This is a genomic window from Streptomyces sp. NPDC046759 (assembly GCF_040645475.1).
GTDB lineage: Bacteria > Actinomycetota > Actinomycetes > Streptomycetales > Streptomycetaceae > Streptomyces.
This window is the reverse complement of record NZ_JBEYYJ010000033.1, coordinates 1-112715: the sequence shown is the minus strand read 5'-3', so window position 1 is coordinate 112715 and position 112715 is coordinate 1. Positions and strand designations below refer to the sequence as shown.

General features: G+C 72.2%; 102 protein-coding genes, 1 tRNA gene and 2 pseudogenes (1 of these 105 running past the window's edge). 53 read left to right on the top strand and 52 right to left on the bottom strand.

What is annotated here, in order from left to right; genetic code table 11:
• Both ABZ919_RS34215 and ABZ919_RS34210 read left to right on the top strand, forming a co-directional pair.
• On the top strand, positions 1 to 754 hold the end of the coding sequence (locus tag ABZ919_RS34215; RefSeq protein WP_361255713.1) for an MFS transporter. 902 nt of this gene lie to the left of the window's left edge; the window shows 754 of its 1656 coding nt (coding positions 903–1656); its start codon lies off the left edge, out of view; the stop codon is at positions 752 to 754.
• An 89-nt stretch (positions 755 to 843) separates the two neighbouring features.
• Entirely contained in the window at positions 844 to 2034 is a 1191-nt protein-coding gene (locus ABZ919_RS34210; protein ID WP_361255710.1) for an acyl-CoA dehydrogenase family protein, read from the top strand.
• 37 nt (positions 2035 to 2071) lie between these two features.
• On the opposite strand, the gene ABZ919_RS34205 is transcribed toward ABZ919_RS34210, so the two are convergent.
• Positions 2072 to 2515, bottom strand: coding sequence for a cell division protein SepF (locus ABZ919_RS34205; protein ID WP_361255707.1), 444 nt, complete (start codon positions 2513 to 2515; stop codon positions 2072 to 2074).
• A 267-nt stretch (positions 2516 to 2782) separates the two neighbouring features.
• On the opposite strand from ABZ919_RS34205, the gene ABZ919_RS34200 reads away from it, so the two are divergent.
• The 8 genes and pseudogenes from ABZ919_RS34200 to ABZ919_RS34165 all read left to right on the top strand — a co-directional run bounded on the left by ABZ919_RS34200 (position 2783) and on the right by ABZ919_RS34165 (position 14451).
• Positions 2783 to 3958, top strand: coding sequence for a DUF5685 family protein (locus ABZ919_RS34200; protein ID WP_361255704.1), 1176 nt, complete (start codon positions 2783 to 2785; stop codon positions 3956 to 3958).
• Positions 3959 to 4396: 438 nt separating this feature from the next.
• On the top strand, positions 4397 to 4639 hold the full coding sequence (locus ABZ919_RS34195) for a hypothetical protein (RefSeq protein ID WP_361255701.1): 243 nt from the start codon (positions 4397 to 4399) through the stop codon (positions 4637 to 4639).
• Positions 4636 to 6396 (top strand): FAD/NAD(P)-binding protein, encoded by a 1761-nt coding sequence (locus ABZ919_RS34190; protein ID WP_361255698.1) that lies wholly within the window; start codon positions 4636 to 4638, stop codon positions 6394 to 6396. The genes ABZ919_RS34195 and ABZ919_RS34190 overlap by 4 nt, the downstream gene beginning before the upstream one ends.
• 63 nt (positions 6397 to 6459) lie before the next feature.
• Positions 6460 to 7194: pseudogene (locus ABZ919_RS34185) on the top strand (DUF1684 domain-containing protein).
• A gap of 173 nt (positions 7195 to 7367) precedes the next feature.
• Positions 7368 to 8267 (top strand): S1 family peptidase, encoded by a 900-nt coding sequence (locus ABZ919_RS34180; RefSeq protein WP_361255696.1) that lies wholly within the window; start codon positions 7368 to 7370, stop codon positions 8265 to 8267.
• A 339-nt stretch (positions 8268 to 8606) separates the two neighbouring features.
• Positions 8607 to 9689 carry a S1 family peptidase gene (locus tag ABZ919_RS34175; RefSeq protein ID WP_361255693.1) on the top strand — a complete coding sequence of 361 codons (1083 nt, stop codon included), beginning with the start codon at positions 8607 to 8609 and terminating at the stop codon, positions 9687 to 9689.
• Between the two features lie 239 nt (positions 9690 to 9928).
• Complete coding sequence (locus ABZ919_RS34170; protein WP_361255690.1) at positions 9929 to 13441, top strand: DNA polymerase III subunit alpha; 3513 nt, start codon at positions 9929 to 9931, stop codon at positions 13439 to 13441.
• On the top strand, positions 13438 to 14451 hold the full coding sequence (locus tag ABZ919_RS34165) for a hypothetical protein (protein ID WP_361255687.1): 1014 nt from the start codon (positions 13438 to 13440) through the stop codon (positions 14449 to 14451). Before ABZ919_RS34170 ends, ABZ919_RS34165 begins: the two co-directional genes overlap by 4 nt.
• On the opposite strand, the gene ABZ919_RS34160 is transcribed toward ABZ919_RS34165, so the two are convergent.
• Positions 14429 to 14803: a cupin domain-containing protein gene (locus tag ABZ919_RS34160; RefSeq protein WP_361255684.1), complete on the bottom strand. Its 375-nt coding sequence runs from the start codon at positions 14801 to 14803 to the stop codon at positions 14429 to 14431. The two genes, ABZ919_RS34165 and ABZ919_RS34160, sit on opposite strands and share 23 nt — an antisense overlap.
• 87 nt (positions 14804 to 14890) lie before the next feature.
• On the opposite strand from ABZ919_RS34160, the gene ABZ919_RS34155 reads away from it, so the two are divergent.
• Both ABZ919_RS34155 and ABZ919_RS34150 read left to right on the top strand, forming a co-directional pair.
• Positions 14891 to 15337 carry a MarR family transcriptional regulator gene (locus ABZ919_RS34155; RefSeq protein WP_361255681.1) on the top strand — a complete coding sequence of 149 codons (447 nt, stop codon included), beginning with the start codon at positions 14891 to 14893 and terminating at the stop codon, positions 15335 to 15337.
• A 168-nt stretch (positions 15338 to 15505) separates the two neighbouring features.
• A complete protein-coding gene (locus tag ABZ919_RS34150; RefSeq protein WP_361255678.1) occupies positions 15506 to 16369 on the top strand; it encodes an alpha/beta fold hydrolase in 864 nt (287 codons plus the stop codon).
• Positions 16370 to 16420: 51 nt separating this feature from the next.
• On the opposite strand, the gene ABZ919_RS34145 is transcribed toward ABZ919_RS34150, so the two are convergent.
• From ABZ919_RS34145 to ABZ919_RS34135, 3 genes are all read right to left on the bottom strand, one after another.
• Complete coding sequence (locus ABZ919_RS34145) at positions 16421 to 17404, bottom strand: lytic polysaccharide monooxygenase (protein ID WP_361255675.1); 984 nt, start codon at positions 17402 to 17404, stop codon at positions 16421 to 16423.
• Positions 17405 to 17859: 455 nt separating this feature from the next.
• A complete protein-coding gene (locus tag ABZ919_RS34140; RefSeq protein WP_361255672.1) occupies positions 17860 to 18705 on the bottom strand; it encodes a hypothetical protein in 846 nt (281 codons plus the stop codon).
• A 126-nt stretch (positions 18706 to 18831) separates the two neighbouring features.
• On the bottom strand, positions 18832 to 19050 hold the full coding sequence (locus tag ABZ919_RS34135; protein WP_361255669.1) for a hypothetical protein: 219 nt from the start codon (positions 19048 to 19050) through the stop codon (positions 18832 to 18834).
• Between the two features lie 104 nt (positions 19051 to 19154).
• Here ABZ919_RS34135 and ABZ919_RS34130 point away from each other — a divergent pair.
• A pseudogene (locus tag ABZ919_RS34130) lies at positions 19155 to 19664 on the top strand (hypothetical protein); the annotation flags it as partial.
• Positions 19665 to 19753: 89 nt separating this feature from the next.
• On the opposite strand, the gene ABZ919_RS34125 reads toward ABZ919_RS34130, so the two are convergent.
• Entirely contained in the window at positions 19754 to 20548 is a 795-nt protein-coding gene (locus ABZ919_RS34125) for an FkbM family methyltransferase (RefSeq protein WP_361255666.1), read from the bottom strand.
• A gap of 193 nt (positions 20549 to 20741) precedes the next feature.
• Here ABZ919_RS34125 and ABZ919_RS34120 point away from each other — a divergent pair, with 193 nt between their 5' ends.
• Positions 20742 to 21137: a hypothetical protein gene (locus ABZ919_RS34120; protein WP_361255664.1), complete on the top strand. Its 396-nt coding sequence runs from the start codon at positions 20742 to 20744 to the stop codon at positions 21135 to 21137.
• 48 nt (positions 21138 to 21185) lie between these two features.
• Here the strand turns inward: ABZ919_RS34120 and ABZ919_RS34115 are convergent, their stop codons facing one another.
• The gene (locus ABZ919_RS34115; RefSeq protein WP_361255661.1) at positions 21186 to 21320 is read right to left on the bottom strand and encodes a hypothetical protein; all 135 of its coding nucleotides are present in this window, start codon (positions 21318 to 21320) and stop codon (positions 21186 to 21188) included.
• Between the two features lie 112 nt (positions 21321 to 21432).
• Between ABZ919_RS34115 and ABZ919_RS34110 the strand changes: the two genes are divergently transcribed.
• Positions 21433 to 22056 (top strand): class I SAM-dependent methyltransferase, encoded by a 624-nt coding sequence (locus ABZ919_RS34110; RefSeq protein WP_361255658.1) that lies wholly within the window; start codon positions 21433 to 21435, stop codon positions 22054 to 22056.
• A gap of 37 nt (positions 22057 to 22093) precedes the next feature.
• Here the strand turns inward: ABZ919_RS34110 and ABZ919_RS34105 are convergent, their stop codons facing one another.
• Positions 22094 to 22594: a DUF402 domain-containing protein gene (locus ABZ919_RS34105; protein WP_361255655.1), complete on the bottom strand. Its 501-nt coding sequence runs from the start codon at positions 22592 to 22594 to the stop codon at positions 22094 to 22096.
• Positions 22575 to 23504 (bottom strand): GNAT family N-acetyltransferase, encoded by a 930-nt coding sequence (locus ABZ919_RS34100; protein WP_361255652.1) that lies wholly within the window; start codon positions 23502 to 23504, stop codon positions 22575 to 22577. The genes ABZ919_RS34105 and ABZ919_RS34100 overlap by 20 nt, the downstream gene beginning before the upstream one ends.
• A gap of 71 nt (positions 23505 to 23575) precedes the next feature.
• Here ABZ919_RS34100 and ABZ919_RS34095 point away from each other — a divergent pair, with 71 nt between their 5' ends.
• Positions 23576 to 23944 carry a GntR family transcriptional regulator gene (locus tag ABZ919_RS34095; RefSeq protein ID WP_361255649.1) on the top strand — a complete coding sequence of 123 codons (369 nt, stop codon included), beginning with the start codon at positions 23576 to 23578 and terminating at the stop codon, positions 23942 to 23944.
• Positions 23945 to 24058: 114 nt separating this feature from the next.
• Here the strand turns inward: ABZ919_RS34095 and ABZ919_RS34090 are convergent, their stop codons facing one another.
• A complete protein-coding gene (locus ABZ919_RS34090; RefSeq protein ID WP_361255646.1) occupies positions 24059 to 24829 on the bottom strand; it encodes a DUF72 domain-containing protein in 771 nt (256 codons plus the stop codon).
• Between the two features lie 15 nt (positions 24830 to 24844).
• A complete protein-coding gene (locus ABZ919_RS34085) occupies positions 24845 to 25954 on the bottom strand; it encodes a DUF5925 domain-containing protein (protein ID WP_361255644.1) in 1110 nt (369 codons plus the stop codon).
• Between the two features lie 209 nt (positions 25955 to 26163).
• Here ABZ919_RS34085 and ABZ919_RS34080 point away from each other — a divergent pair, with 209 nt between their 5' ends.
• On the top strand, positions 26164 to 27582 hold the full coding sequence (locus ABZ919_RS34080) for a xylan 1,4-beta-xylosidase (protein ID WP_361255641.1): 1419 nt from the start codon (positions 26164 to 26166) through the stop codon (positions 27580 to 27582).
• 26 nt (positions 27583 to 27608) lie between these two features.
• Here the strand turns inward: ABZ919_RS34080 and ABZ919_RS34075 are convergent, their stop codons facing one another.
• From ABZ919_RS34075 to ABZ919_RS34055, 5 genes are all read right to left on the bottom strand, one after another.
• Positions 27609 to 31481 (bottom strand): lipopolysaccharide biosynthesis protein, encoded by a 3873-nt coding sequence (locus tag ABZ919_RS34075; RefSeq protein WP_361255638.1) that lies wholly within the window; start codon positions 31479 to 31481, stop codon positions 27609 to 27611.
• On the bottom strand, positions 31474 to 32274 hold the full coding sequence (locus ABZ919_RS34070) for a polysaccharide deacetylase family protein (RefSeq protein ID WP_361255635.1): 801 nt from the start codon (positions 32272 to 32274) through the stop codon (positions 31474 to 31476). Before ABZ919_RS34070 ends, ABZ919_RS34075 begins: the two co-directional genes overlap by 8 nt.
• Positions 32267 to 33256 carry a glycosyltransferase family 2 protein gene (locus ABZ919_RS34065; RefSeq protein WP_361255632.1) on the bottom strand — a complete coding sequence of 330 codons (990 nt, stop codon included), beginning with the start codon at positions 33254 to 33256 and terminating at the stop codon, positions 32267 to 32269. The genes ABZ919_RS34070 and ABZ919_RS34065 overlap by 8 nt, the downstream gene beginning before the upstream one ends.
• Positions 33253 to 34077: a glycosyltransferase family 2 protein gene (locus ABZ919_RS34060; RefSeq protein WP_361255629.1), complete on the bottom strand. Its 825-nt coding sequence runs from the start codon at positions 34075 to 34077 to the stop codon at positions 33253 to 33255. The genes ABZ919_RS34065 and ABZ919_RS34060 overlap by 4 nt, the downstream gene beginning before the upstream one ends.
• 368 nt (positions 34078 to 34445) lie before the next feature.
• A complete protein-coding gene (locus tag ABZ919_RS34055) occupies positions 34446 to 34814 on the bottom strand; it encodes a hypothetical protein (protein WP_361255626.1) in 369 nt (122 codons plus the stop codon).
• A 316-nt stretch (positions 34815 to 35130) separates the two neighbouring features.
• Between ABZ919_RS34055 and ABZ919_RS34050 the strand changes: the two genes are divergently transcribed.
• Positions 35131 to 35937, top strand: coding sequence for an SGNH/GDSL hydrolase family protein (locus ABZ919_RS34050; protein ID WP_361255623.1), 807 nt, complete (start codon positions 35131 to 35133; stop codon positions 35935 to 35937).
• Positions 35938 to 35955: 18 nt separating this feature from the next.
• Here ABZ919_RS34050 and ABZ919_RS34045 read toward each other — a convergent pair whose 3' ends face one another.
• The 4 genes from ABZ919_RS34045 to ABZ919_RS34030 all read right to left on the bottom strand — a co-directional run bounded on the left by ABZ919_RS34045 (position 35956) and on the right by ABZ919_RS34030 (position 42979).
• Positions 35956 to 37587, bottom strand: coding sequence for a serine/threonine-protein kinase (locus ABZ919_RS34045; RefSeq protein WP_361255621.1), 1632 nt, complete (start codon positions 37585 to 37587; stop codon positions 35956 to 35958).
• A 44-nt stretch (positions 37588 to 37631) separates the two neighbouring features.
• The gene (locus ABZ919_RS34040; RefSeq protein WP_361255618.1) at positions 37632 to 39152 is read right to left on the bottom strand and encodes a sulfite exporter TauE/SafE family protein; all 1521 of its coding nucleotides are present in this window, start codon (positions 39150 to 39152) and stop codon (positions 37632 to 37634) included.
• A gap of 29 nt (positions 39153 to 39181) precedes the next feature.
• Positions 39182 to 40576: a tetratricopeptide repeat protein gene (locus tag ABZ919_RS34035; protein ID WP_361255724.1), complete on the bottom strand. Its 1395-nt coding sequence runs from the start codon at positions 40574 to 40576 to the stop codon at positions 39182 to 39184.
• A gap of 846 nt (positions 40577 to 41422) precedes the next feature.
• Entirely contained in the window at positions 41423 to 42979 is a 1557-nt protein-coding gene (locus tag ABZ919_RS34030; RefSeq protein WP_361255615.1) for a DUF4331 domain-containing protein, read from the bottom strand.
• 209 nt (positions 42980 to 43188) lie between these two features.
• Between ABZ919_RS34030 and ABZ919_RS34025 the strand changes: the two genes are divergently transcribed.
• The 3 genes from ABZ919_RS34025 to ABZ919_RS34015 all read left to right on the top strand — a co-directional run bounded on the left by ABZ919_RS34025 (position 43189) and on the right by ABZ919_RS34015 (position 44942).
• Positions 43189 to 43731: a sigma-70 family RNA polymerase sigma factor gene (locus tag ABZ919_RS34025; RefSeq protein ID WP_361255612.1), complete on the top strand. Its 543-nt coding sequence runs from the start codon at positions 43189 to 43191 to the stop codon at positions 43729 to 43731.
• Complete coding sequence (locus ABZ919_RS34020) at positions 43728 to 44546, top strand: anti-sigma factor (RefSeq protein ID WP_361255609.1); 819 nt, start codon at positions 43728 to 43730, stop codon at positions 44544 to 44546. Before ABZ919_RS34025 ends, ABZ919_RS34020 begins: the two co-directional genes overlap by 4 nt.
• Positions 44547 to 44672: 126 nt before the next feature.
• On the top strand, positions 44673 to 44942 hold the full coding sequence (locus ABZ919_RS34015) for a hypothetical protein (protein ID WP_079161579.1): 270 nt from the start codon (positions 44673 to 44675) through the stop codon (positions 44940 to 44942).
• An 87-nt stretch (positions 44943 to 45029) separates the two neighbouring features.
• Here ABZ919_RS34015 and ABZ919_RS34010 read toward each other — a convergent pair whose 3' ends face one another.
• The 4 genes from ABZ919_RS34010 to hmgA all read right to left on the bottom strand — a co-directional run bounded on the left by ABZ919_RS34010 (position 45030) and on the right by hmgA (position 49831).
• Positions 45030 to 46238 (bottom strand): CaiB/BaiF CoA-transferase family protein, encoded by a 1209-nt coding sequence (locus ABZ919_RS34010; RefSeq protein ID WP_361255606.1) that lies wholly within the window; start codon positions 46236 to 46238, stop codon positions 45030 to 45032.
• Between the two features lie 302 nt (positions 46239 to 46540).
• Entirely contained in the window at positions 46541 to 47701 is a 1161-nt protein-coding gene (locus tag ABZ919_RS34005; RefSeq protein ID WP_361255603.1) for a type ISP restriction/modification enzyme, read from the bottom strand.
• A gap of 24 nt (positions 47702 to 47725) precedes the next feature.
• Positions 47726 to 48475: a GntR family transcriptional regulator gene (locus ABZ919_RS34000; RefSeq protein WP_361255600.1), complete on the bottom strand. Its 750-nt coding sequence runs from the start codon at positions 48473 to 48475 to the stop codon at positions 47726 to 47728.
• Between the two features lie 45 nt (positions 48476 to 48520).
• Entirely contained in the window at positions 48521 to 49831 is a 1311-nt protein-coding gene (gene hmgA / locus ABZ919_RS33995) for a homogentisate 1,2-dioxygenase (protein WP_361255597.1), read from the bottom strand.
• A 162-nt stretch (positions 49832 to 49993) separates the two neighbouring features.
• Between hmgA and ABZ919_RS33990 the strand changes: the two genes are divergently transcribed.
• From ABZ919_RS33990 to ABZ919_RS33955, 8 genes are all read left to right on the top strand, one after another.
• Positions 49994 to 50551 (top strand): hypothetical protein, encoded by a 558-nt coding sequence (locus tag ABZ919_RS33990; protein ID WP_361255594.1) that lies wholly within the window; start codon positions 49994 to 49996, stop codon positions 50549 to 50551.
• An 88-nt stretch (positions 50552 to 50639) separates the two neighbouring features.
• A complete protein-coding gene (locus tag ABZ919_RS33985; protein ID WP_361255591.1) occupies positions 50640 to 51257 on the top strand; it encodes a TetR/AcrR family transcriptional regulator in 618 nt (205 codons plus the stop codon).
• A 116-nt stretch (positions 51258 to 51373) separates the two neighbouring features.
• Positions 51374 to 53605, top strand: a complete 2232-nt coding sequence (locus tag ABZ919_RS33980) for a molybdopterin oxidoreductase family protein (protein WP_361255588.1) — start codon at positions 51374 to 51376, stop codon at positions 53603 to 53605.
• Positions 53606 to 53881: 276 nt separating this feature from the next.
• Positions 53882 to 54571 (top strand): hypothetical protein, encoded by a 690-nt coding sequence (locus ABZ919_RS33975; RefSeq protein WP_361255585.1) that lies wholly within the window; start codon positions 53882 to 53884, stop codon positions 54569 to 54571.
• Positions 54558 to 55247: a class F sortase gene (locus ABZ919_RS33970; RefSeq protein ID WP_361255582.1), complete on the top strand. Its 690-nt coding sequence runs from the start codon at positions 54558 to 54560 to the stop codon at positions 55245 to 55247. The genes ABZ919_RS33975 and ABZ919_RS33970 overlap by 14 nt, the downstream gene beginning before the upstream one ends.
• Positions 55248 to 55384: 137 nt before the next feature.
• Positions 55385 to 56725, top strand: a complete 1341-nt coding sequence (locus ABZ919_RS33965) for an ABC transporter ATP-binding protein (RefSeq protein ID WP_361255579.1) — start codon at positions 55385 to 55387, stop codon at positions 56723 to 56725.
• Between the two features lie 103 nt (positions 56726 to 56828).
• Positions 56829 to 58217, top strand: coding sequence for an aldehyde dehydrogenase family protein (locus ABZ919_RS33960; protein WP_361255576.1), 1389 nt, complete (start codon positions 56829 to 56831; stop codon positions 58215 to 58217).
• Between the two features lie 15 nt (positions 58218 to 58232).
• Positions 58233 to 59315: a Zn-dependent alcohol dehydrogenase gene (locus ABZ919_RS33955; RefSeq protein WP_361255573.1), complete on the top strand. Its 1083-nt coding sequence runs from the start codon at positions 58233 to 58235 to the stop codon at positions 59313 to 59315.
• Positions 59316 to 59348: 33 nt separating this feature from the next.
• On the opposite strand, the gene ABZ919_RS33950 is transcribed toward ABZ919_RS33955, so the two are convergent.
• From ABZ919_RS33950 to ABZ919_RS33940, 3 genes are all read right to left on the bottom strand, one after another.
• On the bottom strand, positions 59349 to 60287 hold the full coding sequence (locus ABZ919_RS33950; RefSeq protein WP_361255570.1) for a DMT family transporter: 939 nt from the start codon (positions 60285 to 60287) through the stop codon (positions 59349 to 59351).
• 148 nt (positions 60288 to 60435) lie between these two features.
• Positions 60436 to 61023 (bottom strand): winged helix-turn-helix domain-containing protein, encoded by a 588-nt coding sequence (locus ABZ919_RS33945; protein WP_361255567.1) that lies wholly within the window; start codon positions 61021 to 61023, stop codon positions 60436 to 60438.
• A 41-nt stretch (positions 61024 to 61064) separates the two neighbouring features.
• On the bottom strand, positions 61065 to 61712 hold the full coding sequence (locus ABZ919_RS33940; protein ID WP_361255564.1) for a TetR/AcrR family transcriptional regulator: 648 nt from the start codon (positions 61710 to 61712) through the stop codon (positions 61065 to 61067).
• A gap of 102 nt (positions 61713 to 61814) precedes the next feature.
• Between ABZ919_RS33940 and ABZ919_RS33935 the strand changes: the two genes are divergently transcribed.
• The 3 genes from ABZ919_RS33935 to ABZ919_RS33925 all read left to right on the top strand — a co-directional run bounded on the left by ABZ919_RS33935 (position 61815) and on the right by ABZ919_RS33925 (position 64027).
• Positions 61815 to 62966 (top strand): acyl-CoA dehydrogenase family protein, encoded by a 1152-nt coding sequence (locus ABZ919_RS33935; protein ID WP_361255721.1) that lies wholly within the window; start codon positions 61815 to 61817, stop codon positions 62964 to 62966.
• A 76-nt stretch (positions 62967 to 63042) separates the two neighbouring features.
• Positions 63043 to 63330 (top strand): YiaA/YiaB family inner membrane protein, encoded by a 288-nt coding sequence (locus ABZ919_RS33930; protein ID WP_361255561.1) that lies wholly within the window; start codon positions 63043 to 63045, stop codon positions 63328 to 63330.
• A gap of 73 nt (positions 63331 to 63403) precedes the next feature.
• A complete protein-coding gene (locus tag ABZ919_RS33925; protein ID WP_361255558.1) occupies positions 63404 to 64027 on the top strand; it encodes a TetR/AcrR family transcriptional regulator in 624 nt (207 codons plus the stop codon).
• A gap of 13 nt (positions 64028 to 64040) precedes the next feature.
• On the opposite strand, the gene ABZ919_RS33920 is transcribed toward ABZ919_RS33925, so the two are convergent.
• Positions 64041 to 64502: a MaoC family dehydratase gene (locus ABZ919_RS33920; RefSeq protein WP_361255555.1), complete on the bottom strand. Its 462-nt coding sequence runs from the start codon at positions 64500 to 64502 to the stop codon at positions 64041 to 64043.
• A 103-nt stretch (positions 64503 to 64605) separates the two neighbouring features.
• On the opposite strand from ABZ919_RS33920, the gene soxR reads away from it, so the two are divergent.
• Positions 64606 to 65064 carry a redox-sensitive transcriptional activator SoxR gene (gene soxR / locus ABZ919_RS33915; protein WP_361255552.1) on the top strand — a complete coding sequence of 153 codons (459 nt, stop codon included), beginning with the start codon at positions 64606 to 64608 and terminating at the stop codon, positions 65062 to 65064.
• A 61-nt stretch (positions 65065 to 65125) separates the two neighbouring features.
• Here soxR and ABZ919_RS33910 read toward each other — a convergent pair whose 3' ends face one another.
• Together ABZ919_RS33910 and ABZ919_RS33905 are read right to left on the bottom strand one after the other, a co-directional pair.
• A complete protein-coding gene (locus ABZ919_RS33910; RefSeq protein ID WP_361255549.1) occupies positions 65126 to 65866 on the bottom strand; it encodes a 3-keto-5-aminohexanoate cleavage protein in 741 nt (246 codons plus the stop codon).
• A 224-nt stretch (positions 65867 to 66090) separates the two neighbouring features.
• Complete coding sequence (locus ABZ919_RS33905) at positions 66091 to 66693, bottom strand: hypothetical protein (RefSeq protein ID WP_361255546.1); 603 nt, start codon at positions 66691 to 66693, stop codon at positions 66091 to 66093.
• 208 nt (positions 66694 to 66901) lie between these two features.
• Between ABZ919_RS33905 and ABZ919_RS33900 the strand changes: the two genes are divergently transcribed.
• Positions 66902 to 69691, top strand: coding sequence for a penicillin acylase family protein (locus ABZ919_RS33900; protein ID WP_361255543.1), 2790 nt, complete (start codon positions 66902 to 66904; stop codon positions 69689 to 69691).
• Positions 69692 to 69709: 18 nt separating this feature from the next.
• Here the strand turns inward: ABZ919_RS33900 and ABZ919_RS33895 are convergent, their stop codons facing one another.
• Both ABZ919_RS33895 and ABZ919_RS33890 read right to left on the bottom strand, forming a co-directional pair.
• Positions 69710 to 71011, bottom strand: coding sequence for a serine-threonine protein kinase (locus ABZ919_RS33895; protein WP_361255540.1), 1302 nt, complete (start codon positions 71009 to 71011; stop codon positions 69710 to 69712).
• Positions 71012 to 71094: 83 nt separating this feature from the next.
• Positions 71095 to 72315 (bottom strand): DUF1343 domain-containing protein, encoded by a 1221-nt coding sequence (locus tag ABZ919_RS33890; RefSeq protein ID WP_361255537.1) that lies wholly within the window; start codon positions 72313 to 72315, stop codon positions 71095 to 71097.
• Between the two features lie 103 nt (positions 72316 to 72418).
• On the opposite strand from ABZ919_RS33890, the gene ABZ919_RS33885 reads away from it, so the two are divergent.
• From ABZ919_RS33885 to ABZ919_RS33875, 3 genes are all read left to right on the top strand, one after another.
• A complete protein-coding gene (locus ABZ919_RS33885; protein WP_361255534.1) occupies positions 72419 to 73192 on the top strand; it encodes an SDR family NAD(P)-dependent oxidoreductase in 774 nt (257 codons plus the stop codon).
• On the top strand, positions 73189 to 74856 hold the full coding sequence (locus ABZ919_RS33880) for an AMP-binding protein (RefSeq protein ID WP_361255531.1): 1668 nt from the start codon (positions 73189 to 73191) through the stop codon (positions 74854 to 74856). The genes ABZ919_RS33885 and ABZ919_RS33880 overlap by 4 nt, the downstream gene beginning before the upstream one ends.
• Positions 74857 to 74919: 63 nt before the next feature.
• The gene (locus ABZ919_RS33875) at positions 74920 to 75513 is read left to right on the top strand and encodes a TetR/AcrR family transcriptional regulator (RefSeq protein WP_361255528.1); all 594 of its coding nucleotides are present in this window, start codon (positions 74920 to 74922) and stop codon (positions 75511 to 75513) included.
• Positions 75514 to 75626: 113 nt separating this feature from the next.
• Here the strand turns inward: ABZ919_RS33875 and ABZ919_RS33870 are convergent, their stop codons facing one another.
• From ABZ919_RS33870 to ABZ919_RS33860, 3 genes are all read right to left on the bottom strand, one after another.
• Positions 75627 to 76841 (bottom strand): acyl-CoA dehydrogenase family protein, encoded by a 1215-nt coding sequence (locus ABZ919_RS33870; protein WP_361255526.1) that lies wholly within the window; start codon positions 76839 to 76841, stop codon positions 75627 to 75629.
• A 5-nt stretch (positions 76842 to 76846) separates the two neighbouring features.
• Positions 76847 to 77869, bottom strand: coding sequence for a phosphotransferase family protein (locus tag ABZ919_RS33865; RefSeq protein ID WP_361255523.1), 1023 nt, complete (start codon positions 77867 to 77869; stop codon positions 76847 to 76849).
• Positions 77870 to 78059: 190 nt separating this feature from the next.
• Positions 78060 to 78359 (bottom strand): hypothetical protein, encoded by a 300-nt coding sequence (locus ABZ919_RS33860; protein ID WP_361255520.1) that lies wholly within the window; start codon positions 78357 to 78359, stop codon positions 78060 to 78062.
• A 122-nt stretch (positions 78360 to 78481) separates the two neighbouring features.
• Between ABZ919_RS33860 and ABZ919_RS33855 the strand changes: the two genes are divergently transcribed.
• Positions 78482 to 79438, top strand: coding sequence for an NADP-dependent oxidoreductase (locus ABZ919_RS33855; protein ID WP_361255517.1), 957 nt, complete (start codon positions 78482 to 78484; stop codon positions 79436 to 79438).
• 33 nt (positions 79439 to 79471) lie between these two features.
• Here the strand turns inward: ABZ919_RS33855 and ABZ919_RS33850 are convergent, their stop codons facing one another.
• The gene (locus tag ABZ919_RS33850) at positions 79472 to 79987 is read right to left on the bottom strand and encodes an NUDIX domain-containing protein (protein ID WP_361255514.1); all 516 of its coding nucleotides are present in this window, start codon (positions 79985 to 79987) and stop codon (positions 79472 to 79474) included.
• 24 nt (positions 79988 to 80011) lie between these two features.
• Positions 80012 to 80908, bottom strand: coding sequence for a DMT family transporter (locus ABZ919_RS33845; RefSeq protein ID WP_361255512.1), 897 nt, complete (start codon positions 80906 to 80908; stop codon positions 80012 to 80014).
• A gap of 330 nt (positions 80909 to 81238) precedes the next feature.
• Between ABZ919_RS33845 and ABZ919_RS33840 the strand changes: the two genes are divergently transcribed.
• Genes ABZ919_RS33840 through ABZ919_RS33830 form a run of 3 tightly spaced genes read left to right on the top strand, consistent with a single transcriptional unit; the run spans position 81239 to position 83674 of the window.
• Complete coding sequence (locus ABZ919_RS33840; RefSeq protein WP_361255509.1) at positions 81239 to 82339, top strand: hypothetical protein; 1101 nt, start codon at positions 81239 to 81241, stop codon at positions 82337 to 82339.
• Positions 82336 to 83064: a molybdopterin-dependent oxidoreductase gene (locus tag ABZ919_RS33835; protein ID WP_361255507.1), complete on the top strand. Its 729-nt coding sequence runs from the start codon at positions 82336 to 82338 to the stop codon at positions 83062 to 83064. Before ABZ919_RS33840 ends, ABZ919_RS33835 begins: the two co-directional genes overlap by 4 nt.
• Entirely contained in the window at positions 83048 to 83674 is a 627-nt protein-coding gene (locus ABZ919_RS33830; protein WP_361255504.1) for a cytochrome b/b6 domain-containing protein, read from the top strand. The genes ABZ919_RS33835 and ABZ919_RS33830 overlap by 17 nt, the downstream gene beginning before the upstream one ends.
• Here the strand turns inward: ABZ919_RS33830 and ABZ919_RS33825 are convergent.
• The 4 genes from ABZ919_RS33825 to ABZ919_RS33810 are packed head-to-tail and all read right to left on the bottom strand — an operon-like array spanning position 83671 to position 87444.
• Complete coding sequence (locus ABZ919_RS33825; protein WP_361255501.1) at positions 83671 to 84696, bottom strand: L-idonate 5-dehydrogenase; 1026 nt, start codon at positions 84694 to 84696, stop codon at positions 83671 to 83673. The two genes, ABZ919_RS33830 and ABZ919_RS33825, sit on opposite strands and share 4 nt — an antisense overlap.
• Positions 84697 to 84710: 14 nt before the next feature.
• A complete protein-coding gene (locus ABZ919_RS33820; RefSeq protein ID WP_361255498.1) occupies positions 84711 to 85472 on the bottom strand; it encodes an SDR family oxidoreductase in 762 nt (253 codons plus the stop codon).
• A 22-nt stretch (positions 85473 to 85494) separates the two neighbouring features.
• Positions 85495 to 86892, bottom strand: coding sequence for a gluconate:H+ symporter (locus ABZ919_RS33815; RefSeq protein WP_361255496.1), 1398 nt, complete (start codon positions 86890 to 86892; stop codon positions 85495 to 85497).
• Between the two features lie 36 nt (positions 86893 to 86928).
• Complete coding sequence (locus tag ABZ919_RS33810) at positions 86929 to 87444, bottom strand: gluconokinase (protein ID WP_361255493.1); 516 nt, start codon at positions 87442 to 87444, stop codon at positions 86929 to 86931.
• Positions 87445 to 87585: 141 nt separating this feature from the next.
• Here ABZ919_RS33810 and ABZ919_RS33805 point away from each other — a divergent pair, with 141 nt between their 5' ends.
• Positions 87586 to 88287: a FadR/GntR family transcriptional regulator gene (locus ABZ919_RS33805; RefSeq protein ID WP_361255490.1), complete on the top strand. Its 702-nt coding sequence runs from the start codon at positions 87586 to 87588 to the stop codon at positions 88285 to 88287.
• 5 nt (positions 88288 to 88292) lie between these two features.
• On the opposite strand, the gene ABZ919_RS33800 is transcribed toward ABZ919_RS33805, so the two are convergent.
• Entirely contained in the window at positions 88293 to 88667 is a 375-nt protein-coding gene (locus ABZ919_RS33800) for a YchJ family protein (RefSeq protein ID WP_361255487.1), read from the bottom strand.
• 87 nt (positions 88668 to 88754) lie between these two features.
• Here ABZ919_RS33800 and ABZ919_RS33795 point away from each other — a divergent pair, with 87 nt between their 5' ends.
• Positions 88755 to 89066, top strand: a complete 312-nt coding sequence (locus tag ABZ919_RS33795) for a dsRBD fold-containing protein (protein ID WP_361255485.1) — start codon at positions 88755 to 88757, stop codon at positions 89064 to 89066.
• Between the two features lie 9 nt (positions 89067 to 89075).
• Here the strand turns inward: ABZ919_RS33795 and polX are convergent, their stop codons facing one another.
• From polX to ABZ919_RS33775, 4 genes are all read right to left on the bottom strand, one after another.
• A complete protein-coding gene (polX, locus tag ABZ919_RS33790) occupies positions 89076 to 90797 on the bottom strand; it encodes a DNA polymerase/3'-5' exonuclease PolX (protein ID WP_361255482.1) in 1722 nt (573 codons plus the stop codon).
• 40 nt (positions 90798 to 90837) lie between these two features.
• Positions 90838 to 92175, bottom strand: a complete 1338-nt coding sequence (locus ABZ919_RS33785) for a M1 family metallopeptidase (RefSeq protein WP_361255479.1) — start codon at positions 92173 to 92175, stop codon at positions 90838 to 90840.
• 74 nt (positions 92176 to 92249) lie between these two features.
• Positions 92250 to 96110, bottom strand: coding sequence for a Pls/PosA family non-ribosomal peptide synthetase (locus ABZ919_RS33780; protein WP_361255476.1), 3861 nt, complete (start codon positions 96108 to 96110; stop codon positions 92250 to 92252).
• A gap of 260 nt (positions 96111 to 96370) precedes the next feature.
• Positions 96371 to 96458 (bottom strand) — tRNA-Leu (locus tag ABZ919_RS33775).
• Between the two features lie 216 nt (positions 96459 to 96674).
• Between ABZ919_RS33775 and ABZ919_RS33770 the strand changes: the two genes are divergently transcribed.
• From ABZ919_RS33770 to ABZ919_RS33760, 3 genes are all read left to right on the top strand, one after another.
• The gene (locus tag ABZ919_RS33770) at positions 96675 to 98000 is read left to right on the top strand and encodes a M20/M25/M40 family metallo-hydrolase (protein WP_361255473.1); all 1326 of its coding nucleotides are present in this window, start codon (positions 96675 to 96677) and stop codon (positions 97998 to 98000) included.
• Between the two features lie 146 nt (positions 98001 to 98146).
• Positions 98147 to 98380 carry a chaplin ChpH gene (gene chpH / locus ABZ919_RS33765; RefSeq protein WP_361255470.1) on the top strand — a complete coding sequence of 78 codons (234 nt, stop codon included), beginning with the start codon at positions 98147 to 98149 and terminating at the stop codon, positions 98378 to 98380.
• Positions 98381 to 98519: 139 nt separating this feature from the next.
• Positions 98520 to 99374, top strand: a complete 855-nt coding sequence (locus tag ABZ919_RS33760; protein ID WP_361255467.1) for a chaplin — start codon at positions 98520 to 98522, stop codon at positions 99372 to 99374.
• 112 nt (positions 99375 to 99486) lie between these two features.
• On the opposite strand, the gene ABZ919_RS33755 is transcribed toward ABZ919_RS33760, so the two are convergent.
• Positions 99487 to 99675 carry a DUF5703 family protein gene (locus tag ABZ919_RS33755; protein WP_043407302.1) on the bottom strand — a complete coding sequence of 63 codons (189 nt, stop codon included), beginning with the start codon at positions 99673 to 99675 and terminating at the stop codon, positions 99487 to 99489.
• Positions 99676 to 99722: 47 nt separating this feature from the next.
• Here ABZ919_RS33755 and ABZ919_RS33750 point away from each other — a divergent pair, with 47 nt between their 5' ends.
• The gene (locus ABZ919_RS33750; protein WP_361255464.1) at positions 99723 to 100406 is read left to right on the top strand and encodes a hypothetical protein; all 684 of its coding nucleotides are present in this window, start codon (positions 99723 to 99725) and stop codon (positions 100404 to 100406) included.
• Between the two features lie 95 nt (positions 100407 to 100501).
• Here the strand turns inward: ABZ919_RS33750 and ABZ919_RS33745 are convergent, their stop codons facing one another.
• Together ABZ919_RS33745 and ABZ919_RS33740 are read right to left on the bottom strand one after the other, a co-directional pair.
• Positions 100502 to 102826: a helix-hairpin-helix domain-containing protein gene (locus ABZ919_RS33745; protein WP_361255461.1), complete on the bottom strand. Its 2325-nt coding sequence runs from the start codon at positions 102824 to 102826 to the stop codon at positions 100502 to 100504.
• Complete coding sequence (locus ABZ919_RS33740; RefSeq protein ID WP_361255458.1) at positions 102823 to 103806, bottom strand: aldo/keto reductase; 984 nt, start codon at positions 103804 to 103806, stop codon at positions 102823 to 102825. The genes ABZ919_RS33745 and ABZ919_RS33740 overlap by 4 nt, the downstream gene beginning before the upstream one ends.
• 175 nt (positions 103807 to 103981) lie before the next feature.
• Between ABZ919_RS33740 and ABZ919_RS33735 the strand changes: the two genes are divergently transcribed.
• The gene (locus ABZ919_RS33735; RefSeq protein ID WP_361255455.1) at positions 103982 to 105037 is read left to right on the top strand and encodes an LLM class F420-dependent oxidoreductase; all 1056 of its coding nucleotides are present in this window, start codon (positions 103982 to 103984) and stop codon (positions 105035 to 105037) included.
• A gap of 225 nt (positions 105038 to 105262) precedes the next feature.
• Positions 105263 to 106051: a ferritin-like domain-containing protein gene (locus ABZ919_RS33730; RefSeq protein WP_361255452.1), complete on the top strand. Its 789-nt coding sequence runs from the start codon at positions 105263 to 105265 to the stop codon at positions 106049 to 106051.
• A 13-nt stretch (positions 106052 to 106064) separates the two neighbouring features.
• Here ABZ919_RS33730 and corA read toward each other — a convergent pair whose 3' ends face one another.
• Positions 106065 to 107060 carry a magnesium/cobalt transporter CorA gene (gene corA / locus ABZ919_RS33725; RefSeq protein ID WP_361255449.1) on the bottom strand — a complete coding sequence of 332 codons (996 nt, stop codon included), beginning with the start codon at positions 107058 to 107060 and terminating at the stop codon, positions 106065 to 106067.
• Between the two features lie 62 nt (positions 107061 to 107122).
• Here corA and ABZ919_RS33720 point away from each other — a divergent pair, with 62 nt between their 5' ends.
• The 4 genes from ABZ919_RS33720 (at position 107123) to mshC (ending at position 110633) form a co-directional block, all read left to right on the top strand.
• Complete coding sequence (locus ABZ919_RS33720; protein WP_361255447.1) at positions 107123 to 107809, top strand: histidine phosphatase family protein; 687 nt, start codon at positions 107123 to 107125, stop codon at positions 107807 to 107809.
• A gap of 98 nt (positions 107810 to 107907) precedes the next feature.
• The gene (locus tag ABZ919_RS33715; RefSeq protein WP_361255445.1) at positions 107908 to 108498 is read left to right on the top strand and encodes a DUF3090 domain-containing protein; all 591 of its coding nucleotides are present in this window, start codon (positions 107908 to 107910) and stop codon (positions 108496 to 108498) included.
• A complete protein-coding gene (locus ABZ919_RS33710; protein WP_361255442.1) occupies positions 108462 to 109301 on the top strand; it encodes an SCO1664 family protein in 840 nt (279 codons plus the stop codon). Before ABZ919_RS33715 ends, ABZ919_RS33710 begins: the two co-directional genes overlap by 37 nt.
• 102 nt (positions 109302 to 109403) lie before the next feature.
• On the top strand, positions 109404 to 110633 hold the full coding sequence (gene mshC, locus ABZ919_RS33705) for a cysteine--1-D-myo-inosityl 2-amino-2-deoxy-alpha-D-glucopyranoside ligase (protein WP_361255439.1): 1230 nt from the start codon (positions 109404 to 109406) through the stop codon (positions 110631 to 110633).
• Between the two features lie 143 nt (positions 110634 to 110776).
• On the opposite strand, the gene ABZ919_RS33700 is transcribed toward mshC, so the two are convergent.
• Positions 110777 to 111694 (bottom strand): PAC2 family protein, encoded by a 918-nt coding sequence (locus tag ABZ919_RS33700; protein WP_361255437.1) that lies wholly within the window; start codon positions 111692 to 111694, stop codon positions 110777 to 110779.
• 173 nt (positions 111695 to 111867) lie between these two features.
• Positions 111868 to 112539 carry a FadR/GntR family transcriptional regulator gene (locus tag ABZ919_RS33695; protein WP_361255434.1) on the bottom strand — a complete coding sequence of 224 codons (672 nt, stop codon included), beginning with the start codon at positions 112537 to 112539 and terminating at the stop codon, positions 111868 to 111870.
• Between the last annotated feature and the right edge of the window lie 176 nt (positions 112540 to 112715).

The following is a 112715-nucleotide window of genomic DNA, read 5'->3' as shown; positions in this document are numbered from 1 at the left end:
CGCCCAGTACCTGCAACTGGTGCTCGGGCTCTCGCCGCTGCAGACCGGCCTCAGGCTGCTGCCGCTGACCGTCGCGGCGATGGCGGCGGGCCTGGCGGGCGCACGGATGCTGCGCCGCTTCGGGCCGCGCCGGATGGTGTGCTTCGGCTTCTGCCTCACCGCGGCCGCGGTCCTGGCGCTCACCGCGATGGGCGGCACCGACAACGCACCGCTGCTGCTGTCCGGTTTCGTGCTGCTCGGTTTCGGCCTGGAGACCACGCTCTTCGGGGCATACGAGTCGATGCTCAGCGAGGCCCCTTCGGACCAGGCGGGCTGCGCGGCGGCGATCGGCGAGACGTCGTACCAGCTCGGCGCCGGCATCGGCATCGCGCTGCTGGGCAGTGTGATGAACGCCGCCTACGCTCCCGGTCTGCGCTCGGTGCCGGGTGTCCCGCAGCACGCCTCGGACGCGGCGGGCCATTCGCTCGGCGAGGCCTACGAGGTCGCCGGCCGGCTGGGCGGTCCGGTCGGGGCGGCGCTGCGCCGGGCCGCGCGGGACTCCTTCGTGCACGGACTGCATGTGACGCTCCTGGTGAGCGTGGGGCTGCTGGTGCTGGGCGCGGTGATGGCGCTGCGGCTGCCGCGGGTGATGAACTGCGCGGAGTCCCCGGCGGCGATGGAGCTGCCCGCACCGAGGGAAGAGGCACCCGCGCCCAGGGAGACGGAACCCGTGCCACGGGAAGTGAAAGGGGTGGAGTCCCGCGTCTCGGCCTGACGCACTGGACGTGCGGACGCCGTCGCCGTAACGTCGGCAGCACCATGTGACTAGCGGTGCTAGTTTTCTTGCGTGCCGGAGGGTTCCCCATGTCCGCGTCCTCGAAGTTGCCCCCCTTCGATCCCGCCGACCCGCTCGGGATCGACGACCTGCTGGAGCCGGAAGACCTGGCCGTGCGGGACACCGTGCGGGCCTGGGCGGCGGACCGCGTGCTGCCGCATGTCGCGGAGTGGTACGAGAAGGGGGAACTGCCCGGCATCCGTGAACTCGCCAAGGAGCTCGGCGGGATCGGCGCCCTCGGGATGTCGCTCAGCGGCTACGGATGCGCGGGGGCCAGTGCCGTGCAGTACGGGCTCGCCTGTCTGGAGCTCGAGGCCGCCGACTCCGGGATCCGGTCCCTCGTCTCCGTGCAGGGCTCGCTCGCCATGTACGCGATCCACCGGTTCGGCAGCGAGGAACAGAAGCGGCAGTGGCTGCCGCGCATGGCGGCCGGCGAGGTGATCGGCTGCTTCGGGCTGACCGAGCCCGACCACGGCTCCGACCCCGCCTCCATGCGCACCCGCGCCAAGCGCGACGGCGACGACTGGGTCCTCACCGGCCGCAAGATGTGGATCACCAACGGGTCGGTCGCCGGCGTGGCCGTCGTCTGGGCGCAGACCGAGGAGGGCATCCGCGGCTTCGTCGTGCCCACCGACGCACCCGGCTTCTCGGCGCCCGAGATCAAGCACAAGTGGTCCTTGCGCGCCTCCGTCACCAGCGAACTGGTCATGGACGACGTACGGCTGCCCGCAGATGCCGTACTCCCGGAGGGCACCGGGCTGCGCGGCCCGCTCAGCTGTCTGTCCCACGCCCGCTACGGCATCGTCTGGGGTGCGATGGGTGCGGCGCGCAGCAGCTTCGAGGCGGCTCTGGACTACGCGCGGACCCGGGAGCAGTTCGGGCGGCCCATCGGCGGCTTCCAGCTCACCCAGGCCAAACTCGCCGACATGGCGGTCGAACTGCACAAGGGGATCCTGCTCGCCCACCATCTGGGGCGGCGGATGGACGCCGGCCGCCTGCGCCCCGAGCAGGTCAGCTTCGGCAAGCTCAACAACGTCCGCGAGGCCATCGAGATCTGCCGTACGGCGCGGACGATCCTCGGTGCCAACGGGATCTCCCTCGAATACCCCGTGATGCGGCACGCGACCAACCTGGAGTCGGTGCTCACCTACGAGGGCACCGTAGAGATGCACCAGCTCGTGCTGGGCAAGGCGCTCACCGGGCTCGACGCCTTCCGGTGAGCTTCTCGGGGAGGCAGGGCCGATGAGTGGCCCTGCCTCAGCTCTGGTTGAAGAAGCCGTCCTCGCGGTGGGCGGACGCCTCGCCGCTGATGATCTCCGTGTCGGCCGGCGTCAGCAGGAACACCCGGTTCGACACACGGTCGATCGAACCGCGCAGCCCGAAGATGAGCCCCGCCGCGAAGTCCACCACGCGCTTGGCGTCGGCGGGCTCCATGGCCGTGAGGTTCATGATGACCGGGACGCCGTCCCGGAACAGCTCGCCGATGGCGCGGGCGTCCCGGAAGCTGTCCGGGGTGACCGTGCCGATCCGGTGGCCCTTCTCCTCGGCCGTGTCCGTGGCCACCTTCACCCGGGGGTCCGTGACCCAGGCGTCCCCGGACCCGGATTCGGTGCCCTCGGAGTACTCGTCGTCGTAGTAACGCTCGTCATCGTTGTCGTCGACGAGGCCGAGCCACGCACTCGCCTTGCGTACCGATCCCATGGACGCCTCCTCTCACTGCGGTCATTCTTGCTTTCCGCACCCCTATGGTCATCCATGATGCGGACGGCGTGCCAAGTGGATAGACGCCGCGCGGGGGGTTTGTGACGGTACTGGTGCAGAGCCGATCCGTCGAGAGTCCTTGTGCCACAAGGGACCGGACTCAAACGGCTGCTGACTGAGCGTGAAATATGATCGTCGGCGGCAGATGGGTGATCATCGGTGCGTACGGGTGAACGTCAACGTCGTACCACACCACGGGGGATCGTCGTGTTCGGAATCGTCAGACCGTGCTCTCATAGGCTCGGCGAGAGCCTCAAGGCCGAATGGATGGCGCATCTGTGCGGGCTCTGTCTCGCCCTGCGCCGCGATCACGGCCAGCTCGCGCGCATCGTAACGAATTATGACGGACTTCTCATATCGGTTCTGACGGAGGCTCAGGCCGGACGGGTCCCCGAGGGCCGCCGTACGGCCGGACCGTGCGCGCTGCGCGGCATGCGCACCCAGTCCGTCGCCCGGGGCGAGGGCGCACGGCTCGCCGCCGCCGTCTCACTGGTGCTCGCCTCGGCGAAGGTGCGCGACCATGTCGCCGACGGGGACGGGCTGCTGGCCCGCAGGCCCATGGCGGCCGCCGCCCGCCGGGTGGCCGCGAGCTGGGGCGCGGCCGGTGCCCACAGCGGCGCAGCGGTCGGCTTCGACACCGGTGTGCTCGTCGAGGCCGTCGACCGGCAGCTGGGTCTGGAGCGTCTCGCCGGGTACGGCACACCGATCCTGACGGTCACCGAGCCGACCGAGACGGCGACCGCCGCCGCCTTCGCCCACACCGCGACGCTGGCCGGACGGCCCCGCAACGCACGGCCGCTCGCGGAGGCCGGCCGGCTCTTCGGCCGGCTCGCGCACCTGCTGGACGCCGTGGAGGACCAGGAGACCGACGCCCGGTTTGGCGCCTGGAACCCGCTCACCGCCACCGGCACCTCCCGTGCCGAGGCTCGCCGGCTCGCCGACGACGCCCTGCACGGCATCAGACTCGCCGTGCGGGAGGCGGAGTTCGCCGACGGCAGGCTGATCCATCTGCTGCTCGCGCACGAGCTGCGGCGGTCGGTGGACCGGGCGTTCGGCACGAACGCGTGCGGTCACGCGCCGGAGGCCTCCTTCGGGCCGCCGCCGGGTCATCACGCACCGAAGGCGCCCGGCCACCCGTACGGCAACCCCTTCGACGGGCAGCCGCCGCGCCCGGGCGGGCGGGGCTTCTGGGCCGGTTGCGCGGCGGCCCTGGGCCTGTGCTGCACCTGCAAGGTGTGCTGCGCCGACGAGTTCGAGGGTCCCTGGTCGCGGAAGAAGCGCGAGGGCTGCTGCGCCACCTGCGACTGCGACTGGTCGTGCTGCGAGGCCTTGGAGTGCTGCGAGTGCTGTGAATGCTGCTCCTGCTGTGACTGCGGGCTGTGACCCTGCCGTTCTGTCTTCTGTGAGTCCGTCTTCTGTGAGTCCGTCTTCTGCGAGCAGAAAGGGGCAGAGCGCGAGGGGAGGGGGAGGGGTGCGCGTGTGAAGGCGAGGAGAACGAGAGTGCGCCCCGCCCCGAGGGCGGGCGCATGCAGGGGGTCAGCTCAACAGGAAGAGGACCACACGCGACCGAAGTCGATGTGGGAGCGCGTGACCAGCCACTGCTGCGGTTTCATGGGCCAAGTGGAACAGGCATCCGATTCCGCGTCAACTGGCGTGAGACGTACGGTTCAGAGTTCGGACAGCCTTGACAGTGCACCGAAACGCCCGCGTACTCTCGGACGACGGCCCTGCTGAGGGGCTCGGCCGTGGGCGCGCCGTCCGGCGTGTCCGTGTGAAGGCACCACCCGTTCTGGCGACTTCATCGCGTCACGGAGCCTTCCCATGTCATCGGACACCCTCGCCCGGGCCCTGCTCATCGGCCCCCTCAAGGGCACCTCGACCGTCAGCCTGATCGCCGTCGACCACCCGTTGTTCCCCGCCGGGTTGGTCTGCCACCGCACCTGCAAGGTCATCCCGCTGCTGACGGTCGCGACCGTCTGGTGCGCCGTCCTCACCCCGCTGCTCGGCTTCGGCCGGCACCTCGTCGAGAAGCACCACGCCCGCGGCACGGGGCACTCCCGATGAGGCCACAGCTGGTGATCGTCGGAGCCGGGCCGCGGGGAACCGGCCTTCTGGAGCGCATCGCGGCCAACGCACCCGAACTGTGCACCGGCCGGGGCCTCGACATCCATCTGGTCGACCCGCATCCGCCGGGCGGCGGCCGCATCTGGCGCCAGGAGCAGTCACCGCTGCTGTGGATGAACTCGCACGCCCAGGACGTCACCATGTTCACCGACGACACCGTGCCCATGGACGGTCCGGTACGCGAGGGCCCCACCCTGCACGAGTGGGCCGGACTGGACGGCGCCACCTTCGCCGGCCGGCAGCTGCAGGGCGGCTATCTGCGCTGGGTGTACGAGCGGACCCTGGCCGGCCTGCCGCCCGGCGTCACCGTCCACCACCATCCCCGGCGCGCCCTGCGGATCAGCGGCCCGCGCGAGGGCCGGCAGCGGGTGTGGCTGGAGGGCGGTCCGCGCCCCCTCCTCGCCGACCTGGTGATCCTCGCGATCGGTCATCTGGATGCCGAACCGGACGCCGAACAGGCCGAACTGGGCGCATACGCCCGCGAGCACGGCCTGGTGCACCTGCCGCCCGACTTCACCGCCGACAGCGACCTGTCCCCGCTGGGACCGGGCGAACCCGTCCTCGTGCGGGGCTTCGGGCTGGCCTTCGTCGACCTGATGGTGCTGCTCACCGAGGGACGCGGCGGGCGGTACGAGGGCGACACCTACGTGCCCTCGGGCCGCGAGCCGGTGCTGTACGTCGGCTCCCGGCGCGGAGTGCCGTACCACTCCAAGATCGGTTACGACTGGACCGGCGACCGGCCCGTGCTGCCCCGCTTCCTCGGGCCGGCCGAGATCGAGGCCCTGTCGGGAAGACCGGAGGGCTTCGACTTCCGGCGCGACGTATGGCCGCTGGTGGAGAAGGAGCTGGGCTTCGCCCACTACCACCGGCTCTTCACCGCCCACGCCGAACGTACGGCGATGGCCTGGGCCGACTTCGAGGAGAAGTACGCGGCCGCCGGCGACATCGCCGAGACCCGGGCGCTCGTCGCCGCCGCCGTACCCGACCCGGCCGACCGCCTCGACCTCGCCGCGCTCGACCACCCGCTCGACACGGTCCGGTACGCCTCGCACGAGGACTTCCAGGAGGGCCTGCGGGGGTACGTCGAGGCCGATCTGGCCCGCCGTCACGACCCCTCCCACAGCGCCGACCTCGGCGTCTTCCTCGGGCTGCTCTCCGTCTACGGGCAGCTGGCGCGGTTGGGAGACATCGGCCCCTGGTGGCACGGGTTCTTCAGCTTCCTGGCGTCCGGGCCGCCCGGCCCCCGGCTGCGGCAGATGCTCGCGCTGTCCCGGGCCGGCCTGCTCAGGTTCGTCGGCGCGGACATGACGGTCACCGCCGAGGACGGGCTGTTCCGGGCGACGAGCCCCACCGTGCCGGGCTTCTCCGTCCAGGCCCGCGTACTGGTCGAGGCCCGGCTGCCCACGCCCACCGTCGGGCGGGCCCGCGACAGCCTGCTGCGCGAACTGCACGCCGACGGCGCCGCCGAGACCCCCGACGGACTGCTCCGGGTCGATCCCGGCGACGGCCGGATCCTCGACGGCGGAGGGCGGCCGCATCCCCGGCGGTTCGCGCTCGGCCCGTACACCGACGCCCGCACCCCCGGCGCCTTCACCCGGCCGCGCACCGGCGGGGCGGCCTTCCGGCAGAACGACGCCACCGCCCGGGCGGCGCTGGCGTTCCTCAGCGGTTCACCTCTGAAGGAACCCACGCGATGAGCGCCATGGCCGGCATCCGTGCCGGTGCACAGCAGCTTCGGCCCGCTCGACGTCCTCGAGGGCATCGGCCTCCAGGTGCAGTGGCGCGAGCAGCGTGCCGCGAGGATCCCGGCGCCGTACGGGCCGCTCGCGCTGACCGCCGCGCACTGGGCCGAGGACCGTCCGGAGGGCAGACTTCCGGACATTCCCGGGACTTGGGTTGCCGATGGGGAGGGCGTGGTGCTCACCGCCGCCGAGGCCGACGGTCCGAGCGCGGACGGCCGCCCCTTCGCGGGTGAGGTCAGGCTCGCCGCCGACCAGGGGCCGCAGGCCGAGGCGCGGGTCGCGCTCGGGGACAAGCGGCTGGTCGTGCTGGTGCGTGGGCGTGTGCGGGGCGTGCGGATCTACGCCCCCGAATCCGGGGCCGCCCCAGCCTTCCGGGCATCGACGCCACTGCGCAGGACCGCCGTTGGTCGGTGCCGGGGCCTTTCACGCCGTACGGCGACCAGCGCACCGTGCGGATCGCTCAGCGGGGCGACGGGCTGCTGTGGGCGGTGTTCGCCGGCAGCACCAGCTACCGGTTCCGCTTCCTCCGTCCGGCCGCGCCGGACGCCGACGGGCGTACGACCGTCGACTTCAACTCGCGCCCAGTTCCCTGTGTGCGCCTTCGCCGGCCGCTTCCGCTGTCCGTTCCCACCGCCCGGCAACACGCTCGACGTGGCGATCGAGGCCGGCGAACGTGCGCCGAGCCGGCGCCGGCGGGCCGCGCCGCCCGTCCGCCGAACCGGTGTCAGGGACTTCCGCGTAAAGGTGGTTTAAAGCCCAACGGCCGAAAGGCACCCTTGTGGCGACCGGCCGTTCGGCCGAATACTCCCCCTCAGCGCTTGTCAGGGGGCATGCATGTTCGGAATCCGGCCGCCGCCCCCCTGGCTGCGACTCACGGGCCCCGACCCCCACGCGGGCCCCCGACTTCCCCTGGGAGGGAACGAAAAGTGAGGATCAAGCGCACCACTTCCCGCAACGGCACCGCGAGACGTACCCGGCTGATCGCCGTGGCCACCGGCCTGCTGGCCGCGGCCGCGTTCGCCGCCCCCACAGCGAACGCCAGCGACAACCACGCGTTCAGCGCCGCCCAGCTCGGCAAGGCCGACCACGCCGTCCTCCAGGCCGACGTACCCGGTACGGCCTGGGCGGTGGACAGCAAGTCCGACCGCGTCGTCGTCACCGTCGACAGCACGGTGTCCAAGGCCGACATCGCCAAGATCAAGCGGCAGGCCGGCGCCGAGGCGGACGCGCTCACCATCAAGCACACCCCCGGCAAGTTCAACAAGCTGATCAGCGGAGGCGACGCCATCTACGGCGGCCAGTACCGCTGCTCGCTCGGCTTCAACGTGCACAGCGGCGGCACGTACTACTTCCTGACCGCCGGTCACTGCGGCCAGGTGGCCTCGACCTGGTACAGCAACTCCAGTCACAGCACGGTGCTCGGCAGCAACGTCGGCTACAGCTTCCCGGGCAACGACTTCGCCCTGGTGCGCTACACCAACTCCTCGGTCTCGCATCCGAGCGCGGTGGGCAGTCAGTCCATCACCAGCGCCGCGACGCCCTCGGTGGGGCAGACCGTGTACCGGCGTGGTTCCACCACCGGTACCCACAGCGGGCGGGTCACCGCGCTGAACGCCACCGTGAACTACGGCAGCGGTGAGATCGTCTACGGGCTGATCCAGACCACGGTGTGCGCCGAGGGCGGCGACAGCGGTGGTCCGCTGTACGCTGGCACCGTGGCCTACGGGCTGACCTCCGGGGGCAGCGGTGACTGCACCTCCGGTGGCACGACGTTCTTCCAGCCGGTGACCGAGGCGCTGAGCTACTACGGGGTCACGCTGCCCTGACGGACGGGCTTCATATCCGGTGGGCCCCCGCATGCCGTTCGGTGTGCGGGGGCTTTTCCCTGTGCGGCGGGGGACCTTCCCGGTGAGGTCGAGAACAGGCCATGCGCTGTCGTGACGTTCCGCTGCAGGGCACTTGCAGGTGGTGTTTGCAGTGCGAACGGCGTGGCGTGACCGTGTCCATCACGTCCGCGAGGGGTGCGCAAGCCCTCTCTCCGCGCGTCCTGAAGTCAACCTTGTGTGCTCCCTGCGTCTTTCGGAAGAGTGGGCGCCCGTCAACCAGCCTTCCGGCCCGTCGAGCCCCCACAGCTCGTGGGCCATTCCCCCACAGGAGGACGTGAGTTGAAGCACCGACGCATATCCGGGCGGCGGGCCGCCGTGGCCGGCGCGGGCGTCGCCGCGCTGGTCGCCGCAGGTGTCACCTTGCAGAATGCGAACGCCAGCGAGCCTGCGAAGCCGGCTCCGGAGCCGAGGATTCTGTCCGCTCCCGCGGCCGGAAACCTCGCCTCGACGCTGCTGAAGAGTCTGGGCACCGACGCCGCCGGCGGTTACTACGACGCCCAGGCCAAGAGCCTCGTCGTCAACGTGCTCGACGAGGGTGCCGTGAAAACCGTCGAGGCGGCCGGGGCCAGGGCGAGACTCGTTACCAACTCGCTCGCCGCACTCGACGGCGCGCGGACGACGCTGAAGAAGGACGCGAGCATTGCGGGGACGTCGTGGGCGACCGACCCGGTCAGCGACAAGGTCGTCGTCACCGCCGACAAGACGGTGTCCGGCGCGAAGTGGGCCAAGCTGAGCAAGGTGGTTGACGGGCTCGGCGGCAAGGCCGAACTGAGGCGGTCGAAGGGGGAGTTCAAGCCCTTCATCGCCGGTGGCGACGCGATCGGCGGGTCCGGTGGGCGCTGTTCGCTCGGGTTCAACGTGGTCAAGGACGGGCAGCCGTACTTCCTGACCGCCGGGCACTGCACGGCGGCCATCTCCACCTGGTCGGACGCCGCCGGCAAGGAGATCGGGCAGAACGCGCAGTCCCACTTCCCGGGGACCGACTTCGGGTTGGTCAAATACACGGCGCAGGCGGACCACCCGAGCGAGGTCGACCTCTACAACGGGTCGACTCAGAAGATCACCGGTGCCGCCGAGGCGACGGTGGGGATGAAGGTGACCCGCAGCGGGTCGACGACCCATGTGCACGACGGCACGGTCACCGGACTGAACGCCACGGTGAACTACCAGGAGGGCACCGTCGGCGGTCTCATCCAGACCGATGTGTGCGCCGAGCCCGGTGACAGTGGCGGGTCGCTGTTCTCGGGGAGCAACGCCATCGGGCTGACGTCCGGTGGCAGCGGCGACTGCACCTCCGGTGGGGAGACGTTCTTCCAGCCGGTGACCGCCGCGCTGTCCGCCACGGGGGCGAAGATCGGCTGACGCCTCCGGGTGTGTGCAGGGAGTCCCGTCCCCGGGTGGTGCCTGGGGGCGGGACTCCGCGGTTCGTACGAATGTCGTGTCTGTGTCATGCGCCGGGGCCTGGCGGACGGGTGTTTGCGCAGGTGGGAGGCGCTCCCTCGGATGTCGTACGCATGTTCGAGAATGGGGGTATGGTGGGGGTGGAAGTAGGGAACTGATGTTCGAGAGCCGTTCGGGGCTCACGAGTGCGGGAGGTGCGCGTGCCGGACTTCGCGCATCTGCACACCGTCTCCGGGTTCTCCCTGAGATACGGGGCGTCCCATCCGGAGCGGCTGGCGGAGCGTGCCTCCGAGCGGGGGATGGACGCCCTCGCCCTCACCGATCGTGACACCGTCGCCGGCGCGGTGCGCTTCGCCAAGGCCTGCGCCGCGGTGGGGGTGCGGCCGGTCTTCGGGGTGGGTCTGGCGGTGGCCGAGGCCGGGGCCGCACGGCGGGCGGGGGCCCCGAAGAGGCGGAAGGTGCCGGTGCGAGGCGGGGCCTTCGTGGACGAGTCGGCTCCTCGTGTGACCTTTCTCGCCAGGGACGGAGCCCAGGGATGGGCCGATCTGTGCCGGATCGTCACGGCGGCGCATGCGGACGAGGGGGTGCCCCTGCTGCCCTGGCCCGCCAATCACGGCGACGGCCTGACCGTGCTGCTCGGCCCCGGCTCCGAGGTGGGCCGCGCCCTTGCCGCGGGGCGTCCCGACCGGGCCGCCGAGCTGCTCGTCCCCTGGCGTGAGGTGTATGGGGACGCGTTGCGGCTGGAGGCCGTGTGCCACGGCCGTACGGGTACGGGCCCGGGCTCCCTGCGGCTGGCCGCCCGCACCCTCGGGTTCGCCGCCGAGCAGGGGGTGCGGCCGGTGCTCAGCAACGCCGCCCGGTATGCCGATCCCGGGCAGGGGCCGGTCGCCGATGTGCTGGATGCCGCCCGGCGGCTGGTTCCGGTCGACCCGCGCGGAGAGCTGGACTCCGGGGAGGCCTGGCTGAAGGACGCACGGGCGATGGCGGGGGTCGCCGAGCGGGTCGTGGAGGCTGCCGGGTACCGGCGGGACACCGCCCGTCGGCTGCTGGAGCAGACCCGGGCCACGGCCGAGGAGTGCCGGGTCGATCCCGAGGGCGATCTGGGGATGGGGACCGTTCACTTTCCCGAGGCGCATCTCGTCGGCGCCGGCCTGCGCACCGCCCAGCGGGCGCTCGCCTCGCGGGCGGTGGCGGGGATGGTGCGGCTCGGGTACGACGGGAGGCGTGCGTACTGGGAGCGGATGCACCACGAGCTGGACATCATCGGCCACCACGGGTTCGCCTCCTACTTCCTGACGGTCGCCCAGGTCGTCGACGATGTGCGGGCGATGGGCATCCGGGTGGCCGCTCGCGGTTCCGGCGCGGGCTCCCTCGTCAATCATCTTCTGGGGATCGCGCACGCCGACCCGGTCGAGCACGGGCTGCTGATGGAGCGCTTCCTGTCCAAGGAGCGCGTCGTGCTGCCGGACATCGACATCGACGTGGAGTCCGCGCGGCGGCTGGAGGTCTACCGGGCGATCATCGACCGGTTCGGCACCGAGCGGGTCGCTACCGTGTCCATGCCGGAGACCTACCGGGTGCGGCATGCCATTCGGGACGTGGGTGCCGCCCTGTCCATGGATCCGGCCGAGATCGACCGGGTGGCCAAGTCCTTTCCGCACATCCGGGCCCGGGACGCGCGGGCCGCGCTGGAGGAGCTGCCCGAACTGAAGCGGCTCGCGGCGGAGAAGGAGCGGTACGGCAGGCTGTGGGAGCTGGTCGAGGGGCTCGACGCCCTGCCGCGCGGGGTCGCCATGCATCCGTGCGGTGTGCTGCTCTCCGACGCCTCGCTGCTCGCCCGTACGCCGGTGGTGCCCACCAGCGGTGAGGGGCTGCCCATGTCGCAGTTCGACAAGGAGGACGTGGAGGACCTGGGGCTGCTCAAGCTCGATGTGCTGGGCGTGCGGATGCAGTCGTCCATGGCGCACGCGGTCGCCGAGGTGGAGCGGGTGACGGGGGAGCGGATCGACCTGGACGCGGTGCCGCCGGGGGATCCGGAGACGTACCGGTTGATCCGCTCGACCGAGACGCTGGGCTGCTTCCAGATCGAGTCGCCCGGTCAGCGGGATCTGGTGGGGCGGCTGCAGCCGAGCACCTTTCACGATCTGGTCGTCGACATCTCGCTGTTCCGGCCCGGTCCCGTCGCCGCCGACATGGTGCGGCCGTTCATCGAGGCGCGGCACGGGCGGGCTCCGGTGCGCTGTCCGCACCCGGATCTGGAGGAGGCGCTGAAGGGCACGTACGGCGTTGTCGTCTTCCACGAGCAGGTCATCGACATCGTCGCCGTCATGACCGGGTGCGGGCGGGGCGAGGCCGACCGGGTGCGGCGCGGGCTGTCCGACCCGGAGTCGCAGGGGCGGATCAAGGTGTGGTTCGCGCAGCAGGCCGCGGCTCGGGGATACGGCGCGGAAACGATCCAGCGGACCTGGGAGATCGTGGAGGCCTTCGGGTCCTACGGGTTCTGCAAGGCGCACGCGGTCGCCTTCGCCGTGCCGACGTACCAGTCGGCCTGGCTGAAGGCCCATCATCCGGCCGCTTTCTACGCCGGGCTGCTCACGCATGATCCCGGGATGTATCCGAAGCGGCTGCTGCTGGCCGACGCGCGGCGGCGCGGGGTGCCGATCCTGCCGTTGGACGTGAATGTGTCCGGGGTCGCCCATCGGATCGAACTGGTGTCTGAATCAAGGGTGTGGGGGCTGCGGCTCGCCCTCTCCGATGTGCAAGGCATCAGCGAGGCCGAGGCGCACCGGATCGCGGACGGGCAGCCGTACTCCTCCCTGGTGGACTTCTGGGAACGGGCCCGGCCGAGCCGGCCCCTGGCGCAAAGGCTCGCTCAGGTGGGCGCGTTGGATGCGTTCGGCGCCAACCGTCGGGATCTGCAACTGCATCTGACCGAGCTGCACCGGGGCGCCCGGGGCGGTGGCGGGGGTCAACTGCCCTTGGCGGGCGGGCGCAAGACCGCCTCGGCGGGGCTGCCGGATCTGACGCCGGAGGAGCGGCTCAGCGCCGAGCTGGGCGTGCTGTCCATGGACGCCTCGCGCAATCTGATGGACGACCACCGGGAGTTCCTCAAGGAGCTGGGCGTGGTCTCCGCGCGCCGGCTGCGCGAGGTGCGGCACGGCGAGGCCGTGCTGGTCGCGGGGGCCAAGGCGGCCACCCAGACCCCGCCGATCCGCTCCGGCAAGCGGGTCATCTTCTCCACGCTGGACGACGGCACGGGCCTGGTCGACCTCGCCTTCTTCGACGACTCGCACGACGCGTGCGCCCACACCGTCTTCCACTCCTGGCTGCTGCTGGTGCGCGGAGTGGTGCAACGGCGCGGCCCGCGCAGCCTGAGCGTGGTCGGTTCCGCCGCCTGGAACCTCGCCGAGCTGGTGGAGGTGCGCCGCGAGGAGGGGCTGGACGGGGTCGCGGCCCGGCTGGCCGAACCGTCCGCAACCGCCGGGAACGCCTCGGGGGCGGACGGCGGCGACGGCCCGTCCCGGGCGCGGGTCGCGGGGTCGGACGGGCTGCCCGGGCCGGGCGGTTCGGCGGCCCGTGACCAGATGGAGGGCCGGACGATCCGCATGCCCACGGGGTACGAGATGCACCCCTGGGCCGATCTGCGCCCCGCGGGTGAAGGGCCCGCGGTGGGAAGGAAGTTGTGGCACCAGAGTCCGGGGAGTGCGGGATGACGATCCTCTGCGTACGTTTCCAGCTGCCGCCGATGTACGAGGCGGCCCTGCCGGGACTGCTCGGGTTGCTGGAGGACTTCACCCCGGTCGTCGAGGCGCTGCCCCCGGACGGGGCGCTGGCCGATCTGCGGGGCGCCGAGCGGTACTTCGGGCGCAGCGCGGTGGAGCTGGCCTCGGTGATCCGGGTGCGGGCGCTCGCGCGGTACGGCGTCGACTGTGTGATCGGCGCCGGTCCCGGCCCGATGCTGGCCCGCGTGGCGCTGCGTGACGCCCGGGCCGGGGTGACGTGTGCCGTGCCCGAGGATCCGGACGGCATCGCGGGGTTCCTCGCCGAGCGGCCCGTGTCCGCGCTGCCCGGCGTCGGTGCGGCGACCGCCCGCACCCTGAGCGAGTACGGCCTGGACACCCTGGGCCTGGTCGCCGGCGCCCCGCTGGCCACGCTCCAGCGGCTGATCGGCGCGAAGGCCGGCCGCGAGCTGCGCGAGAAGGCGAGCGGCATCGACCGGGGCCGGGTCGTGCCGAACGCCGTCTCACGGTCGCTGACGACGGAACGGACGTTCGAGATCGACGAGCTGGATCCCGGCCGGCACCGCGGGGCGCTGCTGTCGGCCGCCGAGGAGCTCGGCGCCCGGCTGCGCGCGGTGGAGAAGATCTGCCGCACCCTGACCCTCACCGTGCGCTACGCCGACCGGTCCTCGACCACCCGCAGCCGCACCCTGAAGGAGCCGACCGCGCACTCGGCGGCCCTGACCAGGGTGGCCTACGGCATGTACGAGGCGCTCGGCCTGCAGCGCGCCCGGGTCCGCGCGCTCACCCTGCGCGCCGAGGGCCTGGCCCCCGCCGGCCAGGCCTCCTACCAGCTCACCTTCGATCCCGTGGACGAGAAGGCGCGCCGTATCGAGGAGGTCGCGGACCGGGCGCGGGCGAAGTTCGGGCCCAGGGCGGTGATGCCGGGCGCGCTGGGACGTGACCCCGGCTCCGCGGGGGTCAGTTGGCCCAGGGCGGCGTGATACGGGTGCCGTCGGCCAGCTCCGCCTCCAGGCCGACGGAGGTGGTGACCCAGGAGAGCGCGGTGTGATCGGTCGGGTTCTCCACGGCGAGCGTCGTGCCGGGGTTGACGATCACCGTGTCGCCCGCGCCGATCCGGTCGGTGCGGCCGTCGAGGGTGATCAGCAGTTCACCCACCAGCAGATGGAAGATCTCCTCGCGGTTGACGGTGTGGGCGGGCGCCCTGGTGCCCGCCGGGATCTCCCCGCGCCAGGCGCACAACTCCTTGCTGCCGGTCAGGGGGGTGGCGTACGAGACGAAGCGGGCGCCGTGGATCTCATGGGTCGTGGCCTGCGCCGCGCGGACGATGGGCATGGTGGTGTTCTCCGTTCATATGGTCAAGCTGCTTGACTACATGGTCAAGCAGCTTGACCGGTGCGTCAAGGGTGTTTCAATGCCTCCGTGCACAACTCCGACGCCATGGCCCTGTCCGCCGCCCTGCTCGCCGTCGCAGGTGACCTCACGCAACGCATCAACGACGGTGTCGTGGCGCGCGGGTTCACCGATCTGCGGCCCGCCCACGGCTTCGCCTTCGCGCGGCTCGCGCCGGAGGGGGCCACCGTCACCGACCTCGCGGTGCACCTCGGGGTGACCAAGCAGGCCGCGAGTCAGCTGGTGGACGAGATCGTACGCAAGGGGTACGCCGACCGCCGGCCGCATCCGCGGGACGCGCGGGCCCGGCTGATCGTGCTGACGGAGCGGGGGTGGGCCTGCACCCGGGCGGCCGAGGAGGCGGCGGCCGAGGTGGTGGAGGCGTGGGCCGACCTGCTGGGCGAGGGTGAAGTGCGCGCACTGGCGGAGCGTTTGGCGCGCCTTGCTCCCCAGGGACCGGTCCGGCCCGCCTGGTGATGGTCCGTCAGTGTTCCAGTGCCGCTCCGGTTATCACTGGAAGTTTTTACTGACGCGTAACTTCACACGTGTGCTACTCGCCCGTAACTTGACGAGTGAACAGCATCCTCGTGATCCGGATCACAGGGTAAGGCCCCCACCTCCCTTGAGCCGCAAGGAGATCACACGATGCTGCCCTGGAAGCGAGCGCTCAGACCCCTCGCCGCGCTGCTCCTCACCGCCGCCGTCGCCACCGTCCCCGCCGCCACCGCGCACGCCGCCGACACCGCTCCCAGCTCCGGCTGGAACGACTACTCCTGCAAGCCCTCCGCCGCCCACCCCCGCCCGGTCGTCCTGGTGCACGGCACGCTGGGCAACTCGGTCGACAACTGGCTCTCCCTCGCCCCCTACCTCAAGGACCGCGGGTACTGCGTTTACTCCCTCGACTACGGCCAACTCACCGGCGTCCCCGTCTTCTACGGCCTCGGCCCCATCGACAAGTCGGCCGAGCAGCTGGCGGCCTTCGTGGACAAGGTGCTCGCCGCCACCGGCGCCGCCAAGGCCGACCTGGTGGGTCACTCCCAGGGTGGCCTGATGCCCCGCTACTACCTGAAGTTCCTCGGCGGAGCCACCAAGGTGAACGCCCTCGTCGGCCTCGCCCCCGACAACCACGGCGCCACCCTGAATGGCCTCACCAACCTGCTGCCGTACTTCCCCGGCGCCGCCGACCTGATCAAGGCCACCACCCCCGGCCTCGCCGACCAGATCCCCGGCTCCGGCTTCCTCACCAAGCTCAACGCGGGCGGCGACACCGTCCCCGGAGTGCACTACACGGTCATCGCCACCAAGTACGACGAGGTGGCCACGCCCTGGCAGAGCCAGTACCTGAGCGGCTCCGACGTCCACAACGTCCTGCTCCAGGACCTCTGCTCGCTCGACCTCTCGGAGCACGTGGCGATCGGCCTGTTCGACCGCATCGCCTTCCATGAGGTGGCCAACGCGCTGGACCCGGCCCACGCCGGCGCCACCACCTGTGCCTCAGCCTTCAGCTGACGTACCGCCGGGGCCTGTCCGGCCTGAGCCGCCGGACAGGCCCCGGAACCCTCACCGGCGGTGCCCGCCGTCCGCCGCGCGCCGCCGCACCGACAGGAACAGCGCCGCGGATCCGAGCGCCAGCGCCGCCGCGCCGCCGATCGCGGTGTACGAGGTGCCGGAGGAGGCGCCGGTCTCCGCGAGGTCCTTCGAGGCACCGGCCGCCTTCGGCGTGCCGGCCGCGGCGGCCGCGGTGGAGGGCTGCTGCGCGGGTCGCTCGGCCGGCGCGGAGGTGCCGTCACCGCCGTGACCGTGGTGCCGCATCGTCGATTTGTCGGCACCGGCCGCGATCTGCTGGTCGGAGGGCGCGGAGGCCGACGGTGCGGGGCCGGTGCCCGTACGCCCCGGGCCGGCGCCGCCGAAGTCCACGTCCGAGCAGGAGTAGAACGCCTCCGGACTGTCCGAGCGCTGCCAGATCGCGTAGAGCAGCTGCCGGCCGGACCGCTCCGCAAGCGTGCCCGAGAACGTGTAGAAGCCGCCCGCCGCGACCGGGTCGGTGACCGTGGCCACCGGGTGCTCCAGATCCAGCCCGGACCAGGCCACCGGCTTCGCGGGGTCGTAACCGGGCTTGGTCAGGTAGACCTTGAAGGTGCCCTTGTGCGGGGCCGTCACGCGGTACTTGAAGGTGTACGGCCCGCTGTGCACGCGTGTCGCCGGCCAGTCGGCGCGGGCGAGGTCGAGGCCCTTGAACTCCTCGTTGTTCGCGCTGCACAGCTTGCCGTCCGGGATCAGCTTCCGGTGCCGCCCGGCGGCGTCGCCGATCCGGATGCCGTTCCAGTCGTACAGCGCCTGGGTGCCGCCGGCCGCCACGGCCGCCCTGCACGCGGCCGACTTCGGGTTCTCCGGTCCCTCCGCATAGCACTGCGAGACACGGCTGACCGGGTCGCCCATCGAACCGTGCGCGAAGGCGGGAGCGGCGGCGAGCGCGGTCAGGGCGACGGGCGGCAGACCGAGCACGGCGACGACGGCGGCCGTACGACGGGCGCGAGCGGGCATGCGGAACTCCTCGGAAAACGGTCCTTCGGTGGGGCTGGAACCCGTGGGGCGGATCCCGTGGGGTGACCAGAAGCTAGCCCCAAGAAACCGTGGAATCGCCTGCTGGAGGCGGGAGAAGGAGATCCTTATGGTGCCGTTAAGGCGGGACTAACCGGGGGCTCAGGAAGAGGGGGAGGGACTCCCCGACCCACCGGCGCCCGAGCAGGGCGACTGTCCGTGTCGGTTCGGGTGCGTTCGCCATCGGACGCCTGGCTCCCCGATTGGCTCCCGCCGGTGCATACGCGTTTTGCCTGTTGTGGCACGTCACCGTCGGAGGCTGATCTCGCGGATCCACGGTGGTTCGGGAGCGATCACCGCAGCGTACGGACTGAGCGGCGGAAGACCGCGAGATCGTACCTGAAGGCGAATACGAGACCTTCCTCCGGGTTTACAGTGACACGAGTTCTGGGTGCCTACTACGCACCGGGAGTCAGCTCAAAGCGCACGTCGTCGCTTTCACGGAGGATGTAGACGGGGTCGGTCTTCTCTTGCCATCCAATCGGCACGGCGTAGTAGCGGCCGTCGCGCACCGTGATGAGCCGCAGACCCGTGTAGCGGTAGCGCATACGGATGGTATTGCCCAGGTCCTTGGTCAGGAGTTGTCCCTGTGTGGGGGGAAAGTTGAGGGGCTTGGCGCTGTAGATGATCAGACCGGTGCTGCCGGGGGACGTAGTGCGGGCGTCGTTCCTGGCGTGTTGCTCGCCCAGATGACCAACGACCAAGGTGAGGGCCCAGAACAGGAAGAGTCCGGCCCCGAAAATCTGTAGGGCTGTGGTCCACACGCCTCTCGGGTGGTCCACGCCGTCGTGCGGCGCCGCACCGAGCAGGAGGCCGACGCCGATGAGCAGAGGGCCGGCCCAGTCCGGCAGCAGTAGCCGCCACAGCCACCACAGGACGAGAAGGATCAGGCCTGCCGCCACTAGGAACATGTGGCAGCGGACCAGTGCCTCGGGCAGAGCCTGACGCGACTGGCGTCGGTAGAGGGTGACAGCGACGATCAGGATGACGGTACTTACGAGAACCGGGAAGGTGATCAGGTTCAGGCTCTGCAGGGCGAACTCGGCGAAGCCGAAGCCTAGGTCGAAGGGGTTGAGGTGGTAGTAGCTGAAGTAATGGTTCATGTAGATGACGCCCAGGTAGAACATCAACGCGGCGATGAATGAGGCCTGGCCGATCACGATGTTGATCAGTTTGGACGACATCAGGTCTGCTGAGCCGGTTCCTCGTTCTTCCTGTTCGGGGCTTGACTTCCGTTCGCTCACGTACTGTCCGGAGCGGGGGCCTGCGGAGTCTCACCGTTGCCGGGAGGCGACGCACACTCGGGCGCGCCGTGACAGCCGGTGGCAGAAGCCGTCGGGCGTGGCACGATGCCGTTGTTCTTCGGCGTCTTACCGAGGTTCGAAGGCACCCTCGGTTCCGGGGGGACCGACCCATTGCCGTAGCCGGGCGAGTCGCTTGTCTGTCCTGGTGACGACGTGCCGGACGACGACGTGCCGGACGACGACGTGCCGGACGACGACGTGCCGGACGACGACGTGCCGGACGACGACGCTGCCGAGGACGACGGTGCCGGGCACGACGGGGAGGTGGATGCGGCCGTCACACACGACGGTGTGGGTGCCGGTGTGGGTGACGTCCCGCCCCCGCCGGACCCCGCTTTCGACCCGCAGGCGGTGACCATGCCCAGGCAGGCAGCCATGCAGAGGGCGATGTGTGCGATCCACCCGGGGCGGTGCCTCATACAGGTTCTCCGTGTCCGACCGGTGCAGTCAGCACGGACTTTAGGGCCGCGTTGCCAACCGACGGAGAGCCTGACGAGGAGGGTGGACCAACTCCGCCCGAAAGGAGCAGCGGGAAGCAGGTCGACCAGCATGGGAGGGCGTGGCGGGAATCGAACCCACGTAACTCGCTTTGCAGGTTTGTCTGTGGACCTGCGGGCCGCCTGGCGTTCGAGCGGTTGCAGGGCCGCTTGCAGCGCCGCGGCGTGGGCGCGCTCCGCCTCGCCGAGCAGTGGCCGGCGCACTTCGTGGCCTTCGGCCTACTTCGGCTCTCCGGCACGGACACGACCAGGTGGGCCTACCGGCGGCGCAGGGCGGCCTTCGAGGTCCTCTTCGTTGACCACCGGCTCACCGCACCGTGGGTGTTGTGCTCATCGACCACCGATCCGGCCACCGTGCGTGAGTGGCTGACCAGCTGGACGGCGGTCGGGCTCGAAGGAGTGGTCTACAAGAGGTTGGACAGCGCCTACGAGCCGTCGGTCCGCGGGTGGCGCACGTACAAGACCCGGGCTCAGGAAGAGGGGGAGGGAAGTCAGGGCCTGACCGCGAACACCATGCCGATGTCGCCGGCCTGCTGCACCGGGTTCTGCTCGGTGCTGACCGTGAAGCCGTGCGTGAGGAGGACCTCGCAGACTGTGCCGCGGTTCTGCTGCCAGCGCTCCACCTCGACGACGGCCTGGCGGACCAGCGGCCAATGCCGTTCCTCGATGCCTCTGAGCACATCGAGTTCGGCGCCTTCCACATCGACCTTGAGCAGGTCGATGCGGTCGATGCCCTGCTCGTCGAGCACTGAGGACAGGGGCCTGACCTTCACCCGGTGCGTCTCGAGCCGCAGCATCACCCGCAGCTTGCGGCTGACGAGAGGAGTGAGGACGGGAGCGGGTACGCGGCGCAGGACCGGTCCCAGGCCGCCCTGGCGGATCATTTCGACGACGCCGGCGGTGACCCGCCGCCGCTCAGCCTCGATGTTCCCCTGGTCCCGCGAGGAGGACGAGAAGATCGTGGCGGCCGGAACGTAGCTGAAATCCAGCTCCTCGTCACGGGACGCCAGGCCGTAAGGGAGCGCGGTCAGGCGTCCGTTGAAGAACTCGCGGGCATTGCGTTCGAGTGTCGCGTGCAGGGGCGGGACCGGCTCGAAGGCGTAGATCCGCACGTCGCCGTCGAGCCGCTCGTAGACGGCCGCCGAGAACACACCGATGTTGGCGCCCACGTCGAGTACCGTCGCGCCCGGCGTGCACTCGACGCCGTGTGTGAAGTAGCCGCCCACCTCCTCGCGCAGGAAGGACGCCTCCCAACGATTGACACTGTGCAGTTCAATCGCACTCATGGCCATGACAAGATGATTTATCAGGGTCGGAGCCAACAATCCAGCCCGCCGGCTTCACTCCGGCCGCGTCCCTGATCGGCCGTGCTGGATGCGGGGTGGGCCAACTGGGGGCGGCGAACGGCGAGTACGGCCAGGTGGGCTAGATTCATGGTCGTCTTCGCACGTCCCGTCCCCACTGCCTGAGGAACCGCCCGTGTCCCACATACCGCCCCTGGGCGGCCAGAACGCCCCGCACAGCTCGGCGGAGATACGACGCAACCGCCTGATCCTCCTCGGCCTGGTCCTCGTCCTCGGGGGCATGGTGGCGCTTTGGGCCTTCGGCCCGCACGACACGAAGGACCAGTCCGGGACGCTCAAGGCCGGTGACTGCTTCCAGAACATCGGGACGGACAAGGAAGCGAAGACCAAGAAGCTCGACTGCACCGACCCGCACGCCGACTACAAGGTCCTGAAGATGAACAAGGACGCAGTCGTCGACACCCTCGCCTGCTCCGACGTCCCGGGCACGACCGGCTCGCTCACCGAGTCCGGGCCCGGCAAATGGTTCGTCGTCTGCTTCAAGAACAACGACGAGAAGGGCAGGAAATAGCCGGACGCCGGCGAGCTCCTGGTCGGAGCGAGGCCGGCCACGGCGGGGTCAGACGTCGGGCCACCAGGTGCGTGCGATGTCCTTGCGCACCTCGGGGCGTCCCGCGGGGCGTTCCTCCGCCTCTTCCCGGGTCCGGTGGCCGGCCGTCTTCTTCAGGGGCTTCTGCACGGTTACGCGGCGCATGGCTGCCTCCTTCAGTGCCTACCGAGTTTCCGCGTCGGCACGGTGGTAGACGCTTTCGGCGAGAGTTCCTCATCGAAGCCGGGTTGTCAGTGGCGGGTGTCACTATGTGGGAATGACGAATGCGAACGGTCACACGGTTGCGGCGGGTACTGCGGAAGTGGACTGGGACGCCGAGGCGGAGGCCTTCGACGACGAGCCGGACCACGGCCTGCGTGACCCGGGGGTCCGCGCGGCCTGGGCCGACCGGCTCCGCTCCTGGCTGCCCGGGCGCCCCGCCGACGTCCTCGACCTCGGCTGCGGCACCGGCAGCCTGTCGCTCCTGGCCGCCGAACAGGGACACAGGGTGACGGGCGTCGACTCGTCCCCGGCCATGGTCGAGCGGGCCCGCGCCAAGCTCGCCGGTCGCGACGCGGTCGTCCTGCACGGTGAGGCCGCGGCCCCGCCGGTGGGTGACCGGCGCTTCGACGCCGTCCTCGTACGGCACGTGCTCTGGACGCTGCCCGGGCCCGGCCGGGTGCTGCGGCACTGGCGGGAGCTGCTCCGCCCCGGAGGCCGCTTCGTACTGGTCGAGGGCGTCTGGGGCACGCTGCACCCGGTCGGCATACCCGCCGACCGCATCGCCGCGCTGCTGGCACCGCTGAGCACGGAGGTGCACGTGGAGCGACTCTCCGACGACTCGCTGTTGTGGGGGAAGCAGGTGGAGGACGAGCGGTACGCGGTGGTGGCGAGGGTGTGAGGGCGGCGGGGACCTGAGCGCGCGGTGGCCGAGGGTGTCAGGCCAGCAACTCCCCGAAGCCGCCGCTGCGGGCCAGCGTCTCCAGTTCCCCGAGCGCGGCCACCGCGGCGGACGCGGCCTCGGGGTCCGTCTCGGTCAGCCCGCTCTCGGCGAACTCGTCCTCGTCCAGACGCCGCACGTCCGTGCCGTCGGCGGAGCGCCACAGGTCCAGGTCGAGGTCTTCCACGACCAGTTCACCGCCCCTGCGGACCGCCGGACGCGTGATGTCGCAGTACCAGCCCTTCACCGTGCCGTCCGCGGCGCGGACCTCCTTCACCGAGTACCAGCGGTTGCGCCAGTAGTACTCGGTGAAGAGGTCGCCCGGCTCGAAGCGGACGAAGCCGAAGTCGCGGACGCCTGAGCCGGCCCAGGGGGCGCGGACGGCGATCCGGGTGCCGTCGTCGCCGAGCAGCTCGGCCGGGTAACGGATCTTCGTCCGGCCCGCCTTGACCAGGACGACCTCCAACGGGGCGGTCGGCTCAGCCGAGTTCGCGGACATGGCGCACCTCCGCCGCACAGATCTCGTACCCGAACCACTTGTTGATCGCGAGCATGGGGCCGTTTCCGGTGTCGTTGCCCGTGAAGGCCTCCGTGCAACCGGCGGCACGGGCCCGGTGCAGGGAATGGGCCTTGACGAGCTTGGCCAGGCCACGGCCCCGGTGGACGCGGGCGGTGCCGGTCATCGCCGTGGAGTAGCGGCCGCCGCCGTCGGTGTAGGCCACGCTGAAGGCGACCGGACGGCCCTCGACGCAGGCGGCCACCGTCAGGTCGCGGTCCAGGAGCGGATGCTTCCAGTCCTGCTCCAGCCAGGCGTCGTAGTCCGCGTACTCGCAGTCGACGTCGCTCGGCTCGTCGCGCATCGTCTGGGCGTCCAGCTCGAACAGGGGCCGCGGGTCGTCCGCGAAGTCCGCGGCCGTGCGCAGTTCCACGCCCGGTGGGGTCCGCGGCAGCGCGGGGAGGTCGGCGCCCGCCAGGTCGAGGCGGAGGAAGTGGGCGGACCGGCTGCCGCGATAGCCGTGCCGTTCCGCGAAGGCGCGGTTGGCCGGCTCGTCGAGGACCCAGCTGAGCAGCCTGGTCGCGCCCAGAGCGGTGAGGTACTCCTCGGCCGCCCGCAGCAGCAGCCCGCCGGCGCCGCGACCGGTCCGGTCCGGCCGCACGTAGATGTTCACCAGCCCCTGGCCCGGCTCGGCGCTGTCGTGGGCCAGATGGACCTGGGCCGTGCCGATCACCTCTCCGTCCTCCTCCGCGACCAGCGGGCGGTAGCGGGCCTCGGGGGGACTGTGGAGGGCGTTGTGGCGGACCGAGTCCGCGGTGAACAGGATGTAGGGCAGGGCGAGATGGCGGACCCGGGCGAAGCCCTCGGTGTCGGCCGGTACGTCGGGACGCAGGTCCCGCACGATCACTGTCATGGGTAGGCACCGTAGGCGGAGGCGTGCCGGGGGTGCCTCTGATTTTCCGGCGGGTGCGGGACAATCGGCGCGTGAGCCTGAAGATCCGCATCGATGACAGCGCGCCCCCGTACGAGCAGGTGCGGGCACAGATCTCCGAGCAGGCGCGGTCCGGGGTACTGCCGGTCGGATACCGGCTGCCGACCGTACGGGGCCTGGCCGAGTCCCTGGGCCTCGCGGTGAACACGGTGGCCAAGGCGTACCGGGCGCTGGAGACCGACGGGGTGATCGAGACGCGGGGGCGCAACGGAACCTTCGTGGCCGCCGCCGGCTCGGCAGCGGAACGGGAGGCTTCCCTGGCCGCTCAGGCCTACGCCGATCGTGTGCGGCGGCTGGGGCTGGGGGAGGAGGCGGCTCTGGCCGCGGTGCGCGATGCCCTGCGCGCGGCCTTCGGGGAGTAGGGGATGCCGGTGCCGGTGCCGGGGAGGGTTCGGCACCGCCGGCTTCCCCCGGCGTGGCCGAGTGCCGCTGCGGTGCCGAAGCGAGCGGCGGCAGTGCGTGGGACGGCGGAACGGTCACCGCTGTGATGCCGGCTCCGGTGTCCGCGTCACCGTCAGCCCCGCCCTTCGTGCCGCCCGGCCGAAGGCCACCGCATCCGCCACCGCCGCACCGCCCGGATCGTTGTTGAAGTACGCGTAGACGTCCTCCTCCTGCTGCCACGTCGTCGCGATGCGGTCCACCCAGGTCTCCAGGGAGCGGCGGCCGTAGCGGGGCCAGGGCTGGGCGCGGCCCTGGTGGAAGCGGACGTACCCCCAGTCGGTTGTGCGCCACAGCGGGGTGACCGGGCGGGCCAGGACGTCCGCCCAGCACAGGGCCGCCTCCCGGGCCGACAGCACCTCCCGCACCTCGGGCGTCCACCACGAGTCGTGGCGCGGCTCCACCGCGACCCTGGTACCCGGAGGGAAACAAGCCAGGCAGGCGTCCAGCAGGGACGGATCCGCGCGCAGGGTGGGCGGGAGCTGGAGGAGGACCGGGCCCAGACGGCCGCCCAGGCCCGCCGCGTGGGTCATCAGGCGGTGGACCGGTTCCCCGGGGTCTTTCAGGCGCTTGATGTGGGTGAGAAAGCGGCTGGCCTTGACCGCGATCACGAAGTCCGGCGGCACGCGCACACGCCAGGAGGCGAAGGTGTCGTACGACGGCAGCCGGTAGAAGGCGTTGTTGAGCTCCACCGTCGCGAAGAGCCGCGTGTACTCCTCCAGCCACAGCCGTGCCGGGACCCCGGCCGGATAGACGAGGTCCCGCCAGTCCTTGTACTGCCACCCGGAGGTGCCGACGAACAAGGTCACAGCACCATCAAAGCACTACAGGTACAGGCCCGCGTCCGCGCCGTCCCGCGCCCCGGGCACCGAGGTCGGCGCCGTGCCCCGGCGCAGGGCGAACAGCTCGGCCAGCGTCGCCCCGTCACGGCCGACGGCATCCTTGCGGCCGTCGGTCTCACCGCCGAGCCAGTGCAGCGCCTCGCTGCGGGTCAGCCTGCCCACCTCGATGCGGGCCAGGCAGCGGCCGGGACGGACCACGGCCGGATGCAGGCGCTCCAGGTCCTCGTTGGTGGTGACACCGACCAGGACGTTGCGGCCCTGGCCGAGCAGGCCGTCGGTGAGGTTCAGCAGCCGGGACAGTGCCTGGCCCGCGGTGTGCTTGGCCTCGCCGCGGATCAGTTCGTCGCAGTCCTCCAGCAGGAGAAGACGCCAGCGGCCCTTGCCCGCCGCGTCCTCCTCGCCGATCGCGATGTCCATCAGATAGCCGACGTCGGAGAAGAGCCGTTCGGGGTCGAGGACGCAGTCGACCTGGCACCAGTCGCGCCAGGAGCGGGCCAGGGTGCGCAGGGCCGAGGTCTTGCCGGTGCCGGGCGGGCCGTGCAGCAGGAGCAGCCGGCCGGCGATGTCCTCCGGGGTCGTGTGCATCAGGCGGTCCATCGCCTCCGCCACCGGTGCCGTGTAGTTGGCGCGGACCTCGTCCCAGGTGCCCGCGGAGATCTGGCGGGTGGTGCGGTGCGGGCCGCGCCGGGGGGAGACGTACCAGAAGCCCATCGTCACGTTCTCGGGCTGCGGCTCGGGCTCGTCGGCGGCGCCGTCCGTCGCCTGGTCGAGGACCGTCTCGGCGAGTTCGGCGCTGGTCGCGGTGACCGTGACGTCCGCGCCGCGGTTCCAGCGGGAGATCAGCAGGGTCCAGCCGTCACCCTCGGCGAGGGTGGCGCTGCGGTCGTCGTCGCGGGCGATCCTGAGCACCCGGGCGCCGTCGGGCAGCAGGGTCGCGCCGGAGCGCACGCGGTCGATGTTCGCCGCGTACGAGTACGGCTGCTCGCCCGTCGCGAAGCGGCCGAGGAACAGCGCGTCGACGACGTCGGAGGGCGAGTCGGAGTCGTCGACGTGGAGCCGGATCGGCAGAGCGTCGTGTGGGTTCGCAGACATGCCGCCATGATCCGGCACGGACGTGCCGTGCGCACGGCATTTCGCACCGGTGCAAGCCGCGGTTCGGAACGCGCGGGCCGTCCTGGACCGCTCGCGCCCGCGCGGCGGAGCCACATGCGGAAGCAGCCCCGCGCCCTTTCGCGGCGCTGCTCTCCGCGTGTTTCCCACACCTGCCCGAAGCGCCGCTTCCGCCGTTACTGTTGTCCCCGATGGGACGTCATGGGTGGGATTCGGATACTCGGCGGTGGCGACTCACCGCCCTGCTCGGGGTGGGCGCGGCCGTGCTGGCCCTGGCGGTGACCCTGTTCGGCACGCTGTCCGGCGGGCCCAGCACGGCCGGCACCACACGCGACGGCGACAAGGTCCACGGCACTCCGGCCGGGCCCGGTGCGAAACCGGAGCCCTACGTCGGCTGGGGCTTCACCCACACCCAGTACAGCGCCGACGAGGGCGCCGGTGCGGCCACCGCCCGTGTGCGGCGACTGCTCGGGCAGGACGCCGGGCTGGCGCAGAACCAGCACATCATGGGCTGGGGCGCCGACAATCCCGAACCGGTCGCGGGGCACTACGACTTCGGCGCGCTCGACCGCCGTGTCGACTTCATGCGCGCCTCCGGCGGCGCCCCGGTGATCACGCTGTGCTGCTCCCCGGACTGGATGAAGGGCGGCAAGGCCGGGGTCGGCAACACGAACTGGAGCCAGGCCGCCCTGGAGACGGCACCCACCCCGGACCACTACCAGGACTTCGCCGCCCTCGCCGCCACCGTCGCCCGGCGCTACCCGGACGTGAAGCACTTCATCGTCTGGAACGAGTTCAAGGGCTTCTGGAACGACGCCGGGTCCCGCTGGGACTACGAGGGCTACACCAGGATGTACAACCTGGTGTACAGGGCGCTGAAGAAGGTCGGCAAGGACATCATGGTCGGCGGGCCCTACCTGGTGATGGACAGCGTAGATCCGCGCGACCAGAACGCCTCCACCGCGCTGAAGGGACCCTGGGGCGCGATGGACCGGCGTGTCCTCGACGCCTTCTCCTACTGGAACGCGCACAAGGCCGGTGCCGACTTCACCGTGGTCGACGGTTCCAGCTACACCCACGACGACGACCTGCTGCCCGACGAGTTCGCGGCCACCGACAAGCTGACGGCGGTGAGCGAGTGGGTACGGCGGCAGACCCACGACCTGCCGCTGTGGTGGGCCGAGTACTACGTGGAGCCCGGCGACGGCAACGGCAACCGCACGGGCTGGTCCGAGCCGCACCGCCTCGCCGTGCAGGCCACCGGCATGATCTCCATGGTCAGGGGCGGCGCCGACTCCGGCTTCTACTGGAACCCGGAGGACAGGAGGGGCACCGACTGCCCCGGTTGCTTGTGGACGCCCACCGACAGCGCCTCCGGGGGCACGCCCCTGCCCATGTACGACCTGGTGTCCCGGTTCGCCAAGGCCTTCCCGCCGAAGACGGCGTACCAGAACGTGTCCGTCGCGGCGGACGACGCGCCCAACGTCCGCGTCCTGGCCACCGCCAGGACGGCTCTCGTGGTCAACACCCTGGACCGGACGATCAGTGCGCAGGTCGACGGCAAGCGGTTCGACATGCGGCCGTACGAGGTGAGGTGGCTCGATCGCTGAGCCACCCCCCACCGCCGGCCCGTCACTCACTTCATCGTCAGGAACCGCTGCACCAGCGAGGCCAGCACCACCGCCAGCAGCGGCAGCGCGAACCAGAACGTGCCCTGCAGCAGCCGCAGCCGGCGCACACCCGGCCCGAGCGCGACCCGTACGACCTCCCGCGCGGCCAGCAGCAGGATCAGCACGACGGCGGCCAGCGCGCCGACCACCGACCACGGGGTCCAGGTCACCTGCGGCCCGATCGGCCCCGGTTCCTGCCGCGGCACCGCACCGGCCGGCTGCTTGCGCAGTGCGAACACGGTGACGTCGTCGTTGACCAGGACCTTCGTCAGCTCCTGCCGGTCGTCCAGGTTCTCGATCAGCCGGGGCTCCCAGGTCGCGGAGTAGCCGGCGTCCAGCTGCAGATAGGTCACCTGACTCCGGTTGACCATCAGATACGAGTTCGGGCCGGCGTCCTTGAGCGCCTTGACCAGGCCGGAGACCAGCACCGGGTCGGTCGGTGCGAGCGTCGGCACATAGTTCACCCGCTCCATGTCCTTGGCGCCCCACGGCATCGCCGGCGTCACGTCGTTGACCGTGTCCTGGGTCAGCCACAGCAGCCGCACCGTCGGCCTGTCGTGGGCGTACACCCAGTTCATGGCCGCGACCTCGCCGGGCCGGGTGCGTTCGAACGGCTCGTTGCCCCAGCGGGCCACCAGGAAGCCGCCCATCAGCAGCAGCCCGGCCAGCAGGGCAGCCAGCGGGGCGAGACTCGCCCGGTCCTTCTCGCGCTCCTTCGCGGTGACGCCGGTCCGCGGGAAGAGGGCGAGGGCGCCGAGCAGGGCCGCGCCGGGCACCGCGAACATGAAGACGCGCAGCGCCATCTCGCCGCCGTACGACTGCATGCCGAAGCCCAGGAACGGCACGAAGGTCAGTACGAGCAGCGAACGTTCGCGGTAGCGGTGGAAGCGGCGGCGCCACCAGCCCCAGCAGGCGAACGCCATCGTCGAGCCGGCCAGCAGCACCCGCGCGTACAGCACCAGCTTGTGGGTCGAACTGCCGCCCTGGATCCGGCCGGACACGGAGGTCGAGACATTGCTGCCGACCCCGCCGACCCCGCCGAACAGGTCGTTGAAGTGCCCGGACCAGTACGGCTCGGCCATGAAGCCGACCCAGACCGCGACCAGCACCGCGAACAGCAGCGGCAGGCCGCGCAGTTCGGACCGGCCGAGCAGGACGAGGACCGTGAGCACGCCGAGCATGACGAACGGGGTCAGCTGGTGCGCGGGGACGCTCGCCGCGTACAGGCCGATCAGCACCAGCAGCAGTCCGGCTCGCTGACGCCGGTCGGCCGGTTCCACCTCGGCCTCGCCCGGGCGGAACCTGGTCCAGATCACGCGCGGCGGGCGGAACCAGACCAGCAGGATCGCCACGAACATCAGGTACAGCAGATAGGTGAAGCCCTGCGGCGAGAAGTAGTCCTGGCCGACCCAGCCGCACAGCACGAACAGCCAGACACCGGTCCACTTCGCCCGCCAGCTCGCCCTGAGCGACCGCGTCAGCAGGAACATCGGCGCCAGATAGGAGAGCTGGATGGCGGTCGGCCACCAGCGGATGACCTCGGTGAAGTCGGTGACCCCGCAGGCCCGGCCGGCGAACGCGGCCACCGCGAAGAAGCCCGGCCAGCTCCAGCGGGCGTCCAGATCCGGTACCGCCGACCCGGTGCGGTCGATGTAGTCGAGGAACCCGAGGTGCTGCCAGGCCGTCGGGAACCGCGGCTCGGTCTCGATCAGGGCGGGCAGCGCGTGCAGCGACACCACGGTCGCCACCAGCGTGACCAGCAGCAGCGCCCGGTGCTCGCGGCGCAGCCAGAGCAGCGCGGCGAACACGGTGACCAGCAGACCCGCCCCGGCCAGGGTCGGCGGCGGCAGCACCGAGATCAGCCCGAGGCCGCCCATCCGGTCAAGATCGGCCTCGCCGAGCCGCAGCGCGGGCACCCAGTACAGCAGCAGCGCGGCGATCAGCAGGCAGCCGAGGACCACACCGGAGCGGGTGGGCGCCGGCCGCTGACGGAGCGGGACCGGTGCCGGGAGCCCCTCGGGTTCGGGCTCGCCGGCCGCGGGCTCGTCCGGTGCGGCGGTGTGCGCGGCCGGTGCCGGGTGCGGGTGCATCCTCCCGACGGACGCGTCCATTTCCTCCTCCGTGAACGGCGCGTCGACCTCCGCCGCCTCCGCCTCCCGCAGCAGTTCGGCCTCGGCGGGGCCCAGCGAGGCCTCGCTGCCGGGCTCCCGTGCTTCGACCGGGAGTCCCACCTGAACCGCCGGCGCGGGCACCGGCGTACCGGCGGGTGGGGTGCCGGGACCGGGGCGGACGTCGGGACGGCGCTCGACGTGGTCGAAGTCCACGTGGATGCCGAGGGCGAGGGTGTCGGAGTCCAGCGCCCAGGCCGGGCTGTGCCGGCGTGCCGGGGTGGAGGACGGGACCGTGGGGGTCTCCCCGCTCACGGGAAGCCGGGAGTGGGGGAAGGCGCCCAGGTCGGCGAGGTCCCCGTCGGGTGCCGCGATGTCGGGCACCGCGTCCGCCGCGGTCCGGATCGTCTTCCACAGCCTCGGCGCGGCGATCGCCGCGATCACCGCGAGGCTCCCGGCCTCGGCCACCCCCGCGCCGGTCAGCCCCATCCGGGGCAGGAGCAGCAGGGTAAGGCCCAGTACCAGCGCGCACAGCAGACCCTGGAGCCAGGCGAGACCGGCGGTGCGGCTGCGCGCGCGCAGCACCGCGAAGTACGTCTCGATCACCACCCGCAGCACCGAGCCGACCGCGAGCCAGCGCAGCAGCGGGGTCGCCGCGTGCGCGTAGCCCGCGCCGAACACGCCGAGGATCCACGGCGCCCCGATGATCCACAGGGCTGCGATCGGCAGCATGATCCGTGCCATCCGCCGCAGCGCGGCGCGGGTGTAGGCGGCCAGCCGCCCCGGGTCGTGCGAGCCCTCGACCGTGAGGGACGCGCCCATGTTGATGGCGAGCAGGTCGGTCGTGCCGCCGATCGTGGTGGCGATGTAGAAGTACGCGTTCTCCGCCGAACTGACCTGCGAGGCGACGATCACCGGCACGAGGTAGATCACGGCGAGCGAGAACAGCGAGCCGGTGTAGTCGCCGGCCAGGAACCTGCTGACCTGCCTCAGCGTCGGCGGGGTGGCGTGGTCCTCGGTCGCCTTGACGTGCCGGGGCACCAGCCGCCGGAAGACCAGCCAGCCCAGCGGCACCACGGAGGTGGCGATCGCGGCCACCCAGGAGACGAAGACGCCGGCGGTCGGGACGGCCACGGCGAACGCGACGAGCAGGGCCAGCTTCACCGCCGAGAAGACCGTGTTGCCCAGCGGCACCCAGGTCGCGCTGCGCAGCCCGGTCAGCACGCCGTCCTGCAGGGTGAGCAGGTTCCAGGCGATGACGGCGACGATGAAGCCGAGTCCGTTGACCGTCCCGTGCAGGAAGCGGTACGACGGCCCCCAGGTGTCCAGGGTCAGCAGGAAGATGCCGGCCGCGACCGCCACCAGCAGCGAACTGCCTGCGTACGTACGGGAGATGAGTGTGCCGGTGCGCTGCCCGGCGACCGGGATGAAGCGGGCCAGGGCGCCGGTCAGGGTCACCGCGGTCAGCCCGGCGAGGAACTTCATCGCGGCGATGGCGGCAGAGCCCTGCCCGACCGCCGACTCGGAGTAGTAGTGTGCCGCGGCCAGCCAGAAGCCGAGTCCGAGGACGGCGGAGATGCCGGTGTTGAGCATCAGCGCGTAGGCGTTGCGGAACAGCGGGCTGCCGCCGGGCGAGCGGCCCGTGCCGGGCAGCCGGAGGCGGCGCCCGGGCTTCTCGGGCGCCTCGGCGCCGGTCGTCGCGGACTCGGTCGTGGTGGTCGTGTCAGACACGGGAACGGATGGCCTTCCGGCGGACCTGGCGGGCTCTGCGGACGAGGGCGTACCCCTGGGTGAGGACGCGGTCCCTGGCGAAGGTGCGGGCGATGGCCCGGCCGTGGAGCAGCCGCTCGAACTCCTCCACGCCGGTGCCGCGCCGGACCGTGACCCGCCGGAGCGCGTACGGGCCCTGGCGGCGGCGGGCCAGGGCGTTGCCGACGGCCAGCGCCTGGGCGTACCCGTTCTCGCGCACGGCCCGGCGGACCCTGCGGTCGGAGTAGCCGTACGGGTAGGCGAAGGACACCGGGCGGGCGCCGAGTTCGTCCCGGACGATGTCCGTGCAGCGGGCCAGTTCCCTGTGCAGCGCGCCGTCGTCGAGCTGGTCGAGCTGCGGGTGGGTGTGGCTGTGGCCGCCGATCTCCACGCCGGCGGCGGCCAGTTCATGCACCTGCCGCCAGTCCAGCATGGTGTCCAGGCCGCCCCCGGTGTCGTACGCGCCCCTGATCCACCCGGTGGAGACGAACAAGGTGGCCGGGAAGCCGTGCTTGGCGAGCACGGGCAGCGCGTGCCGGTGCACGCCCTCGTAGCCGTCGTCGAAGGTGATCAGCACCGGCCGGGCGGGCAGCGGGCTTCCGGTGCGCCAGCGGGCCGCGAGGTCGGCGGTGGTGACCGGGGTCAGGCCCAGGTCGCCGACGAGTGCCATCTGCTCCGCGAACGCCTCCGGCCCGACCGACAGGGCGCGGGTGGCGTCGTTGGGGGCGGTGGCGACGGAGTGGTACATGAGGATCGGTACGGGAGTGTCACTCACCGGTGCCCCCTTCGATCGGCGCCACCGAGAACGTCGGACCGCCCCGCCGTGCACGCAGGCTGCCCAGCGCGTAGCCGCCGGCGGCGGTGAGCACCCCGGCGACGATCGCGCCCGCGCGTCCCGCGCCGCCCGGCCGGGCCAGCAGGGCGTCCCGCAGGCCACGAGCGACCCCTGCGGGCAGTACCCGGGTGGTGTACCGGCGTTCGGACTCCAGGCCCTTGTCCGCGCCGACGCTCTTCGCGACCAGCGCCTTGGACAGGCCCTCGGCGTAGGTGCGGGTGCGGAAGTAGGCGAAGTGCTCGCGGGGTGCGGGCACCCGGTGGTGGATCACCGCGCGGTCGTCGATGAGCAGGACGGCGTCGGGACGCGCGCGCGTGAGACGGATGCACAGTTCCGTCTCCTCGCAGCCCAGCGGGCGGCGGTCGCCGTCCCGGCCGATGCCGGTGGCGAAGCCGCCCGCGGCCTCGAACGCCGTACGCCGGAAAGAGGCGTTGCCGCCGAGGACGTTGCGGACCCGGACCCGGCCCGGCGGCAGCCCCTTGTAGGTGCAGCCCACCACCCAGTCGAACTCCTCCGGGAACCAGGCGGGCCGCCTGCCCGAGGCCCAGACGGGCAGCGTACGGCCGCCGACCGCCATGACGCGCGGGTCGGCGTACCCCTCGGCGAAGCGGCGCAGCCAGTCGCGTTCGGCCACGGCGTCGTCGTCCAGGAAGGCGATGACCTCGCCGTGCGAGGCGGCGATGCCGGTGTTGCGGCCGGCCGACAGGCCGCGCGGGCCCGCGTTGGCCAGCACCCGGACGCCGTGGGCCTCCTTGTACTCGCGCTCCAGCCGGTCCTTCAGGACCGGGTTGTGGTCCACCACCAGGAGCGTCTCCAGCGCCGGATACGACTGCGCGCGCACCGAGGAGACCGCCGCGAGGATGTCCTCCCAGCGGTCCTCGGTGTACACGCAGATCACGACGGAGATGCCGGGATCGGTCAAGACACCTCTCCCCGGACGGCGTCGAGCATCGGCGAGTGGCGTTCCTGGCGACGCAGCTCGCGCCGGTTGGAGCGTTCCTTGAGGATGACCTTGAGCACCCGGAACCCGTCGCGCACGGCCCGCAGGTTGCTGGTGCCGTGGATGCGGAGGTACTCGTGGCTCGGGATCTCCTGGACCTTCAGGCCGGCCTTGACCACTCTGATGTTCATCAGCGTCTCGACCTCGAAGCCGGTGCAGTCGAGGTCGATCTTGTCGAGGCAGTGCCGCCAGAACGCGTTGTAGCCGTAGCACAGATCGGTGTAGCGGGCGCCGAACTTGCGGTTGACGACGGTGCACAGCGCCCAGTTGCCGAGCTTGCGGATGAAGGTCATGTCGTCGGTGCCACCGCCGTTGGCGAAGCGCGAACCCTTGGCGAAGTCGGCGCCGGAGACCAGCGCGGAGACGTAACTGACGATCTCGCCGCCGTCCGCCGAGCCGTCCGCGTCGACCATCACGATGATGTCGCCGCTGCACGCCTCGAAACCGGTGATCAGGGCGTCCCCCTTGCCCTTGCCGCGCTGATCCACCACCTTGACGTCCGGCCACAGGGAACGGGCCACGTCGACGGTGTCGTCCGTCGAATTGCCGTCCACCAGGACGACTTCGTGGATCCAGTCGGGCAGCGTCTTGAAGACGTAGGGCAGGTTCTCCGCTTCGTTCATCGCGGGAATCACCACGCTCACCGGCGGAGTGATCGCCAGGTGAGAGGAGATCGGCCGGTAGTGCGTGGCGATCGTCGGATCCTGGTGCCCTGAACTGGGCGGGCGCAGGACGGAACTCATGAGTCTTTTCCCTCTCGTCCGGTGGACCGCCCACCCCCGGGCGGCCCGGCTCTGTGTCCGGTTCGAAAGGGGGGTTCTCATCTTCGGCGCGGTGAACTGGTCTCCGTGCACGCCGATGAGCTGGCAAAGCTGGCCGGTCCGCCGGAGAAGAACGGCAGCCGGTCGCGCGGCACGACTCGGTCACAGTTGCGGTCACCGAGCACGGCACCCCCCTACCGCGCCCCGCGCCGGTGGACGCCGCGGCCCTGAGCCCTCCCCTGGAGCCGTGTGCCGACGTGCCGGTGCGGGTGAGATGTACGACGGTATTGACGATTGAACCCGAAAGGCAACCCCTGCGAGGCTGCCTCACGGTTTTGTTGGTTTGACCGTTACACAACTTTGGCCGGTGTTGCTCGGTCTTGTGTGCGTTTTCCGGAAATTCGTTCCCGGAACAGGACCAGGAGCAGAAGCAGCAGGCTCAGCACGGTCACCGCCACCACGCCGCCGCGGACCGACCAGCGGTGAACCGCGAGCATGCCCTGGGCGATCAGCATGTTGACGACGACCGAGCCCGCGAGCGAGCAGAGCGCCCGGCCGAAGGGATCCAGCCCGCGCAGGGCCGCGGCGAGTGCCACGGCCGGCGCCGCGAGCAGAAAGAACAGGCTGCACGGTCCGCGCAGCCAGGAACCGGAGTCGATGAGAGAGAGCAGCGCGCCGAACGCTGCCACGGCGGTCGCGGCCCCCGCGAGCAGCGGCAATGACGATGTCTTGATGTGTATGTTCCGCATTGGCGACTTTGCCCCCCGACGCGCCGGATGCCGGGCTTCAATGTGACGCAGGCCCAGTGAGGGCGTCAAGACGGACGATACGTCTTTAAACATTCATTCCCCCCTGGGCGGGACGCCCGAGCGCTGACGCGGTGTCAACAGATTTGGCATGCACGCGCAATAGATGAGCAGTGAACGTCTCGGGTTGATCCTGTTGAGACCCCAAAAGTCTTGGCATGGACACTTCCCGTCAACACGCGTAGTTGCTACGACAGTTGTGGCAGAGATCCTGCTAAAGGGAGGTTCCATGAGACGTTCCCGACTTACCGGATTCGTGACCTCGCTCCTCCTCGCCGCCGGCCTCGGTCTCACCGGGGCCGCCTCGGCGCAGGCTTCCTCGACGGCCGCCACCGGGGGCTATGTCGCGCTCGGCGACTCCTACTCCTCCGGAGTCGGCTCGGGCAGCTACATCAGCTCCAGCGGCTCCTGCGACCGCAGCACGAAGGCGTACCCGTACCTGTGGAACGCCGCGCACAGCCCGTCCTCGTTCGCCTTCAACGCCTGCTCGGGCGCCACGACGGACGACGTCATGGCGAGCCAGCTCGGCTCGCTCAACTCCTCGACCTCACTGGTGTCCATCACCATCGGCGGCAACGACGCCGGGTTCTCCGACGTCATGACGACCTGTGTGATCCAGTCCGACAGCTCCTGCATCTCCCGGATCAACACCGCCAAGGCCTACGTCGACTCCACGCTCCCCGGCAAGCTCGACACCGTCTACAACGCGATCAGCGCCAAGGCCCCCGGTGCCCGGGTGGTCGTCCTCAGCTACCCCCGCTTCTACCTGCTCGGCCAGACCTGCCTCGGGCTCTCCGACACCAAGCGGTCCGCGATCAACGACGCGGCCGACTACATGGACGCCGCCATCCAGAAGCGCGCCCAGGCCCACGGCTTCGCCTTCGCCGACGTCCGCACCGCGTTCTCCAGCCATGAGATCTGCTCCGGCGACTCCTGGCTGCACAGCGTCAACTGGCTCGACATCGGCGAGTCCTACCACCCCACCGCGGCCGGCCAGTCCGGCGGCTATCTCCCGGCGTTCACCAACAACGTGTGACCCGAACGGGCTCGCCCCTCAGGGTGAACTTTCCGGCGAGCCCGACGCCGAAGCGGAGGCCCCGCCCGACGGGGTCTCCGTCGCCGTGGCGGTCGTACAACTCACCGAGAACGGCACCTCGTTCGACGCGGTCTGCACCGGAGCGCGCACCTTCACGCCGATCTGGTCCTCGGTCGTCCCGCCGCCGTGGTACACCGTCAGGGTCACCTGTACCTGCCGGGTCCTGCCGCCGCCGTCCGGGAACGACAGCGTGTGCCACCCCGGATCCGACACCGACCCCCGCGTCGTCACCCACCGGTACTCCACCTGCGCGGGCAGCCGCCCCACCGTGAACGTCGCCGTGAAGGCGGGCGTCTGCGCGGCCGGCGGCGGACAGCTCCCGGAGTACGACGTGTTCGTGCCGGCCACGGTGACGTGCACCGACTGTGCCGGCTGGGTGCTGGGAGACGGGCTGCTGCCCGCGGTCGACGGGGTTGTGCCGCCCGAGTCCGTGGTGCCGTGCGCGGTCGGCGTCAGCGCGCCGCCGCTCGCCCGGGTGCCGCCGCCCGCGGTCCCCCGGCCGCCGCCGCTGTGGTTCATCAGCGCGTACGTCAGCCCCGCCAGCGCCAGCACGAGCGCGAGCAGGGCCGCCACCAGCACCACGCCCGCACGCCGGCCGCGCTCCGGCGCGTCGGGCGGCGCGGACCTCGTGGGTGCCGTGGCGCCGGACAGGGGCATCGGCGGGGTCGCGGACGGCTCCCGGTACCGGGCCGCGATCGTCGGGGCGGCGTACGGCGGCACCGGCGTCGTGGCCGCCCGGGGGGATCCTCCCGCGACGGGAGCACCCCCGGCCGCGACGATCCGCAGCTCGTGTTCCGCCCGCTCGGCGTCCAGCCGCTCGGCGGGCTCCTTGCGCAGCAGCCCCTCGATGACCGCGGCGAGCGGCCCGGCCCGGTGCGGCGGCGGCAACTCGTCGTCCACCACGGCACGCAGGGTGCTGAGCGGGGTGTCGTAACGGAACGGGGAGACGCCCTCCACGGCCGCGTACAGCAGCACCCCCAGCGACCACAGATCCGACTCCGGCCCCGGTGTCCGCCCCAACGCCCGCTCCGGAGCGAGGAACTCGGGCGAGCCGATCACCTCTCCGGTCATGGTCAGCGCCGAGCTGCCCTCGACCGAGGCGATCCCGAAGTCGGTCAGCACCACCCGGCCGTCGTTGGCCAGCAGCACATTGGCGGGCTTGACGTCCCGGTGCAGCACGCCGACGCCGTGCGCGGCCCGCAGCGCGGACAGCACCTCGGCGCCGATGTGCGCGGCCCGCTGCGGCGGGAGCGGACCCTGCGCCTCCAACTGGTCGGCCAGCGACAGCCCGCGCACCAGCTCCATCACGATCCACGGGCGGCCGCCCTCCATGGCCACGTCGTACACCGTGACCACGTTGCGGTTCGACACGCGCGCCGCCGCCCACGCCTCCCGCTCCAGGCGGGCGTACATCCGCTCCACGTCGGAGGCCGGCAGCCCCGCCGGGGCCCGCACCTCCTTGACCGCCACCTCGCGGTGCAGCACCTCGTCCCGGGCACGCCACACGGTGCCCATGCCGCCCTCGCCCAGCGGAGACAGCAGACGGTAGCGGCCCGCGATCACACGGTCGCGGCCCGGCTCTTCGGACACGGGCGCCCCCCAAGGCAAGTCGCGTGATTTCTCCCCAAAGTAGCTCAGCCGAGCGCGGATGCGGCCCCCTTGAGCACCAATCCGGCGCCCAGGGCCATGACGACCAGCGCGGACGCGAGCGGCACCGACCGGCGCACCAGCGCGGCCAGCGGGTGCGCGGTCCAGCGCGGGCGCCGCTCCAGCACCCGGGTCACCCCGGAGCCCAGCCGCACCACGGCGAAGCCGGCCGCCGTGAGCGTCAGCGCGAGCCCGGCGCCGTAGGCCACGACGAGCAGCAACCCGAACCAGGCCTTTCCGAGCGCGGCGGCACCGACCAGGACCACCACGGCGGAGGGGCTGGGCACGAGCCCACCGGCGAACCCGAGCAGGATCGTGCCGCGGAGGGTAGGGGCGGTGGGATGGGTATGCGTGTGACCGCCGTGGGTGTGGGTGTGGCCCCCGTGGGTGCGATTTGCGTGGCTGTGGGAGTGGCTCCCGGGGGTGTGATCCGCGTGGCTGTGGCTTTGGCTGTGGCTGTGACCAGAGTGGCTGTGGGTATGTCCCCCGCGGGTGTGCTCTCCCGCGTGGGGCGTGTGTTGACGGCGGGCCGGCCACACCCTCCGTACGAGGTTGGCGCCGGCCACGAGGACCAGTGCGCCACCGGCGATGCCCAGCCAGGCGATCACCGAGGGCGTGGCGGCGGAGCCGGCCGTGACCAGCAGGCCCAGCGCGACCACGCCGAGGGTGTGGGTCACGGTGACCGAGGCCGCCAGCGGCAGCACGTCCCGCGGCCGGGCCCGGCCTCCGCGCGCCGCCGCTGCCGCCGCCATGAGGGTCTTGCCGTGCCCCGGCGCGAGCGCGTGCAGCGCGCCCAGGACGACCGCGACGAGCAGCGCGAGGGCGGCGAAACCGGGGGACAGATGCCGGCGGGCCACGAGGCCGTCCAGCGCACGGGTCCAGCGGTCGGCGCCCCGCGGCAGGATCGCTGCGCCCGGCGCCGGCTGCCGCTCCTCGGCGAGGGCCGGCCCGCCCGGGCGCAGCCGCACCGAGGCCGTGGTGGTGTCGGCCGGGGAGGACAGCAAGTCCTTCGGGTACGTGGTCAGTTCGTGCGACACCGAGGTCTTCGGCACGTCCGCCGCGGTGAGCGTCATCCGGTCGCCGCGCGCGGTGATCTCCCGCCAGCCGGGTCCGCCGACGGCCTCCGCGCTGTGGAAGCCCAGGGCGACCGTGCGGCCGCGGGGGAGCGGGGCGGTCAGCCGGCACTCCACGCGGAGGGTGTGCAGCCCGGCCTGGCCGGGACGCAGCCGCGCCGTGTAGGTGACGGCGGTCAGCGGGGCCGTACGACCGTCGACCGTGAGCCTGCTGCCGGCGGCGGCCCGCGCACACCGCTGCCGGGCCCAGGCGGCCGTGCCCAGCCGCTTCAGGTCGGGTGCGGCCTGGGTCGCCGGAATCTCGGCGAGGTCCTCCACGTGGTCCACGCGGAGCTGCCCGGGGGCGGCGACCAGACCGTCGTAGCGGTTGACGGTGAAGTTCCCGAGCGGATGCGCGCTCGCCGGGCCGGCCGGCAGCAGCGCGAGTGTGCTCACGGCGAGGAGGAGGAAGGGCAGGCGGAGCCTCACTGCGTGGCCTCCAGGGCTTTGCGGGCCGCGGCCGCGCCGAGCGGGGAGAAGCCCGGGTTCAGGCGCAGGGCCGAGGTGAGGGAGGCGCGGCCGGCCGGCCGGTGGCCCGTGGCCAGCTCGATCATGCCGCGGTGGTAGAGGAAGGCGGCGTTGCGGTAACCGGTGGCGGTGGCCCGGCGGGCGTACGGCAGGGCCTCGGTGTCGCGGCCGTTCACGTGCAGTGCCCAGGCCAGCGCGTCCGCGGTGTGCACGGTGTGCCGGCGGGCCCATTCGGCACGGGCCGCGCGCAGGGCGGCCGCCTTGTCGCCGTGGTCGGCGGCGGCCAGCGCGGTGTCGAGGTCGGCGTTGACGCCGTTGGCGCGGGCCAGTGCGATCCAGGCGTCCACCAGGGCGTACTGCCGCCGCGCCCTGGCCAGGTCGCCGGCCGCGCCCCGCGCCTCGTACAGCTCGCCCAGCTCGACGAGCGGACCCGGCAGCGGGTAGCGCGCGACCACCGTCTCCATCCCCTTGATCGCGGCCGCGCGGTCCCCGCTCGCGGCCTGCGCCCGTGCGCGGCCCTCCAGCGCCGGGAGATAGGTGTCGTCGGCGGCGAGCGCACGGGCGTAGTAGGTGAGGGCGGACCTGTACTCGCCCTGATTCCAGGCCAGTTGACCCAGCTGCGCGGCCACGTATGCGACGTCGCCCGGCGACGTGGCGCCCGCCAGCGCCTGCCCGAGCACCCGGCGCGCCGTCGTCACGTCGCCGCGCAGCTCGTGCACGTACGCGTATCGCGTGAAGACCGGAACACCCGGCTTGCGGGCGTCGGCGGTCTCGGCGGCCTTCGACGCCTCGGGGTAGCGGCCGAGTTCGACCAGCGCGTCGATGCGCAAGGACAGCGCGCGCTCGCTGTACGGGTTCTGACGCAGCGCCTGGTCCGCATAGGTCAGGGCGTCCTCGAAGTCGTGCCGGGCGGCGGCGAGGGCGGCGCGGCCGGCCAGCGCCTGGTCGTTGTCCGGGCCCAGCGCGAGGGACCGCCCCAGTGCCCGCTCCGCCTGCGGGTAGCGGGAGGGGTCGCCCTTGGTCCGGGCCTGCTCGACGTAGGCCAGGCCCAGGGTGGCCCAGCTGCCGGAGTCCCTGGGCTGGGTCCGCAGATGCGTCTGCAGCGCGGCGATGCTCGCATCCAGGTTGCCGCCGCCCAGGACCCCCGGGTCCACGGCCGTGGAGGCGGCCGGCACGGTGGCGGGCGCCCGATCGGCACCGACGGCGATGGCCCCGCCGGTCAGCGCCACCGCCAGCAGGGCCGCGCAGCCAGCGAGTTGTGCGGCCCGCCAGCGCCGCCCCGCGGCCGCGAACCGCCGGACGGCGGCCACGCGCTCGCCGGCACCGGGGGGAGGTTCTTCGGAGTCTCGCACCGCGCCCGAACTGGAACCACGGCGAGAGCCCGGCGACGCTTCGGATCCGGGATCCACGCGCCCGGCACCGCCGGCCGGGGATTCCCGGCAGCCGGAGACCGTGGAGCTCCGGGTGTCCCGGGCCGAGGATTCGTCGTGGGCGGAAGCCGCGGGCGTGTGGGTGGTTGCGGGTGAGGGTTCGTCGTGGCCGTGGCCGTGAGCCGTGGGGTTCTCGGGCGAGGGCTCGTCGTGGCCGTGGGCCGTGGGGCTTTCGGTGCTCTCGGGTGAGGGTTTGGCGTGGGTGGAGGCCGGAGATCCTTCGGTGTCCCGGGGTGGGAGGGATCGGCGGGTGGAGGTCTCGGGCGTGTGGGTGCTCGGGGGTGAGGGCTGATCGTGGCCGTGGGCCGTGGGGCTTTCGGCGGTCTCGGGTGAGGGTTCGCCGTGGCCGTGGCCGTGGCCGTGGTCGTGGTCGTGAGCCGTGGGGTTCTCGGGCGAGGGCTCGTCGTGGCCGTGGGCCGTGGGGCTTTCGGCGGTCCCGGGTGAGGCTTTGGCGTGGGTGGAGGCCGAGGTTCCTTCGGTGTCCCGGGGTGGGAGAAACCGGTGGGCGGAGGCCGCGGTGTCCTCGGCGGGGACGGGCAGGCGTGGGGGGCCGGAGGCCGGCCGGGCCGTCTCGGGCGGGGCGGTGGCGGTGGCGGGCGGTGTCCTGGCGTCCTGCTCGGGGTGCGCCCGGCGCTCACCGGCCTCGTCGTCGTTCGTACGCGGAGACATGGCCTCTCCTCGGTCGCCTGATGCTGGTCGTAAGGGGAAGGCGCGGCCCGCCGTGGGGGAGGGGTTACGGGCCGCGCCGGTCTGGGGTGGGTGCCCGGGTCAGTACGGGCGCCGTATGCGCCTGCGCCACCAGCCGACCGCGGTGCCGAGCAGCAGGATCCCGGCCGCTCCCGAGGCCGCCGACGCGGCGATCAGCACGGTGTTGCCGGAGCCGCCGGAGGAGGTCCCGGCCGGCTGGAGGGCGTCGCCCAGCTGGCTGCGCACGTCCGTGCCGGCGGTCGTGCCCTTGGCGAGCGGGCCGCGCGAGCCGGAGGTGGGCTCGGCGACGTACGGGAAGTACTTCTCGAAGCCCTTGTCGTTCTTGTTCACCGCGTCGCCCAAGTCGTTCTTGGAACCGACCAGTTCACCCTCGACGACCTGCAGCGCCTCGTCGATCACGTCGTCGGTGAGCCGGCGCCCGTTCGGGAAGCCCGCGTTGTCGCCGTCCAGCACGCCCAGCCGCTTGGGGTGCATGCTCGGCTTGACGGAGGTGTTCAGCCGCAGCTCCTCCGAAGGGCGCACGTTCGGGGGCTGGTTGAGACCCTTCACGCCCTTGAGGAAGACGTCGACGAGGTCGTTGCGCGGCTCGCTCGGCGCCTTGATCTTGTAGATCGACTCGATGAGCTTGGGCAGTTCGGGATGGGTGACGTTCTTCAGGAACTGGGCGTCGTACGCGGGCTGCGAGGCGTTGAACCTGTCCTTGTCCTTCTGCGGGTTGACGACCTCGTTGACCAGCGGGTTGCCCAGCCGCGAGACCTGGGTGTAGTAGCCCTGCGCGTTGCGGCGCTGGGTGGTGGACCAGACGCCCACGATCGGCTGCCCGGCCGACTCCCGGATCAGGTCGTTCGGCACCTGCAGGGCGATGGTGTTGACGTTGTAGCCCTTGAGGGTGTCCCGGCCGACCTCGCTGAGGTTGCCGCCGTACAGCAGGTCGAAGACGCGCAGATCGGCGAAGAAGGGGTCGTCGGCCTGCCCGGCGAAGGTCGTGGTGCCGCCCGCCGCCTTGTAGATGGCCTGGTCGCGCAGCTTGCCGTAGTCCGGCATGGACGCGTTGCCGACGTCCGACGGCGCCACCGGCACATCGTCCGCCACCTTCGTCCTCGACACCGCGTGCCCGTTCTTGAGCCGGAGCAGATCGATGTCGTACGTCTGCGTGATGTTGAGGTCGGGATCGGCCAGGTTGGTCACCTGGCCCGTGTTGTAGAGGAACGTGTTCTTGTTCTTCGTGTGTGTGGTGAAGGTGTAGCGGAACACCAGGTCGTCCCGCGCGTCACCGTTGTTGTCGATGTGCAGGTCGTACTGGGCGTCGTCGGCGAACGTGTAGAAGTTCGGCCCGCCCGCCGGCTCCTCGAACGGGATCCAGTTCGCCACGATCGTCGTCGTGTCGGGCTTGTCCGGGCTGACGAACGCGTACAGGTCGGTGTTGTCGTACTGCGGGGTCCCCGAGATCAGCGGGGCCTCCCGGTGGGAGGAGGCGGAGGCCGTACTGGGTGCCAGCGTGGCGACGCCGGCGGCCGCGAGCCCTCCGGCCGCCAGCGCAGCGCAGAGGAGCGAGGCCAGGCCCGTACGTCCCGTGCCGCCCCGGGAGAAGGGGTCCCTGGAGAAGAGAGGTGTCATGCGTCCGTCCTCAGTGCCGACTTGCCTTTGACGGACGGGTCTTCGAAACCGGCCCGCCGATCGGATTGGTCGGCCGGGGAAAAACTTCTGGGCACTTCATGACCCGCGTTTTCGGCCCGCTGATCCGTATCAACCGCGGGAGGTGTGCGTTCGTGCGGATGCGTGGAGTGCACGGAAGGGCCGGCTGCGGCCACGGGGAGGGGGCCCGCATGCGGGCGGAGGAGCTGCTGGTGCTCGTCGCGGGCGGCGACCAGCGAGCGTTCGAGGACCTGTACACCCTGGTGTCCGGGCCGGTGTACGGGCTCGTACGACGGGTGGTGCGGGACCCCGCCCAGTCCGAGGAGGTCGCCCAGGAGGTGCTGCTGGAGACGTGGCGCTCGGCCGCCCGGTACGACCCCGGCCGGGGCAGCGCGCTGTCCTGGATCCTGACCCTCGCCCACCGCCGGGCCGTCGACCGGGTGCGCAGCGCCCGCGCGGCCGGCGAACGTGAGCAGCGGGAGGCCCTGCGCGCCGGGGAGCCGGCGTTCGACCAGGTCGCCGAGGAGGTCGAGGCCGGCATGGAGCGCGAGTGGGTACGCCGCTGTCTGCGCCGGCTCACGGACCTGCAACGCCAGTCCGTGACGCTCGCCTACTACGACGGCTACACCTACCGTGAGGTGGCGGAGCGGCTCTCGCTGCCGCTCGGCACGGTCAAGACGCGGATGCGTGACGGGCTCACCCGGCTGCGCGAGTGCCTGGGAGGGGCCGCATGAGCATCCTGGGCAGGCTGCTGCGCCGCGAGGACCCGCACTCCCTCGCCGCGCCCTACGCCCTCGACGCCCTCGAGTCCGGCGAGCGGCGCCGGTTCGAGAAACATCTGCACGGCTGTGACCGCTGCGCCACCGAGGTGCGGGAGCTGGCCGAGGACGCGGTGCGCCTGGCCTGGTCCACGGCGGCGCACGCGCCCCCCGCCCTGCGCGCGCGGGTGCTGGCCGCCGTACGGACCCTCCCGCAGGAGCGGGCCCCCGTTCCGGCGCGGGCGCGCACGACCCAGTTGCCACCGCACGTCTGGGGCACCCAGCCGCTGCCGGGACGCACCCGTACGCCGCGCACGCGGCCCCTGTTCGTGCCGTTCGCCACGGCGACCGCGGCGGCGGCCCTCGTCGTCGCCTCGCTCTTCGCGGTGCAGGCGCAGCGCAACCAGGACCGACTCGACGCGGAGCGGTCCCGCGCACGTGAGATCGCACACGTTCTGGCCGCGCCCGACGCCCGCGCCACCACCGGCAAGGACGCGCGGGGCCGCGGGATCGGAGTGATCGCTTCCGCCTCGGAGAAGGAAGCCGTCGTCACCCTCAGCGGATACGGCACCCCGCCCGGCGGCCACGTCCACCAGCTCTGGCTCGTGCGCCCCGGCGCGGGGCCGCGCTCCCTCGGCCTCTTCGCGGGCGACACGCCCTTGGTCGCGAAGGATCTCGACACCTCGTCGACGTCACTCGCCGTGACCATCGAGCCCGGCGGCGGCTCGGCGCAGCCCACCGGTCAGCCCATTGTCCAACTCGCCCTGAAACCGGTCGGATTCGGAGAGTAGTCAGCGTGGGATGGTCAACCGCCTTGCAGGGAAGGTGAATCCTGTGGCCGAGATACACGCGTGCCCCCCTGGGGCGATAGGGTTACCCTGCCCGGGCCGGGTGGACTCGTACGGGTGGGGAGTGACATGGAACAGATAACAGTGCGCAGCAGGGCCAGGGTCCCTGCGATCACCTGCGGGAGCAGCGCGACCAGTTCGCGCCTCGACCGCCATCTGTCGGTGCTGGCGGGTCCTGCCATACCGCAGCGGGAGACGGTCGAGGCGACCTCGCTGATGCGCGAGCTGACGGCGCGTGACACCGCGCACCAGCGCAGCGACCGGGGCAGGCGGGTCAGCCGCGTCTCGCTGTTCGCGCCGCTGCGCCGGCTGCGTCGCTCGCTGTTCGGCGGGCACTGAGCGGGGCAGCCGAGCGGCCGACGGGCGGCCACCCGGCCGCCGCCGACCCGGCAGACGCCCCCCGGAGCTTTTCCCGGGTGCCCGTGCTCAGGCCGCCACACCGTCCCGGCGCATCGCTGTGATCTCGTCGTCCGTCATCCCCACGGCACGCAGCAGCGCTTCGGTGTGTTGTCCGAGCGCGGGCACATCACCCATCCGTGCCTCGTCCCCGCCCGGCAAGGTGATGGGAGGCAGCAGCGCCTTGAGCGGCCCGACCGGCGACCCCACCTCACGCCACCGGTCCCGGGCCGCGAGCTGCGGATGCCCGGCCAGTTCATGCAGGTCGCGGAGCCGGGCGCAGGCGATGCCCGCCTTCTCCAGCCGCGCCAGGGCCTCCTCGGTGTCCAGTGCGCGCAGCGCACGCGCCACCAACTTGTCCGTCCCGTCCCGGTTCGCGACCCGTGAGGCGTTCGTCGCGTACCGCGGATCCGTTCCCCATTCCGGGTGTCCCATGACCTGTTCGGCCAGCCGCCGCCACTCGCGGTCGTTCTGCACCGACAACAGCACGCGCCCGCCGTCCGCCGTCGAATAGGCGTCGTACGGCGCGATGACGGCGTGCGCGAGGCCGGTGCGCGCCGGGGGCTCACCCCCGTGCATCGCATGGTGCAGCGGATGACCCAGCCACTCGGCGAGCGCCTCCAGCATCGACACCTCCACCGGACCGCCCCGCCCGGTCGTCCCGCGCCGCACCAGCGCCGCCAGCACGCCCGAGAACGCGTACATGGCCGCCGCGATGTCCGCCGCCGGCACGCCCGCCTTCACCGGCTGCTCCGGTGTGCCGGTCACCGACACGAGCCCCGCTTCGCACTGCACCAGCATGTCGTACGCCCGCTTGTCCGCGTACGGGCCGAAGGAGCCGTAGCCGGAGATGTCCACGGCGATCAGCCGCGGATGCGCCGCGCACAGCGTCGCCGCGTCGAGACCGAGCCGCGCCGCCGCCCCGTGGGCGAGGTTCTGCACGAACACGTCCGCGTCCGCGACGAGCCGCCGTACGGCGTCCAGACCGCGCGGGTCCTTCAGATCGAGCGCGAGGGACTCCTTGCCCCGGTTGCACCACACGAAGTGGGAGGCGAGACCGCGGGCCGCCGTGTCGTACCCGCGCGCGAAGTCGCCGCCGTCGACCCGTTCCACCTTGATGACCCGGGCGCCCAGGTCGGCGAGCTGCCGGGTCGCGAAGGGCGCGGACACGGCCTGTTCGACGGCGACGACGGTGATGCCGTCCAGGGGCAGGGGCTGCTGATCCGTGGGCTGTTCCATGACCGGATCATGGCCCGTGACCGGCGGTTCTGTCAGTAGCGCGACAGCAGGCCGTCAGCGCTCCCCGGGTGCGTGCCGGCGCACGGCGAGCGGCAGGAACACGGCGATCAGGGCCGGCCTCCAGGCCGGCCGGGCGCCGGATGCGTTCGCGCCGGGCCGACGTGTCGTCCCGGCGTCCTGCGCCACCGCCGTACGCGGGCGATGCTCCGCCTTGCGATGCTCCCCCACTGCCTGAAGGGCGTGGGAGGTGCCCCCAGCACCGGACGCCGCGAGCTTTCCGGCACACCTTTGCGGTCACAGCACTAGATCAGGGCGAACTGGCCCTCGGGGCCCTCCTCGTGATGGTCCAGGACCGAGGCGGGGCGGCGGGAGGCGTCCGGCACCGGAAGCACGCCCGCCCGCAGCAGGTCGGTCGCCGAGACCGCGGACGTCACCTTCAACTCGGCTCGCTGCGGGCGCAGTTCCGCCAGCAGAGCCAGCACCGTGATCAGTTCCAGGAGTTCCGACGTCCAGGTCTGCGGCCAGTCGGCCGGGCGGATGGCGGCGAGGGTGCCGGGCTCGCCGGGAGACGTGCGGGTGGTGAACCAGGACTCCAGGACCCTGGTCCCGGCCACCTCGTACTCCCAGACCTGCGGCGGCACGGGGGAGATGCGGCCCCCGTCGAGGTGGAGGGTCTCCTCCTCCTGGTCGTAGTGCAGGGTGACGGGCCGGGTCGGCAGGGGGGCGCGGACGTAGGGGCGGCGACCGCCCGGCAGCTTGGGGCGTTCGCCGTCGCGGCGCATCAGCCACAGCATGCGGCGGCCCAGTTCGACCCCGGACGACCAGATGCCGGGGTCGTCCGTGAGCGGGACGGTCAGCTCGGGACCGGTGACCGCCAGAATCCAGGCCAGGACGTCCGCCGGAGCCGTGGGGGCCCCGCCCAGGCGGTCGGCGAGGTGGGCCGTCAGACCCGGTGCGAGGTTCGGTTCCGCGCCGCCGGGGCGGCGGTACAGCGGGCGGATGCGGCCGGTGCGGAGCGTCGGCAGCAGGGCGGTCGCAAGGAGCGGGTCGTCCTCCGCTCCCGTCTCCACCGTGAAGACCTGGTGCGCGTCCGCCACCCGCCACAACTCCGGCCGGGCGCTGTCGATCAGCCGGTGGTCCGGGATCAGCCACTGCTCGTCGAAGGGCGCGGCCAGGACCCGGACCGGCTCCGCGCAGGGGTCGGCCGCGACGCGGGCCAGCCGCCCGGTTCCGGCGGACCGGCCGGGCAGCTGGCCCACCGCGGAGCCGAGCGTGCGGGCGCGGGTCGGCTCGAACAGGGCTTCGCGGTCCGGGCCTTCCGCCTTGAGCAGGGCGTCCCAGCGGGCCTTCAGGGAGGCCGGATCGGGCGCCGTCGGCCAGGCACGGCCCGGCCGCAGCGGTGCGACGGACCACGGCATGAGGTCCGCCAGCAGCGGAGCGTCGTCGTGCGTCACGCAGGGCATGGTACGGCCTGACCGGGACCGGTATCAGGTGGCGTCCAGGGTGACCGTGAACGAGAAGCGGTCGCCCCGGTAGTGGATGACCGCCACGTCCAGCACCCGTCCCGCCGCGTCGTACGTCACCCCGGTGTAGTGCAGGATCGGGCTGAGCAGCGGCACCTGGAGCAGCCGGGCGGTGTCCGGGTCGGCGAGGCGGGCCTCCACGGTGTCGGTGATCCGGCTGATGCCCGCCTTGACGACGTCTCTGAGCACCTTCGTCATCGGCCAGCGGACCAGATCCTCCGGGTCGATGCGGGCGGCGAGCTCGGGGCGGATGTGGTTGACGGCGTGGTTGGTCGGCTCGCCGGTCTTCTCGTCGCTGCGGAGGCGGTGGTACGTCACCACCTCGTCCAGATCCGGGAAGTACTCGGCGAGGCCGGCCGGTACGGGCACCCGCCCGTGGTCCAGCAGTTCCGTCGTCATCCCGGACTGCTGGGCCACGATCGCGTCCACCGAGCCCAGCAGCCGTACCGGAGCGCCCCGTCGGGCGCCGGGCTCGATGAACGTGCCGCGCCGCCGGTGACGGCTGATCAGCCCCTCGTCCTCGAGTTCCTTCAGCGCCTGCCGCATGGTCAGCACACTCACGCCGTAGTGCTCCGCCAGCTGCTCCTCCGTGGGCAGCCGCAGCGGGTCCTCGGGGGAGCGGCCGAGTATCGAGGCGCGCAGCGACTGCGACACCTGGTACCACAGCGGCAGCTTGCGGTTCAGGACGATCGAATCCGGGGCGAAGGAGGTCACGCGGCTATCCGTACCTGTCGGGGAACGTGAGGCGCAACAGCGGCGTCACGCACGGAAGTGGCGCTCGAGCCCCCGCCACACGTCGTCGTAGCGCTCCTGGAGGTGGTCCGCGCCGGCCGCGTGCGGGGTCAGGCTCACCGGCCAGCGCGTCTCGAACATGAAGGCCAGCCCGTCGTCGATCCTCTGCGGCCGCAGCTCGGCGGCGCTCGCCCTGTCGAAGGTCTCCCGGTCCGGTCCGTGCGCGGACATCATGTTGTGCAGCGAGCCGCCGCCCGGCACGAAGCCCTCGGCCTTGGCGTCGTACGCGCCCTCGATCAGGCCCATGTACTCGCTCATCACGTTCCGGTGGAAGTACGGCGGCCGGAAGGTGTCCTCGCCCACCAGCCAGCGCGGCGCGAACACGACGAAGTCGACGCCGGCCAGGCCCGGGGTGTCCGACGGGGAGGTCAGGACCGTGAAGATGGAGGGGTCCGGGTGGTCGTAGGAGATGGTGCCGATCACATTGAAGCGGCGCAGGTCATAGACGTACGGCACATGGTTGCCGTGCCAGGCGACCACGTCCAGCGGGGAGTGGTCGTAGGTGGCGGTCCAGAGGTTGCCGCAGAACTTGTTCACCACCTCCACCGGACCGGGCACGTCCTCGTACGCCGCGACCGGCGCGCGGAAGTCCCGGGCGTTGGCGAGGCCGTTGGCGCCGATCGGGCCGAGGTCGGGGAGGCGGAAGGGCGCGCCGTAGTTCTCACACACATAACCCCGGGCGGAATCGTCCAGCAGCTCCACACGGAAGCGCACCCCACGGGGAATGAGCGCCACGTGTGCCGGCTCCACCGCCAGCCGGCCGAACTCCGTGTGCAGCAGCAGCCCGCCGCGCTCGGGCACGATCAGCAGCTCGCCGTCGGCGTCGGAGAAGACGCGTTCCATCGAGGTGGTGGCGTGGTACAGGTGGACGGCCATGCCGGTGCGCTGGGCGGCGTCGCCGTTGCCGCCGAGCGTCCACAGGCCGGCGAGGAAGTCGGTGCCGGCGGCCGGCTCGGGCAGCGGGTTCCAGCGCAGCCGGTTGGGGTCGGGCACGGTCTCGGTGAAGGGGGCCGTGCGGATCGCTCCGTTGTCGGTGCGGGTGAACGCGGGGTGTGCGGCCGAGGGGCGGATGCGGTAGAGCCAGGAGCGGCGGTTGTACGCCCGCGGCTCGGTGAACGCCGTACCGCTCAGCTGCTCCGCGTACAGCCCGAGCGGTGCCCGCTGCGGCGAGTTGCGGCCCTCGGGCAGGGCGCCCGGCACCGCCTCGGAGGCGTGTTCGTTGCCGAATCCGGTCAGATACGACAGTCCCGCAGCGGTCTTCCGCGCGTCCCCGCTCATGATCGCTCCCTTGCGCTCCCAATTCCTATGCAACACCGTAGGAATAGGTGGGGGGCGGGCGCAAGGGGGCCACGACTACTGCGCCAGACGGACTTCGCGGGGTGCCGGGAACCAGACTTCAGGCGGATCCGGGAGGCCGGAGCGTTGCTCTACTCTCCCGACATGCCGAGGACGTCGTGGACCCGCAGGACGCTCGCCGCGCTCGCGGCGTGCGTCCTGCTGCCGCTCGGCGCGGCCGGCTGCGCGACCGGTCACGCCCACGGCGGCACCCTCACGCCCTCACCGGTCGGCAAGGTGCTGGACGGCACCGACGGGACCGGCCGGCATCTGCGCGAGGTCGACAGGAAGAACGCGCCGCAGGTCGACGTCGAGGTGACCCCCGATCCCGGCGGCGGCTGGGACGTCCGGCTGACGTTCCACCACTTCCGCTGCTCCGGACCCGGCGCGGCGCCCACGGCGGCCGCCGGGCGCGGGCTCGTCCACCTCTTCGTCGACGGACACCGGATCGCCCGGCTGCGCTCCCGCGGGTACCACCTGACCGACGGTCTCGTCCCGCACGGCACCCACCACGTCACCGCGCGTCTGTACGCCGACGACGGCACCGTGTGGGCCGTGCACGGAAAGCCGGTGCAGAGCACCGCCGACATAACGGTCTCGGACACCGAGGGGGCGGGTGCCCGTGGTTCGGCCGGTACGGCGACCCCGGCCGCCGGAAAGTGAGTGCACCGGCCGCCGGAAAATGAGTGCACCGGCCATTGTTCTGCGTACGGGAGGGTGAGGTTCACCGGACCGGAGGCGGAGAGGCATCATGAAGTCCGTGCCCCAAGCGACATCGCTCCGCCGCGCGCCCGTCCAGCGGCGCAGCGCCGAACGGCTGACCAGGATCCTCGACGCCTGCGCCGAACTCCTCGACGAGGTCGGCTACGACGCCCTGAGCACCCGCGCGGTCGCCCTGCGCGCCGGTGTGCCCATCGGCTCCGTCTACCGGTTCTTCGGCAACAAGCGGCAGATGGCCGACGCCCTCGCCCAGCGCAACCTGGAGCGCTACACCGAACGCGTCACCGAGCGGCTGAAGGGGGCGCCCAGGGGAAGCTGGCGGGCCGCCATGGACGCCGTGCTGGACGAGTACCTGGCCATGAAGCGCACCGCGCCCGGCTTCTCCCTCGTCGACTTCGGCAACCAGATACCGGTCGGCACCCGGCACGCCGAGCCCAACACCCGGGTCGCCGACCGCCTCACCGACCTGCTCTCCGGCTACCTCGGCCGCACTCCCGACGACGATCTGCGCCGCGTCTTCCTGGTCGCCGTGGAGAGCGCGGACGCCCTGGTCCAACTGGCGTTCCGGACGGATCCCCAGGGGGACGAGGCGATCATGACGGAGACGCGCGAGCTGCTGCGGGCGTATCTGGCGCGCGTGCTCGACTGACCTCCCGGTCGAATTCCCGTGCGGGAAGGCCTCCCCTCCATGCATACCGGTCGGTATGCTCGCCCCGAGCCCGTCCCCGCTCGCCGGGCACCGCCGTCGACCCCCCGGGAGGACCCGTGTCCCGCACCGCCCTGCGAATCTGCCCCCTGTGCGAGGCCACGTGCGGGCTGACCCTCACCATCGAGGGCACCCGTGTCACCGGCGCCCGCGGTGACCGCGAGGACGTCTTCAGCAAGGGCTTCATCTGCCCCAAGGGCGCCTCTTTCCCGGCCGTCGACTCCGATCCGGACCGGCTGCGCACCCCGCTCGTGCGCAGGGACGGCGAGCTGCGCGAGGCCACCTGGGAGGAGGCCTTCGACGCGGTCGCCGCCGGACTGCGCCCCGTCGCGGAGCGCCACGGCGCGGACTCCGTCGGCGTCGTCCTCGGCAACCCCAACGTGCACACCGTGGCCGGCGCCCTCTATCCGCCGGTCCTCCTCGCCGGCCTGCGCACCCGCAGCCTGTTCACCGCCTCCACGCTCGACCAGATGCCCAAGCACGTCTCCAGCGGGCTGCTCTTCGGCGACGCGAACGCCATACCCGTGCCGGACCTGGACCACACCGACCACCTGCTGCTCATCGGCGCCAACCCCCTGGAGTCCAACGGCAGTCTGTGTACCGCGCCCGACTTCCCCGGCAAGCTCAGGGCGCTCAGGGCGCGCGGCGGTCACCTGACCGTCGTGGACCCGCGCCGCACCCGCACCGCGAAGCTCGCCGACCGGCACCTGGCGATCCGCCCCGGCACCGACGCCCTGCTGCTCGCGGCGATGGCGCACACCCTCTTCGCGGAGGACCTCGTCGATCTCGCCCACCTCGCCCCGCACGTCCAGGGCGTCGAGGAACTCCGGGACGCTGTACGGGACTTCACCCCCGAAGCCGTGGCCGGGGCCTGCGACATCGACGCGCCGACCATCCGCGGCCTCGCCCGCGAACTCGCCGCCGCCCCCACCGCCGCCGTCTACGCCCGCATCGGCAGCTGCACCGTCCCGCACGGCACCCTGGCCAGCTGGCTGGTGGACGTCCTGAACATCCTCACCGGCAACCTCGACCGGCCCGGCGGTGCCCTCTTCCCGCAGGCCGCCACGGACAGGACGCCCCGCCCGGCGGGCCCCGGCCGCGGCTTCGCGCTCGGCCGCTGGCACTCGCGGGTGCGCCGACTCCCCGAAGCCAAGGGTGAGTTGCCGATCTCGGCGCTGGCCGAGGAGATCGACACCGCCACCGAGGAGGGCGAACCGGTCCGTGCCCTGATCGTCGTGGCCGCCAACCCGGTGCTGTCCGCCCCCGACGGCGACCGCCTCGACAAGGCCCTGGACTCCCTGGACTTCATGGTCAGCGTCGACCCGTACCTCAACGAGACCTCGCGCCACGCCGACGTCGTACTGCCCCCGCCCCCGCCTTCCCAGAGCCCGCACCACGACTTCGCCTTCAACACCCTCGCCGTCCGCAACCAGGTCCGCTACACGCGCCCCGCGGTCCCGCTGGAGCCCGGCCGCATGGCGGAGAGCGAGATCCTCGCCCGACTGGTCCTCGCCGCCACCGGCATGCACGGCGCCGACCCGGCCGCCGTCGACGCCATGGTCGTCGACCAGACCCTCGGCAGGGCCGTACAGGAGGAGCACTCCCCGGTGCACGGCCGCGACCCGCGGGAACTCGCGGCTGGTCTCGCCGGCGAGACCGGCGCCGAGCGGCGGCTGGACATGATGCTGCGCCTCGGCCCGTACGGCGACGGCTTCGGCGCACGGCCCGACGGACTGAGCCTGGCCACACTGCTCGCCCACCCGCACGGCATCGACCTCGGCCCCCTGCGCCCCCGCCTGCCGCAGCCGCTGCGGACCCGGAGCGGCAAGGTGGAGCTGCTGCCCGAGCCGATCGCCGCCGACCTGCCCCGGCTGCGCGAGGCCCTGCGCGAACGGCCCGAGGGGCTCGTCCTCGTCGGCCGCCGCCATCTGCGTTCCAACAACAGCTGGATGCACAACGTGCCCGCCCTCACCGGCGGCTCCAACCGATGCACCCTGCACATCCACCCCGAGGACGCGGCCCGGCTCGGCGTCCGGGACGGGGCCGACGTCCGGGTGAAGGGCGCCGGGGGAGAGGTCGTGGCGCCCGCGGAGGTCACCGACGCCGTACGGCCCGGGGTGGTGAGCCTGCCGCACGGCTGGGGCCACGACCGGCCCGGCACCCGTCTCGGCCACGCCGCCACCACGCCCGGAGTCAACGTCAACCAGCTCCTCGACGGCAGCCTGCTCGACCCGCTCTCGGGCAACGCGGTCCTCAACGGCATCCCCGTCCAGCTGGCCGCGAGCCTGTGAGCTGGGCTTTCGCGTTGATTGCTGAGGCGTCACCGGCACGACTCCCGGCCTCTGCGCGGCGCTGCGACCGACCGGCAACCGGCTCGGCGGGGTCGCCGCGCCGGACCGGGGGGCGGGCGAACGCCCCGGGGCGCGGGCGGCCACCCTCCGGATTGCGCCGCACGAGCGATCTCTGACGGCCCGCCGGGTGTCGGTACGTCAGTAAGGGTGTGCATCGAGCACAGTCCAGGCGAAAGAACGATTTGTATGAAAATCGTCTGACTCGGAGGAATGTGCATGCCCACCACAACCTCACCACGTGCCTTCCGCTCCCGTGCGGGCGCCACCGTCGTCCTCACCGCCCTCGCCGCGGCGGGTGCGTCGTGGGTGATGGCACCCACCGCGGCGGCCCAGGGGGAAAACGGCGACATCAGGGTGCACAGCGTGGGCGTGCCCTACGGCGTGACGAAGGACGAGCCGACGGTCTGCAGGTTCTACCTCGACGCCGTCAACTTCGACATCCTGCCCAATATCCCCTACATCATCCAGGCGCAGCCCCCGCTGCCCAGTGCCGCCACCGTCACCGGTGTCATCACGCTCGCCGGCGGCGCCGGACACACCGACGCGATCGGCCTGACCGACGGGCAGTACAAGCTCACCTGGGTCGCGGTGGGGGCCGTCAAGGAGAAGCTCTTCCGCGTCAACTGCCACGACCGGCACGACGAGCACGACGGCCACGACGAGGGACACGGTCCGAACGGGCAGATCGAGGACCACCACGACCACAGGCAGCAGGACGGACCGGGCTGGGGCGGCAGGGACGACAACGATCCGCCCAGGGGTGGCGTCCACGCGGGCGGTGGCGGGCTCATCGACACGGCCGCCGCCTACTCGCCCGTGGCCGCCGCGGGTGCCGTGGGCCTGGTCACGGTCGGCGGTGCCCTGTACGTCCGGCGGAACCGCCGTCGGCCTCATGGCGCCGCGTAGACGCCGAGGCAGGCCCTGGTACCGGACCCGCGCCTACCGCCTCACCAGGACGGCCGTGCTGGTGACCGTCCTGGTGACGGTGGGCAGCCGGTGCGGGGGCGGGCACGACGGGGCCGGCCGGGCGGGAGACCCGGACGCGGTCGCGGCCGCCGGCGGACCGGGCGGGAGCGGGGACGACAAGCCCTGCGTGCCCCCTTCCGGACCCTCGCCCCACCCGCTGCCCCGGTCGCGGCCGACGTCCTTCCGCATCCGCTCCCTGGGCATCGACGCACCGGTCACAGCCATCGGGCTCGACAAGGAACGACAGCTGGAGACCCCGCCCGTGGACCAGGCCAAGCTGGTCGGCTGGTACCGGAGCGGCCCCACGCCGGGCGAGTCCGGCACCGCGATCGCCGTCGGTCACCGGGACACCCTGACCGGCCCGGCCGTCTTCGCCGGGCTCGCCCAGGTCAAGCCCTGCAAGCTCATCGAGGTCGGGCGTGCCGACGGCCGTACCGCCGTCTACACCGTGGACCGGATGAAGGTCTTCGACAAGGCGGGCTTCCCGGACAAGGAGGTCTACGCTTCCGCCGGGCGGCCGGAGCTGCGCGTCCTGACCTGCGGCGGCCTCTACAGCCGTCGGACGGGCTACACCAGCAACGTGGTGGTCTTCGCGCATCTGACCGCGACCAAGTGACGGGACGGGCCGCGCGATGTCTTCCCCCGCCCCTCCACATTCCGTTAACTTCCGTGACTCACGGGCCCCGTTCGACCCGCCGGGGCCTTCGGACCACGGAGCAGCGGCGCTCCGGACAGCCCCCGGGGGCGGCAGGCATGACACGCGCCATCGAACTGCACGACGTGAGCAAGTCCTACACACGCGGCCGGCGCGTGGTCGACGGGCTCTCGCTGGACATCGCACCCGGCGAGTTCCTGGCCCTGCTCGGCCCGTCCGGCTGCGGCAAGTCCACCGTGCTGCGGATGATCGCCGGTCTGGAGGACATCGACGAGGGCGAGCTGCTCCTCGACGGCGAGTACGCCAACCACTGGCAGCCCTCCGAGCGGGGCATGGCCATGGTCTTCCAGAACTTCGCCCTCTACCCCAACATGACCGGCCGTGACAACATCGGCTTCCCGCTGCGCATCGAGGACCCCGGCGCCGACCCCGCCCCGCGCGTCTTTGCCACCGCCCGCATGCTGGGCATCGAGGACCTGCTCGACCGCTTCCCGAGCCAGCTCTCCGGGGGCGAGCGGCAGCGGGTCGCCATGGGCCGGGCCATCGCCCGTCACCCCTCCGCCTTCCTGATGGACGAGCCGCTGTCCAACCTCGACGCCAAGTTGCGCAACCATCTGCGCGCCGAGATCTCCCAGCTCACCCGCGAGTTGGGGGTCACCACGGTGTACGTCACCCATGACCAGGCCGAGGCGATGTCCCTCGGCGACCGGGTCGCCGTGCTGCGCGGGGGAGAGCTCCAGCAGGTCGGCACCCCGCGCGCGGTGTACGCGCTGCCCCGGAACGTCTTCGTCGCCGCCTTCATCGGCACCCCGCGCATCAACCTGCTGCGCGGTCTGGTCCGCGCCCCTTTGGACGGCGCCATGACCATCGGCCTGGGCAAGCAGGCCCTGCGACTGCCCGAACCGCTCTGCCTGGACCACCAGTTGCTCCGGGTGCAGCAGGGCCGCGAGGTGATCGTGGGGCTGCGCTCGGAGGCGGTGCGGATCGCCAGGCACAGCTCCGCCCGGCCGGGCGAGGTGGCGCTCACGGGGCTGGTGCAGCACGTGGAGTTCCAGGGCCACGAGATCCTCGTCCACTTCGACACCGGCTCCCGGCCGGCCGTCGTACCCGAACTGGAGGCCCCGCGCCCGGCCGCCCGGCCGGCGCGCCGCAGGCGCAGGGAAGGCGCGACCGTGCTGGACCGGCTCCGGGACCGGGCCGGTTCGCGGCGCGCCGGGCCGGTGGTGGTCCTCGAACACCCCGGTGACGCCGAACCCGGGCAGGCGCCGCCGGAGGGCCGGCTCCCCGGCGACCTGGTGGTCCGTACCACCCCCGATCTCCGGCTGCACCACGGCATGCAGGTCCCGCTCCTCGTCGATCTGGCCCATCTCTTGGTCTTCGACCAGCAGGGCGACCGCATCTGCCCGTCCCCCGACCGGCTGCCCGACCTGGACGAGTGAGCACCGCCCGGTCCGGCGATGATGGCCGGGTACGTGTGGCGCCAGAAAACTAACATCGCTAGTTTGTGTGCCGGACGACGCAGACCCGCCGGGAGGAAGCAGCATGAAGGCACACGACGGCCTGTACATCGACGGCGCCTGGCGCCCCGCCGGGACCACGGATGTCATCGAGGTCGTGAACCCGGCCGACGAGCAGCTCATCGCCCGGGTGCCGGCGGGCGGCCCACTCGACGTCGACACGGCCGTACGCGCCGCGCGGGCCGCCCTGCCCGCCTGGGCGGCCACGCCACCGGCCGAGCGCGCCGCGCGCCTGACCGCCCTGAGGGACGCCCTCGTGGCCCGCAAGGACGAGATCGCCGAGACGGTCACCGCCGAACTGGGCTCGCCCCTGCAGTTCTCCCAGGCCGTGCACGCGGCCGTGCCGATCGCGGTCGCCGGCTCCTACGCAGAGCTGGCCGCCACCCACTCCTTCGAGGAGAAGGTCGGCAACTCCACCGTCCTGCACGAGCCCGTCGGCGTGGTCGGCGCGATCACGCCCTGGAACTACCCGCTGCACCAGATCGTCGCCAAGGTCGCCCCGGCGCTCGCCGCGGGCTGCACGGTCGTCCTCAAGCCCGCCGAGGACACCCCGCTCACCGCCCAGCTGTTCGCCGAGGCCGTCGATGAGGCGGGCGTACCGGCCGGGGTGTTCAACCTGGTCACCGGCCTCGGCCCGGTCGCCGGCCAGGCCCTCGCCGAGCACCCGGACGTCGACCTGGTCTCCTTCACCGGCTCCACGGCTGTCGGCCGGCGGATCGGCGCGGTGGCGGGCGCCGCCGTCAAGAAGGTGGCCCTCGAACTCGGCGGCAAGTCCGCGAACGTCATCCTGCCGAGCGCCGACCTCGCCAAGGCGGTCAACGTCGGCGTCGCCAACGTGATGTCCAACTCGGGCCAGACCTGCAGCGCCTGGACCCGCATGCTGGTCCACCGCGACCAGTACGACGAGGCCGTGGGGCTGGCCCGGACAGCCGCCGCCAAGTACGGCGACCGCATCGGCCCCGTGGTCAGCGCCAAGCAGCGGGCACGGGTGCGCGGCTACATCGAGCAGGGCCTCGCCGAGGGCGCCCGCCTGGTCGCCGGTGGCCCCGGATCCCCGCACGAGAAGGGCTACTTCATCCCCCCGACCGTCTTCGCCGACGTGACGCCCGAGATGACGATCGCCCAGGAGGAGATCTTCGGCCCGGTCCTGTCCGTCCTGCGCTACGAGGACGAGGAGGATGCCCTGCGCATCGCCAACGGCACGGTCTACGGCCTCGCGGGCGCCGTCTGGGCCGGTGAGGAGGCCGAGGCCGTGGCCTTCGCACGGCGCATGGACACCGGCCAGGTGGACATCAACGGCGGCCGGTTCAACCCCCTCGCCCCCTTCGGCGGCTACAAGCAGTCCGGCGTCGGCCGGGAACTCGGCGCGCACGGACTCACCGAGTACCTCCAGACCAAGTCCCTCCAGTTCTAAGGAAGCACCCGAGACATGGCCGTACGAGCCGCCGTCCTGCCCGCCATCGGCGCACCCCTGGAGATCACCGGCATCGACCTGCCCGCCCCGGGCCCCGGACAGGTCCGCGTCCGCCTCGCCGCCGCCGGTGTCTGCCATTCCGACCTGTCCCTGTCCAACGGCACCATGCGCGTCCCGGTCCCAGCCGTCCTCGGCCACGAGGGCGCCGGGACGGTGGCGGCCGTCGGCGAGGGGGTCACCCACCTCGCCGAGGGCGATCCGGTCGTCCTCAACTGGGCTCCTTCCTGCGGAAGGTGCCACACCTGCGCGCTCGGCGAGGTCTGGCTGTGCGCCAACGCCCTGAACGGCGCCGCCGACGTCTACGCACGCACGACCGACGGCACGGAACTGCACCCCGGCCTGAACGTGGCCGCGTTCGCCGAGGAGACGGTCGTCTCCGCGTCCTGTGTGCTGCCCCTGCCCGAGGGGGTGCCCCTGGTGGACGCCGCCCTCCTCGGCTGCGCCGTCCTCACCGGCTACGGCGCCGTCCACCACTCGGCGAAGGTCCGCCGGGGCGAGACGGTGGCCGTCTTCGGCGTGGGCGGAGTCGGCCTGGCCACCCTCCAGTCGGCCCGTATCGCGGGCGCGTCCCGGATCATCGCCGTCGACGTCTCCCCCCAGAAGGAGGAACTGGCCCGCGCGGCCGGCGCCACCGACTACGTCCTCGCCTCCGGGAACACCCCCCGCGAGATCCGGGCCCTCACCGGCAAACAGGGCGTCGACGTCTCGATCGAGTGCGTGGGCCGGGCGGTGTCGATCCGCGCCGCCTGGGAGTCCACCCGCCGGGGCGGCCGTACGACGGTCGTCGGCATCGGGGGCAAGGACCAGGAGGTCACCTTCAACGCCCTGGAGATCTTCCACTGGGGCCGCACCCTGTCCGGCTGTGTCTACGGCAACACCGACCCGGCCCGCGATCTGCCGGTGCTCGCCGAGCACGTACGGCAGGGCCGCCTGGACCTCTCCGCGCTCGTCACCGAACGGATCGCCCTCGAAGGCATCCCGGCCGCCTTCGAGAACATGCTCGCGGGCAAGGGCGGCCGGGCACTGGTGGTGTTCTGAGTCCGGCCGTCGTCCCCGGCGGCCCGGACCGCCTCAGGTGACCTTCTCGGATCGCGGCTCCTTCGCGGCCGCGACCCGGACGGTCCGGCCGGTGCGGGCCCTCGACCGGGACACCGCCACACCGGCGAGGCACAGCGCACCGCCGGCCAGCGTGAGCACGCCCGGCACCTCGCCGAGCACCAGCCAGGACATCAGCACCACCAGCGCCGGTACGGCGTACGTCGTCGCGCCCATCCGGCTGGCCGTGGTGCGGGCCAGCGCGTAGGCCCAGGTGGTGAAGGCGAGCGCGGTGGGGAAGACGCCCAGGTAGACCATGCCCAAAGTGGCGGACAGCGGTGCGTGGGCGGCCTGGTGCGCCAGCTGCCCGGCGAACGGAAGACAGCCCACGGCGCCCACCAGACACCCGAACGTCGTGACCTGGAGGGCGCTCGCGTGCCCCAGGGCCGGTTTCTGCGCGACGACACCGCCGGCGTACGCCGCCGCGGCCAGCAGACACAGCAGAACGCCCAGTACGGAGGACCCGCCCCCGCCCGACATCGACAGCCCCACGGTCACCGCGCCCGCGAACGACACGGCCATGCCCGCCAGCAGCCGCGGCGGCATCGGATCCCCGAGCAGCCGGGAGCCGAGCAGGGCGATCAGCAGCGGGCCGACGTTCACGACGAGGGCGGCGGTGCCGGCGTCGACCTGCTGCTCGCCCCAGTTCAGGACGACCATGTAGAAGCCGAACCACAGCAGCCCGGACAGCAGGATCCCGCGCCAGGCGGCTCTGGGCGGCAGCCCTTCCCGGCGTATGGCCCACAGGGCCACCAGGGCGAGCGCACCCGACGCCAGCCGCCCGAGGGCGAGCGCGCCGGGAGAGTACTGCTCACCCGCACTGCGGATGGCCACGAAGGCCGACGCCCACAGGACGACGGTGACGATCGCTGCGCAGGCGGGCAGCAGGCGGTGACGTGGGGCGGCGTTCATCATGCTCCCGAGGTTAGGCAGGGGACGGGGCCTTGTCCGGCGGTTATCGGACGGGCACTGCAGCTCCCCGGGGGAGGCGGGGAACTGCGCGGACGACCACAGCGCACCGGCACCCGGCGGACCGCCGGACACCTCACCCCGGAAGGCGCCCTCACCACAGTTCTTCCGGTGCGATAGGGGTGGGGTGGTTCGGGGCGGCGGGTATTCCGCTCGGCCTGGCGAGCCGCCGTCCGCCGGCCCGTGCGTGCCTGGACCGGACCGAGCGCCGGCCCCCTCTCGCATCCGTGAGCGCGAACCCGGTGTGCTGCCGCAGCAGCCCCCGCACGGTCAGCGCATCGGTGACCGCGGTCCCGAGCCGCCCCGCCAGATGGCCGTAACAGGTACGGCCCCGGGCCATGGCCGACCCGGCGCTCGACTCCCGCAGCGTCCGCGGACGGCACCGTGCGACCGCCGGAGGCACCTGGGCCGCGAGATCCGCCACGAGCCCCGCCACCCGCGCGCCGGCGAGCCGCACATAGTGGTGCCGCCCCTGCCGTTCCTCCGTGAGCAGGCCGCCGGCCACCGGCTTGCCCAGGTGCTCGCCGAGCGTCGACGCGGCGATCCTGGCGTGCCGGGCCGGCTCACCGGCGGTCCAGGCCCGCCCGTCGAGCAGGGCGAGCAGACACGAGGCCCGGGTCTCGTCGGCGATCAGCGAGGCGAGCGCGGCGAGACCGGCGGCCCGGGGATCCTTCACGGTCATGGGCCCCAGCGTGCGGCACCGGCACTTCGGCGCCCACCGAATCATCCCTGCACGCCCGGCCCCACCTGCTCGTACTGCCGCGCCAGTCCGTCCAGCAGCGCCGTCAGCCCCGTCTCGAAGGCCCGCTCGTCGATCTTCTCCTGCTGTTCGGCGAGCAGGTGGGCCTGCCCCAGGTGCGGGTAGTCGGCGGGGTCGTACGCGCTCGCGTCGTCCACGAAGCCCCCGGCGAACGAGCCGAGCGCGGAGCCCATGATGAAGTACCGCATGAGCGCGCCGATCGAGGTCGCCTGGGCCGGCGGCCAGCCGGCGTGGACCATCGCGCCGTAGACCGCGTCGGCCAGCCGCAGGGCTGCCGGGCGGCGGCCCGGCCCCCGGGCGAGGACGGGGACGATGTTCGGGTGGTCGCGCAGGGCGGCCCGGTAGGAGACGGCCCAGTCGTGCAGCGCGGTCCGCCAGTCCCGGCCGTCCTCGAACATCGACAGGTCCACCAGAGCGCTCACCGAGTCGGCGACCACCTCCAGGATCTCGTCCTTGGTGCGGAAGTGGTTGTACAGCGAGGGCCCGCTCACCCCCAGTTCGGCGGCGAGCCGGCGGGTGGAGACGGCCGCCAGACCCTCCCGGTCCACGAGTTCCCGGGCCGTCTCGACGATCCGGTCGGTGCTGAGGAGGGGCTTGCGCGGTCGGGCCATGGCGCACATAGTAGGGCTGCGGATGGAAACTAGCAGTGCTAATTTAAATGTACGGCTTTCAAGATCCGTCGACGGATTCTTTCTGTGTGAGGTGATCGCGTGGTGAACCTGGAACTGAGCGAGGAGCAGGCGGCCGTGCGGCAGCTCGCGCGGGACTTCGTGGCGCGCGAGATCGCCCCGCACGTGGTCGCCTGGGACCGGGCCGAGGAGGTCGACCGGGGCATCGTGAAGAAACTCGGCGAGGTCGGCTTCCTGGGGCTGACCGTCGACGAGGAGTACGGCGGCTCCGGCGGCGACCATCTCGCGTACTGCCTGGTCACCGAGGAGCTCGGGCGTGGTGACTCCTCGGTGCGCGGCATCGTGTCGGTGTCCCTGGGGCTCGTCGCCAAGACGATCGCCGCCTGGGGCGACGAGGCGCAGAAGCGGCGCTGGCTGCCGGGGCTGACAGCCGGCGAGTACGTCGGCTGCTTCGGCCTCACCGAGCCCGGCACCGGCTCCGACGCGGGCAACCTCACCACCCGTGCCGTACGCGACGGCGACGACTACGTGGTCAACGGCACCAAGATGTTCATCACCAACGGCACGTGGGCCGACGTGGTGCTGCTCTTCGCCCGCTCCACCGACGCCCCCGGTCACAAGGGCGTCAGCGCCTTCCTCGTGCCCACCGACACTCCCGGCCTGACCCGTCGCACCATCCACGGCAAGCTCGGTCTGCGCGGTCAGGCCACCGCCGAACTGGTCCTGGAGGACGTACGGGTACCGGCCTCGGCGATGCTCGGCGAGGAGGGCAAGGGCTTCTCCGTCGCCATGTCCGCGCTGGCCAAGGGGCGTATGTCGGTGGCCGCCGGCTGCGTCGGCATCGCGCAGGCGGCGCTCGACGCGGCCGTCCGCCACGCCGGTGAGCGCGAGCAGTTCGGCAAGCCGATCGCCCGCCACCAGCTGGTCCAGGAGCTGATCAGCGACATCGCCGTCGACGTGGACGCCGCCCGGTTGCTCACCTGGCGGGTCGCCGACCTGATCGACCGCGGGCAGCCCTTCGCCGTCGAGTCCTCCAAGGCCAAGCTGTTCGCCTCCGAGGCGGCCGTCCGCGCCGCCAACAACGCCCTCCAGGTCTTCGGCGGGTACGGCTACATCGACGAGTACCCGGCCGGCAAACTCCTGCGCGACGCCCGGGTGATGACCCTCTACGAGGGCACCAGCCAGATCCAGAAACTGCTCATCGGGCGTTCGCTGACCGGGGTCTCGGCGTTCTGAGCAGGTGTCCGGCTGAGTATGCCTCTGAGTACTTCGGCGGATGTGGCGCAAGCCGGATCCGCCGATGCTCTTCCCCATGAGTGACACACCGGTCAAGCAGCAGAGCACGGCCGCCTTCTACGGCCAGGCCGTCGCGTCCTTCGCAGTCGCCATGGCGGCCACCGCCATCGGCATCTACCAGCTCGGCGCCGACGCCTGGGTGCGCGCCTTCCTGGCCATCGCCGTCCTCTACCTCGTCACCTCCGCCTTCACGCTCGCCAAGGTGATCCGGGACCGGCAGGAGGCCGGGCGGATCGTCAGCCGGGTGGACCAGGCACGGCTGGAGAAGCTGCTGGCCGAACACGACCCCTTCGAAAAGCTCTGACCGGCTGCACTAAGCGCCCGCTCACCGTCGGCGGTATGGTGGTGCTCCTGTCACCGAGAGGGGCGAGCGAGCGATGAGTACGGCGGAGGAGACGACCGGCGGCGAAGTGGAGCCGTGGGAAGAGGTCACCCCGGACGCGGCCCGGCGGCTGCTCGTCGCCGCCGTGGAGGCCTTCGCCGAGCGCGGCTACCACGCGACGACGACCCGCGACATCGCGGGCCGCGCCGGCATGAGCCCGGCCGCGCTCTACATCCACTACAAGACCAAGGAAGAGCTGCTCCACCGGATCAGCCGGATCGGCCACGACAAGGCCCTCGACATCCTGCGCACGGCCGCACGGCGCGAGGGCACCGCGGCCGAGCGGCTCGCCGACGCGGTCAGCTCCTTCGTCCGCTGGCACGCGGGGCGGCGCACCACCGCGCGGATCGTGCAGTACGAGCTCGACGCCCTCGGCCCCGAGGCCCGCGCCGAGATCGTCGCGCTGCGCCGCCAGGTCGACGCCGAGGTGCGCGGGATCATCGAGGACGGCGTGGCCGTCGGCGAGTTCGACGTGCTGGACGTCCAGGGCACCACCCTCGCCGTGCTGTCGCTCTGCATCGACGTGGCCCGCTGGTTCACCGTGGACGGTCCGCGCACCCCCGAAGAGGTCGGCGCGCTCTACGCCGACCTCGTGCTGCGCATGGTCGGGGCCGGGTGAGCCCGGCTGCGGGCTACAGGTAGTACCGGGAGACCGACTCCGCGACGCACACCGGCTTGTCGCCGCCCTCGCGTTCCACGGTGAAGGCGACCGTCACCTGGACGCCGCCGGTGACGTCGTCGACGCCGGTGATCGTCGCGGTGGCGCGCAGCCGGGAGCCGACCGGGACGGGGGAGGGGAAACGGACCTTGTTGGTGCCGTAGTTCACGCCCATCTTCACGCCCTCGACCCCGATCAGCTGCGGGCCGAAGACCGGGAGCAGGGAGAGGGTGAGATAGCCGTGGGCGATGGTGGTCCCGAAGGGACCCGCGGCGGCCTTCTCCGGGTCCACGTGGATCCACTGGTGGTCGCCGGTGGCCTCGGCGAAGAGGTCGATGCGCTTCTGGTCGACCTCCAGCCAGTCGGTGTACCCCAGCTGCTCGCCCACGGCCGCCTTCAGCTCGTCGGGGCTGGTGAAGATCCTCGGTTCTGCCATGTTCCCGGCCTCTCGCTCGCGTCTCTAAGCAACTGCTTAGCATGGTCGGGTACGGGGCGCCTGTCAACGGACCGCCGGCGTCGGGGCCGCTAGGCTCTGAGGAGTGCCCCAGATTCCCGAGAAGATCCACGAGCTGACCGTCGGCCAGCTGTCCGCGCGCAGCGGCGCCGCCGTCTCCGCCCTGCACTTCTACGAGTCCAAGGGCCTGATCAGCAGCCGCCGCACCGCCGGGAACCAGCGCCGCTACAGCCGCGACACCCTGCGCCGGGTCGCCTTCGTCCGCGCGGCTCAGCGGGTCGGCATCCCGCTGGCCACGATCCGCGACGCGCTCGCCGAACTTCCCGAGGAACGGACCCCGACCCGGGAGGACTGGGCGCGGCTGTCGGAGAAGTGGCGCTCGGAGCTCGACGAACGCATCAAGCAGCTGAACCGTCTGCGTGACCATCTGACCGACTGCATCGGGTGCGGCTGCCTCTCCCTGGAGAACTGCGTCCTGTCCAACCCCGACGACGTGTTCGGCCAACGGCTGACCGGGTCGCGGCTGTTGGCGGAGGGGCGCTGAGCTCCCGGTCCCGGGGCCGCGGCGCCGTCGTCTCACGCGTACTCGGTCCCGCGCTTGCGCGTCAGGTACGCCGGACCGGGCGCCCTGGCCGGCGCGATCCGTACGCGGCCAGCCCCTCCGCCACCAACCGGGCGTTGGAGAGCGCCCGTCGGCCATCCGGCAGGTGGAGCGTGTCCTCCAGCCCGGCCCGGGTGGCCAGGCCCAGCCGTCCCGCCAGCCGGAGCACCGGCCAGGCGCCGCCCCCCTCGCCGTGCAGCAGCACCGGGCGGCCGTGCGCCGGTCCCAGCGCGGCCAGCAGGGCCCGCGCCGACGCCTCGGCGGTCCCCGGGTCCGGATCGGACACCTCGGCCAGCACGCGCAGCACCCTCGGGGCGAGCGGCGAGCGGGTGAACCGGGCCGCGCCGCCGGTGCCGGACCGGACACCCGCCTCGATGCCCACGCCCATGGCCAGAAGCTGCTCGGCGACGGCTTCGGCTCCCGGCTCGTGCCAGTTGACCGAGGCGAAGTCGGGCAGCACGGACCAGGCGCGCACCCGGGCGAGCCGCGCCGCCGGGTCGGGCTCGGCCCAGGCGCCGGCCGTCACCCCGACCGGCACCGACACGTGTGCCCGGATCGCCTCCAGCGCCGGCGCGAGGACGCGCGGGGACAGGCTCTCGTGTCCGCACGGTGTCCTCGGGTGGACGTGCAGCGACGTGGCCCCGGCCGCCACCGCGTCGGCGGCGGAACGCGCCAGGTCCTCGGGCGACATCGGCACGGCGGCGCTCTCCGCCGGCGATCGGCGGCCGTTCAGGCAAGCCTGCACAGTGCTCCTGCTGGAAGTGGCGTGAACCCGGTGCGTCACGGCAGCCCGCCGGCCGTCCGGGGCGTCGTCGTGACCCGGCGCGCCGGCGCGGCGCGGCCGCACGTCGACCACGGCCCTGCACCGGGCAGTTGCAGCGTCCCCGCCGATGGCGCGTCCGGCCCCGGCAGGGGTGCGGCATCCCCCTGCGCACCCCCCGGGGACAGGCCCCCGTTGAACAGCACTGCTCAGGCCGACATCAGCAGCCGCCCCCGCCTCGCGTACTCCAGCGCCCGCGGCGTGAGCACGGGGCGCGGCACCAGGATCCCGCAGTCCGTGCACACCGGGCCGGACGACGGTTCGTGGTCCAGGCCGTAACGCCAGATCAGGCGGTCGGCGTTGCACACCGGGCAGGACGAGCCCGGTTGCCGGTTCAGCGCGGTGATCAGCCGGCGCAGCACCTCGGCCAACGGCTCACCGGGGTGGACGCGCGGGTCGTCGCACCAGGCGACCCCGAAGCCCCCCCAGGTCATCCGGTGCCAGTCGTCCACGCTGCGCGGCCGGCGCAGCCCGTCGTGCTTCTCCTTCCTGCGCCGCTCGGTGAAGTCGGTCTCATAGGCGAGCCACACGGACCGGGCCTCCTCCAGCTCCTCCAGCGCGGCCACGAGCCGCACCGGGTCGGGGGAGCGGTCCTCCGGGCCGAAGCCCGCCCGGGAGCACAGATGGTCCCAGGTCGCCCGATGCCCGTAAGGGGCGAACTTCTCAAGGCACTTGCGCAGTGAGTACCGCCGTAGTGCCAGATCGCAGTCCGGATCGCGTACCTGTCTCGCCAGACTCCGGAAACCGGCCATCGCCCTGCACCTCCGTCACACCTGCACCTGTACTTCGGTCACTTCGGCGTCGTCGCACGGACGTCGCCGAATAGACGTATCGACAGGCGATTCGGCTCCATGTCTTCTCTTGTCTCTGCTTGCGGACTCCAGAAAGTGACGCATGTTCATCTTTAAAGCTGGGGATACCGGCGGTAACGTTCGGCCACCCCTGTCGCTAGGAGCTGCCATGCCACGGCGAACCCCACGTACCGCCCTTGACAGACTGAGAACGTCCCGTCGCTCCACCGGGTTCCTGAAGACGGCGTCGATATGCGTCCTCGTCGCCGGACTTCTCTCCCCGCTCACCCAGACCGCGGCCGCCGCGGCGGCCGGGACCGCGTCGAACGACTACTGCGGCGGCCAGTGCTCGGACATCCTGCCGCCCGGCGAGAACGGCAACGCCACGCTCGCCCAGATCCTCCTCAACCAGGCCTTCGGGACGCAGCCGTCGCACGCAGAGGACCAGCTCGGGCCTTACGCCGGCCTCGCCACCGGTTACAAGCAGCTCACGGACGCCACGGTCAGCACCTTCTTCAACGACGCCTCCTTCGGCGTCCCTTCGGACCAGGTCGCCTCCACGGAGAAGCCGGGCGGGCGCGGCGACGTGACGATCGTCCGGGACAAGAAGACCGGTGTGCCGCACATCACCGGCACCACCCGGTACGGCACCGAGTACGGCGCCGGTTACGCGGCGGCCGAGGACCGCCTGTGGCTGATGGACGTCTTCCGGCACGTCGGCCGTGGCCAGCTGACCTCCTTCGCGGGCGGCGCGGCCGCCAACCAGGGCCTGGAGCAGGAGTTCTACCGCAACGCGCCCTACACCGAGGCCGACCTGCAGGCGCAGATCGACCACGCGGTGGCGGACAACGGCGCCCGCGGCCAGCAGGCCCTGGCCGACGCCAATGCCTACCTCGCCGGAATCAACGCCTACATCGACGCCTCGGACAGCGGCCGCTACTTCCCCGGCGAGTACGACCTGACCGGCCACAAGGACCCGATCACCAACGCCGGCACCATCGCCCACTTCAAGATCACCGACCTGGTGGCGCTGGCCTCCGTCATCGGCTCGCTGTTCGGCGCCGGCGGGGGCGGAGAGGTCAACAACGCCGTCTCTCTGCTCGCCGCCCAGCACAAGTACGGCGTCGAGGAGGGCACCAAGGTCTGGGAGTCCTTCCGCGAGCGCAACGACCCCGAGGCCGTGCTGACCGTCCACGACGGCCAGAGCTTCCCGTACGGCACCAAGCCCGCCGACGCCAAGGGCGAGGCCCTGCCCGATCCCGGTACGGTCACCCAGGAACCGCTGGTCTACGACCGCACGGGCAGCGGGGCCACCGCGGCGGCCAGGAGCACCTCCGCCACCGCCGCGAAGACGGCCCTCGGCTCGGCCAGGCGCGGGATGTCCAACGCGCTCGTCGTGAGCGGCAAGTACACCGCCAGCGGCCACCCGATCGCCGTCTTCGGCCCCCAGACCGGGTACTTCGCCCCGCAGCTGCTCATGCTGCAGGAGATCCAGGGCCCGGGCATCAGCGCGCGCGGCGCCTCCTTCGCGGGGCTGAGCATGTACGTCGAACTCGGCCGCGGCCAGGACTACTCCTGGAGCGCGACCACCTCCGGTCAGGACATCATCGACACCTACGCGGTCGAGCTGTGCCAGGACGACTACCACTACCTCTACCACGGCACCTGCACGGCCATGGACGAGGTCGAGCAGAAGAACTCCTGGTCACCGACCACGGCGGACAGCACGCCGGCGGGCTCGTACACCATGCGGGTGTGGCGGACGAAGTACGGTCCGGTGGAGTACCGCGCGACCGTCGGCGGCAAGAAGGTCGCCTACACCACCCTGCGCTCCTCCTACCTGCACGAGGCCGACTCGATCATCGGCTTCCAGATGCTGAACGACCCCGACTTCGTGAAGGGCCCGAAGGACTTCCAGAGCGCGGCCCAGCACATCAACTACACCTTCAACTGGTTCTACGCCGACTCCCAGCACACCGCGTACTACAACAGCGGTGACAACCCGGTGCGGGCGGCCGGAGTCGACGCGGAGTTCCCGGTCTGGGCCCAGCAGGCGTACGAGTGGCGCAACTGGGACCCGGCCACCAACACCGCCGGCTACACCCCGGCCTCGGCCCACCCGAACTCCGTCGACCAGGACTACTACGTCTCCTGGAACAACAAGCAGGCCACGGACTACTCCGCCGCGGCCTGGGGTGACGGGTCGGTTCACCGCGGCAACCTGCTCGACGACCGGGTCAAGAAGCTGGTCGCGGCCGGCGGCGTGACCCGTACGAAGCTGGTGCAGGCCATGGCGGACGCGGGGCTCGCCGATCTGCGGGCCGAGGACGTGCTGCCGAAGCTGCTCAAGGTGGTCAACTCCTCGACGGTGACCGACCCCACGGCCGCCGCGGCGGTGAGCAAGCTGCAGGCGTGGGTGACCGCGGGCGCCAAGCGCACGGAGACATCGGCCGGTTCGCACACCTACGCCGACGCCGACGCGATCCGCATCCTGGACGCGTGGTGGCCGCTGCTGGTCAAGGCCGAGTTCGAACCGGGCCTGGGCAGCGACCTGTACGCCGACTTCACCTCCAACCTGTCGATCGACGAGACCCCGTCCGCCGGACACGGCCCCACCGGCTCGCACGCCGGAAGCTCCTTCCAGTTCGGCTGGTGGAGCTATGTCGACAAGGACATCCGGGCGGTGCTGGGGGAGAACGTGCAGGGCGCCCTCGCCGAGAAGTACTGCGGCGGCGGCAGCCTCAGCGCCTGCCGGGACGTCCTGATCAGCACCCTGGACCAGGCGGCCGGGGCGACCGCCGCCCAGGTCTACCCGGGCGACGACCAGTGCTCGGCCGGCGACCAGTGGTGCGCCGACTCCATCGTCCAGCGCACCCTGGGCGGCATCAAGCACGGCAAGATCAGCTGGCAGAACCGGCCGACCTTCCAGCAGGTCGTCGAGTACACGTCCCACCGATGAGGTGAGACCGGCGGCGGGTCAGGCGATACGGCCCGCCGCCAGTACCAGCCGTGCCAGTTCGGGGTGCACGATGTCGCTGTGCGCCCCGGTCGGCGCGCCGCCGCGCCGCACCACGGCGGCAGTGTCGACGTTCACGCACCCGGAGGCGGGCAGCGGTCCGCCGAGGGCCGCCGCGAGGTCGAGCCGGGCGGTGCCCGGCACCGCCTGCACCCCGTCGTGGCCCAGGGCGCCCCACTCCGGGCCCAGCACGGCGGCGATCTCGCTGCCCACGCAGGAGCGGTCGTCCCCGGCCAGCCGGGAAGCCAGCGGGTAGAAGGTGCCCAGTGCCGTGTCGAAGTGCGAGTAGCAGCACACGAGCGGACCGTCGATGCGCCGCTGCAGGTCCTTGAGCGCGCCCGCCTTGTCCGGCGCCTGCGGCAGCCGGTCCGCGAAGGCGTAGTGCGAGAAGGCGCCCTGCAGGAGCGTCACCGACTTCACCGCACCCACCCCGCCGGGCAGGCCGCGCAGCGCGAACGACACCAGCCGGCCGCCGAAGCTGTGTCCGATCAGATGCACCCGCATCCCGGCCGCCGCCTGTGCCAGCTGCCCGATCACCGGCCCCAGTCCGTGCTCGCCGACCGTTCCGGCCCGGCGCTTCATCGTGTAATAGGTCGCCTGACGCAGCAGTTCCTTGGCGCCGTCCCAAGGGTTCGGGATGCTGAACCCGGCCGGTGCGCCGGGCGACCGCACGGCGGCGAGCGCCTCGGCGAACTGGTCGCAGGCGGTCGCCGGGTCCCCGGTGAAAACCGCCGGCTCGCCCTCCTCGTCGGTGTCGCACACGCCCGGCCGCCGCCCGTCGTCCGCCAGCAGCCGCACCAGCCGCCCGAACTCCGTCAACTGGGCCGCTCCGTCCGGCCGTTCGTCCAGCATCCGGGCGAGCTGGTCGATCACGGGCGCCCGGCCCGGAAAGGTCTCCAGCAGGGCGCGCCGGGTGTCCTTGTCCAGCGCCGGGCCCGGGGCCGCCTCCGCGGCCACGGCCGCCACCGACTTGGGGAAGTCGGGGATCGGCTCGTCGCTGAACCGCATCGACGGCCAGATCACGCCCACGTACCCGAGCCGGGCCCGAGGGGCGAGCGCCGGGACCGGTGCGAAGAAGCGCCGGTACAGCGCGGTCGCGCCCGAGCGGTCGTTGTTCCAGCCATGTGCGAAGACCAGCAGGTCACGCACACCGTGCTCGGTGACCTGCGTCCTCAGGCGGTCGCGCTCGGGGCCGTCCACGTCCCCGTCCGCGTCGAAGGTCAGCTCCCAGTAGGGAGTCACGCTCATCCCAGGATCCGCCATGTCAGGCTCCCTCGTCCCCCCTGAAACGATGCGTCGCGGACGCATCGTCCTGCTGCGGGGCAAGGTTGGCCATACACCGCGCCTCACCTGTAGAGGAGATATTCCTTTCGCACCCGCCGGAACGCGGTCAGTTCCTCCTGCCAGGCGCCGGTGACCTCGTCGGTGGTCGCTCCCGCGTCGATCATCGTGCGCACCCTGGTGGAGCCGGTGAGCCTGTCGATCCAGTCGTCCGGCCGCCAGGCGAAGCCGTCCCAGACCCTCCTGACGGTCACCAGCAGGGCGATCCCGGTGCGTACGGGGTCGTAGACGCTGCGGTCGTGCACATGGATCTGCACCCCGCCGACCGTCCTTCCCTGGAACTTGGAGAACGTGGGCGCGAAGTACGCCTCCCTGAACCGCACGCCGGGCAGCGCGAGTTCGTTCGCGGCGGCCGCCCAGCGGCCGTCAAGGCCGTCGGCGCCCAGCAGTTCGAAGGGCCTGGTCGTGCCCCGGCCCTCCGAGACGTTGGTGCCCTCGAACATACAGGTGCCGGAGTAGACGAGGGCCGTGTCCGGGGTCGGCATGTTCGGGCTCGGCGGCACCCACGGGAGCGCGGAGGCGTCGTACCAGTCCGACCGCCTCCACCCGGTCATCAGGACGGTGTCCAGCGCGACCGGCGTGCTCAGGAACTCCCCGTTGAACAGCCGTGCCAGCTCCGCGACGGTCATCCCGTGCGCCTGCGCGACCGGCTGCCGGCCGACGAACGTGGCGAACTCCTTGTGCAGCACCGGCCCCCGCGCCTCGCGCCCGGTCACCGGATTGGGCCGGTCGAGGACGACGAACCGCTTGCCCGCGAGCTGCGCGGCCTCCATGCAGTCGTACAGCGTCCAGATGTAGGTGTAGAAGCGGACGCCCACGTCCTGGATGTCGAAGACGACCGTGTCGACACCGGAGGCGGTGAAGACGTCGGCGAGTTGCCGTCCGCTCTTCAGGTAGGTGTCGTAGACGGGCAGTCCGGTCGCCGGGTCGTCGTACCGGCCCTCGGAGCCGCCCGCCTGCGCGGTGCCTCTGAAGCCGTGTTCGGGGCCGAAGACCGCCGTCAGCCTCACCCGGGAGTCCCGGTGCATGACGTCGACGATGTGGGAGGTGTCCCGGGTGACGCCGGTGGGGTTGGTGACGATGCCGACGCGCCGGCCGCGCAGCAGCGAGTAGCCGTCGGCGGCGAGCCTTTCGAAGCCGGTGCGCAGTTCGTCACGCTGTCCGCAGGGGGCGGGAAGGGCCGCCATCGTTGCCGATGCCAGAAGGTTCCGTCGCGACAGGTCCATGGCTGGAGGTTGGTGCGACGGCCCTTCCTTCACACATACCGACCGGTTAGTCTGACCCGATCAGAGCCAAGAGTGCCACGCGAAGTCGTGCCGAAGGAGACCGATGGTGGAAGCCGTGCAGGATGCGGGAGTGGTCGTCACCGGGGCCGGCGGGGGGATCGGGGCCGCGTTGGCCAGGCGGTTCGCCGCCGAGGGGGCCCGGGTCGTCGTGAACGACCTGGACGGCGACAAGGCCAAGGCGGTGGCCGAGCAGATCGGCGGGATCCCCGTGCCGGGCGATGCCTCGGCGATCGTCGGCGACGCCCGGGACGCGCTCGGCGGCACCATCGACGTCTACTGCGCCAACGCCGGCGTCGCCTTCGAGGACGGAGGCCGGGGCGGCCCGCTGGACGAGCGGTCCTGGGAGGTCTCCTGGGACGTGAACGTCATGGCGCATGTCCGGGCGGCGCACCAGCTGCTGCCCGCCTGGCTGGAGCGGGGCGGCGGCCGGTTCGTGTCCACCGTGTCGGCCGCCGGGCTCCTCACCATGATCGGCGCGCCCTCGTACAGCGTCACCAAGCACGGCGCCTACGCCTTCGCGGAGTGGCTGTCGCTGACGTACCGGCACCGGGGCCTGAAGGTGCACGCCATCTGCCCGCAGGGTGTGCGGACGGACATGCTGGCCGCCACCGGCAGCGCCGGGGACCTGGTGCTGCTGCCGACCGCGATCGAACCGGACGCCGTCGCCGACGCCCTGTTCCGGGGCATGGAGGAGGATCGCTTCCTGATCCTGCCGCACCCCGAGGTGGCCGAGTACTACCAGGCGCGGGCCACCGATCCGGATCGCTGGCTGAGCGGCATGAACCACATCCAGCGCAGGTGGGAGGAGGCCCGGTGACCACCTCACGGTACGCGGCACGGCCCTGGCTGGCCCTGCTCGACGACGCCCAGCGCGGTCCGGTCGACCCCGCCGACTCGCTGGTGCACGCACTGCGGGCCGCCGTCGCCGAGGCGCCCGAGCGCACCTTCCTCGCCTACTTCGACGCCCGGCTCAGCTACCGCGAGGTCGACGAGCTGAGCGACTCCGTCGCCGCCCATCTCACCGCGCGCGGACTGGAGCGGGGCGACCGGGTGGCCGTGCTGCTGCAGAACACCCCGCACTTCGTGCTCGCCGTCCTCGGCGCCTGGAAGGCCGGCGCGACCGTGGTGCCGGTCAACCCGATGTACAAGTCCGGCGAGGTGGGGCACGTCCTGCGGGACGGCGAGGTGGCCGCGCTGGTCTGCTCCGACCGGGCCTGGGAGTCGTACCTGCGCGAGACGGCCGCCGGATCGCCGGTGCGGGTCGTGCTCACCGCGTGCGAGCTGGACTTCCAGACCCGCGACGACGCGCGCGTGCTGGGCTTCGAACGGCTGCCGAAGGCGCCGGACGCCGACGACCTGGTGGCCGTCGCCCGGCAGGGCGGCAAGGCGCCCGGGGGCCGCGAGCCGCGCCCGGACGACATCGCGCTGATCAGTTACACCTCGGGCACGAGCGGCACCCCCAAGGGCGCCACCAACCTGCACGGCAACATCATGCACAACGCCGAGCGGCAGCGGACCGGGCTCGCGCTCCCGGAGCCACCCGTCTACTACGCCCTCGCGCCGCTGTTCCACATCACCGGCATGGTCTGCCAGTTCGGCGCCTGCCTGAACAGCGCCGGCACCCTGGTGCTGGCCTACCGCTTCGAGCCCGGACTCGTCCTGGAGGCCTTCGCCGAGCACCGCCCGCACTACACGGTCGGCCCGTCCACCGCCTACATGGCACTCGCCGCCCACCCGGACGCCACCCCCGAGCACTTCGCCTCCTTCGTGAACCTGTCCTCCGGCGGCGCGCCCGTGCCCCCGGCCCTGGTGGAGAAGTTCCGCGAGCGCTTCGGGCCGTACATCCGGGTCGGGTACGGCCTCACCGAGTGCACCGCCCCCTGCGCCTCCGTCCCGCCCGGCCTGGAGGCGCCCGTGGACCCCGTCTCCGGCACGCTGTCGGTGGGCCTGCCCGGCGCCGACACGGTCGTCAGGATCGTGGACGAGCAGGGCGCGGAGGTGCCCTTCGGGGAGCAGGGCGAGATAGTCGTACGGGGACCCCAGGTCGTTCCCGGCTACTGGCGGCGTCCGGACGCCACCGCCGAGTCCTTCCCGGACGGCGAGCTGCGCACCGGCGACATCGGCTTCATGGACGAACAGGGCTGGCTCTACGTCGTCGACCGCAAGAAGGACATGATCAACGCGTCCGGCTTCAAGGTGTGGCCCCGCGAGGTCGAGGACGTGCTGTACACCCACCCGGCGGTGCGCGAGGCGGCCGTCGTCGGCATCCCCGACGGCTACCGGGGCGAGACCGTCAAGGCCTATATCAGCCTGCGTCCGGGCGCCGAGGCGGCCCCGGACGACCTCGCGGTGTACTGCAAGGAGAGACTGGCCGCCTACAAGTACCCGCGGCAGGTGGAGATCCTGCCCGACTTGCCCAAAACGGCAAGTGGGAAGATCCTCCGTCGGGAACTGCGTTCCCGCGCGCAGGACTCCCGGTAAGCATCACGACTCGATCAGAGCATCACGACTCGATCAGAGCATCACGGAAGGCAGGTGGCGGCAGTGCCCAGGACGACGGACGGAGACGGGACGCCCGTTCCGCAGCGGCTGCTGGCCGCCGCCACCCGGCTCTTCGCGGAGCAGGGCTACGACCGCACTTCCGTGCAGGAGATCGTGGAGGCGGCCGGTGTCACCAAGGGGGCGCTCTACCACTACTTCGGCTCCAAGGACGACCTCCTGCACGAGGTGTACGCGCGCATGCTCCGCGTCCAGCAGGAGCGGCTCGACCACTTCGCCGGGATGGACGCGCCGGTGGAGGAGCGGCTCAGGGCCGCCGCGGCGGACGTCGTCGTCACGACGATCGACAACCTCGACGACGCGATGATCTTCTTCCGGTCCATGCACCATCTGAGCCCGGAGAAGAACAAGCAGGTCCGCGCCGAGCGGCGGCGCTACCACGAACGGTTCCGCGCGCTCATCGAGGAGGGCCAGAAGGCGGGCGTGTTCTCCACCGCGACCCCGGCCGACCTGGTCGTGGACTACCACTTCGGCTCCGTCCACCACCTGTCCACCTGGTACCGCCCGAACGGCCCCCTCACCCCTCAGCAGGTCGCCGACCACCTCGCCGACCTGCTGCTGCGGGCGCTGCGGCCCTAGTGCTGCGACCGGAAAGGTTCACCGGCAAACCTTTCCGGTCACAGCACCAGCGCCGTACCAGGACGCGCGTGAGGGGCGGCCGCGCCGGCGGACCGCCCCTCACGCGCGCTCACTCACAGGTACTTCTTCAGCTCCCGCCGCGCCAGCGACCGCTGGTGCACCTCGTCCGGGCCGTCGGCCAGCATCAGGGTGCGGGCGCTCGCGTACAGCTCGGCCAGCGGGAAGTCCTGGCTCACCCCGCCCGCGCCGTGCAGCTGGATCGCCTTGTCGAGGATGCCGACCACCGCGCGCGGGGTGGCGATCTTGATCGCCTGGATCTCCGTGTGGGCGCCCTTGTTGCCGACGGTGTCCATCAGCCAGGCCGTCTTCAGGACCAGCAGCCGGAGCTGCTCGACGGTGACCCGGGCGTCGGCGATCCAGTTCTGGACCACTCCCTGCTGGGCCAGCGCCTTGCCGAACGCCGTCCGGGACACCGCCCGGCGGCACATCAGCTCGATCGCCCGTTCGGCCATGCCGATCAGCCGCATGCAGTGGTGGATCCGGCCGGGGCCGAGCCGGGCCTGGGCGATGGCGAAGCCGCCGCCCTCCTCGCCGACGAGGTTCGTCACCGGCACGCGCGCGTGGTCGAAGACGACCTCGGCGTGGCCGCCGTGGGAGTGGTCCTCGTAGCCGAAGACCTGCATCGCCCGCCTGACGGTGACCCCGGGGGTCTCGCGCGGGACGAGGATCATGGACTGCTGGCGGCGGATGTCGGCGCCGTCCGGGTCCGTCTTGCCCATGACGATGAAGATCTTGCAGTCCGGGTTCATCGCCCCGGAGATGTACCACTTGCGGCCCGTGACGACGTACTCGTCGCCGTCCCGCTCGATGTGCGTGGTGATGTTGGTGGCGTCGGAGGAGGCCACGTCGGGCTCGGTCATCGCGAACGCCGAGCGGATCTCCCCGGCCAGCAGCGGCTCCAGCCACTGCTTCTTCTGCCGCTCGTCGCCGAACTGCGCCAGCACCTCCATGTTCCCGGTGTCCGGCGCGGCACAGTTGGTCGCGGTGGGCGCGAGGTGCGGGGAGCGGCCGGTGATCTCGGCGAGCGGCGCGTACTGGAGGTTCGTCAGTCCCGCGCCGTACTCGGCGTCGGGCAGGAAGAGGTTCCACAGGCCCTGCCTGCGGGCCTCGGCCTTCAGCTCCTCGACCACGGCGGGGGTGTCCCAGGGGGAGGCGAGCGCGGCCCGCTGCTCCTCGGCGACCGCCTCGGCCGGGTAGACGTACTCGTCCATGAAGGCGAGCAGCTTGGCGCGCATCTCCTCGGTGCGCGCGTCGAACGCGAAGTCCATGACCGTCAGCCTTCCTGAAGAGTGGTCAGTCCGTGGTCGATGAAGACGGGCACGAGGTCGCCGATCCGGTCGAAGCCGTGCCCGACCGTCTGGCCGAGGGTGTACCGGTAGTGGATGCCCTCCAGGATCACGGCGAGCTTGAACCAGGCGAACGCCTCGTACCAGGAGACCGCCGACACGTCCCGCCCGGAGCGCGCCGCGTACCGCTCGATCAGCTCCCGCGGCAAGGGGTGGCCGGGGGCCTCGGCGGTGGTGGAGACCGGGGAGCCGGCCATGCCCAGCGGGCGGCTGTACATCACCAGTAGGCCCAGGTCGGTGAGCGGGTCGCCGAGGGTGGACATCTCCCAGTCGAGGATCGCCTTGATCTCGTCGTCGTCGCCGATCAGCACGTTGTCGAGGCGGTAGTCGCCGTGGACGACGGCGGGCGCGGGGGACCGCGGCAGCTCCCGGCCCAGGGCCGCGTGCAGTTCGTCGATGCCGGCCAGTTCGCGGTTGCGGGAGGCGTCCAGCTGCTTGCCCCAGCGGCGCAACTGCCGGTCCAGGAAGCCCTCGGGGCGGCCGAAGTCCCGCAGGCCCACCTCGGCGGCGTCCACCGCGTGCAGCTCGACCAGCGTGTCCACCAGGGACAACACGGCGTTCCGGGTGCGCTCGGGGCCCAGCGGGGCGAGCTGCTGGGCGGTGCGGTAGGGGGTGCCCTCGACGAACTCCATGACGTAGAACGGAGCCCCGAGCACCTCCTCGTCCTCGCACAGCAGCACGGGGCGCGGGACCGGCACCAGAGTCGGGTGCAGGGCGCTGATCACGCGGTGCTCGCGCTTCATGTCGTGCGCCGTGGCGAGGACGTGGCCGAGCGGGGGCCGTCGCACGACCCATTTCGAGGTGCCGTCGGAAAGCGCGTAGGTGAGGTTCGACCGTCCGCCCTCGATCAGCCGGCCGGTCAGGGGGCCGGTCACCAGACCGGGGTGCTCGCTGTCGAGCAGGGCACGCAGCCGGTCCAGGTCGAGTCCGGGCGGGTGGTCGGCGCTCATACATCACTCCTACGAACGGGTGAACAGGAACCCGACTCATGATGCCGACCGGTCGGTATGTAGTCCAGTGCGCGTACCGGACATCAGGCCGAACGTGACCGGAGCCACGATAGGCCGACGCCCCCCGGAGCGCTCGCCCCGGAGGGTCGTCGGACTCGGTCTCCGTGCGCGGACGGGTCGCGCGGCCGGCTCAGTGGTCGTCCCAGTGGTCCCCGTGCTCGGCGTGCCGGTGCCCGTCGTGCAGGTAGTCGACGTGGTCACCGTGCCGCACCTGGGCGTGCCCGCACTCGTCGTAGTGCACGTGCTCATGGCCCTCGTGGACGGTGTGACCGGCCGGTTCGCACTCGTCCCAGTGACCCCCGTGCTCGCGGTGCAGATGCCCGTCGTGCAGGTAGTCCAGGTGGTCGCCGTGCGGTACGGCGTCGTGCCCGCAGTCCGGGCCGTGGCGGTGCGTGCCGTGCTCGGTGTGTTCCTGGTGAAGGGCGGTCATGGTGCTCACCTTCGGGGGTACGGGGTGCGGCGACGGGCAGGGTACGTCCGAACCCCTGCGAATCCGGATGTGTCTGCCCAAACCACTTGCGTGGCGCCCGAGTACCCCCGAGGGTCGAGGACATGAAGGGCATCAGCTACCGCCGGTACGGCGGACCCGAGGTGCTGGAGTACGGCGAGCTGCGCGACCCGAAGGTCGGCCCCGACCAGGTGCTGGTCGAGGTCCGCGCCGCGGCCGTCAACCCGGTCGACTGGAAGTGCCGCGAGGGCCGTCTCGACGCGGTCCTGGACGCCGTCTTCCCGGTGATCCCCGGCTGGGACGTCAGCGGGGTGGTCGTCCGCCCCGGCGCCTCGGTCACGGAGTTCGAGGTGGGCGACGAGGTCATCGGGTACTGCCGTGAGGACTTCCTCTCCCGCGGCACCCTCGCCGAGTACGTCGCCGCTCCCGTGCGCACCCTGGCCCGCAAGCCGCGCAACCTGTCCTTCGAGGAGGCCGCCGGGCTGCCGCTCGCGGGGCTCACCGCCTACCAGGTCCTGCTCAAGGCGCTGGAGGTCGAGCGCGGGGAGACCGTGCTGGTGCACGCGGCGGCCGGCGGGGTCGGATCCTTCGCCGTCCAGATCGCCGTCCACCTCGGCGCCCGCGTCTTCGGTACGGCCGGCGAACGCAACCACGCCTACGTACGCGGCCTCGGCGGGGAGCCGGTGTCCTACGGCGCGGGCCTGGCCGAGCGGGTGCGCGGGCTGGCCCCGGACGGCGTCGACGCGGTCTTCGACACCGTCGGCGGCGACACGCTGAAGGCCTCGGCCGGCCTGCTCGCTCCGGAGGGGCGGCTGGCGTCGATCGCCGACCCGGAGGTGCTGAGCCACGGCGGCCGCTACTGCTTCGTCCGTCCGGACGCCGAGGACCTGGCCGCCCTGTCGGGGCTGGCCGAGCAGGGCGTCGTCACGGTGCACGTCCAGGACACGTTCCCGCTGGAGCGGGCGGCCGACGCGCACCGGCTGAGCCAGGAGGGCCGCACCCGCGGGAAGATCGTCGTCACGGTGGCGGACCGGCAGAGCGAGGCGGGCGAGGCGCGCTAGGCCCTTCGTCCGGGCTGCCGGACCGCCGGCGCCTCACCGGCCGCCGCGGAACGCCCTCAGCCGCTCGTACGCCGCCAGCCCGTCCGGCACCCACTCCCACTCCCCGAGCCGCCGCTCGACCTCCTCCTCGGCCAGGAAGTCGTACCACTGGACCTCCTCCACCTGCGGGCTCACCGGCAGCTCGCAGCGCACCTCGTACACCGCCGACCACCAGCTGTTCCCGGCCCTGTCGCCGTACAGGAACTTGAAGAGGTACGCCGGCCGGGGGAGCCCGGTCACGCCCAGTTCCTCCTCGGCCTCCCGCAGCGCGGCCCGGTCGTAGGACTCGCCCGCCGCGACGACCCCGCCGACGAACATGTCGTACAGCGCGGGGAAGACGAGCTTGGTGGCCGTGCGGCGGTGGACGAAGAGCCGGCCGGCCGCGTCCCGGGCCTGGACGAACACGCAGCGGTGGCGCAGTCCGCGGGCGTACGCCTCCCCCCGCGGGCTCTGGGCGATCACCTGGTCGTTCTCGTCGACGATGTCGAGGATTTCGTCGGCAGGGTTCATGCCCCCATCCAAGCAGGCTCCCTCTCAGCGCCGCTGCAGATCGCGGGCCGGGGGCTCCGCCTCCGCCGTGCCGCACGGCATCGCCGGGTGCAGCCCCAGCAGCACGATGCCCGCGACCACCGCGGCGAGCCCGGCCGCCTCCCAGGCCAGCGCCCCGGTGTCGGTGCGCAGCCGGTCGCCGAGGAAGCCGACGCCGCACAGGATGCCGGCGAGGGGTTCGGCGGCGGTCAGCGCGGGCAGTGACATGCGCAGCGGGGCCGTCTCGAAGGCGCTCTGCACCAGCAGCAGCCCGGTGGCCCCGCAGGCCAGCACGCCGTACGGCTGCCAGCCGGTGAACAGCTCGGCGAAGCCGCCCTCGGAGAAGCGGGTGCCACTCACCCGGGTCAGGGCGTCCTGGACGCCGTACAGCAGCCCGGCGGCGGTGGCCAGCAGCACCGGGCCCCAGCTCATCCGGGAGCGCTTGCCGTACGTCGTGAGCACCAGGGCGGCGCCCACCATCGCGCCGATGATCAGCCAGTGCCGCAGCGGATCGTCGATCGCGCTGCCGCCGCGTGGTTCGCCCGCCATGATGAACGTGCTCACCCCGCCGGCGAGCAGCAGCAGTCCGGCCCAGCCCTGGCGGCCGAGGGGCTGCTTGGTCTGGTGCCGGGAGAGGGCGAGGGCGAACAGCAGGTTGGTGGCGAGCAGCGGTTCGACCAGGGAGATGTCGCCCTTGCCCAGGGCGAGGGCCCCCAGCACCATGCCGGCCACCATCAGGCCGAGGCCCCCCAGCCAGCGGGGCATCCGGATCAGGTCGAGCAGCAGCCGGAAGGACAGGAAGTCGCTCAGCGGTGCCTTCTGCGCGGCGTTCTGCTGGAGCACGAACCCGAAGCCCAGACAGCAGGCGGCACTCACGGCGAGAAGGAGAACCAGAACGGACACGCTGCGTACCTCGATCATCCGGCCGGACCACGGGTGCGTAGTGGCCGACTGTAGCGCCCTCGGGACGGCATCGGCCCGAAGGTACCCGGAACAGGGCGGTCGATGCGCCATGCTCCGGGGCCCGGCGTCCCGACGCCATGGCGTACGCCACAGCCGACCACCGAGTACCCCCTCCGGCACGACGTCCCACCCGCGTGGAGTTTTCCAAGTTCCCTTTGTGTCACGGTAGTTGAACCCAGCAACACCTGGTTCCGCTTGACGCAAACCTTGGCTGGGGGTTTGCTGTGAGTGATCGGCCGATGGCAGCCCGAACAAACAGGAAGCCCCGCGGTGCCCCCTCTCCCACCCCTGCTCGGTGCGCGCCGGGCCCCCAAGGACCGGTCCGGCGACACCGCCCCGGACGGCACCGACGACTCCCACGCCTTCGACGACGCCTTCGACGACGGCGAACTGCACACCGCACGCGCCGCCTTGGCGCAGGGCCGGCGGCAGGCAGCCCGCTCCCTGCTGCGGCACACCGGCGACGACTGGGACCGCCGCGGCCACCGCCTCACCGTGCTCGCCCGGGAACCGTACGCAGTGGCCCGGGCCCGCGACTGGCTGCACGCCGAGCCGGGCTCCGCCGACGCCACCGTGCTGTACGCCCTCGCCCAGGTCCAGCGGGCCCTGCGCGGCAAGGAGAACCCCGACCTGGCGCGCGAGGCCTGCGCCACCGCCGCCGCGCACGCCCCCGCCGACCCCACCCCCTGGCTCGGGCTGCTCCGGCTCGCCCGCGCCCTCGGCCCGGAGCGCGAGGTGCTCGGCGCCTTCGCCGAGCTGCGCCGCCGTCACCCCGAGCACCATCACGGCCACCACCTGCTGCTCGCCCGCCTCGCCGAACGGCCCGCAGCCGGCCGGACGGCCGAGGACCACGAGGTGTACGACATCGCCGAGCTGGCCGCCGCCGAGGCCCCGGCCGACTCCCCGCTCGCCGTCCTGCCGGTCGTCGCCTACGCCGAGCGGTACCGGGTGCGCGCCGCCACCGGTCCGGCACCGGCCGGCCCCGTGGCCTGCGGGCACTGGTCAGGCCCCAGGGCCCGGCGGATCCTCGGCGCCTGTTTCGACTGGTGGCTGGAGTGGGAGCAGGACGAACACCCCCGCCGCCACATCGACCTCAACCACCTCGCCTTCGCCCTGTCCTGCGCCGGCCGCCCGGCCGAGGCGGCGGCCCTGTTCCGGCGCATCGGCCGGCACGCCACCCGGGCGCCCTGGTCCTACGCGCACCGCGACCCGCGGGCCGCCTTCCACGCGGCGCGCACCCACGCGCTGAACGGCACGCCCTGCTGCGACGTACTGCTCTGCGGGACGCACGTAAGAAGTGATTACGGAACCCTGACCAGTGACCGGATTCCCTGGCCCCCCGGGGCCCCGAGTGCTCGAATGAATGCGTGAACTCTGAACGATCGGAGGAACAGGACGGCAGGCCCATCGGCCGCCGTGTCTTCCTCGGCACCCTCGGTCTGGGCGCGCTCGGCGTCGCCGCCGCGCCGGTGCTGCAACGCGGCCTGGAGGGCTTCCTCGGCGCCGTCGCCGGCAAGGACCCCACGGGCCTGACCGGGCTGCTGCCCAACGGGGGCGGCTTCCGCTACTACTCCGTCGCCGCGTCGGTGCCGCACAAGGACGCGGCGAACTACCAGCTGAAGATCGACGGCCTGGTCGACCGCCCGCGCACCTACGGCCTCGCCGACCTGCGTGCACTGCCGCAGACCCGGCTGGTCAAGGACGTCCAGTGCGTCACCGGCTGGCGGGTCCCCGGCACCCCCTTCGAGGGCGTGCGCCTCGCCCACCTGCTGGACGCCGCCGGGGTCCGTCCCACCGCGAAGGCGATCCGCTTCACCTGCTTCGACGGCACGTACACCGAGAGCCTCACCCTCGCCCAGGCCCGCCGACCCGACGTCCTGGTCGCCCTGCGCATGCAGGACAAGGACATCTCGCACGACCACGGCGGCCCGGTCCGCCTCTATGTCGCCCCGATGTACTTCTACAAGTCGGCCAAGTGGCTCTCCGGGATCACGGTCACCGACCGGGTCGAGCCCGGCTACTGGGAGCACCTCGGCTACGACGTCGACGCCTGGGTCGGCCGCTCGAACGGACGGACCGATGACCCTACGAACTGAGACCCCGGCCCCGCCGAGCGCCCGTGTCCGCCGCTTCGGCCGGGCCGAACGCTGGGTGCACCGCACCACGGCCGCCCTGATGGGCGTCTGCGTGGCCACGGCGGCCGTCCTGTACATCCCCCAGCTGGCGGTCCTGGTCGGCCGCCGCGAACTGGTCGTCCGCGTCCACGAATGCGCCGGTCTCGCGCTGCCCCTCCCGGTCCTGCTGGGCCTGGCCTCCCGCGCCTTCCGTGCCGACCTGCGCTTCCTCAACCGCTTCGGCCCGCACGACAAGGTCTGGCTGCGCGCCGCCCTGATCCGTGACAAGCGCCGCGGCTCACGCCCTGCCGGCAAGTTCAACGCCGGCCAGAAGGTGTACGCCGCCTGGATCGCCGGCGCCACCCTGGTCATGCTCGGCACCGGTCTGCTGATGTGGTTCACCCACCTCGCCCCCGTGATGTGGCGCACCTCGGCGACCTTCGTCCACGACTGGCTCGCCCTGACCATCGGCGTGGTCCTGGCCGGTCACATCGGCATGGCCCTGGGGGACCCGGAGGCGAGACGGGGCCTGCGGACGGGGACGGTGAGCAGGCAGTGGGCGGAGCGGGAACACCCCTTGTGGCGCCCCTAGTCCCCGAACTCCAGCAACACCTTGCAGGACCGCGTCCGATCGGCGGCCAGCGCGAAGGCGTCCGCGGCCTCCCCCACCGGAACCACCGCGCTGACCAGGCCGTCGAACTCCCCCCGGGCGGCCAGCAGTTCCAGGGCGTCGTCGAACTCGGCGCTGAAGCGGAACGCGCCCCGCAGCTCGATCTCCCGGCTCACCAGAAGGTTCCCGGCGAACGGACTCCGCCCCGGCGGCAGCATCCCGAGCTGTACGACCACACCCCCGCGCCGCACCCGCCGCAGACAGGTGTCCAGCCCGGCCGCGACCCCGGACGCCTCGACGGCCACGTCCACCTCGTCCGGCCATCCGGCATCGGCGGGGTCGTCGGCCCGTACGAGCGCGTCGGCCCCGGCCACGGCCGCGTACCGGAGCGCCTCCGGCACCGGGTCGGCCGCCGTCACCCGGGTCGCGCCGGCCGCCTTCGCCGCCGCGACCACCAGGCACCCGATCGGCCCCGCCCCGGTGACGAGCACATGCCCGCCGGACACGGCACCGGCCCGCCGCACCGCGTGCAGCGCCACCGACAGCGGCTCGGCGAGGGCGGCCCGTCGCAGCCCGAGTCCTTCTGGCAGCGCCCGCACCTGGCCGGCCGGTACGGCGATCCGGCCGGCGAAGGCGCCCTGGACATGCGGAAAGCGGGCCGCGCTGCCCAGATACCGGGTGTCCCGGCAGACGTTGGGCCGTCCGTCGGAGCACTCCGGGCAGTGCCCGCACGGGGTGGCGGGATGCACGGCGACCGCCGTACCCGGCGCGGGACCCGTGGCCCCGGAGCCGTAGGACACCACCGTGCCCACCACCTCGTGGCCGAGCACCATCGGCTCCCGGAGCCGGAAGTCCCCGACCCCGCCGTGCCGCCAGTAGTGCAGATCGGAGCCGCACACCCCGCCGTGGCGGACGGCCACCAGCGCCTCCCCTGGGCCGGGTTCGGGCTCCGGCAGCTCCGCCACCCGCAGATCGCCGGCTCCGTGGATCACACATCCCAGCATCGCCGCGGCCCCTTTCACAGGACGCTCGTCATACCGCCGTCGACGTACAGCATCTGGCCGTTGACGAAGTCCGAGGCCGGCGAGGCGAGGTAGAGCAGGCCGCCCACCAGGTCCTCGGTACGGCCCCAGCGCCCGGCCGGGGTGCGCCGGCGGACCCAGGAGCTGAACTCCTCGTCCTGGACCAGCGGGCGGGTCAGCTCGGTCTCGATGTAGCCGGGGCCGAGCCCGTTGACCTGCACGCCGTGCGGCCCCCAGTCCGCGCACATGCCCTTGGTGAGCATCTTCAGCGCGCCCTTGGTCGCCGCGTACGGCGCGATGCCCGGCCGTACGACCTCGCTCTGCAGCGAGCAGATGTTGATGATCTTTCCGTGACCGCGCTCCGTCATCCGCCGGGCGGCCTCCCGCCCGACGAGGAACGCGCCGGTGAGGTTGGTGTCCAGGATCCGCTGCCAGTCGCGGTCCGCGAACTCCAGCAGCGGGGCGCGCAGTTGCATGCCCGCGTTGTTGACGAGGATGTCGAGCGGGCCCACCCGCTCCTCGACGTCCGCGATCCCGGTGGCAACCGCGGCGCCGTCGGTCACGTCGAACACCGCCGTGTGCGGGGCACCGGGCAGTTCCGCCGCGGCCTCGGCCAGCCGGCCGGCGTCGCGCCCGTTGAGGACCACCGTGCAGCCGGCCTCGGCCAGGCCCCGGGCCAGCGCGAGGCCTATGCCCCGGCCGGAGCCGGTGACCAGGGCCGTGCGGCCGCCGATGTCGAAGAGGGGGTGGGCCGTCATCGTCGTAGCGCTCCTCGGTCCGCTAGATCACCAGGGACAGCAGCAGGACCAGACCGCCCCCGACCACCGAGAGGATCGTCTCCATGATCGACCAGGTCTTGGTGGTCTGCCCGACCGTCAGCCCGAAGTACTCCTTCACCAGCCAGAAGCCGGCGTCGTTGACGAAGCTGAAGAAGAGCGAGCCGGAGCCGATCGCGAGCACCAGGAGGGCGGTGTGGGTGGTGGACATGCCGGCCGCGAGGGGTGCGACCAGGCCGGCCGCCGAGACCGTCGCCACCGTCGCCGAACCGGTCGCCAGCCGGATCACCACCGCGATCAGCCAGGCCAGCAGCAGCGCCGGGATGGACCAGTGCCTGGAGATGTCCAGGATCATCTGGCCGACACCGCAGTCGATCAGCGTCTGCTTGAAACCGCCGCCGGCGCCGACGATCAGCAGGATCCCGGCGATGGGCATCAGGCCCTTGTCGACGGTCTGCTGGAGGCGTTCCTTGCTGAACCCGGCGGGCCGTCCCAGCGTGAAGAAGCCGACGATCACGGCGGCGAGCAGGGCGATCAGCGGGGATCCGATGATGTCGAAGACGCGCTGGGTCGGGTTCGCGGGGTCGTCGACGACGATGTCCACCAGCGCCCTGGCCAGCATCAGCACCACGGGCAGCAACATGGTGGCGAGCGTCGCACCGAAGCCCGGACGGCGCTGAAGCTCCTCCGAGGGACGCTGCGGCAGCATCCGGTCGGGCGCCGGGACGTCCACCCAGCGGCTCGCGACCTTCGAGAACAGCGGACCGCCGATGATCACGGTCGGTATGGCGACGAGGAGGCCCAGCGCCAGCGTCACGCCCAGGTTGGCGTGCAGCGCGTCGATCGCGACCAGCGGGCCGGGGTGCGGCGGGATCAGGCCGTGCATCACGGACAGGCCGGCCAGCGCCGGGATGCCGATGCGCATCAGGGAGTAGTTGCCGCGCTTGGCGACCATGAGCACGACCGGGATCAGCAGCACGATGCCGACCTCGAAGAACAGCGGCAGGCCGATCACGGAGGCGATGAGCACCATCGCCCAGGGCATGGCACGGCCGCCCGCCCTGGCGAGGATCGTGTCGACGATCTGGTCGGCGCCCCCGGAGTCGGCGAGGAGCTTGCCCAGGATCGCCCCGAGCGCGATCAGGACGCCCACGCCGGCCACCGTGGAGCCGAGGCCGGTGGTGAAGCTGGTGATGGCCTTGTCGAGCGGCGCTCCGGCGACCGCCCCGAGCGCCAGTGACCCGATGGTCAGCGCCAGGAAGGCATGGAGCTTGAACTTGGTGATGAGCAGGACGATCACGGCCATGCCCACCAGGACGGCGATGCCCAGCTGGGCGTGTCCGGCGGAGGTGATCGGCGGAGGTGCGTCCGCTGCCAGCATCTCGACGCTGAGTCTGGTCACGGGGGTTCCCTTGCGGTTACGGGGGACGGGGGAGTGCTACTTGGTGTCGGGAAGTGCCGCGAGCGCCCGCACGGCGCGATCGGTGATCTCCTGGGGGCTGCCGACGACGTCAACGCCGACCCCCGCCTCGTCCGGCTCCAGAGGCTGCAGCGCGGCGAACTGGGAGTCCAGCAGCGCGGTCGGCATGAAGTGCCCCTGCCGCTGCCCCATCCGGTCCTCGATCAGCTTCCGGTCGCCGGTGAGGTGCACGAACACGACACCGGGCGCGGCGGCCCTGAGCCGGTCGCGGTAGGCCCGCTTCAGCGCCGAGCTGCTGACCACCCCGCCCAGTCCGGCCCGCTGGTGCGCCCAGTGACCGATGGCATCCAGCCAGGGCCACCTGTCCGCGTCCTCGAGCGGGATCCCGGCCGACATCTTGTCGATGTTGGCCTGCGGGTGGAAGTCGTCGCCCTCGGCGTACGGGACGCCCAGCCGCGCGGCGAGCAGGGGACCGATCGTGGTCTTGCCCGTCCCCGCGACGCCCATCACGACGACGACCTGGGGGGTTCGCATGAACTGCCTCGCTGTCTTCCTCGACATCCGACGCCACATCGGCGTCGCCACACTGAAACCCATTAGGTACGACGAATTCAAGACTGTGTGATGTATAAGTCTGACTTTTTCTGTCGGTGATCCACGCCGTACGCTGAGTGCATGAGCACACCGGGCAGGGGGCTGCACGGTCATGTACTGGACACCCTCGGCCCCGCGATCACAGCGGGTGAGTACCCTCCGGGCAGCGTGCTGCGCACGGACGAGCTCGCCCAGCACTTCGAGGTGTCGCGCTCGGTGATGCGCGAGGCGGTCCGTGTACTGGAGTCCATGCACCTGGTCGAGTCCCGACGCCGGGTGGGCGTGACCGTCCGCCCCAAGGCCGAGTGGAACGTGTACGACCCGCAGGTGATCCGCTGGCGCCTCGCGGGCGCCGACCGACCGCACCAGCTGCGTTCGCTGACCGTGCTGCGCTCGGCGGTCGAACCCGTCGCGGCCGGCCTCGCCGCCAAGCACGCCACCGCCGAGCAGTGCGCCGCGCTCACCGAGTGCGCGCTCGGTATGGTCGCCACCTCACGCGGCCACAGGCTGCACGAGTACCTGGTGCACGACGTCGCCTTCCACCGGGTGATCCTCAACTCGTCGGGCAACGAGATGTTCGCCCGGCTCGGCGACGTCGTCGCGGAAGTCCTGGCGGGCCGCACCCACCACGAGGTCATGTTCGAGGACCCCGACCCCGCGGCCGTCACCCTCCACGTGCAGGTGGCCGAGGCGGTGCGCGCGGGCGACGCGGCCCGGGCCGAGCAGCTGACCCGGGAGATCACCATGGGCGCCCTGCAGGAACTGGACATCCTCGCGCCCTAGTCCGGTCAGTCCAGGAAGTCCCCGTCCACGTACACCCAGGCGCCGTCCACCCGCTCGAACCGGCTCCGCTCGTGCAGCGAACCGCCCCGGTAGGAGGCCCGGAACGTCACCGTGCCCGTGGAGTGGAAGGCGGACCCGTCGGCGGTGTCCAGGATCTCCAGGCCCGTCCACTTCATCCGCGGATCCAGCTCCAGCCGTTCGGGGCGGGTCCGCGGATGCCAGGTGCGCAGCAGATATCCCGCGTTCCCCGTCACGAACGCGCTGTACCGGGACCGCATGAGCAGCTCGGCGGTCGGCGCGGCGGCCGGTCCCGCGTGGAAACGGCCACAGCAGGCGTCGTAGGGCCCAGGGAGTCCACAGGGGCAGGTGCGCGAGGTCATGGGGCACATTCTGCCCGCACCCGGAGGAGGCGTCCGGGCCTGGCGGGGTGCACAGTGGAAGGGCGATGCAGTCCTGGGAGGCGGACCATGACCCGACCCGTGACCAGCCGTCCTCCGGCCGTCAAGGAATGGCGGCTGAACCTGTACCTCTCCGAGCACGACCCGGACACCACCGCCCGGATCGTCCTGGACACCGGCGACAACGTCCTGGAGAGCCATGCGGAGGCCCGCCGGAGCCCGTACGACGCGGACGTACCCGACATCGGCGACGAACTCGCGGCCGGGCGCGCCCTGATCGCCATGGGCAGGCTGCTCCTGCGCGCCGCCGACGGCGACATGAAGGCGGTGGGGGCCGCCGAGACAGAGGACCTGTCGCCCCTGTGGCTGGACCGGGAATGACGCCGCCGCTCACCTCCCCTTCCGCAGGAAGCGGCGCAGCCTCGTCAGCGGCCAGGTGTTGATCACGTCGTCGCCGGTGAGCCAGCCGCGCTGCGCGGTGCCCACGCCGTAGCGCAGCTGCGCCAGGTGCGGAACGGAGTGGGCGTCGGTGTTCACGGCGAACCTCACACCGTGCTCCCGGGCGCGCAGGATGTCCTCGTCGCACAGGTCGAGACGGTCCGGCTGGGCGTTGACCTCCAGTGCGGTGCCGGTGTGCGCGCACACCGCGAACACCTCGTCCCAGTCGGCGTCGACGCCCGGCCGCCTGCCGATCAGCCGGGTCGTCGGATGCCCGATGATGTTGACGTACGGGTTCTCGCAGGCCCGCACCAGCCGCCGGGTCATCGCCTTTCGCCCCAGGTCGAAGTGCGAGTGCAGCGAGGCCACGCACAGGTCGAAGCCGGCCAGGAACTCCTGGGGCCAGTCGACCGCGCCGTCCGGGTCGATGTTGAGCTCCGTGCCGTGCAGCAGCCGCATCCGGTGGTGGGCGCCGTCCAGCTCGCGGAGGCGTTCCCGCTGCGCGAGGATCTTCTCGTCGGTCATGCGCTGCATGTACAGGTGGGGCGCGTGGTCGGTGACCGCGTAGTACGCGTAGCCCCGCTCGGCGGCGGCCGCCACCATCTGCTCCAGCGGAGCCAGGCCGTCCGTGAGGTCGGTGTGGGTGTGCAGGTCACCGCGGATGTCCCGCACGGTCACCACGTCGGGCAGCTCGCCACGCAGCGCCGCCTCGATCTCCCCGCGGTCCTCCCGCAGCGTCGGCGCGATCCACGGCAGCCCGAGCCGGGCGTACACCTCGTCCTCGGTGCGGGAGGCCAGCGAGTCGCCGCTCTCGGCGTCGAACAGGCCGTACTCGGAAAGCTTCAGCCCCTGGTGCACGGCGATGGTGCGGGTGCGGATGTTGTGCGCCTTGGAACCGGTGAAGTACTGCATCCCGGCGCCCCACGACTCCGGCGGCAGCACGCGCAGATCCACCTGGAGGCCCCTGGCGGTGCGCACCGACGTCTTCTTCGAGCCCCGCGCGACGACCTCGGCGGTGGCCGGCAGGTCGCACAGCGCCGCCATGAACGGCTCCGACCGCTTCGCCGCCACCAGGACGTCCAGATCCCCGACGGTCTCCCGCATCCGGCGCAGCGAGCCGGCGTAGGCGCAGCGTGTGCACCCGGTCACCGCGGACAGCTCGGCGACGATCTCCTCGGCGGTGTCCAGGGCCAGCGACAGCGGCACCCGGGCGCCCGCCCGCTGGAGCAGTTCGATGCCGTGCCGGATGTTGTCCTGGGTCTTCTCCCCGAAGCCCTTCAGATCGGCCAGCGCGTCCGCCTCGATCGCCGCGGCCAGCTCGTTCACCGACGAGATGTGCAGGTCCTCGTAGAGCCGCAGCGCCTTCTTCGGGCCCAGGGTCGGGATCGTGATCAGCTCCCGGACGCCGGCGGGGATCTTCGCCCGGCGCTCCTCGACGACCGCCATCTTCCCGGTGCGCAGGTACTCGGCCACCTTGTCCGCGATCGAGCGGCCCACGTTCGGGATCTCCTTCAGCCCGTCCTCGTCCAGCCTGGAGATGTCGGCCGGGTAGCCGCCGATGGCACGCGCCGCCTTCTCGTAGGCGCGCGCCTTGAAGGCGTCGCCTCCCGTGATCGCGATGAGGTCCGCGTACTCCCGCAGGAGCGCCTCGACCTCGTCATTGGGCCGGGCCACCCCTCAAGTCTAGAAACACGCCGCGGGCCGCGGAAAACCTCTACGGAACGTCCCGGAGCACCGGCAGCGCCGGCAGCTGCGGCCCGTACAGCCACGCCTCGAGCAGCCCGTCCAGCGGCTCGTCCGCGAACCGGGCCACATGCCCGGCGAACGCCGCCGTCGTCACCGAACCGTTGCGGTGCAGCCGCACCCAGCCGCGCAGCATGCGGAAGAACGCCTCGTCGCCCAGCGCGCAGCGCACCGCGTGCAGCGCGAGGCCGCCCCGCTCGTAGAGCCGGTCGTCGAACATCGCCTTGCGGCCCGGGTCGGCGATCCGCAGGTCCTGAGGGAGCGCGGACAGCAACCGGTGGGCGGCCCCGGCCAGTTGCTGGGCGGTACGGCCGCCGGAGCGTTCCGACCACAGCCACTCCGCGTACTTGGCGAAGCCCTCGTTCAGCCAGATGTGTCGCCAGTCGGCGATGGACACGCAGTTGCCGAACCACTGGTGGGCCAGCTCGTGCGCCACCAGCCGCTCCCAGCCGCGGGCACCGTCCACGTGGTTGGAGCCGAACAGCGACAACCCCTGTGCCTCCACCGGCACATCGAGCTCCTCCTCGGTCACCGCGACCGCGTAGCTGTCGAACGGGTACGGGCCGAAGAGCTCCTGGAACAGCTCCATCATCGCCGGCTGCCGCGCGAAGTCCCGCGAGAACTTCGACAGCAGCTGCGCCGGGATGTGACCGTGCTGCGGCACCCCGCCCGGTCCGGGATCGCCCAGCAGCACCGTCTGGAACGTGCCGATCGCCAGGCCGACGAGGTAGCTGGACGTGGGCGCGGACTGCTCGTACACCCAGGTCGTCGTCGAGGCCTTCGTCGTACGGGTCAGCAGGCGCCCGCCCGAGACCACCGTGTACGCCGACGGCGTGGTCACCGAGATCAGGTAGGACGCCTTGTCCGCGGGCCGGTCGTTGCACGGGTACCAGGACGGCGCCCCGACCGGCTGGCTCGCCACCAGTGCCCCGTCCGCCAGTTCCTCCCAGCCGAGCCCGCCCCAGGGGCTGTTCACCGGCCTGGGGTTGCCCGACCAGTGGACCTCGACGGTGAAGGCGGCCCCGGCCCGGACCGGCTTGGCCGGGCGGATCCGCAGCCGCCCGCCACGGTGCGTGTAGTGCGGCTGCCTGCCGTCCACCCGCACCCGGCCGATCCTGAAGTCGGCCAGGTTGAGCTGGAATTCGGTGAGCGGAGCCGGGCCGGCGATGGCGTTGATCCGGGCACTGCCGGCCAGCCGGTTGGGGCCCGGGCGGTAGTCCAGCGCGAGTTCGTAGCGGTGCACCCGGTAGCGGGCGTCACCGTTGTCCGGGAAGTACGGGTCCGGGCCGGCCGACTGCTGAACTGCCACTGCTGTGTCTGCTCCCTGCGCTGTGCCACCACATGGTGCCGGTGCCCCGTCCACCGGCTCCGAGGGGCCTGCGCTCACGGACGCCACGCCTCGATCGGATTGCCGAGCCAGCGGGTGTCGTCCGGGACGGACTCCGCGGCCATGACGAGCGACGCGGGCCCCAGGGTCGTACGGGCCCCGACCGTGCTGCCGGGCAGCACGATCCCGCCAGGGCCCAGCGTGGCGCCCTCACGGAGGACCACAGTATCCGTCCGCAAGATCCGGTCGTGGAAGAGGTGCGTCTGCAGCACGCAGCCGCGGTTGACGGTAGCCGCGTCCTCAAGGGTCACCAGGTCCGCCTCCGGCAGCCAGTAGCTCTCCACCCACACGCCCCTGCCGATGCGCGCGCCCAGCCCGCGCAGCCACGCCGTCATCACCGGCGTGCCCGGCACGGCTCCCGCCAGCCACGGCACCGCCAGCACCTCGACGAACGTGTCCGCCAGCTCCCCGCGCCACACGAAGGAACTCCACAGCGGATGCTCCCCGGCCCGGTGCCGCCCCACGAGCAGCCACTTCGCGGCCACCGACACCAGGGCCGCCACGGCGCCCGCGCCGAGCAGCACCACACCGGACAGCGCCCAGGCCCACGCCCCCAGCGCACACAGCGCCGCCACCGTCGCAGCGGCCAGCGCCGCCGAACACAGCACCGGCACGATCCGGCACAGCTCCACCAGACCCCGCGCCCACAGCAGCCACGCGGACGGCTCGTACGTACGGCGCTGGTCCCCGTCGGTGCTGCTGCGCGGCAGCTTCACCGGCGGCAGCCCCAGATACGAGGTGCCTTTCTTCGCCTTCTTCGGCGTCGCCGACAGCACGCCGACCAGACCGCCGTCCGGCACGCTCCGCCCCGGCCCCGTCATGCCGGAGTTCCCGAGGAACGCCCGCCGCCCGATCTCGGCGCGCCCGATCCGCACCCAGCCGCCGCCGAGCTCGTACGGCGCCGTCAGCGTGTCGTCCGCGAGGAACGCGCCGTCGCCCACCGTGGTCAGGCTCGGCAGCGCGAGCACGGTCGACACCTCGGCGCCCCGCCCGATCCGCATGCCCAGCAGCCGCAGCCACACCGGTGTGACCAGCCCCGCGTACAGCGGGAACAGCGTCTCGCGGGCGCGGTCCATCAGCTGTGTCACGGTCCACGCCTGCCAGCCGACCCGGCCGTGCGTCGGATGAGTGCCCTCGCGCAGCCCCAGGCTGAGCAGGCGCACGCCGACCACGATCAGCAGCGCGTAGGCCAGCCCGTAGGCGAGCGTCGCCGGTGCCAGCCCGAGCGCGGCCCCGCGCAGGGCCCCGGCGAGCGAGCTGCCGGGCGCCACGAACGAGCGGGCCACCAGCAGCGCGGGCACGCCCGCGAGCAGCGGCAGCGCACCGAGCGCGACGCCCGCCGCCCCGTACATCACCCTCCAGTACCTGCCCCGCTGCGGTCGCTCCTTGGGCCAGTTGCGCTTGGCCTTGCCGAGCTTGACCGCGGGCGCGCCCGCCCACCGCTGGCCGGTCGGCACCTGCCCGGTGACCGCGGAACCCGGCGCCACCTCGGCCCGCTTGCCGACCCGGGCACCCGGGAACAGCATGCTGCGGGTGCCGACGACGGCGTGTGCGCCCACCTTGACCGGGCCGATCTCCAGCCGGTCGCCGTCCAGCCAGTAGCCGGACAGGTCGACCTCGGACTCGACGGCCGCGCCCCGGCCCAGCTTGAGCATGCCGGTGACCGGCGGCAGCGAGTGCAGGTCCACCTCGGGGCCCACCTTCGCGCCCAGCGCCCGCGCGTACCGCTCCAGCCACGATCCGGTCAGCGCGGTGGCCCCGCTGAACTCGGCCAGCCGCTCGGCCGTCCACAGCCGCAGGTGCACGCTCCCCCCGCGCGGGTACCGCCCGGGCGTGACACCCCGCAACAGCAGCCGCGCCCCGCCCGCCGCGAGCGCGATCCGGCCCGGCGGGGTGAAGAACAGCAGGGCTCCGGCCGCGAACAGCCACCAGGGAGCGGCCGGCAGCCAGGCGTAGCCGGGCAGCAGGTTCCCGACGGCGGCCAGCACCAGCGTCCAGCGCAGTCCGAGCAGCGTGACCAGCGGAAGGATCAGCAGGACCTGCACGGCCTGGGCGCGGACCGGAACCGGCGCGACCGTGCGGGTCCCGCCGTCGTCCTGCGCCGAGGCCTCCAGCCGCCGGGCCAGCTTGCGCAGCGTGGGCTGCTGGTAGATGTCCAGGACGGCCGCGCTCGGGTAGCGGGTGCGCAGCCGGGTGGTGAGCTGGGCCGCGGCCAGGCTGCCGCCGCCGATCGCGAAGAAGTCGTCGCAGGCGCCGGTCACCGGGATGCCCAGGACCTCCGCCCACTGCTCGGCGAGCCAGGCCTCGGTGCCGTACAGGTCGGCCTTCGGGGTCTCCACACCCTCCAGCGGCCAGGGCAGGGCGCCCCGGTCGACCTTCCCGGAGGTACGGGTGGGCAGCTCGGCGACCGGAGCCAGCAGCGGCACCAGCGCGGCGGGCAGCTCGGCGCGCAGCTTCTCCACTGCGGCCGCCTGATCCCAGCCGTCCTGGGTGACCACATATCCGACCAGCAGCTGGTTGCCGCTGCGGGCGGTCCGCACGGCGGCCGCAGCCCCCGCGACGCCCGGCAGCGCCTGCAGCGCGGCATCCACCTCACCGAGCTCGATCCGCCGCCCGCCGAGCTTGATCTGCTCGTCGGCCCGCCCCAGGAAGATCAGCCCCTCGGGCTCCGCCCTGACCAGGTCACCACTGCGATAGGCCCGCTCCCAGCCCAGCGGCTCCAGGGGCGCGTACTTCTCCGCGTCCTTCTCGGCGTCGAGATACCGGGCGAGCCCGACCCCACCGATCACGAGCTGACCGCTGCCGCCCATGGGCACGGGCTCACCGGCGTCGTCGACGACCGCCAGCTCCCACCCGTTCAGCGGCAGCCCGATCCTGACGGGCTCCTCGCCGGTCATCAGCGAGGCACAGGCCACCACCGTCGCCTCGGTCGGCCCGTAGGTGTTCCACACCTCGCGTCCCTCGGTCACCAGCCGTTGCGCCAGTTCGGGCGGACAGGCCTCGCCGCCGAAGATCAGCAGCCGTACGTCGTTGAGCGTCTCCGGCTCCCACAGCGCGGCCAGCGTGGGCACGGTCGAGACGACGGTGATCTCCTGCTCGACCAGCCAGGGCCCGAGGTCGGCGCCGCTGCGGACCTGCGACCGGGGCACGGGCACCAGGCAGGCGCCGTACCGCCAGGCCAGCCACATCTCCTCGCAGGAGGCGTCGAAGGCCACGGAGAGCCCCGCCATGACCCGGTCCCCGGGCCCGATCGGATCCTCCGTCAGGAACAGCGCGGCCTCCGCGTCCACGAAGGCCGCGGCGCTGCGGTGGGTGACGGCGACGCCCTTGGGCCTGCCGGTGGAGCCGGAGGTGAAGATGATCCAGGCGTCGTGCCCGGCGCCGGGCCGCGCGGCGGGGGAGCCGGCGGCGCCGTGGACGGCGACGGTGTGTCCGGCCCCGATGACGGCCCGCACCGCCGCCTCCCCGAACACCAACTCGGCCCGCTCGTCCGGGTCCTCCGCGTCGACGGGGACGTAGGCGGCACCGGCGGCGAGGACCGCGAGGATCGCGACGTAGAGCTCATTGGTCCCCGAGGGAACCCGCACCCCGACCCGGTCCCCGAGCCCGACCCCCGCGTCGGCGAGCCGCTGCCGCAGCCGCTCCACCTCGGCGGCCAGCGCACGGTAGGTGAGAGACGTGGTGCCGTCGTCCAGGGCCGGCTCGTCCGGATGGGACCGCACGGTCGCGTCGAAGACGTCGACGAGCGTGCGCGGTGAGGCGGCCGGCCCCGCCGAGAAACGCGCCCTGTCGCCGAACTGCGTGCGGATCTCTTCGTCGAGCAGGCCGAGAGCGCTGCTCTCGTCTATGGCTGCCATCGGGTCCTCACGTCGGGTCCGGCTGAGTGACAAGCCGGAAATATTAGTACGACGCTAGGCTCCGACTCTTCGCCCAGCCGCCCGGGACGGCCGTCCGGGTGACCGCGGCGACCCGGACCCGGGCCGCTGACCTGCTGGCCTTCGCGGGGAACGAGAGATGCCCCACACACCGTCAGGGAGCGGACACGCAGCGACAGTTCCCCTGCCCGCGGCCTGCTCGCGGCAAAAGCAGAGGGCCCCTGCTGAGCAGGGGCCCTCACTGGTGTCCGAGGGGGGACTTGAACCCCCACGCCCGATAAAGGGCACTAGCACCTCAAGCTAGCGCGTCTGCCATTCCGCCACCCGGACAAGGTGTCTGTCGTGCGGAGAATTCCCTTTGGCGGGGTTTCCCTCGCGGCGACGGAGGAAACATTACCAGGCTTTCGGGGCCGGCTGATCACCCCCCGTCGCGCGCCCGGCCGCGCGTGAACGGCGTGTGACGGGCGAGGACCTGTCTTGGGCCGCGGGCGGGGGCGGGGGGAGGATGAGGAGGACCACCAGCAGCGACAGCGCGGGAGGAAGCACGTGAGCGAGACCGACACGGCCAGGAGCGTCACCGGCGAGGACGAGGTCGTCGACCTCTGCCGCGAGCTGATCCGCTTCGACACCAGCAACTACGGCGACCACTCCGGCCCCGGCGAGCGGCAGGCCGCCGAGTGGACCGCCGAGAAACTCGCCGAGGTCGGCCTCGAGCCGAAGATCTTCGAGTCCCACCCGGGCCGCGCCTCGACGGTGGCCCGCATCGAGGGCGAGGACCCGTCCCGGCCGGCGCTGCTGATCCACGGCCATCTGGACGTCGTACCGGCCAACGCGGACGACTGGACCCACCACCCGTTCTCCGGTGAGGTCACCGACGGATGCGTGTGGGGGCGCGGGGCCGTCGACATGAAGGACATGGACGCCATGACCCTGGCGGTCGTGCGGGACCGGCTCAGGAGCGGGCGGCGGCCCCCGCGGGACATCGTGGTCGCCTTCCTCGCCGACGAGGAGGCGGGTGGCACATACGGCGCCCGCTACCTGGTCGACAACCACCCCGAGCTGTTCGAGGGCGTCACCGAGGCGATCAGCGAGGTCGGCGGTTTCTCGTTCACCGTGAACGAGCAGCGCCGGCTCTACCTGATCCAGACGGCCGAGAAGGGCATGCACTGGATGAAGCTGACCGTGGCCGGCACCGCCGGGCACGGCTCCATGATCCACCGGGACAACGCCATCACCGAACTGTCCGAGGCCGTGGCCCGGGTCGGCCGGCACACGTTCCCGGTGCGGGTCACCAAGACCACCCGGGCCTTCCTGGACGAGCTGGGCGACGCGCTCGGCACCGAGCTGGACCCGGAGGACATGCAGTCCACCCTCGCCAAGCTCGGCGGCATCGCCAAGCTGATCGGCGCGAGCCTCAGCAACACCGCCAACCCGACCCAGCTGAACGCCGGTTACAAGGTCAACGTCATCCCGGGCGAGGCCACCGCCCACATCGACGGACGGTTCCTGCCGGGCTACGAGGAGGAGTTCCTCAGCGACCTCGACCGGCTGCTCGGACCGCACGTGCGCCGCGAGGACGTGCACACCGACAAGGCCGTCGAGACCGGCTTCGACGGGGCGCTGGTGGAGGCCATGCAGTCCGCGCTGCTCGCCGAGGACCCCGCCGCCAAGGCGATCCCCTACATGCTCTCCGCGGGCACCGACGCCAAGTCCTTCGACGACCTCGGCATCCGCGGCTTCGGCTTCGTCCCGCTGAAGCTGCCGCCGGAGCTGGACTTCGCCGGCATGTTCCACGGCGTGGACGAGCGGGTCCCGGTGGACGGGCTGCGCTTCGGCGTGCGGGTGCTCGACCGGTTCATCGACGCGTCGTGAGGTTCTGGACCGAGGTATTCGGCCGAGCGTACGAGATCGACTGAAACGGGTGAATGCGACGATCGGTTCGTAGCTTCATTAGTTCCTCCTCGTTACAGGTGATGTGACTCCGCACCTTGGGGTCGCTTTGCCAACAAGGAGGAATAATGATCAAGAAGGTCGTCGCTGCTGCGGCTGCCACCGGTGGGCTGGTCCTCGCGGGCGCGGGCCTCGCCGTCGCCGACTCCGGTGCCCAGGGTGCCGCCGTGCACTCGCCGGGTGTCGTCTCCGGCAACGTCGTCCAGGTTCCCGTGCACGTCCCGGTGAACGTCTGCGGCAACACGGTCAACGTGATCGGGCTCCTGAACCCCACCTTCGGCAACACCTGCATCAACAAGTGACGCCGACTCCCTGAAGGGGCCTCGGTCCCGAGGGGGCGTCTTCTGCGAGCCGTCGGCCTCGGAGCGCGAGCCATGCGCTCCGAGGCCGACCGGTCTTTTCCCACGGAATTCGAAGACTTTGAGGCAGGGGGAACCCAGCATGCGACAGGCCACCCGCAAGGGCCTGATGACCATGGCAGCCGCGACCGGCGTGATCGCCGCCGCGAGCGGCTACGCCCACGCCGACGCGGGCGCGTCCGGCGCCGCCGCCGGCTCACCCGGCGTACTGTCCGGCAACACCGTACAGGCACCGGTGCACATCCCGGTGAACGTGTGCGGCAACACCGTGAACGTCGTCGGACTGCTCAACCCGGCGGTGGGCAACAGCTGCGCCAACCACGGCGGGGCTTCGGGGGGCCACGGCGGCTCCGGCGGATCACACGCGAGCGGCCGCACCAGCGGCTCGCCGGGCGTCGGATCCGGCAACACCGTGCAGGCGCCGATCGACGTCCCGGTGAACGTCTGCGGAAACAGCGTGAACGTCATCGGTGTCGGCAACGCCACCAAGGGCAACGACTGCGGCAACGGAGGCGGTGGCCACCACGGCAGGCCGCCGGGCGGCGGTCACGGCAACCCGCCCGGACAGCCCGGACAGCCCGGACAGCCCGGCCATCCGGGACACCCGGGCCACCCCGGTCACCCCGGTCACCCCGGTCACCCGGGGCACCCGGGGCACCCGGGGCACCCGGGGCACCCCGGCACCCCGCACCAGCCTGGCGGGCCGAACCACCCGGGAAGCCCGACGACCCCGCCCGGCCAGAGCGGTCACACGCCGCAGGGGCCTCACGGGTCCGCCCAGGTCAACCAGCCGGGCGGCCACTCCGCCCCGTCCATGACCGGCGCCCAGCTCGCGCACACCGGCAGCGAGCTGCCGCTGGGCCTCGTGCTGCCCGTCGGCGGGGGCGCGCTGCTCGCGGGCGCCGTCCTCTACCGCAAGGCACGGGCCATGGCCTAGCCGACGAAACCGGGCACCGGGACAGCCGTACGGCGCGGTGAGCCGTGCGGCGCCGGAGAACGGAGCGGGCCCTGCCATGCCGGCGGGGCCCGCTCCGTTCAGGTGTTGCGCCTCACCACGTGGCACGCACCTGGCGGATGATCCGCCGGCGCAACCGCACCTTGCGGCTGCCGTCCCGCAGCAGGCTCAGTCGGTCCAACTCCCAGTGTCCGTACTCGGCATGGTCCGTCAGCAGACGTGTCGCCTCCTTGCGGGACACCCCGCGAGGCACATACACGTCGACAAATTCGTATTCCGGCATCGCATCTATTGTGCGGGCTGGGGCCCGGTACGGATAGCGTCTGCACTATGTCTGATGCTGCGCAGCCCACCGCTGCCGAGGTACGCGCCGCCGCCGAGGCAATCAAGACCGCGCTCGACCGCCACCTGGCGGCGGTCGAACGCAGGTCGGGGGATGACGACCCGGCCGTCCTGGAGGCGTTCAACCAGCTGGCCGCGGCCGCCGAGGTGTACGACGAGCTGCTGTACGACCGCTACGACGAGGTCACGCCCTTCGAGATCCCGGGTGCGGAGGAACTGCCCCCGTACGCGGGCCCCGAGGAGCCGAACGCGATCAGTGTGCTGATCCGCCGCGACTACGCCGTGGCGGAACCCCAGCGGCTGCTGGCGCAGGCCCAGCGGGTCGAGGCGGCGGAGTACGAGGCGGCGGGCGGCCCGGCCGACGATGCCACCGGTACGGTTCCGGGCGCACTGGGCATCCTGTTCGGCGAGTTCGAACCGGACGAGATCGCCTCCCGGCACAAGGAGTTCGGCCTGGAGGAGGGGGACTCCACGCTCTGGGTCACCGCGGCGGACGAGCCCTCGGAGGCCGGGGAGTGGCTGGAGGCTCCGTTCGAGCACGTCGACACGCAGGCGGTGGTGTGCCGCTTCGACGTCAGCGCCGTGTTCGACGAGGAGGAAGACACCGAGGAGGCCGACGATCTCGACTTCGTCGAGGACGAGGATCTGGAGCCGCTGGACACCGAGAAGTAAGGGGGCCGGCGGTGCCGTGGCGGCCTGGGGCCGGTACGGCACCGCCGGACTTCGCCGACGTGCGCGACTGAGCGCCGTCGCGGTGGGAGAACCCGTCAGCCGGCGGCCGGCACCTGGGTCCGCAGCAGCGTCTGCAAGCGGGTCGTGCGGGGCTTGGCCGGGATCTCCGTCACCGCCTTCGGCAAGGCCTGCTCCACGCCGTGGACCACGGACAGATGCCGCTCCGCCCGGCCGAACGCCGTGTACACCCAGGGTCTGCTGAGCGCCTGCGCGGTATCGCCGGGCAGTACCACCACCGCCGCCGGCCAGCGGGTCCCCACGGCCTGGTGCGCGGTGAGCGCCCAGCCGTGCCGTACGGTGCCCTCCACTCGCTCGCGCGGTACGACCACCGGGGCGCCCGCGCACGACAGGTGCAGCCCGTCCGTGCCGGCCTTCACCACCACGCCCGTCACCGTGCGGCCCGCAGCGGGGGAGTAGGCGATCCGGTCGCCCGGGTCGAAGCCGCCGAAGCGGCCGGGGCCGGGGTTGAGGCGCTCCTTCAGCGCGGCGTTGAGCGCGCGGGTGCCCGCGGCGCCGCCGTGCCCCGGAGTGATCACCACGGTCTGGTCGGCCGGGACACCGATGGCCCGGGGCACCGAGTCCGCGACCAGCTGGACGGTCCGGTGCACGGCCTCGCCAGCGTCCCGCACCGGGACGATGACGATCTCCTTGCCCGGAGCGGCGACCTGGTTGAGCTCGCCGATACCGATACCGGAGACCAGCTCGCCGATCGGGCCGGGGTCGGGGACGCGGGAGGTGACCTGCGGGCAGACACGGGAGGCGAGCAGGTCGGCGAGGACGCGCCCCGGACCGGCCGACCACAGCACCGCCGGGTCGCCGCTGAGCACCAGCCGGGCCCCGTCGGGCAGCGACTCCACCAGCATCGCGGCGCTCTCCACGTCGAGCTGCGGCGCGTCCAGCACGATCAGCAGATCGAGCTCCAGCAAGCCGTCCGCGTCCCGGCCCGGGCCCTCGGCGCCGGACAGCAGACCGGCGACCGTGCCCACGCTGTGCTCCGCCGGGTCCGCACCCGGCAGCGCGGCGAAGCGGTGGCGTCCGTCGGGCGTGTGGCAGACGGCGAACGCCCGCAGGCCCGCTGCCCGCGCCGCGCCCAGCAGCGCGGCCGGCTCGGCGCGCGCCGCCTCCCCGCCGGTGTGCAGCACCAGGCCGTGCCCGGCGACCGCGCGGGCCAGCTCGGCCGGCTCGCCGGAGACGGCCCCGGCGGCCGCCTGCCAGAGCTGCTCGCTCTCCTTGGACAGCGAGTTGACCAGCCGGGCCAGGCCGTCGGCCAGGCTCTCCTCGGCCAGGGCGTACCGCTCCAGGCCGACGAGGACCCGAACCGGCCGCTCCTCCTCTTCCTCGCCGTCCTCCCCGTCCCCGCCGGATGCGGCCTCCCGCGGCGCGGCGGCTCCCGGTTCCTCCAGGGCGTCCTGGAACGCCAGGGCCTCGCCCTCCGCGAGCGTGCTCTGCACCGCAGCGTCCGGGTCCGGCACGCCCTGCCGGGCCAGCGCCGAGATGAGCGCGGGCAACTCCAGTGCCGTGTGCCCGGCGAGGGCCGCCTGCTCCAGCAGCCACACGGTGAGCGCGCGGCCCCGCCGCTCGTCACCGGGGCCGCCGGCGGCGCCGAGCAGCGACCGGGCGAAGCCGTCGGCCTGGTCGGGCCGTACACCGCCGATCCGCAGCAGCTGCCAGGGGTCCTCGCTCAGCACCGCGTCGGCGCCCTCGCCGAGCGCCGAGGCGACCTGCGCGGCCAGGGCCTCGGGAGCGCCGCCCTCGGCCAGCACCCGGCGGACGCCCGCCACCGTCTCCGGTGCCGGGGCGGCTGGTCCGGCGGTGTCCGGCGCGGCGGGCTGCGGCCGCCGTACGGGCTCCGGGGCCGGACGGCGCGGTGCGGGCGCAGGCTCGGCGAACACCGTGGCCACCGGCTTCTCCCCGCTCTCCACCGCCCGCACCGCGGCGAGCAGGTCGGCCGCCTTGCCGCTCAGCTTGGCGCCGCTCTCGATCGGGCCCTGCCTCTCGGCCTTGCGCCGCTCGATGCGCTCCCGCTCGATCCGCTGCGCGGCCAGCTCGGCCTCCGCCTCGGACGCCTGGGCCGCGGCGCCGTCGCCGGCCGCGGCTTCACCGGGGCCCACGCCCTCGCCACCGCCGCCCGCGCTGACCTCGCCCGCGGAGGCACCCGCGCTGTCGCCCTCGTCCTCGGTGCCGTTCGCAGCGGTGCCCTTCGCGTCGGTGCCGTTCGCCTCGGTGCCGTTCGCCTCGGTGCCGTTCGCGTCGAGGCGGTCCCCACGGCTCTCGTCGGGCGCGGTCTCGCCGCCCGGCGCCCCGGATGTTTCCGGTGTCCCCGGCCCGGCTTCCTCCGTGGTCTCCGGCTCCGTGCTCACAGCGTGCTCCAGTCGTGATCGGGATAGCGGTGCACGGGCGCCGACACATCGTCCAGCGCCCGGCAGATCTCGTCAGGAAGACTAAGGGCCTCCACTGACAATGCCGCCGTGAGCTGCTGCGCGTTGCGCGCGCCGACGATCGGCGCGGCCACGCCGGGCCGGTCCCGGACCCAGGCGAGGGCCACCTGCAGCGGGGTGACGGCGAGTCCGTCGGCGGCCGTCGTCACCGCGTCCACGATGCGCGTCGCCGTGTCGTCCAGGTACGGCTCCACGAACGGCGCCAGGTGCTCGGAGGCGCCGCGCGAGTCCGGGGGAGTGGTGTGCCGGTACTTGCCGGTGAGCACGCCCCGGCCGAGCGGGGAGGAGGGCAGCAGGCCGACACCGAGGTCCAGCGCGGCGGGCAGCACCTCGCGCTCCACTCCCCGCTGCAGCAGTGAGTACTCCATCTGCGTGCTGGCCAGCCGGGTTCTCGTGCCGGGCGCGGCGAGCTGCCAGGTGGCCGCCTTGGCGAGCTGCCAGCCGCAGAAGTTGGACACGCCGGCGTACCGGGCGCGGCCGCTGCCGACCGCTATGTCGAGGGACTGGAGCGTCTCGTCCAGCGGGGTGTCGGGGTCGTAGGCGTGGACGTGCCACACGTCGACGTGGTCGGTTCCCAGCCGGGCCAGGGACGCGTCGAGCGCGGCGAGCAGATGGCCGCGGGAGCCGTCGAAGCGGCGGTCGGGGTCGGGGACGCTGCCGGCCTTGGTGGAGATCACCAGGTCCCGGCGCGGGACCAGGCCGTCCATCAGCCTCCCGAGCAGGTACTCCGCCTCTCCGTCGCCGTACACGTCCGCGGTGTCGACGAGGGTGCCGCCGGCCTCCCAGAACGCCTTCAGCATGTCCGCGGCGTCGTGCTCGTCGGTGTCCCGGCCCCAGGTGAGGGTGCCGAGTCCGATCCGGGACACGCGCAGGCCGGTACGGCCGAGATGCCTCTGCTCCATGCGGGCGAGATTACTGGCCAGAACCCGTGCGGTGGGTTGCCTGTGGACAACTCGGAAACCGCCTGGCGCACCGCGTGATCACCGTCCCTGTCCAGGCCAGGTCCTGCCCCCGGCCCCGCCCCCGCGCTAAGGTCGCCCCGACAAGGACGTTACTCATGGGTAAGGGGAATCGGCCATGCAGCTCGGGATCAACCTCGGCTACTGGGGTGCCGGAATGGACGGGGACAATCTGGCCGTGGCCCAGGAGGCGGACCGGCTGGGCTACTCGGTGTGCTGGGCCGCCGAGGCCTACGGCTCCGACGCGCCGACGGTCCTGTCGTGGGTCGCCGCGCAGACCGAGCGGATCGACGTCGGCTCGGCCATCTTCCAGATCCCGGCGCGCCAGCCCGCGATGACCGCGATGACGGCCGCGACGCTCGACTCGCTCTCCGGCGGACGCTTCCGGCTCGGCCTCGGCGTGTCCGGGCCGCAGGTCTCCGAGGGCTGGTACGGCGTCAAGTTCGACAAGCCTCTCGCCCGCACCCGCGAGTACGTGGAGATCGTGCGCAAGGCGATGACCCGGGAGCGGCTGACGTACGAGGGCGAGCACTGGACGCTGCCGCTGCCCGGCGGCCCCGGCAAGCCGATCAAGCTGACCGTGCACCCCCAGCGCGAGCACATCCCGCTCTACATCGCCGCGATCGGCCCGAAGAACCTGGAGCAGACCGGCGAGATCGCCGACGGCGCGCTGCTGATCTTCCCCTCCGCCGAGCACCTGGAGGAGACCACGATCACCCACCTGCGGGCGGGCCGGGAGAAGGCGGGCAGGACCCTCGACGGGTTCGACGTGTGCCCGACCCTGCCGCTGTCCGTCGGCGACGACAAGGACGTGGCCCGCCTCGCCGACACCTTCCGCCCCTACACCGCCCTCTACGTCGGCGGCATGGGCAGCGCCAGGCAGAACTTCTACAACCGGCTCGCGCAGCGCATGGGATACGAGAAGGAGGCCGCCGAGATCCAGCAGAAGTACCTGTCCGGCGACAAGCAGGGTGCGGCGGCCGCGATCCCGCAGGACCTCATCGACAAGACGACCCTGCTGGGCTCCGTCGACCGCATCGCCGACCGGATGAAGGCCTACGCCGCGGCCGGTGTCACCACGCTCAGCCTGGCGCCGGCCGGGTTCACGCTGGAGGAGCGGATCGCCTCCCTGCGGGCCGGCACCGAGGCCCTGGAGCGCGCCGGTCTGGCCTAGAGGATTCAGCGGCCGTGGTGGGGGCTCGGGGGTCTTCCCCGCCACGGCCGTCACCGGAGACAACGCTCCCGGCGCCAGGCGGTTACGAACCCGGTGTTCCTTCTTTCGGCCGAGCCGGCAGACACCCGTGTTGCGACCCCTCTCTGCCCGCATTTGACTCGTTCTTTGCGGAGCCGTACGGAAATGCTGCGGAATGCTCCGCAGTCTTGCGGAGAGGTGGCGTCCATGCTGTCGGCCAGGAGTCTGTTCCGGGAGATCCTCGACAACGACGAGTCGTTCCGGCTCTTCTGCTCCATCGCCGCCGGCGGGGAGTCCCAGGGCGGCTGGGAGAACGGACGGATCGCCGCCCTCGTGCCGCCGAGCGAACGCGCGCTGGCCCCGAAGATCGCCCGCCACGGCGCCGACGAGGACAAGCACGGGCGCCTGTTCAACGCCCTGCTGAGGAAGCGCGGGCTCATTCCGGTCGCCGTACCGCCCGCGACCGACTACACGATGCTCCTGGAGCGGCACGGCATCGGTCTCGCCCACGAACGACTCAAGCGGGACGAGCCGCTCACCGAGCGGGACATCATCGTCTACCTCTGCCACAGCCGCGTCACCGAACAGCGCGCCGCCGAACAGATGGAGCTGCTGCTCAGGCACTTCGCCGACCACCCCCACGTCGGCAGGGCCGTCCGCATGATCTGCGACGACGAGGTCAACCACCTCGCCTACACCCACGAGGAGCTGCTGCGCTTCGCCGCCGCCGGGCACGGCCGGCTGATCCAGCGCACCCTGCGCGAGTGCGCCCTCGCCGAGATCCGCGTCTACCGTGACGTCAGCCTCGCCGTGATGGCCCACATGGGCCGCATCCTCGGCTGGCCCCGGAGCAGGTACGCGCTGCTCGCCGCGGGCATCCACGCGGTGTACGCCTACGAGCGCCTGGCGGGCTGGCGCCGCATGGCCACCCTCCGCATCCCCGAGCGCCGCGACCCCCTCGGCGGCCCCGCCGCCCCCGCCCACGAGTTCGCCTGAACCGTCGCAGGCGTCACAGCCAGCCGCGCCGCTTGAACAGGCGGTGCAGCAGCACTTCCAGGACGACCATCAACAAGATCACCGCCGGATACGACCACAGCCAGTGCAGCTCCGGCATGTGGTCGAAGTTCATGCCGTAGATCCCCGCGATCATCGTGGGGACCGCGGCCATCGCCGCCCACGCGGAGATCTTCCGCATGTCGTCGTTCTGCCGCACGCTCATCTGCGCCAGGTGCGCCGACAGGACGTCCGACACCAGCCGGTCCAGGCCCTCCACGGACTCGTTCACCCGCGTCAGGTGGTCGCCCACGTCCCGGAAGAACGGGCGCGCCTTGTCGTGCACGAACGGCACCCCGCCGCCCGGCGCGCCGGTGCCCGCGAGCCGGGACAGCGGCAGCGTCAGCGGCCCGGTGGCCCGCCGGAACTCCAGGATCTGCCGTTTGAAGCCGTAGATCCGGGAGGCGGTGCCGCGCGAGCCGCCGCTCTCCGGCTGGAACACCTCCGCCTCCAGCTCGTCCAGATCGGTCTGCAGCTCGGTCGCCACTTCCAGATAGTGGTCCACGACGGCGTCCGAGATCGCGTACAGCACGGCCGTCGGGCCCTTGTCGAGCATCTCCGGCTCCTCCTCCAGCCGGCGCCGTACGGCGGCCAGCGGCGAGCCCTCGCCGTGGCGGACGGTGACCACGAAGCCGTCGCCGACGAAGACCATCACCTCGCCGGTGGAGACCGTGTCGCTCTCCGGTTCGTACACGACCGGTTTCAGCACCATGAACAGCGAGTCGTCGTACACCTCCAGCTTGGGCCGCTGGTGCGCGTTCAGGGCGTCCTCCACCGCCAGCGGATGGAGCCCGAACTCCTGGGTGACCAGGTCGAACTCCCGCTCGGACGGCTCGTACAGCCCGATCCACACGAACCCGCCTTCGGCCCGTGCCTCGGCGAGCGCGTCTGACAGGTCCTCGGGGCCCTCGGTGCGGTGCCCGTGCCGATAAATGGCGCAGTCGACGATCACGGAGCGCATTCTCCCTTCGCCCGGTATCCGGGGCATGTGCTGATACGCCTACCCTGGGCCGCATGCCCACGCTGATCCTCGTCAGGCACGGACGCTCCACCGCCAACACATCCGGACTCCTCGCCGGGTGGACGCCAGGCGTCGCCCTGGACGAGCGCGGCGCCGCCCAGGCCGCCGCGCTGCCCGGCAGGCTCGCCGCGCTGCCGATCTCCGAGGTGGTCACCAGCCCCCTCGAGCGCTGCCAGGAGACCCTACGCCCGCTGCTCGAGGCCCGCCCGGGCCTCACCGCCCACACCGACGAGCGGATCGGGGAGTGCCACTACGGCGACTGGTCCGGCCGGAAGCTCGCCGAGCTCAAGGACGAACCGCTGATGGACGTCGTCCAGGCCCACCCGTCGGCCGCCGCCTTCCCCGGCGGCGAGTCCATGCGCGCCATGCAGACCCGCGCGGCCGAGGCCGTGCGCGAGTGGAACGCGCGCGTGGAGCGCGACCACGGTGCCGACGCCGTCTACCTCATGTGCTCCCACGGGGACATCATCAAGTCCCTGGTCGCCGACGCCCTCGGCCTCCACCTCGACCTCTTCCAGCGGATCTCCGTCGAGCCGTGTTCCGTCACCGCGATCCGCTACACACGCCTCAGGCCGTTCCTGGTCCGCCTCGGGGACACCGGGGACTTCGCTTCGCTCGCCCCGCGCGAGGAACCCAGTGAGGGCGACGCACCGGTCGGAGGTGGTGCGGGCGCACCGTGATCGTCGGCCGCAGTAGGGTGAAGCGATCCGCACAGTCGCGTGTCCGCTATGGCCCGCACCGCTGAAACTCTCGAACTCACTCTCACTGGAGACAGGACGTGTCCCGTCAGGTGTTCCTCTACGACCCGCCGGACCGCTTCGTGGCCGGCACGGTCGGACTGCCCGGACGCCGTACGTTCTTCCTCCAGGCCACCGCAGGCTCTCGGGTGACCAGCGTGGCTCTGGAGAAGACCCAGGTGGCCGCGCTCGCCGAGCGCATGGACGAACTGCTCGACGAGGTCGTACGGCGCAGTGGTGGCAGCGCCGCGGTCCCCGCCATGGCCCCCACCGAGAACGCCGACAACGCCCCGCTCGAGACCCCCATCGAGGAGGAGTTCCGCGTCGGCACCATGGCACTGGCCTGGGACGGCGAGGAACAGCGCATGATCGTGGAGGCGCAGGCCCTCGTCGAGCTGGACGCCGACACCGAGGAGGACCTCGCAGAGGCCGAGGAGCGACTGCTCCAGGACGAGGAGAACGGGCCCCCGATGCTGCGGGTCCGGCTGACCGGCGCGCAGGCCCGGGCCTTCGCCAAGCGCGCCCTCGACATCGTCAACGCCGGGCGGCCGCCGTGTCCGCTGTGCAGCCTCCCGCTCGATCCGGAAGGACACGTATGTCCGCGCCAGAACGGATACCGCCGCGGAGCGTGACGTCCGAGGACGTGGCGGCCGACGCCGAGGCCGCCGAACTGCTCGCGCGGGGTGAGCTGACCGTGCGCGGCCGGATCCGCGAGGCGTCCAACGCCGCACTGTTCTGCACCATCGCCCTCGACGGCCGGCAGGCCTCCTGCATCTACAAGCCGGTGGCCGGGGAGCGCCGGCTGTGGGACTTCCCCGACGGCACCCTGGCCGGCCGCGAGGTGGCCGCCTACCAGGTCTCCGAGGCCACCGGGTGGGGGCTGGTCCCGCCGACCGTGCTGCGCGACGGGCCGTACGGCGAGGGGATGTGCCAGCTGTGGATCGACGCCCAGGCCGAGGCGGAGCTGCTCGCCCTCGTCGACGCGGAGGAGCCGGAGCCGGGCTGGAAGGCGATCGGCCTCGCGGAGGTCGGCGAGGGCCGCACCGCGCTCCTCGTGCACGCCGACGACGAGCGGCTGCGCCGGCTCGCCGTCCTCGACGCGGTGATCAACAACGCCGACCGGAAGGGCGGCCATCTGCTGCCCACCGTCGACGGCCGGCTCTACGGCATCGACCACGGCGTCACCTTCAACGTCGACGACAAGCTGCGCACGCTGCTGTGGGGCTGGGCGGGCGAGCCGCTGACCGCCGAGGCCGTCGACGTCCTCGAGGGACTGCGCGCAACACTGGACGGGTCACTGGGCGCGCGGCTGGCCGGACTGATCACCCCGGCCGAGACCGACGCCACACGTGCGCGCGTCGACGCGCTGCTCACCACGGGGGTGCACCCGGAACCGAGCGGCGAGTGGCCGGCGATCCCCTGGCCACCGGTGTGAGCACGATCAGCACACCGGCCGCCGATGCGCAAGACCGCGTAACCGGCCATCCGACGCCATCCCGTTCGTATACGCAGCTGGTGGCCGGTTAGGCTCATGTACATGCATGCCTGGCCCGCTTCCGAGGTCCCCGCCCTGCCTGGTCAGGGCCGCGACCTGAGGATCCACGACACCGCGACCGGCGGCCTCGTCACCCTCGACCCCGGTCCCGTCGCCCGTATCTACGTCTGCGGCATCACCCCGTACGACGCCACCCACATGGGGCACGCGGCGACCTACAACGCGTTCGACCTGGTTCAGCGCGTGTGGCTCGACACCAAGCGGCAGGTCCACTACGTCCAGAACGTCACCGACGTCGACGATCCGCTGCTGGAGCGCGCGGAGCGGGACGGTGTCGACTGGGTCGCCCTCGCCGAGAAGGAGACGGCCCTCTTCCGCGAGGACATGACCGCCCTGCGGATGCTCCCGCCCCAGCACTACATAGGCGCCGTCGAGGCGATACCCGGCATCGTCCCCCTCGTGGAGCGGCTGCGCGAACTCGGCGCCGCCTACGAGCTGGAGGGTGACATCTACTTCTCCGTCGAGTCCGACCCGAACTTCGGCAAGGTCTCGAACCTCGACGCGGCCGCCATGCGGCTGCTGTCCGCCGAGCGCGGCGGCGACCCGGACCGTCCGGGCAAGAAGAACCCGGTCGACCCGATGCTGTGGATGGCGGCCCGGGAGGGCGAGCCCAGCTGGGACGGCGCCTCCCTCGGCCGGGGCCGGCCCGGCTGGCACATCGAGTGCGTCGCGATCGCCCTCGACCACCTCGGCATGGGCTTCGACGTCCAGGGCGGCGGCTCCGACCTCGCCTTCCCGCACCACGAGATGGGCGCCTCGCACGCCCAGGTGCTCACCGGCGAGTTCCCCATGGCCAAGGCCTATGTCCACGCGGGCATGGTCGCCCTGCACGGCGAGAAGATGTCCAAGTCCAAGGGCAACCTCGTCTTCGTCTCCCGGCTGCGCCGCGACGGCGTCGACCCGGCCGCCATCCGGCTCGCCCTGCTGGCCCACCACTACCGCGCCGAGTGGGAGTGGACCGACCAGGTCCTCGAGGACGCCGTGGCCCGCCTCGGCCGCTGGCGCGCGGCCGTCTCCCGGCCCGACGGCCCGTTGGCCGACACCCTGGTCGAGGAAATCCGCGAGGCCCTGTCCAACGACCTCGACGCCCCCACCGCCCTGGCCGCGGTGGACCGCTGGGCGGCTCACCAGGAGGAACACGGCGGCACGGACACGGGCGCACCGGGCGTCGTCACGCGCACGGTGGACGCGCTGTTGGGGGTGGCCCTCTAAGCACGGTGAGGGGGGCGTCCCGCGAGGGTCGCGGGAAACTGCGCGACCGGCCACAACGGCGCAGCGGACGACCGACCCCCTCGCGGCAGTCGCCCGTACGGAAAGGGGCGGTTCCCGGAGAGGAACCGCCCCTTTCCACACTCTCAGTCCTCCGAGTTGTCCTCGTCGTCCTTGCCTCCGCCGCCGGCGGCAGGCGGCCGCGGCTTACCGCCCGGAGGGCCCACGTCCCGGCGCCGCAGATACCGCTCGAACTCGCGGGCGATCGCCTCGCCCGACGCCTCCGGCAGCTCCGCGGTGTCCCGGGCCTCCTCCAGCGTCTGCACGTACTCGGCGACCTCGCTGTCCTCGGCGGCCAGCTGGTCCACGCCGACCTGCCAGGCACGCGCGTCCTCGGGCAGCTCGCCCTGCGGAATGCGCAGGTCCAGCAGGTCCTCCAGCCGGTTCAGCAACGCCAGCGTGGCCTTCGGGTTGGGCGGCTGGGAGACGTAGTGCGGTACGGCCGCCCACAGCGACACCGCGGGGACACCGGCGTGCGCGCACGCCTCCTGCAGGACGCCGACGATGCCCGTCGGGCCCTCGTACTTGGTCTCCTCCAGGTCCATCCGCTGGGCCAGGTCCGCGTCGGACGTCACCCCGCTGACCGGCACCGGGCGCGTGTGCGGGGTGTCACCGAGCAAGGCGCCCAGGATGACGACCAGCTCGACGCCCAGTTCGTGTGCGAAGCCGAGCAGCTCGTTGCAGAACGAGCGCCAGCGCATGGACGGCTCGATGCCGCGCACCAGCACCAGGTCGCGCGGCTTCTCGCCGCCGACGCGGACCACCGACAGCCGGGTCGTCGGCCAGGTGATCTTGCGCACACCGCCGTCCATGAACACCGTGGGCCGGTTCACCTGGAAGTCGTAGTAGTCCTCGGCGTCCAGCGCCGCGAACACCTCGCCCTTCCATTCCCGCTCCAGATGCGCGACCGCCGTGGAGGCGGCGTCGCCGGCATCGTTCCAGCCCTCGAACGCGGCCACCATGACTGGGTCGATCAGCTCGGGAACCCCCTCCAGCTCGATCACCCAGTGCCTCCTTCCGACGTGCCCTCGCCTGACTCACCAACCTTACGGCGTCCGGCGGGGGCGCCCGCAGCCCCCTCGTGTGGGGGAGTGACCGGATCACTGCCCCGTTCGCCACCGAGGAACACCCGAGCGCTGAAGACGGCCCGTGCCTGCCGAGGCGCCCCCCGGCCGCCTCACAGCGTGGACCGCAGCCACTGCTCCACGCTCGCGATGTGCACGGTCGCCCAGGAGCGCGCCGCCTCCGCGTCCCGGTCGCGCAGCGCGGCCAGGATCGCCCGGTGCTCGCGCAAGGTGCGGCCGACCGCGTCCTCCTGGGTGAGGCCCCGCCAGATCCGGGCCCGCGTGGTGGGACCCGACAGTCCGTCCAGCAGGGAGCACAGCACCGAGTTGCCGGCGCCGCGCACGATGCCGCGGTGGAACTCCAGATCGGCGGCGACCAGCTCCTCCACCGAGGGGTCGCCGCCGAGCGCGTCCAACTGCGTGGACAGGGCGTCCAGTTGCTGCTCGCCGATCCGGAACGCCGCCATCGCCGTCGCGGCCGGTTCCAGGATCCGGCGCACCGCAAGGAACTCGAGCACGGTGTCGTCGCGGTGGAAGTCGACGACGAAACTCAGCGCCTCCAGCAGCAGTTGCGGGTCGAGGCTGGTGACATAGGTGCCGTCGCCCTGCCGCACGTCCAGGATCCGGATCAGCGACAGCGCCCGCACGGCCTCCCGCAGCGAATTCCGGGACAGGCCCAGCTCGGCGGCCAGTTCACTCTCCTTGGGCAGCCGGTCCCCGGGCCCCAGCGCACCGGAGACGATCATCCCCTTGATCTTCTCGATCGCCTCGTCGGTGACTGCCATGACCAGCCCTCCCACCGCTCAGACATCGGATGTCTCAGCACATTATGCGGACCTCACCGGGCGGCGTACGGGCGCTCTGCCGATGCGGGCCCGCGCAACGGCCTGCGTGCCGCGTTCTCCGGGCATGCGGGAGGGGCGGCCCCATCGGTGCGGGGCCGCCCCGCCCGCATGCCCCG

Coding starts and splice junctions, on each gene's coding strand:
- ABZ919_RS34210 (WP_361255710.1), top strand. CDS start 844: ATGTCCGCGTCCTCGAAGTTGCCCCCCTTCGATCCCGCCGACCCGCTC.
- ABZ919_RS34205 (WP_361255707.1), bottom strand. CDS start 2,515: ATGGGATCGGTACGCAAGGCGAGTGCGTGGCTCGGCCTCGTCGACGAC.
- ABZ919_RS34195 (WP_361255701.1), top strand. CDS start 4,397: ATGTCATCGGACACCCTCGCCCGGGCCCTGCTCATCGGCCCCCTCAAG.
- ABZ919_RS34190 (WP_361255698.1), top strand. CDS start 4,636: ATGAGGCCACAGCTGGTGATCGTCGGAGCCGGGCCGCGGGGAACCGGC.
- ABZ919_RS34165 (WP_361255687.1), top strand. CDS start 13,438: ATGACGATCCTCTGCGTACGTTTCCAGCTGCCGCCGATGTACGAGGCG.
- ABZ919_RS34160 (WP_361255684.1), bottom strand. CDS start 14,803: ATGCCCATCGTCCGCGCGGCGCAGGCCACGACCCATGAGATCCACGGC.
- ABZ919_RS34150 (WP_361255678.1), top strand. CDS start 15,506: ATGCTGCCCTGGAAGCGAGCGCTCAGACCCCTCGCCGCGCTGCTCCTC.
- ABZ919_RS34145 (WP_361255675.1), bottom strand. CDS start 17,404: ATGCCCGCTCGCGCCCGTCGTACGGCCGCCGTCGTCGCCGTGCTCGGT.
- ABZ919_RS34125 (WP_361255666.1), bottom strand. CDS start 20,548: ATGAGTGCGATTGAACTGCACAGTGTCAATCGTTGGGAGGCGTCCTTC.
- ABZ919_RS34115 (WP_361255661.1), bottom strand. CDS start 21,320: ATGCGCCGCGTAACCGTGCAGAAGCCCCTGAAGAAGACGGCCGGCCAC.
- ABZ919_RS34110 (WP_361255658.1), top strand. CDS start 21,433: ATGACGAATGCGAACGGTCACACGGTTGCGGCGGGTACTGCGGAAGTG.
- ABZ919_RS34105 (WP_361255655.1), bottom strand. CDS start 22,594: ATGTCCGCGAACTCGGCTGAGCCGACCGCCCCGTTGGAGGTCGTCCTG.
- ABZ919_RS34100 (WP_361255652.1), bottom strand. CDS start 23,504: ATGACAGTGATCGTGCGGGACCTGCGTCCCGACGTACCGGCCGACACC.
- ABZ919_RS34085 (WP_361255644.1), bottom strand. CDS start 25,954: ATGTCTGCGAACCCACACGACGCTCTGCCGATCCGGCTCCACGTCGAC.
- ABZ919_RS34080 (WP_361255641.1), top strand. CDS start 26,164: ATGGGACGTCATGGGTGGGATTCGGATACTCGGCGGTGGCGACTCACC.
- ABZ919_RS34060 (WP_361255629.1), bottom strand. CDS start 34,077: ATGAGTTCCGTCCTGCGCCCGCCCAGTTCAGGGCACCAGGATCCGACG.
- ABZ919_RS34050 (WP_361255623.1), top strand. CDS start 35,131: ATGAGACGTTCCCGACTTACCGGATTCGTGACCTCGCTCCTCCTCGCC.
- ABZ919_RS34030 (WP_361255615.1), bottom strand. CDS start 42,979: ATGACACCTCTCTTCTCCAGGGACCCCTTCTCCCGGGGCGGCACGGGA.
- ABZ919_RS34025 (WP_361255612.1), top strand. CDS start 43,189: ATGCGGGCGGAGGAGCTGCTGGTGCTCGTCGCGGGCGGCGACCAGCGA.
- ABZ919_RS34020 (WP_361255609.1), top strand. CDS start 43,728: ATGAGCATCCTGGGCAGGCTGCTGCGCCGCGAGGACCCGCACTCCCTC.
- ABZ919_RS34015 (WP_079161579.1), top strand. CDS start 44,673: ATGGAACAGATAACAGTGCGCAGCAGGGCCAGGGTCCCTGCGATCACC.
- ABZ919_RS34010 (WP_361255606.1), bottom strand. CDS start 46,238: ATGGAACAGCCCACGGATCAGCAGCCCCTGCCCCTGGACGGCATCACC.
- ABZ919_RS34005 (WP_361255603.1), bottom strand. CDS start 47,701: ATGCCCTGCGTGACGCACGACGACGCTCCGCTGCTGGCGGACCTCATG.
- hmgA (WP_361255597.1), bottom strand. CDS start 49,831: ATGAGCGGGGACGCGCGGAAGACCGCTGCGGGACTGTCGTATCTGACC.
- ABZ919_RS33990 (WP_361255594.1), top strand. CDS start 49,994: ATGCCGAGGACGTCGTGGACCCGCAGGACGCTCGCCGCGCTCGCGGCG.
- ABZ919_RS33985 (WP_361255591.1), top strand. CDS start 50,640: ATGAAGTCCGTGCCCCAAGCGACATCGCTCCGCCGCGCGCCCGTCCAG.
- ABZ919_RS33975 (WP_361255585.1), top strand. CDS start 53,882: ATGCCCACCACAACCTCACCACGTGCCTTCCGCTCCCGTGCGGGCGCC.
- ABZ919_RS33970 (WP_361255582.1), top strand. CDS start 54,558: ATGGCGCCGCGTAGACGCCGAGGCAGGCCCTGGTACCGGACCCGCGCC.
- ABZ919_RS33965 (WP_361255579.1), top strand. CDS start 55,385: ATGACACGCGCCATCGAACTGCACGACGTGAGCAAGTCCTACACACGC.
- ABZ919_RS33960 (WP_361255576.1), top strand. CDS start 56,829: ATGAAGGCACACGACGGCCTGTACATCGACGGCGCCTGGCGCCCCGCC.
- ABZ919_RS33955 (WP_361255573.1), top strand. CDS start 58,233: ATGGCCGTACGAGCCGCCGTCCTGCCCGCCATCGGCGCACCCCTGGAG.
- ABZ919_RS33950 (WP_361255570.1), bottom strand. CDS start 60,287: ATGATGAACGCCGCCCCACGTCACCGCCTGCTGCCCGCCTGCGCAGCG.
- ABZ919_RS33945 (WP_361255567.1), bottom strand. CDS start 61,023: ATGACCGTGAAGGATCCCCGGGCCGCCGGTCTCGCCGCGCTCGCCTCG.
- ABZ919_RS33940 (WP_361255564.1), bottom strand. CDS start 61,712: ATGGCCCGACCGCGCAAGCCCCTCCTCAGCACCGACCGGATCGTCGAG.
- ABZ919_RS33930 (WP_361255561.1), top strand. CDS start 63,043: ATGAGTGACACACCGGTCAAGCAGCAGAGCACGGCCGCCTTCTACGGC.
- ABZ919_RS33925 (WP_361255558.1), top strand. CDS start 63,404: ATGAGTACGGCGGAGGAGACGACCGGCGGCGAAGTGGAGCCGTGGGAA.
- ABZ919_RS33920 (WP_361255555.1), bottom strand. CDS start 64,502: ATGGCAGAACCGAGGATCTTCACCAGCCCCGACGAGCTGAAGGCGGCC.
- ABZ919_RS33905 (WP_361255546.1), bottom strand. CDS start 66,693: ATGGCCGGTTTCCGGAGTCTGGCGAGACAGGTACGCGATCCGGACTGC.
- ABZ919_RS33900 (WP_361255543.1), top strand. CDS start 66,902: ATGCCACGGCGAACCCCACGTACCGCCCTTGACAGACTGAGAACGTCC.
- ABZ919_RS33895 (WP_361255540.1), bottom strand. CDS start 71,011: ATGGCGGATCCTGGGATGAGCGTGACTCCCTACTGGGAGCTGACCTTC.
- ABZ919_RS33890 (WP_361255537.1), bottom strand. CDS start 72,315: ATGGACCTGTCGCGACGGAACCTTCTGGCATCGGCAACGATGGCGGCC.
- ABZ919_RS33885 (WP_361255534.1), top strand. CDS start 72,419: ATGGTGGAAGCCGTGCAGGATGCGGGAGTGGTCGTCACCGGGGCCGGC.
- ABZ919_RS33870 (WP_361255526.1), bottom strand. CDS start 76,841: ATGGACTTCGCGTTCGACGCGCGCACCGAGGAGATGCGCGCCAAGCTG.
- ABZ919_RS33865 (WP_361255523.1), bottom strand. CDS start 77,869: ATGAGCGCCGACCACCCGCCCGGACTCGACCTGGACCGGCTGCGTGCC.
- ABZ919_RS33860 (WP_361255520.1), bottom strand. CDS start 78,359: ATGACCGCCCTTCACCAGGAACACACCGAGCACGGCACGCACCGCCAC.
- ABZ919_RS33855 (WP_361255517.1), top strand. CDS start 78,482: ATGAAGGGCATCAGCTACCGCCGGTACGGCGGACCCGAGGTGCTGGAG.
- ABZ919_RS33850 (WP_361255514.1), bottom strand. CDS start 79,987: ATGAACCCTGCCGACGAAATCCTCGACATCGTCGACGAGAACGACCAG.
- ABZ919_RS33830 (WP_361255504.1), top strand. CDS start 83,048: ATGACCCTACGAACTGAGACCCCGGCCCCGCCGAGCGCCCGTGTCCGC.
- ABZ919_RS33825 (WP_361255501.1), bottom strand. CDS start 84,696: ATGCTGGGATGTGTGATCCACGGAGCCGGCGATCTGCGGGTGGCGGAG.
- ABZ919_RS33820 (WP_361255498.1), bottom strand. CDS start 85,472: ATGACGGCCCACCCCCTCTTCGACATCGGCGGCCGCACGGCCCTGGTC.
- ABZ919_RS33810 (WP_361255493.1), bottom strand. CDS start 87,444: ATGCGAACCCCCCAGGTCGTCGTCGTGATGGGCGTCGCGGGGACGGGC.
- ABZ919_RS33805 (WP_361255490.1), top strand. CDS start 87,586: ATGAGCACACCGGGCAGGGGGCTGCACGGTCATGTACTGGACACCCTC.
- ABZ919_RS33800 (WP_361255487.1), bottom strand. CDS start 88,667: ATGACCTCGCGCACCTGCCCCTGTGGACTCCCTGGGCCCTACGACGCC.
- ABZ919_RS33795 (WP_361255485.1), top strand. CDS start 88,755: ATGACCCGACCCGTGACCAGCCGTCCTCCGGCCGTCAAGGAATGGCGG.
- ABZ919_RS33780 (WP_361255476.1), bottom strand. CDS start 96,110: ATGGCAGCCATAGACGAGAGCAGCGCTCTCGGCCTGCTCGACGAAGAG.
- chpH (WP_361255470.1), top strand. CDS start 98,147: ATGATCAAGAAGGTCGTCGCTGCTGCGGCTGCCACCGGTGGGCTGGTC.
- ABZ919_RS33760 (WP_361255467.1), top strand. CDS start 98,520: ATGCGACAGGCCACCCGCAAGGGCCTGATGACCATGGCAGCCGCGACC.
- ABZ919_RS33755 (WP_043407302.1), bottom strand. CDS start 99,675: ATGCCGGAATACGAATTTGTCGACGTGTATGTGCCTCGCGGGGTGTCC.
- ABZ919_RS33750 (WP_361255464.1), top strand. CDS start 99,723: ATGTCTGATGCTGCGCAGCCCACCGCTGCCGAGGTACGCGCCGCCGCC.
- ABZ919_RS33740 (WP_361255458.1), bottom strand. CDS start 103,806: ATGGAGCAGAGGCATCTCGGCCGTACCGGCCTGCGCGTGTCCCGGATC.
- ABZ919_RS33735 (WP_361255455.1), top strand. CDS start 103,982: ATGCAGCTCGGGATCAACCTCGGCTACTGGGGTGCCGGAATGGACGGG.
- ABZ919_RS33730 (WP_361255452.1), top strand. CDS start 105,263: ATGCTGTCGGCCAGGAGTCTGTTCCGGGAGATCCTCGACAACGACGAG.
- ABZ919_RS33720 (WP_361255447.1), top strand. CDS start 107,123: ATGCCCACGCTGATCCTCGTCAGGCACGGACGCTCCACCGCCAACACA.
- ABZ919_RS33710 (WP_361255442.1), top strand. CDS start 108,462: ATGTCCGCGCCAGAACGGATACCGCCGCGGAGCGTGACGTCCGAGGAC.
- mshC (WP_361255439.1), top strand. CDS start 109,404: ATGCATGCCTGGCCCGCTTCCGAGGTCCCCGCCCTGCCTGGTCAGGGC.
- ABZ919_RS33695 (WP_361255434.1), bottom strand. CDS start 112,539: ATGGCAGTCACCGACGAGGCGATCGAGAAGATCAAGGGGATGATCGTC.